The sequence below is a fragment of the Shewanella sp. KJ2020 genome (assembly GCF_024197625.1).
In the GTDB taxonomy this organism is placed as follows: Bacteria; Pseudomonadota; Gammaproteobacteria; order Enterobacterales; family Shewanellaceae; genus Shewanella.
This window is the reverse complement of sequence record NZ_JAKUKD010000006.1, coordinates 1-100,656: the sequence shown is the minus strand read 5'-3', so window position 1 is coordinate 100,656 and position 100,656 is coordinate 1. Positions and strand designations below refer to the sequence as shown.

At 46.5% G+C, this 100,656-nt stretch carries 90 protein-coding genes, 2 tRNA genes, 2 rRNA genes and 3 pseudogenes; 55 read left to right on the top strand and 42 right to left on the bottom strand.

Annotated features, from left to right (window positions below):
• Positions 1–109: ribosomal RNA gene (locus tag MJO46_RS03895) — 23S ribosomal RNA — on the top strand; the annotation flags it as partial.
• Between the two features lie 231 nt (positions 110–340).
• Positions 341–456, top strand: a 5S ribosomal RNA gene (rrf, locus tag MJO46_RS03890).
• Between the two features lie 239 nt (positions 457–695).
• On the opposite strand, the gene MJO46_RS03885 is transcribed toward rrf, so the two are convergent.
• Together MJO46_RS03885 and MJO46_RS03880 are read right to left on the bottom strand one after the other, a co-directional pair.
• On the bottom strand, positions 696–1,478 hold the full coding sequence (locus tag MJO46_RS03885; protein WP_253988198.1) for a DUF2057 domain-containing protein: 783 nt from the start codon (positions 1,476–1,478) through the stop codon (positions 696–698).
• Between the two features lie 194 nt (positions 1,479–1,672).
• A complete protein-coding gene (locus MJO46_RS03880; RefSeq protein WP_253988197.1) occupies positions 1,673–3,730 on the bottom strand; it encodes a bifunctional 2',3'-cyclic-nucleotide 2'-phosphodiesterase/3'-nucleotidase in 2,058 nt (685 codons plus the stop codon).
• Between the two features lie 702 nt (positions 3,731–4,432).
• Between MJO46_RS03880 and MJO46_RS03875 the strand changes: the two genes are divergently transcribed.
• The 6 genes from MJO46_RS03875 (at position 4,433) to MJO46_RS03850 (ending at position 9,873) form a co-directional block, all read left to right on the top strand.
• Positions 4,433–6,577, top strand: coding sequence for a M3 family metallopeptidase (locus tag MJO46_RS03875; RefSeq protein ID WP_253988196.1), 2,145 nt, complete (start codon positions 4,433–4,435; stop codon positions 6,575–6,577).
• A 223-nt stretch (positions 6,578–6,800) separates the two neighbouring features.
• Positions 6,801–7,424 carry a 2OG-Fe(II) oxygenase gene (locus MJO46_RS03870; protein WP_253988195.1) on the top strand — a complete coding sequence of 208 codons (624 nt, stop codon included), beginning with the start codon at positions 6,801–6,803 and terminating at the stop codon, positions 7,422–7,424.
• Between the two features lie 377 nt (positions 7,425–7,801).
• Positions 7,802–8,407, top strand: coding sequence for a GNAT family N-acetyltransferase (locus MJO46_RS03865; RefSeq protein ID WP_253988194.1), 606 nt, complete (start codon positions 7,802–7,804; stop codon positions 8,405–8,407).
• Between the two features lie 19 nt (positions 8,408–8,426).
• Complete coding sequence (locus tag MJO46_RS03860) at positions 8,427–8,891, top strand: N-acetyltransferase (RefSeq protein WP_253988193.1); 465 nt, start codon at positions 8,427–8,429, stop codon at positions 8,889–8,891.
• 36 nt (positions 8,892–8,927) lie between these two features.
• Positions 8,928–9,323 carry a hypothetical protein gene (locus MJO46_RS03855; protein ID WP_253988192.1) on the top strand — a complete coding sequence of 132 codons (396 nt, stop codon included), beginning with the start codon at positions 8,928–8,930 and terminating at the stop codon, positions 9,321–9,323.
• Between the two features lie 154 nt (positions 9,324–9,477).
• On the top strand, positions 9,478–9,873 hold the full coding sequence (locus MJO46_RS03850) for a hypothetical protein (RefSeq protein ID WP_253988191.1): 396 nt from the start codon (positions 9,478–9,480) through the stop codon (positions 9,871–9,873).
• A 43-nt stretch (positions 9,874–9,916) separates the two neighbouring features.
• Here MJO46_RS03850 and MJO46_RS03845 read toward each other — a convergent pair whose 3' ends face one another.
• Entirely contained in the window at positions 9,917–10,732 is an 816-nt protein-coding gene (locus MJO46_RS03845) for an ABC transporter substrate-binding protein (protein WP_253988190.1), read from the bottom strand.
• A gap of 135 nt (positions 10,733–10,867) precedes the next feature.
• Between MJO46_RS03845 and MJO46_RS03840 the strand changes: the two are divergent.
• From MJO46_RS03840 to MJO46_RS03830, 3 genes and pseudogenes are all read left to right on the top strand, one after another.
• Positions 10,868–11,935: pseudogene (locus MJO46_RS03840) on the top strand (DUF2157 domain-containing protein); the annotation flags it as partial.
• Between the two features lie 225 nt (positions 11,936–12,160).
• Positions 12,161–13,177, top strand: coding sequence for a DUF4401 domain-containing protein (locus MJO46_RS03835; RefSeq protein ID WP_367880908.1), 1,017 nt, complete (start codon positions 12,161–12,163; stop codon positions 13,175–13,177).
• Positions 13,177–13,692 carry a GDYXXLXY domain-containing protein gene (locus MJO46_RS03830; RefSeq protein ID WP_253988189.1) on the top strand — a complete coding sequence of 172 codons (516 nt, stop codon included), beginning with the start codon at positions 13,177–13,179 and terminating at the stop codon, positions 13,690–13,692. The genes MJO46_RS03835 and MJO46_RS03830 overlap by 1 nt, the downstream gene beginning before the upstream one ends.
• Positions 13,693–13,713: 21 nt before the next feature.
• Here the strand turns inward: MJO46_RS03830 and MJO46_RS03825 are convergent, their stop codons facing one another.
• On the bottom strand, positions 13,714–13,929 hold the full coding sequence (locus MJO46_RS03825) for a hypothetical protein (RefSeq protein WP_253988188.1): 216 nt from the start codon (positions 13,927–13,929) through the stop codon (positions 13,714–13,716).
• A gap of 64 nt (positions 13,930–13,993) precedes the next feature.
• On the opposite strand from MJO46_RS03825, the gene MJO46_RS03820 reads away from it, so the two are divergent.
• On the top strand, positions 13,994–16,828 hold the full coding sequence (locus tag MJO46_RS03820; RefSeq protein WP_253988187.1) for an ExeM/NucH family extracellular endonuclease: 2,835 nt from the start codon (positions 13,994–13,996) through the stop codon (positions 16,826–16,828).
• A 56-nt stretch (positions 16,829–16,884) separates the two neighbouring features.
• Here the strand turns inward: MJO46_RS03820 and MJO46_RS03815 are convergent, their stop codons facing one another.
• From MJO46_RS03815 to MJO46_RS03805, 3 genes are all read right to left on the bottom strand, one after another.
• Positions 16,885–17,856, bottom strand: a complete 972-nt coding sequence (locus MJO46_RS03815) for a GGDEF domain-containing protein (protein ID WP_253988186.1) — start codon at positions 17,854–17,856, stop codon at positions 16,885–16,887.
• Positions 17,857–18,049: 193 nt separating this feature from the next.
• A complete protein-coding gene (locus MJO46_RS03810) occupies positions 18,050–19,831 on the bottom strand; it encodes a DUF3413 domain-containing protein (protein WP_253988185.1) in 1,782 nt (593 codons plus the stop codon).
• A gap of 65 nt (positions 19,832–19,896) precedes the next feature.
• Positions 19,897–20,115, bottom strand: coding sequence for a YejL family protein (locus tag MJO46_RS03805; protein WP_253988184.1), 219 nt, complete (start codon positions 20,113–20,115; stop codon positions 19,897–19,899).
• Between the two features lie 77 nt (positions 20,116–20,192).
• On the opposite strand from MJO46_RS03805, the gene yejK reads away from it, so the two are divergent.
• Entirely contained in the window at positions 20,193–21,221 is a 1,029-nt protein-coding gene (gene yejK / locus MJO46_RS03800; RefSeq protein WP_253988183.1) for a nucleoid-associated protein YejK, read from the top strand.
• Between the two features lie 111 nt (positions 21,222–21,332).
• Here the strand turns inward: yejK and MJO46_RS03795 are convergent, their stop codons facing one another.
• On the bottom strand, positions 21,333–22,334 hold the full coding sequence (locus MJO46_RS03795; RefSeq protein WP_253988182.1) for a cytochrome-c peroxidase: 1,002 nt from the start codon (positions 22,332–22,334) through the stop codon (positions 21,333–21,335).
• A 511-nt stretch (positions 22,335–22,845) separates the two neighbouring features.
• On the opposite strand from MJO46_RS03795, the gene MJO46_RS03790 reads away from it, so the two are divergent.
• Positions 22,846–23,727, top strand: a complete 882-nt coding sequence (locus MJO46_RS03790; RefSeq protein ID WP_253988181.1) for a 6-carboxytetrahydropterin synthase — start codon at positions 22,846–22,848, stop codon at positions 23,725–23,727.
• Positions 23,728–23,910: 183 nt separating this feature from the next.
• Positions 23,911–24,729: a M23 family metallopeptidase gene (locus MJO46_RS03785; protein ID WP_253988204.1), complete on the top strand. Its 819-nt coding sequence runs from the start codon at positions 23,911–23,913 to the stop codon at positions 24,727–24,729.
• Between the two features lie 91 nt (positions 24,730–24,820).
• Here MJO46_RS03785 and MJO46_RS03780 read toward each other — a convergent pair whose 3' ends face one another.
• From MJO46_RS03780 to MJO46_RS03770, 3 genes are all read right to left on the bottom strand, one after another.
• Positions 24,821–25,081, bottom strand: a complete 261-nt coding sequence (locus tag MJO46_RS03780; protein WP_007648517.1) for a DUF5062 family protein — start codon at positions 25,079–25,081, stop codon at positions 24,821–24,823.
• 62 nt (positions 25,082–25,143) lie between these two features.
• Positions 25,144–25,776, bottom strand: a complete 633-nt coding sequence (locus MJO46_RS03775; protein ID WP_253988180.1) for a VOC family protein — start codon at positions 25,774–25,776, stop codon at positions 25,144–25,146.
• Positions 25,777–25,860: 84 nt separating this feature from the next.
• Positions 25,861–26,376, bottom strand: coding sequence for a murein L,D-transpeptidase family protein (locus MJO46_RS03770; RefSeq protein WP_253988179.1), 516 nt, complete (start codon positions 26,374–26,376; stop codon positions 25,861–25,863).
• A 165-nt stretch (positions 26,377–26,541) separates the two neighbouring features.
• Here MJO46_RS03770 and MJO46_RS03765 point away from each other — a divergent pair, with 165 nt between their 5' ends.
• Complete coding sequence (locus MJO46_RS03765) at positions 26,542–27,405, top strand: ion transporter (protein WP_253988178.1); 864 nt, start codon at positions 26,542–26,544, stop codon at positions 27,403–27,405.
• 18 nt (positions 27,406–27,423) lie between these two features.
• Here MJO46_RS03765 and ppx read toward each other — a convergent pair whose 3' ends face one another.
• Complete coding sequence (gene ppx, locus MJO46_RS03760) at positions 27,424–28,989, bottom strand: exopolyphosphatase (RefSeq protein ID WP_253988177.1); 1,566 nt, start codon at positions 28,987–28,989, stop codon at positions 27,424–27,426.
• 45 nt (positions 28,990–29,034) lie between these two features.
• Positions 29,035–31,206, bottom strand: a complete 2,172-nt coding sequence (gene ppk1 / locus MJO46_RS03755; RefSeq protein ID WP_253988176.1) for a polyphosphate kinase 1 — start codon at positions 31,204–31,206, stop codon at positions 29,035–29,037.
• A 361-nt stretch (positions 31,207–31,567) separates the two neighbouring features.
• On the opposite strand from ppk1, the gene yegD reads away from it, so the two are divergent.
• Positions 31,568–33,025 (top strand): molecular chaperone, encoded by a 1,458-nt coding sequence (yegD, locus tag MJO46_RS03750; RefSeq protein ID WP_253988175.1) that lies wholly within the window; start codon positions 31,568–31,570, stop codon positions 33,023–33,025.
• A 17-nt stretch (positions 33,026–33,042) separates the two neighbouring features.
• Positions 33,043–33,531, top strand: a complete 489-nt coding sequence (locus MJO46_RS03745; protein ID WP_253988174.1) for a CreA family protein — start codon at positions 33,043–33,045, stop codon at positions 33,529–33,531.
• Between the two features lie 220 nt (positions 33,532–33,751).
• Here the strand turns inward: MJO46_RS03745 and MJO46_RS03740 are convergent, their stop codons facing one another.
• The 3 genes from MJO46_RS03740 to pdsR form a co-directional block, all read right to left on the bottom strand.
• Positions 33,752–34,951 carry a cystathionine beta-lyase gene (locus MJO46_RS03740; RefSeq protein ID WP_253988173.1) on the bottom strand — a complete coding sequence of 400 codons (1,200 nt, stop codon included), beginning with the start codon at positions 34,949–34,951 and terminating at the stop codon, positions 33,752–33,754.
• A gap of 234 nt (positions 34,952–35,185) precedes the next feature.
• Positions 35,186–37,345, bottom strand: coding sequence for a proteobacterial dedicated sortase system histidine kinase (gene pdsS, locus MJO46_RS03735; protein WP_253988172.1), 2,160 nt, complete (start codon positions 37,343–37,345; stop codon positions 35,186–35,188).
• Between the two features lie 48 nt (positions 37,346–37,393).
• The gene (gene pdsR / locus MJO46_RS03730; RefSeq protein ID WP_007648493.1) at positions 37,394–38,086 is read right to left on the bottom strand and encodes a proteobacterial dedicated sortase system response regulator; all 693 of its coding nucleotides are present in this window, start codon (positions 38,084–38,086) and stop codon (positions 37,394–37,396) included.
• Between the two features lie 277 nt (positions 38,087–38,363).
• Here pdsR and MJO46_RS03725 point away from each other — a divergent pair, with 277 nt between their 5' ends.
• Together MJO46_RS03725 and MJO46_RS03720 are read left to right on the top strand one after the other, a co-directional pair.
• Positions 38,364–40,616 (top strand): marine proteobacterial sortase target protein, encoded by a 2,253-nt coding sequence (locus tag MJO46_RS03725; RefSeq protein WP_253988171.1) that lies wholly within the window; start codon positions 38,364–38,366, stop codon positions 40,614–40,616.
• A gap of 11 nt (positions 40,617–40,627) precedes the next feature.
• Positions 40,628–41,269: a class GN sortase gene (locus MJO46_RS03720; RefSeq protein ID WP_253988203.1), complete on the top strand. Its 642-nt coding sequence runs from the start codon at positions 40,628–40,630 to the stop codon at positions 41,267–41,269.
• A gap of 105 nt (positions 41,270–41,374) precedes the next feature.
• On the opposite strand, the gene MJO46_RS03715 is transcribed toward MJO46_RS03720, so the two are convergent.
• Complete coding sequence (locus MJO46_RS03715; protein WP_253988170.1) at positions 41,375–42,400, bottom strand: GGDEF domain-containing protein; 1,026 nt, start codon at positions 42,398–42,400, stop codon at positions 41,375–41,377.
• 167 nt (positions 42,401–42,567) lie between these two features.
• On the opposite strand from MJO46_RS03715, the gene MJO46_RS03710 reads away from it, so the two are divergent.
• Complete coding sequence (locus MJO46_RS03710; protein ID WP_253988169.1) at positions 42,568–44,190, top strand: M28 family metallopeptidase; 1,623 nt, start codon at positions 42,568–42,570, stop codon at positions 44,188–44,190.
• Positions 44,191–44,260: 70 nt separating this feature from the next.
• On the opposite strand, the gene MJO46_RS03705 is transcribed toward MJO46_RS03710, so the two are convergent.
• The 3 genes from MJO46_RS03705 to MJO46_RS03695 all read right to left on the bottom strand — a co-directional run bounded on the left by MJO46_RS03705 (position 44,261) and on the right by MJO46_RS03695 (position 46,894).
• Positions 44,261–45,142 (bottom strand): DUF481 domain-containing protein, encoded by an 882-nt coding sequence (locus MJO46_RS03705; protein ID WP_253988168.1) that lies wholly within the window; start codon positions 45,140–45,142, stop codon positions 44,261–44,263.
• 274 nt (positions 45,143–45,416) lie between these two features.
• Complete coding sequence (locus tag MJO46_RS03700; protein WP_253988167.1) at positions 45,417–46,427, bottom strand: RimK family alpha-L-glutamate ligase; 1,011 nt, start codon at positions 46,425–46,427, stop codon at positions 45,417–45,419.
• Between the two features lie 20 nt (positions 46,428–46,447).
• Positions 46,448–46,894 carry a DUF413 domain-containing protein gene (locus tag MJO46_RS03695; protein WP_253988166.1) on the bottom strand — a complete coding sequence of 149 codons (447 nt, stop codon included), beginning with the start codon at positions 46,892–46,894 and terminating at the stop codon, positions 46,448–46,450.
• Positions 46,895–47,002: 108 nt separating this feature from the next.
• On the opposite strand from MJO46_RS03695, the gene hdfR reads away from it, so the two are divergent.
• Complete coding sequence (hdfR, locus tag MJO46_RS03690) at positions 47,003–47,851, top strand: HTH-type transcriptional regulator HdfR (RefSeq protein WP_198783193.1); 849 nt, start codon at positions 47,003–47,005, stop codon at positions 47,849–47,851.
• 76 nt (positions 47,852–47,927) lie between these two features.
• Here hdfR and MJO46_RS03685 read toward each other — a convergent pair whose 3' ends face one another.
• A complete protein-coding gene (locus MJO46_RS03685) occupies positions 47,928–48,299 on the bottom strand; it encodes a diacylglycerol kinase (protein ID WP_253988165.1) in 372 nt (123 codons plus the stop codon).
• A gap of 251 nt (positions 48,300–48,550) precedes the next feature.
• Between MJO46_RS03685 and MJO46_RS03680 the strand changes: the two genes are divergently transcribed.
• A complete protein-coding gene (locus tag MJO46_RS03680) occupies positions 48,551–49,480 on the top strand; it encodes a DNA ligase (RefSeq protein WP_253988164.1) in 930 nt (309 codons plus the stop codon).
• Between the two features lie 60 nt (positions 49,481–49,540).
• Complete coding sequence (locus MJO46_RS03675; RefSeq protein ID WP_253988202.1) at positions 49,541–49,867, top strand: hypothetical protein; 327 nt, start codon at positions 49,541–49,543, stop codon at positions 49,865–49,867.
• Between the two features lie 330 nt (positions 49,868–50,197).
• Here the strand turns inward: MJO46_RS03675 and MJO46_RS03670 are convergent.
• From MJO46_RS03670 to MJO46_RS03645, 6 genes and pseudogenes are all read right to left on the bottom strand, one after another.
• Positions 50,198–51,097, bottom strand: a pseudogene (locus MJO46_RS03670) (aldo/keto reductase); the annotation flags it as partial.
• Positions 51,098–51,257: 160 nt separating this feature from the next.
• Positions 51,258–52,265, bottom strand: coding sequence for an NADP-dependent oxidoreductase (locus MJO46_RS03665; protein ID WP_253988163.1), 1,008 nt, complete (start codon positions 52,263–52,265; stop codon positions 51,258–51,260).
• Entirely contained in the window at positions 52,262–52,672 is a 411-nt protein-coding gene (locus tag MJO46_RS03660; protein WP_253988162.1) for a hypothetical protein, read from the bottom strand. Before MJO46_RS03660 ends, MJO46_RS03665 begins: the two co-directional genes overlap by 4 nt.
• Before the next feature lie 5 nt (positions 52,673–52,677).
• Complete coding sequence (locus MJO46_RS03655) at positions 52,678–53,496, bottom strand: oxidoreductase (RefSeq protein WP_253988161.1); 819 nt, start codon at positions 53,494–53,496, stop codon at positions 52,678–52,680.
• 72 nt (positions 53,497–53,568) lie between these two features.
• Positions 53,569–54,351 (bottom strand): SDR family oxidoreductase, encoded by a 783-nt coding sequence (locus MJO46_RS03650; protein ID WP_253988160.1) that lies wholly within the window; start codon positions 54,349–54,351, stop codon positions 53,569–53,571.
• 69 nt (positions 54,352–54,420) lie between these two features.
• The gene (locus tag MJO46_RS03645) at positions 54,421–55,512 is read right to left on the bottom strand and encodes an alkene reductase (protein ID WP_253988159.1); all 1,092 of its coding nucleotides are present in this window, start codon (positions 55,510–55,512) and stop codon (positions 54,421–54,423) included.
• Between the two features lie 132 nt (positions 55,513–55,644).
• On the opposite strand from MJO46_RS03645, the gene MJO46_RS03640 reads away from it, so the two are divergent.
• Positions 55,645–56,214, top strand: coding sequence for a TetR/AcrR family transcriptional regulator (locus MJO46_RS03640; RefSeq protein WP_253988158.1), 570 nt, complete (start codon positions 55,645–55,647; stop codon positions 56,212–56,214).
• A gap of 479 nt (positions 56,215–56,693) precedes the next feature.
• On the opposite strand, the gene ylqF is transcribed toward MJO46_RS03640, so the two are convergent.
• Positions 56,694–57,635 carry a ribosome biogenesis GTPase YlqF gene (ylqF, locus tag MJO46_RS03635; protein WP_253988157.1) on the bottom strand — a complete coding sequence of 314 codons (942 nt, stop codon included), beginning with the start codon at positions 57,633–57,635 and terminating at the stop codon, positions 56,694–56,696.
• Positions 57,636–57,770: 135 nt separating this feature from the next.
• Entirely contained in the window at positions 57,771–58,610 is an 840-nt protein-coding gene (locus MJO46_RS03630; protein ID WP_253988156.1) for an isopenicillin N synthase family oxygenase, read from the bottom strand.
• Positions 58,611–58,841: 231 nt separating this feature from the next.
• On the opposite strand from MJO46_RS03630, the gene MJO46_RS03625 reads away from it, so the two are divergent.
• Complete coding sequence (locus MJO46_RS03625; RefSeq protein WP_253988155.1) at positions 58,842–59,747, top strand: bifunctional methionine sulfoxide reductase B/A protein; 906 nt, start codon at positions 58,842–58,844, stop codon at positions 59,745–59,747.
• A gap of 94 nt (positions 59,748–59,841) precedes the next feature.
• Here MJO46_RS03625 and hemB read toward each other — a convergent pair whose 3' ends face one another.
• Entirely contained in the window at positions 59,842–60,825 is a 984-nt protein-coding gene (gene hemB, locus MJO46_RS03620) for a porphobilinogen synthase (RefSeq protein WP_253988154.1), read from the bottom strand.
• 351 nt (positions 60,826–61,176) lie between these two features.
• Between hemB and tsaB the strand changes: the two genes are divergently transcribed.
• From tsaB to rnd, 7 genes and pseudogenes are all read left to right on the top strand, one after another.
• The gene (gene tsaB, locus MJO46_RS03615; RefSeq protein WP_253988153.1) at positions 61,177–61,890 is read left to right on the top strand and encodes a tRNA (adenosine(37)-N6)-threonylcarbamoyltransferase complex dimerization subunit type 1 TsaB; all 714 of its coding nucleotides are present in this window, start codon (positions 61,177–61,179) and stop codon (positions 61,888–61,890) included.
• Between the two features lie 159 nt (positions 61,891–62,049).
• Positions 62,050–62,358 carry a hypothetical protein gene (locus MJO46_RS03610; RefSeq protein WP_198783203.1) on the top strand — a complete coding sequence of 103 codons (309 nt, stop codon included), beginning with the start codon at positions 62,050–62,052 and terminating at the stop codon, positions 62,356–62,358.
• A complete protein-coding gene (locus MJO46_RS03605) occupies positions 62,351–63,073 on the top strand; it encodes a M50 family metallopeptidase (RefSeq protein WP_253988152.1) in 723 nt (240 codons plus the stop codon). The genes MJO46_RS03610 and MJO46_RS03605 overlap by 8 nt, the downstream gene beginning before the upstream one ends.
• A gap of 139 nt (positions 63,074–63,212) precedes the next feature.
• The gene (locus tag MJO46_RS03600) at positions 63,213–64,025 is read left to right on the top strand and encodes a class I SAM-dependent methyltransferase (protein WP_253988151.1); all 813 of its coding nucleotides are present in this window, start codon (positions 63,213–63,215) and stop codon (positions 64,023–64,025) included.
• A gap of 21 nt (positions 64,026–64,046) precedes the next feature.
• On the top strand, positions 64,047–64,913 hold the full coding sequence (locus MJO46_RS03595; protein WP_253988150.1) for an alpha/beta fold hydrolase: 867 nt from the start codon (positions 64,047–64,049) through the stop codon (positions 64,911–64,913).
• Positions 64,914–65,111: 198 nt separating this feature from the next.
• Positions 65,112–66,785 (top strand): annotated as a pseudogene (gene fadD / locus MJO46_RS03590) (long-chain-fatty-acid--CoA ligase FadD).
• Between the two features lie 72 nt (positions 66,786–66,857).
• Positions 66,858–67,967: a ribonuclease D gene (gene rnd, locus MJO46_RS03585; RefSeq protein WP_253988149.1), complete on the top strand. Its 1,110-nt coding sequence runs from the start codon at positions 66,858–66,860 to the stop codon at positions 67,965–67,967.
• Between the two features lie 126 nt (positions 67,968–68,093).
• Here rnd and minE read toward each other — a convergent pair whose 3' ends face one another.
• Genes minE through minC form a run of 3 tightly spaced genes read right to left on the bottom strand, consistent with a single transcriptional unit; the run spans position 68,094 to position 69,856 of the window.
• Positions 68,094–68,351 carry a cell division topological specificity factor MinE gene (gene minE / locus MJO46_RS03580; protein WP_198783209.1) on the bottom strand — a complete coding sequence of 86 codons (258 nt, stop codon included), beginning with the start codon at positions 68,349–68,351 and terminating at the stop codon, positions 68,094–68,096.
• 2 nt (positions 68,352–68,353) lie between these two features.
• Positions 68,354–69,163 carry a septum site-determining protein MinD gene (gene minD, locus MJO46_RS03575; RefSeq protein WP_253988148.1) on the bottom strand — a complete coding sequence of 270 codons (810 nt, stop codon included), beginning with the start codon at positions 69,161–69,163 and terminating at the stop codon, positions 68,354–68,356.
• A 27-nt stretch (positions 69,164–69,190) separates the two neighbouring features.
• Complete coding sequence (gene minC, locus MJO46_RS03570; RefSeq protein ID WP_253988147.1) at positions 69,191–69,856, bottom strand: septum site-determining protein MinC; 666 nt, start codon at positions 69,854–69,856, stop codon at positions 69,191–69,193.
• A gap of 123 nt (positions 69,857–69,979) precedes the next feature.
• Here minC and MJO46_RS03565 point away from each other — a divergent pair, with 123 nt between their 5' ends.
• From MJO46_RS03565 to MJO46_RS03555, 3 genes are read left to right on the top strand one after another with little or no spacing between them, the layout of a single operon-like run.
• Positions 69,980–70,258, top strand: coding sequence for a YcgL domain-containing protein (locus tag MJO46_RS03565; RefSeq protein WP_253988200.1), 279 nt, complete (start codon positions 69,980–69,982; stop codon positions 70,256–70,258).
• 19 nt (positions 70,259–70,277) lie between these two features.
• Positions 70,278–71,354, top strand: a complete 1,077-nt coding sequence (locus MJO46_RS03560; protein WP_253988146.1) for a lytic transglycosylase domain-containing protein — start codon at positions 70,278–70,280, stop codon at positions 71,352–71,354.
• Positions 71,355–71,395: 41 nt separating this feature from the next.
• Positions 71,396–71,836, top strand: a complete 441-nt coding sequence (locus MJO46_RS03555) for a YcgN family cysteine cluster protein (protein WP_253988145.1) — start codon at positions 71,396–71,398, stop codon at positions 71,834–71,836.
• A 105-nt stretch (positions 71,837–71,941) separates the two neighbouring features.
• Here MJO46_RS03555 and MJO46_RS03550 read toward each other — a convergent pair whose 3' ends face one another.
• Positions 71,942–72,436 carry a peptidylprolyl isomerase gene (locus tag MJO46_RS03550; protein ID WP_253988144.1) on the bottom strand — a complete coding sequence of 165 codons (495 nt, stop codon included), beginning with the start codon at positions 72,434–72,436 and terminating at the stop codon, positions 71,942–71,944.
• A 24-nt stretch (positions 72,437–72,460) separates the two neighbouring features.
• Positions 72,461–73,864 (bottom strand): DEAD/DEAH box helicase, encoded by a 1,404-nt coding sequence (locus MJO46_RS03545; protein ID WP_253988143.1) that lies wholly within the window; start codon positions 73,862–73,864, stop codon positions 72,461–72,463.
• A 406-nt stretch (positions 73,865–74,270) separates the two neighbouring features.
• Between MJO46_RS03545 and MJO46_RS03540 the strand changes: the two genes are divergently transcribed.
• On the top strand, positions 74,271–76,043 hold the full coding sequence (locus MJO46_RS03540; RefSeq protein WP_253988142.1) for a DUF885 domain-containing protein: 1,773 nt from the start codon (positions 74,271–74,273) through the stop codon (positions 76,041–76,043).
• Positions 76,044–76,191: 148 nt separating this feature from the next.
• Here the strand turns inward: MJO46_RS03540 and MJO46_RS03535 are convergent, their stop codons facing one another.
• Positions 76,192–76,512: a hypothetical protein gene (locus tag MJO46_RS03535; protein WP_007648425.1), complete on the bottom strand. Its 321-nt coding sequence runs from the start codon at positions 76,510–76,512 to the stop codon at positions 76,192–76,194.
• A 234-nt stretch (positions 76,513–76,746) separates the two neighbouring features.
• Here MJO46_RS03535 and MJO46_RS03530 point away from each other — a divergent pair, with 234 nt between their 5' ends.
• Together MJO46_RS03530 and MJO46_RS03525 are read left to right on the top strand one after the other, a co-directional pair.
• Positions 76,747–77,241, top strand: coding sequence for a putative 4-hydroxy-4-methyl-2-oxoglutarate aldolase (locus MJO46_RS03530; protein WP_253988141.1), 495 nt, complete (start codon positions 76,747–76,749; stop codon positions 77,239–77,241).
• A 45-nt stretch (positions 77,242–77,286) separates the two neighbouring features.
• On the top strand, positions 77,287–79,113 hold the full coding sequence (locus tag MJO46_RS03525) for an AsmA family protein (protein ID WP_253988140.1): 1,827 nt from the start codon (positions 77,287–77,289) through the stop codon (positions 79,111–79,113).
• 140 nt (positions 79,114–79,253) lie between these two features.
• On the opposite strand, the gene MJO46_RS03520 is transcribed toward MJO46_RS03525, so the two are convergent.
• On the bottom strand, positions 79,254–80,801 hold the full coding sequence (locus MJO46_RS03520; protein ID WP_253988139.1) for a LysM peptidoglycan-binding domain-containing protein: 1,548 nt from the start codon (positions 80,799–80,801) through the stop codon (positions 79,254–79,256).
• 250 nt (positions 80,802–81,051) lie between these two features.
• Positions 81,052–81,855, bottom strand: coding sequence for a hydroxyacylglutathione hydrolase (gene gloB / locus MJO46_RS03515; protein ID WP_253988138.1), 804 nt, complete (start codon positions 81,853–81,855; stop codon positions 81,052–81,054).
• Positions 81,856–82,019: 164 nt separating this feature from the next.
• On the opposite strand from gloB, the gene MJO46_RS03510 reads away from it, so the two are divergent.
• Together MJO46_RS03510 and MJO46_RS03505 are read left to right on the top strand one after the other, a co-directional pair.
• Positions 82,020–82,754 carry a class I SAM-dependent methyltransferase gene (locus tag MJO46_RS03510; RefSeq protein ID WP_253988137.1) on the top strand — a complete coding sequence of 245 codons (735 nt, stop codon included), beginning with the start codon at positions 82,020–82,022 and terminating at the stop codon, positions 82,752–82,754.
• Between the two features lie 23 nt (positions 82,755–82,777).
• Entirely contained in the window at positions 82,778–83,671 is an 894-nt protein-coding gene (locus MJO46_RS03505; RefSeq protein ID WP_253988136.1) for a LysR substrate-binding domain-containing protein, read from the top strand.
• A gap of 44 nt (positions 83,672–83,715) precedes the next feature.
• On the opposite strand, the gene rnhA is transcribed toward MJO46_RS03505, so the two are convergent.
• The gene (gene rnhA, locus MJO46_RS03500) at positions 83,716–84,186 is read right to left on the bottom strand and encodes a ribonuclease HI (protein ID WP_198783222.1); all 471 of its coding nucleotides are present in this window, start codon (positions 84,184–84,186) and stop codon (positions 83,716–83,718) included.
• A gap of 70 nt (positions 84,187–84,256) precedes the next feature.
• Between rnhA and dnaQ the strand changes: the two genes are divergently transcribed.
• The 7 genes from dnaQ to MJO46_RS03465 all read left to right on the top strand — a co-directional run bounded on the left by dnaQ (position 84,257) and on the right by MJO46_RS03465 (position 90,792).
• Entirely contained in the window at positions 84,257–84,985 is a 729-nt protein-coding gene (dnaQ, locus tag MJO46_RS03495; protein WP_253988135.1) for a DNA polymerase III subunit epsilon, read from the top strand.
• Between the two features lie 10 nt (positions 84,986–84,995).
• Positions 84,996–86,426 carry a TIGR03503 family protein gene (locus tag MJO46_RS03490; protein ID WP_253988134.1) on the top strand — a complete coding sequence of 477 codons (1,431 nt, stop codon included), beginning with the start codon at positions 84,996–84,998 and terminating at the stop codon, positions 86,424–86,426.
• Between the two features lie 189 nt (positions 86,427–86,615).
• Positions 86,616–86,692: transfer RNA gene (locus tag MJO46_RS03485), tRNA-Asp, on the top strand.
• Positions 86,693–86,853: 161 nt separating this feature from the next.
• A tRNA-Asp gene (locus MJO46_RS03480) sits at positions 86,854–86,930 on the top strand.
• 489 nt (positions 86,931–87,419) lie between these two features.
• The gene (locus tag MJO46_RS03475; RefSeq protein WP_253988133.1) at positions 87,420–89,318 is read left to right on the top strand and encodes a sodium:proton antiporter; all 1,899 of its coding nucleotides are present in this window, start codon (positions 87,420–87,422) and stop codon (positions 89,316–89,318) included.
• A 175-nt stretch (positions 89,319–89,493) separates the two neighbouring features.
• Positions 89,494–90,159 (top strand): hypothetical protein, encoded by a 666-nt coding sequence (locus MJO46_RS03470; RefSeq protein ID WP_253988132.1) that lies wholly within the window; start codon positions 89,494–89,496, stop codon positions 90,157–90,159.
• Between the two features lie 21 nt (positions 90,160–90,180).
• Complete coding sequence (locus tag MJO46_RS03465; RefSeq protein WP_253988131.1) at positions 90,181–90,792, top strand: acetamidase/formamidase family protein; 612 nt, start codon at positions 90,181–90,183, stop codon at positions 90,790–90,792.
• A gap of 154 nt (positions 90,793–90,946) precedes the next feature.
• On the opposite strand, the gene fadE is transcribed toward MJO46_RS03465, so the two are convergent.
• Positions 90,947–93,394 (bottom strand): acyl-CoA dehydrogenase FadE, encoded by a 2,448-nt coding sequence (fadE, locus tag MJO46_RS03460; RefSeq protein WP_253988130.1) that lies wholly within the window; start codon positions 93,392–93,394, stop codon positions 90,947–90,949.
• Between the two features lie 243 nt (positions 93,395–93,637).
• On the opposite strand from fadE, the gene MJO46_RS03455 reads away from it, so the two are divergent.
• A complete protein-coding gene (locus MJO46_RS03455) occupies positions 93,638–94,417 on the top strand; it encodes a class II glutamine amidotransferase (RefSeq protein ID WP_253988129.1) in 780 nt (259 codons plus the stop codon).
• Positions 94,418–94,574: 157 nt separating this feature from the next.
• Here the strand turns inward: MJO46_RS03455 and MJO46_RS03450 are convergent, their stop codons facing one another.
• Together MJO46_RS03450 and MJO46_RS03445 are read right to left on the bottom strand one after the other, a co-directional pair.
• A complete protein-coding gene (locus MJO46_RS03450; protein ID WP_253988199.1) occupies positions 94,575–95,366 on the bottom strand; it encodes a DUF3108 domain-containing protein in 792 nt (263 codons plus the stop codon).
• A gap of 183 nt (positions 95,367–95,549) precedes the next feature.
• Positions 95,550–95,978 (bottom strand): MGMT family protein, encoded by a 429-nt coding sequence (locus tag MJO46_RS03445; protein ID WP_253988128.1) that lies wholly within the window; start codon positions 95,976–95,978, stop codon positions 95,550–95,552.
• Positions 95,979–96,203: 225 nt separating this feature from the next.
• Between MJO46_RS03445 and def the strand changes: the two genes are divergently transcribed.
• From def to MJO46_RS03415, 6 genes are all read left to right on the top strand, one after another.
• On the top strand, positions 96,204–96,695 hold the full coding sequence (gene def / locus MJO46_RS03440; RefSeq protein ID WP_198783239.1) for a peptide deformylase: 492 nt from the start codon (positions 96,204–96,206) through the stop codon (positions 96,693–96,695).
• A 206-nt stretch (positions 96,696–96,901) separates the two neighbouring features.
• A complete protein-coding gene (rhlP, locus tag MJO46_RS03435; protein ID WP_253988127.1) occupies positions 96,902–97,735 on the top strand; it encodes a rhombotarget lipoprotein in 834 nt (277 codons plus the stop codon).
• A 682-nt stretch (positions 97,736–98,417) separates the two neighbouring features.
• Entirely contained in the window at positions 98,418–98,690 is a 273-nt protein-coding gene (locus MJO46_RS03430; protein ID WP_253988126.1) for a hypothetical protein, read from the top strand.
• A 75-nt stretch (positions 98,691–98,765) separates the two neighbouring features.
• The gene (locus MJO46_RS03425) at positions 98,766–99,167 is read left to right on the top strand and encodes a hypothetical protein (RefSeq protein WP_253988125.1); all 402 of its coding nucleotides are present in this window, start codon (positions 98,766–98,768) and stop codon (positions 99,165–99,167) included.
• Between the two features lie 94 nt (positions 99,168–99,261).
• Complete coding sequence (locus MJO46_RS03420) at positions 99,262–99,552, top strand: hypothetical protein (RefSeq protein ID WP_253988124.1); 291 nt, start codon at positions 99,262–99,264, stop codon at positions 99,550–99,552.
• 154 nt (positions 99,553–99,706) lie between these two features.
• Positions 99,707–100,480, top strand: a complete 774-nt coding sequence (locus MJO46_RS03415) for a hypothetical protein (protein WP_253988123.1) — start codon at positions 99,707–99,709, stop codon at positions 100,478–100,480.
• Positions 100,481–100,656 lie beyond the last annotated feature (176 nt).

The window sequence follows — 100,656 nt, the reverse complement described above, 5'->3', positions numbered from 1 at the left end:
TATAAGACCTCTAAAGAGCCGTTCGAGACTAGGACGTTGATAGGCATGGTGTGTAAGCGTTGTGAGGCGTTGAGCTAACATGTACTAATGACTCGAGAGGCTTAACCATACAACCCAGATGGGTTTTACTGAAAATGTTCCAGACATTTTCTAGCACTTCCTCCGTCCATGGAGGTCGTACTAAGCGAACTTAGATAGAATATAAGCACTTAATGAAGTGTGAACTCAAACAAACAGCTTTCCGAATTAACTGGAATAAGAATTTATCAACTACATCCATATAGTTGACCCTAGCGGGCCGCGCTAAAGCGCGTTAAAAATTGTTCCGGACAATTTTTTGCTTGGTGACAATAGCATTGTGGTCCCACCTGATCCCATCCCGAACTCAGAAGTGAAACGCAATCGCGCCGATGGTAGTGTGGGGTCTCCCCATGTGAGAGTAGGTCATCGCCAAGCGCCTAATTATCTCATTGAGATGTAATGAAGCCAGCTGAATAAGCTGGCTTTTTTGCGTCTGTGATTTTTATGTTTGAACTGCAATTTCCTGATATCCATTATTGTTCTACCTACCCTTATCTACATAAAGGTTAAGTCAGTTTTATCTATCTTTTGAGTCGAGGGTTTTTTAGCCCTCGAGGGATTGAGATAAACTCGTTCCAAGCCTTTGAAAAAATGCAATTATCCAGTTATCATTTTTACTCTTTATTGATTTTAGCTTTGAAGTTGGCTTTGGTCTTGTCGTTGGCGAGTTTGTACCAATAATCAAGCATTTGGCTAATTTCAGCTTGGCTAGGTGTAGAGGCTGGCGTCGTTTGTTGAGTCTTGTCATTGACCGCAGTTATAGTGGGTACAATCACGGTTGGAGCGGCCAGATTAGTGGATACGCTAGCGGGTGTTTGGTGCATTTGTGGCTGGCTTGCCGTTATTGCTGTTGTTGACGATCGCACGGGTGTTAACGATGACGCCGTGGCATCGTTTGATTGTGCCGTTGCAGTATGTAAAGTGATATTTAATGACGCAGGGTGATTGCTAAGGTTGTACTGCAGTATCTCGTTCTCAAAATCCCGCCCCAGTTGAATACCATGCTTAATCAATTTATCACTAACAAAACTCACGGCTTCACCTTGAGTATTTGATAGTGTCAGTTTTGGTGATTCATCAAATTTCTTTGCATCACTGGCGGAGTTGATGACGGGAAGAGTCAGGGCGAGTGTTTGTGCTGACGCATCAAAACGCACTATGAGTACGTCGGATAGATAGCGCACAGAGTCTGTTTGTTGCCGATATTGCGCGCTATAGCGAAAGGCAATTTGATTAATACCATCGGCTAAAATGTGAGAGTTACTCTTTACTGCTGGTTTGCCATTGACCGTTAATACTTCAGCGTTTTTAGGCAGTTTGAGATGGACATCGGCCGCTACTGGCTGCACAGTACCCAGCATTAATGCTGTGGCACATAAAATTGATTGATATTTCATAAGCTTTCTCTGTTGTTACGATCACATCGCTAAGTTAAATAATAAGACAGATATTGGGTGGCACAAAGCCAGCAGGATGGATAAATGGCGAAAAGTCATTTATAGGAAACGCAGATTAGCGTTAATCTTAGCTGCAGGAAATAAAAAAGGCTCACGGGGAGCCTTTTTGAGTGTGATATCTCTGGATTGAACGTTTATTTGGTCAGGTTGATGCTATAAACGGCGAAACCCAGTTCATCCTTACTGAGCTTCTTCATTTCACGTTGTTTATTGGCTTCAATAAAGGCAGCGGCTTTATCACTGTCTTGGGTTTCGAAACGAACGTCTAGTGCAACATTGGTGGTGATGGTTTTGAAATCCCAGTTGTAATCGGCACTTGGATTGACCATAGCTTCGTACTTGCCTGTGGTTTCGTTGTACTGTGATTGCGCCGTGATATAGGCCGCTAATGCTTCACGGTTAGTATCTGGCAGTTCGAGCACCACATGGTCGCTACCCGTACCGGCAAACTTACCTCCAAAGGCACGGTAGTTATTTGAGGCGACGATAAACTCTTTCGCGGCAAATTCTTCACCAGTGATGACTTTACCGTTTTCGTCTTTATAGCTTAAATCAACGATACGGTTCGCATTGGCATTAACGACGGCGCAATCGCGGTCAAACTTACTCGGTTGAGTGACATCAATCTTGTAGGTTAAGCCATCGAGTACGTCGAAGTTATAGGTTGGATGACCATCCCAGTTGATTAACCCTTGTGGGGTGGTTTTTGTTGGGTCGATTTGATTGAACTGGTTCGCTGAACACTCGAGCCAATCTTTCAATTCGGCGCCCGTTGCTTTGACTGCCACCATAGTATTGGGATACAGGTACAGATCGGCGGCGTTTTTAAAGGTCAGTGGACCTTTATCGACTTGCACAAATTGATCGGCATCGCTGGTTGTACCGTGGCGTCCGCCCGCTTTAAAAGGCGCAGAGGCTGACAGCACTGGCAGCCCTTGTAATGCAGCTGGTAATTTCGCTTTCACGTTGGCGATTTGTGCATCGGAAACGATTTGTACCGTAGGATCGTCCTGCACTAAGGTCAGGAAGCTATACATATCCGCTGCGGCAACGCCGATAGGCTCATCCACAAAGGCGAGGGTGCCTTGGTGCTCGGCTGCGACAGCATCGTGAATGGCGGCATCGGCTTCAACCAATGGGGTTTTATTCGCGCCGTCATAGATAGGGCGCGCCTTAGTGCTTGCACTGAGTACCGACCATTTGCCGTCTTTACGCTCCAGTTTAAAATCAACTACCCCTAAGTTATCGCCCCAACGACCTGGCATCACGGCTGGCACACCATTTAACAGGCCCTTAGTCACGTCTGTGTTAGGTAAATCTGCATATTTTGCATCTGGGAAGATAGAGTGGCTGTGACCGAATAGAATCGCATCGATACCGTCAACATAGGTCAGAGCATAAGTGGCGTTTTCAGCCATAGGATCGCCAGGATTTTCAGTGGAACCAATGCCTGAGTGAGGAATGGCGATAATGATATCGGCCCCTTTGGCTTTCATTTCTGGGACATATTTTTTCGCGGTGGTAACGATATCTTCGACAGTCACTTTACCGGTGAGATTTTGTTTATCCCACAATAGAATTTGTGGGGGCACAAAACCAATATAACCAATGTTAATGGTTTGATTATTGCCTTCGCTGTCGATAATGGTTTTTTGCTTGATGATATATGGGGTGAACAAATGCGCACCTTTTTTAACCCCATTCCAGCAACCATTATCGTCGGCACAATAAACGTTTGAGTTGATATAAGGGAATTCTGCACCACTAATGGATTTATTTAAGAAATCTAAGCCATAGTTAAATTCATGATTACCTATATTACCGACTTCATAATCTAATAGGTTCATGGCTTTATAAGCGGGGTGAACATCGCCCATTTGTAGGCCAACTTTGGCCATATAGTCGCCCATTGGACTGCCTTGCAGCAGATCGCCGTTATCGACGAGGACACTGTTTTTGGCTTCGCTGCGTGCCGCGTGGATCAAGCTTGCAGTGCGGGCAAGACCGATAGTGGGATCATCTTTACCACTGTAGTAGTTGAAATCCATGATATTTGTGTGCAGATCTGTGGTTTCTAGAACCCGTAAATCGGCTTGAACATTAGGTTGACTATGAGTATCGTCATCTGAGCCACAGGCACTCACACCAAGGGCTGCAGTGATCATCACTGCGAGTATTTTCTTATTTAACATAGTTATCTCTATTTATATTTATTTGACCCCAACGCATGCTCCGGAAGAGCATGCCCATCATCCTGTTAATTCAGCGTCATTGAGCGGTTAAGTTAATTTGTCGCTAAGTTAACGAGGGGGGATTATAAAGACATTTGATGATCTGAATGTGACATTAATCCGAGAATAGTGGTTTAAAATTGTGACCTAAGGTGCGTCTGCTTAAATAATAAACCATTCAACCTGTTTATTTGTTACATTGATGTTTAAATAATCACAGTAAAAAGTTCATTAAGAAGAATTAATATTTGTTATTGGAATGGCGTTTTATTTGCGCAGTTTCTTGTCTCTGTCGGGGGTATTTGACTTAAAGCTTCAGTAAGAATGTTTTAAATAATTCTTTTACATCAAATTTTAGCCAATGTTGAGCACTTATGCTCGCATGTGTTTTGGCTTGATTAAGGCGAGTTAGGTTTAATGTAGCCTTGGCATAGGACTTTTTAGACTCGAAATTCACATAAAGTGATACAAATTCGCGGCGCTGTGGGCGGCTAAACCTTGGCTGACATGCGCGTAACTTGTTAAGGTAGCTCCTCTAAATTGACGTACACAGCAATAAGCGTGCGTTAAGAGTGACAGTATCAATAGAAAACCAAAATCCGTTAGCGCACCTTTCACCTTAAAAATACAATCGAAAGGGCAGCAACATCCAAGGGAGTTAATATGCGTAAGTCCGTTATTACCACCGCCGTGGCTGCGGCCTTGTTACTGGGCGCTTGTTCAGACAAGCCAGCCACAAGTACCAACGAAGCTAAAAATACCGTAGCGACTCAACCCGCTGCTAAAGCAGAGGCAACCAATGTGTTGCTGAGCAAGAGTCCACTGCAGGATCAAGCGCCACAATTTAATCTTATTCAGTCCGCCGATTATGCACCCGCTTTTGAGCAAGGCATTAAAGCCCACGATACTGAAATCGCGGCCATTGTGAATAACAAACAAGCGGCCAGTTTTGACAATACCATTCTTGCGATGGAAACCTCGGGTGAATTATTAACGCGCGTATCGCGTACTTTCTTTAATCTCGCGGGCCTGATTTCTGATGCTGATTTTCAGAAAACTGAAGCGGATATGGCGCCTAAATTAGCGGCTCACCGAGATAATATTTATCTTGAACCGACATTATTTGCCCGTGTTGAAGCCGTTTATCAGCAAAAAAGCAGCTTAAATGCAGAAGATCAGCGCTTAGTTGAATATTACTATGAGCAGTTTGTCCGCGCGGGCGCGAAATTGTCCGCCGAAGATAAGGCTAAGATGCGTGGCTTTAATGCCGAGCTTGCCACCTTAGCGACTGAGTTTTCACAAAACAGCTTAAAATCATATAAAGATGATGTGATTATCGTGACCGATAAAACGCAGTTAGATGGTTTATCTGACAGCGAAATCGCCACCTTAGCTGCAGCCGCTAAAGCCGCCGGGAAAGAAGGCTATTTGATTATCCTAGTGAATACGACGCGCCAGCCTGTGCTTTCGAGTCTGAACAACCGTGAACTTCGCCAAAAAGTGTGGGAAACCTCTGCCCACAGAGCCGTGGCAAGCAATGGGCCATTGATTGTTAAAATGGCGCAAATTCGCGCTAAAAAAGCCAATTTACTGGGCTTTGATACCTGGGCATCCTATGCGGTTGCCGATCAAATGGCGAAAACTCCCTCCGCTGTGTATGAAATCCTCGATGATTTAGCGCCAAAAGCCCTAGCACGTGCCAAAGTGGAAGCGGCTGATATTCAAGCTGAAATCAAAAAGGCGGGCGGTGATTTTGAATTGCAACCTTGGGATTGGGCTTATTACGCCGATAAAGTGCGTAAAGAGAAATACTCCCTAGATGAAAGCAGTATTAAGCCTTATTTTGAGTTTAATACTGTGCTGAAGGATGGGCTGTTTTTCGCCATGCATAAACTGTATGGCATCAACTTTAAAGCGCGGACAGACTTACCCGTGTGGCATCCCGACGTATTAGCCTTTGAAGTTTTCGATAAAGACAACAGTTCTATTGGCTTATTCTACCTTGACCCCTATGCCCGTGAAGGCAAGGGCGGCGGTGCTTGGATGGATGAGTTTGTCACCCAAAGCGATCTGCTCGGCACTAAGCCTGTGGTCTATAACGCGCTGAATATCCCTAAGCCTGCCGATGGCCCAACCTTAATGACTTTCGATGAAGTGACGACTCTGTTCCATGAGATGGGACACGGGATCCACGGTTTATTTTCTAAGGTGAAATATCCGAGTGTGGCGGGTACATCGACTGCACGTGACTTTGTTGAGTTCCCATCACAGGTTAACGAAGATTGGAATATTGATCCCGCTGTGATTGCGAACTATGCCAAACACTATCAGACGGGTGAGCCTATTCCTAAGGCGCTGCTCGATAAAATCTTAGCGGCAAATAAGTTTGGCCAAGGTTTTGATACCGTTGAGTATCTGTCAGCTGCTTTGTTAGATATGGAATGGCACTCTATCAGCGCCGACACGCAAATTAATGATGTTGAGCAGTTTGAGCATCAAGTGTTAGCTAAACATGGTCTTGATTTTGCGCCTATTCCACCGCGTTATAAGTCGAGCTACTTTAGCCATGCGTTCGCTGGTGGTTACTCTGCAGGTTATTACGCCTATTTGTGGACCGAAGTGTTTGCCGCCGATGCTTTTGCCTATATGGGCGAGCAGGGAGGTTTAAATGCCGATAATGGTGATAAATTCCGTAAGGAAGTCTTATCGAAAGGAAATAGTGAAGATCTTATGCAGGATTACATTCATTTTACCGGTAAGAAACCAACGACAGATGCACTGTTAAAACGCCGTGGTTTAGTCGATTAATTGACTGTATGTGACTGGCGAAAAGGCTTGATAGGGCAACCTAGCAAGCCTTTTTTATCATCTTGTTTTTCCGCTCTCTTTACTCTAAAATTCCGCCCAATTTGACTGTGGGATATATTCTAGATCCCGTATCGACGCCCCTCGAAAATCAGGCTCAGTTTCCCCCCTCCTTTGAGCCCTTGAGTACAGCAAAAGCGTAGCCTCTTTTTTGGATGTAGCATAAATGGTTTCGCAATTAAGTGAAGCAATGCTGGATGTGATCGCTGACGCCTTGGTAGACAAAGGCTATGTTTTTTTAACTGACTTAGTTCCTGCCCACATTAGCCAAGTGCTATTGGAAAAAATTCAATCAACACAAGCCCATGAACTTAAAGCCGCATCAATTGGTCGCGGCGTCGAGCAGCAGCTTAATCCCGACATTCGCCGAGACAGAATACAGTGGCTAGAAGAGCACAATGAGCCCGACAGCCAATATCTGGAGTTGATGACGCAGCTCAAAAATGGCTTAAACCGTCGTTTGTTTATGGGATTATTCGACTATGAAAGCCACTATGCTGTTTATCAGCCAGGGGCCTTTTATAAGAAGCATGTTGATGCGTTAAAGGGCAGCCAAAATCGCATCTTAACTACAGTCTTTTTCTTAAATCCCCATTGGAAAGATGCCGATTGTGGCGAGCTCATCATTTATGATGAACAAGATAATGAACTAGAGCGTATCGCCCCTAAAATGGGTCATTTCGTGATTTTTCTCAGTGAGCGTTTTCCCCATGAAGTTCGCCAGACCTTGGCCCAACGCAATAGCATTGCGGGTTGGTTTAGGGTGAGTAATAGTGTGCATGGTTTTTAACAGCCACTCTACACTCTAATAATAAGCAATAAGCAATAAGCAATAAGCAATAAGCAATAAGCAATAAGCAATAAGCAATAAGCAATAAGCAATAAGCAGTAAGCAGTAAGCAGCTAAATGCGAAATATCGTTTAACTGCTTTTTAGTCGCCCATATTGTGCTTTATTCTTTCGCCGCAGTATTTATATCACCCCGATCCCACCGGCCTTTTACTTATATATTTCATCCTAAGCTCTAGGTGATATAAAGCGCCGATAATAGGATTAATTTATCCAATCACGCAGAAAATAAGGTGTTTTTTTCTTATCGATTAATGTTAGGCTAGATAAAAATGTGCGCAAGAACACACTTTTAACTTATCTAATGGAGACGATACTGTGGGCAGTGGAGATAACTTAGGTTGTTTAAGTGGTGAACATGTAGTGCTAGAACCTTTGTCATTATCCCATGTGGCGGCATTGAGTTTAGCGGTGGCTGATGGCGAGCTTTGGCGTTTGTGGTTTACCAGCGTTCCAGAGCCTTGCGAGATGAAAACCTATGTGGCTAAAGCCTTAGAAGAACAAGCGCGGGGTGAGAGTTTTCCCTTTGCCGTGCGCGATAGGGTATCCGGGGAAATTGTCGGTTGTACACGGATCTGCCACTGGGAGAGCGAGCACCGTCACCTCGAGATTGGTTACACTTGGTATGCCAAGCGAGCCCAGCGCACGGGAATTAATACCGAAGCTAAATTACTGTTGTTAACTTTTGCCTTTGAAACCTTAGATGCGATAGCCGTTGAATTCCGTACCCATTGGCATAATCAGGCTTCGCGCCAAGCTATAGCTCGGCTCGGCGCTAAGCAGGATGGGGTATTACGCAATAATCGGATCCTAAAGGATGGGACTATTCGCGATACCGTTGTCTATTCCATTATCGATACTGAGTGGCCGACGGTGAAAAGTAGTCTGCAATTTCGTTTACGCCAGAGACCATTAGTCCAGTAATTTACGATAGGAAATGCCCATGGCAAGCATTATTACTCAAGCAGATATTTCCCACAGCCATGGGGTTGCGGTGTTATTTAATGAATACCGGCAGTTTTATGGTGCCACTGACAATTTAGCTGCAGCAGAGCAGTTTATTCGAGCTCGTTTGCAAGAGAACTCGTCTGTGGTGTTTATTGCCCAGGATCCTCAAGGGATTGACCTTGGGTTTGTACAGTTGTATCCCAGTTTTTCATCCCTGCGTTTGGCGCCTATATTGATCCTCAACGATGTGTTTGTCACTCAGCATGCCCGTTGTGTCGGCATTGGGCGGGCATTAGTGCAGCGAGCGGCGGATTACGCTAGGGCCCATAATGTGGGTTATTTGATCCTCGAAACACAAAGGGATAACTTACGCGCACAGGGCTTATACGAAGGCTTAGGTTTTGTGCGTAATCAAGATTTTTTTACCTATGAGCTTGAGATATCTTCCGCACTTAAGTAGGTTTATTCATTATTGCTAATAAAAAGGAAAGATAACATGTTAAAAGCGTTAGTCATCGCCAGCTTAGCGCTAAGTGCGAGTACCGCAGTTTGGGCCGATGAAGCGGAAAAAGCATTTAGTCAAGAAGTGATCGAGTGTGCGGCCTATTATCAGGTAAGTTCTGAAGCCATTAGTGCGATGAATGCGCCACAAATGCAGGCCGTAGGTGAGCGCTTAAAAAGCTCGAAAATTGAAGCCGAAAACCTCGCTAAAAAATACCGAACAGAAACCGAGGTAATACAGGCGGTTGCCGATGCTAAGGCGCGTCAAATTGCGAGCTTAGGCGGCTCAAGCAATTTAGGGGCTTTGATGGGCAAGTATAAAGAGGAATGTAAAAATCTGTTGGCCGATCCACAAAAGCGTCTGGACTATTGGACCATGGCGACAATGTAAGTAGGGTGTGTATTGTCTGTGATCACTAAGGAGCTTTGCGGCTCCTTTGTTGTTTTTATCACCGAGAGCGACAGTCTATTTCATGTCACGGTGAAACTGGAGTGCTCCTTTACAGGTCCTAATTCCTGTCTGTATGAATAGAGCGAGAATAGTCATGGAAATAAGTTTGATGGCCGCTGCGGCTTTGAGTGCGGTAGTGTGCGGCTACCACTTGGTACAAGGTCAAAGAATGTTGCTAGCGCCACTGCTTAAGGCCAATGTGAGCGAGCAGAGTAAGCAAATATTGCGTTGTATGTTCCATTGTCAGTCAGTGTTTTTTCTGACCTCAACGGTAATTTTTTTGGTCAGCAGCCTTAATGTTATCCCTGAGATGTATGCCTACAGCTTAATCTTATTTTTAGGGCTTAATTACGGCATTTTTTCAATATGGCAGTTTTATGTTGCCAGCTTAAGCCCGCCTAATAGTAGCCCAATGCTGAATATTCAGGCCTTGGTATTCTTGTTAATCAGTCTATTAGCTCTGTTTGAGCCTTTACTGTCGTTATCCTAACTGAGCGGCAACTTAGCCAAGGGCTCCACTTTCTTTTAAGGCTTTAAGGCTTTAAGGGTTTGGGAGCCGGGAGGGTAAATCCGTAATCTTGGGCTAATGCCGCCAGCTTTCCGCTTCCTTCGAGTAATTCAAGCCAATGGCTAAGCTGGTCAACCTTTAGTTGTGAATGCGGGGCTAACAATACTCCAAGGTGATAATGTTGTGCCCATTGCTCTGAAATAAAGAGTTTGTCTTTTTCTTCAGGATTAAGGGTGAAGTAATAATTGAGATAAGAGAAGGTCACGGGAGCAATATCGGCACGCTGGCGTAAAATCGTCTCAATTGAGGCTTTATTGCTGGTGACAAACACCAGTTTGAAGCGTTTATTCAATTGCTCCGGATCGGTTTCAGAACCGACAAAGGTATAGTGGTAACCCTTTACTAATGCCATGGATTTATTAGTTAAATCTGCAAAGTAACGCTGATCTTTCGTGCGGTTTTTTAGGGTGAGAAAGACCTCGCCATCCTTTATATTCAAGGGAATAAACTGCATCTTAGTGTGCTCCCAGCCCCAACTAGGATCTTCAAAGAGCATCATATCGAAGCGTTCGGCGGCATGAGCTTTATGTCTGTGTTCTATGCTGGTGGGGACAAATTCGAATGTCACTTGTTGTTGGACCTGATTAAGGGCATTAATGAGATCTAGGGTTAAACCCGTATAGCGGCCATCCATTTGAAGATTTACGTAGGGGGCAAATTGGTATCCGCCAACTCGGATCAGTGGCTTTTGGGTGATCTGAGTCTGAGCAAATGCCGTGATACTCAAACAACTATTGAGTATTAAGCAAAATAGCAGCTTGTAGAAAGTACATAACCGCATAAGTTCTCCTGTTCGCTATTGTTATCTAAGCTTACCTGTGTGCGATACAAGTTAATACAATTAATTATTGCACTTAAGTGAGGTTAATGCGTATTTTGTGCAGGCGAGTTCTATTATCTGAAGGGAGATCTCATATTGGGCTCTTTAACATCTCAAGTGTGTGAATGGCTTGAACAAGGACATATAAACCCAGCACAGGCGGACCAACTTTATCATCGGCTTTCTGTTCGCCCCGACGCGAGTCGCTGGCGAGCATTGATTGCAGGGTTATTACTGTGGTTTGGAGCATTAGGTTTTGTTTGCGGAGTGGTATTTTTCTTCGCCTATAATTGGCAATCCTTGGGTCGATTTGCCAAATTTGCGCTGCTAGAAGCGGCGATACTGCTCGCTATTGCAGCATTTATGTGGCTCTATTACCGAGCCGCATGTCAGCCATCGATCGCATCAAACACCCCATCCGTTACAGTATCAAGATCCCAGAGCACGCCTTTTGGGACAACGGTTGCTAATGCCGTATTACTCGCGGCCTGTGTGTTAGTCGGTGGTTTGTTGGCCCTGGTTGGACAAACCTATCAAACTGGGGCAGATCCTTGGCAGCTATTCGCCCTGTGGGCCCTAATGATTTTGCCTTTTGCTTGGGTGGCGGGATTCGATGGTTTGTGGTTGTTGTTGGTGGGACTACTAAACCTCAGCATAGGGATATTTCTGGATACCTTTTCCCATTTATGGGGAACCTTCTTGGATGAGCAAGGCCAACTGCTGATCTTTGTTTGTTTGAACTTAGCTATCTATTACGCTTTTATCTTTTTAGACCGCAAAGTCGCGGGGCGCTGGCATGCGCCAATCCTTGAGTATGTGTGTTCACTGTTTGCGATGGGCTGTTTTACTTGGTTAATCACTTGGTTGATTTTCGACGATCTTTTTAAGCCTGATGGCGCGAGTACTTGGATTATTTGTGGCTATCTTGCCCATCTGGTGTTGGGATTCGTTATTTTTCGCTATCGCTTACCGCGCATTTATCCCTTGGCCTTGGGCGGTTTTAGCTTGATTGCCGTGGGCGCTGCGCTACTGATCCGGCTGATGTTTGAGGACCATGATCCCATAGGCGGATTTCTGTTTATTGGGCTTTACATCATTTTGGCGAGCACTGGCTTAAGTCTTTGGTTAAAGGAACTCAGTCGCAAGCTTAAACCACAGTCAGAACTCCAATCTGAAACTATCTCTGAACCCATCTCTAAACATGAGCCTATATCTGAGCTGGCGCCTGAGCCCGTCCTTGAGCCTGATTCTGAGCTTGATCCTGAGTCTCTAGCGATAGTGGCCCAAGGGAAAGAGAGCGATGTCGCTTCAACCGCGACTTTGGCTGATTTAAGTCTGATAAAACAGTGGCAAACCTGGTATGCCGAGGGGAAAGTTAGCACGGCTCAAATGCCAGAACAGCATGATATGCCTTGGTATATTGCCACTATGCAGGCTTTTGCTGCTTGGATAGCGGCCTTGTTTCTGTTGGGCTTTATGATGGCGGTATTGGGTGCCATTTTTGAGCGAGTTGAAGAAGATGTGATTTTATTTATCGGCTTAACCTATCTAGCCGTGGGCATTGGGCTGTACTTGTTGCCGCGGCAACAGATTTTTATTGAGCAATTGGCGTTTGCCGCCTGTTTGAGTGGGGTCATCAGTGTCGCATGGGGATTATATGATTTAATCGACAATGATTTTAGCCTCAACTGGTATCTGTGTATGGCGGGCATGCTCTTGCTGCTGTGGGGCTTAATTGCCCATGGGTTAGCTCAGTTTGTATTCGCTTTTTGCTTAAGTTGGTGCGTGATTGGCCTGATGGCAAAATTCGAATGGCTTCATTTCAGCCCCAGCTTTTTTGCCTTAACCATTAGCCTAGTGCTGTTTAATATCAATCGATTCGGACGTCATTACCGCCGCGCGCGCATGCTGATCTATGGCTTTGCACTGGGATTACTTTCGCTGCAACTGATGCATGCCTTTAGCATGGACAGTATTTTTGAAGCCTTATTTAGCCCTTGGCAACAAAGTCTGGGATTTACGCTGCTCCATCTGTCGATTATTTTAGGTATTTGCGGATTTCTATTAGTCACTATTTTCCGCGAACGCCAACAATCCTTAAGCTCATTGACGGCGCTGGGGTGTGTTATCGGTTTAATCATTATTAGCGGTTTATCCTTACCTATGCAGGGATTATCAACGGCTATCCTATTGATCTTACTTGGCCATTATTGCAACGAACCTTGGCTTAAGGGGATGGGAATTGTGTCGGCGCTGTTATTTGTCAGCGGGTACTATTATTCCCTCGAAACGACTTTGTTGCTGAAATCTGCTTATTTGATGGGTCTAGGGGCGCTGTTGCTGGTGGCAAGAATACTGATGTGGCGGTTATTTCCGGCAAATGAAAATGCCAAGGAGACTATTTGATGGGAAATGTGATGGGAAAACTGTCGGCTTCACATAAATGGGCGCTGGGCATAGTACTGTTCACAACAGTGGCGATTCTGACTGGCGTGAATTGGCGCATTTTCAAATTTGAACAGCTGCTTAATCACGGCCAAGTGGTGCGCTTTGCCCTAGCACCAGTCGATCCGCGCTCGTTAATGCAGGGGGATTATATGGCGCTTGAATATGCCATTGCCCGGGATGTACGTAGCGCCTTAGCGCCGCAGCAACTGCAGGGCCAGTTATTGTTGGCTGTAGATGAGCAAAAAGTGGCGCGTTTTGTGGATTTTTATACTGACCAAGCGCTGGGTAAAGATCAGCTGCGGGTGCAATTTCGTGTTCGTGGTAATCAAATTAAGCTCGCATCGAACAGCTTTTTCTTTGAAGAAGGCCAAGCCGATCATTTTAGTGCGGCTAAGTTCGGTGAGTTTAGGGTGAATGCCCAAGGTGAGTTACTGCTGGTCAGTTTGCTCGATGAGAAGCTTCAGCCCTTATAGCCCTGCGTCAGGGCTTTCATCTTATTCTGTTAAGAACGATTTATCCCTATCACATTGATGATTGCTGGCCGCATGGTTAATGGGCGGCCAGCATCCTCCGTACTGCTTTCTTCCTAGTCCTGCTTGCCAAATACCACGAATAATATCCATCTTAAGTTGCAACTTAGCCGCAACCAATTTGTAACTTTGGTCGCCTATAGTATCGTCAGTGTTCGAGGTGATATCACCTTGAAGCATCTAAGCGCATCAATTAAATCGCAATTCAATACAAAATATTAAAACAATACATTTAGGGGTCTCAATGTTTAACACTAAAACTGTGCTGGCGTTAGCCATCAGCAGCGTTTGTGGGCTTGCCCATGGCGCGGATAATGTGATCATTTCAGAATACGTCGAAGGCAGCAGCAACAATAAAGCCATCGAACTGTATAACCCAACCGCAGGCGTGATTGATTTAAGCCAATACCAATTGCGCTTCTATTTTAATGGCAGCACCAATGTCGGCACGACCATAGCGCTCACTGGATCATTAGCGGCGGGGGCGACTTATGTGGTTGCCGATAACGATGCGTCGGCCGATATTCTTGCGGTTACAAATCAACAGAGTAGCGCCAGCTTCTTTAACGGCGACGATGCGATTGAACTGACTTATCAAAATCAAGTGATTGATAGTTTAGGTCAAGTTGGTGTCGATCCCGGTGCCGAGTGGGGTAGTGGTGACTTATCCACTCAAGACAATACCCTGCGCCGTAATCCTGATCAGCTAATTGCCGATCCCATCAGTGGCGATGCGGTCAGCTTTAGCACTTGGTTAGGTTTTGCGAAGGATAATATTTCTGATCTCGGTAAATTCAGCGCTGGTACGCCAACCGATCCCGTCGACCCTCCACCGAGTGCTTTAGTGTGCGGCGAAGAAGCCACAGCAATTCATGCGCTGCAAGGCGCGGGCGCGATAAGCCCTCTTAATGGTCAAACCTTAGTGGTTGAAGCGGTTGTCGTCAGTAATCAAGAAGCCGGTCTTAAGGGCATTTTCGTGCAAATGGCCGATAACGAAGCCGATAGCGATCCCCAAACCTCGGAAGGTGTGTTTGTGTATACCGGCACTGCGCCTACCGCGTATGTGGCGGGCGATCGTATTCGTTTAAAAGCCAAAGTCACTGAATACCAAGGCTTAACTGAACTCACGACTGTATCAGATCACAAGTTGTGTGCCACAGGTCAAGCATTGCCAACTGCAGCGGTGGTGACCTTACCGGTAAACAGCAGTGATGATTTTGAGCCCTTTGAGGGCATGCGTGTTCGTTTTAGCCAAGATTTAGTGGTGAACGAAGTCTACAACCTCGGGCGTTATGGCGAGATTTCATTAGGCAGTCAGCGCCACTTTATTGGTACGCAGGTGGCAGCACCGGGCGCGGATGCGCTGGCAGTGAGCGCAGCCAACCAACGTGACAGTATTTTATTGGATGACGGCTTAACGGCGCAGAATCCTGATCCTGTGCAATTCCCCGCTCCTGGTCTGAGCGCATCAAACACTGTGCGTGTAGGCGATAAAGCCACATCGCTTACGGGTGTAATGCACTATGGCTTTAATCTGTATCGCATTATGCCAATTGAGACAGTGAACTTTATAGCGGAAAATCCACGCCCAATCGCACCTACATTGGTTGAGGGCGGTAATCTAAAAGTCGCTAGCTTTAACGTACTTAACTACTTTAACGGTGATGGTCAAGGTGCAGGTTTCCCAACTGCCCGAGGTGCCAATACCTTAAGCGAATTTGAGCGTCAAAAGGCGAAGATTGTCAGCGCCATGGTGGGCATTAGTGCCGATGTATTTGGTTTGATGGAAATTGAAAACGATGGCTTTGGCGCCAATTCAGCCATTGCCGATTTAGTCGCAGGTTTGAATGCCGCTGTGGGTGAAGCGCGTTACGCTTATATCGCGCCAACAGGTATGAATGCGATTGGCACCGATGCCATCACAGTCGGCTTGATTTATCGTAGCGATAAAGTCACGCCGCAGGGCGCTGCACGTATACTATCCAGTGCCAATTCGCCATTGGATGATGACCAACAGCCTTTGTTTGATGATAGCAAAAACCGTCCAATGCTGACCCAAGCCTTTAGTGTGAACGGCAGTGAAGAAGGCGTGGTGGTTGCGGTTAATCACCTTAAATCTAAGGGCAGTGAATGTGCGGGCGATCCTGATCTGAATGACGGCCAAGGCAACTGTAATATCACTCGTACCCGTGCGGCGACGGCTGCAGGTCAATGGTTAGGCGAGCAATATCCAGATCAAGGCGTACTGCTGATTGGTGATTTGAACGCCTATGCGAAGGAAGATCCATTAACGGCGTTAGCTAATGCGGGCTTTAGTGAGCTGTTTGCCAAACTTGAAAAACCGAACCCTTATTCCTATGTGTTCTCGGCTGAATCGGGTCAGTTGGATCATGCTTTAGCAAACGCAGCCCTGCTGGATAAAGTGGTGGATGTGACCGAGTGGCATATCAATACCGACGAGCCGCGTGTATTGGATTACAACGAAGAGTTTAAGACACCCGCTCAAATCCAAGACTTATTCGCCACGGATGCGTATCGCTCATCGGATCACGATCCTGTGGTGATTTCACTCTTGCTCGAAGCGGAAAAAGTCGCGCCAGTAGCCAGTTTCACTCAAGTGGTGAATGGCGCTGCGGTGCAACTGACATCCACTTCAAGTGACAGTGATGGACAAATCGTGTCAGCCGAGTGGAACTTTGGTGATAACACAGTGGCTGTGGGTGAGGTAGTGACTCACAGTTATAGTCAAAGTGGTGAGTATCTGGTCACGTTAACTGTGACGGATAACGATGGCTTAACCCATAGCACGTCGCAAACTGTGACTGTGGTTGCTGAGGATGTGAAACAACCGCCTGTGGCGCAAATTCAGCATATCAATTTATGGCTGGTCGATATGTTTATCTCGACTAGCTATGATACCGATGGCGTGATCAAGCAACATAAGTGGACGTTCGACAACGGCACCCGCGCTAACGGTCAAGTGGTATTACGCCTTGCCCGCCGTGGTCAACACACAGTCGAGCTGACCGTTAAAGATAATGACAAGTTAACCGATACTGCGACACTGACGTATCGTTAAGTTTGTTGCAGGGTTTTACCTTGGGTGAAACTCAGTGACTGCGCAGCCCCCTTCAGTTAAGCCAAGTTTGATTGAAGGGGGCTGCTTAATTCACATACTCTATTACGTCCCGCTTGTTTTGCTCGCATCATGGCCTGATCTGCACTGTTGAGTAAGGTTTCGAGCAGATCTTGGGGTTCAAGTTCATGGCGAGCCGTGGCTAAGTTGATGGATGAAATCCCAAAGCTGGCGGTACAGTGGATCATTCGCCCATTAAATTGAAAAGCTTGTTGTTCAAATTCGCTACGCATGCGTTCTGCCAGTAGTTTGGCTTGTTCCGGTATGGCATTAGGGAGCAATACCCCAAATTCTTCCCCCCCTAATCTTGCGAGGATATCCGAGGCCCGTACGGATTTTTGGGCGAGTTGGGAGACATGAATGAGTGCGGCATCCCCCGTTGCATGCCCCCATTGATCGTTTATCCGTTTGAAATGATCTAAATCGAACATGATGATTGAGAGTGTTTGCTGGGTTCGATACAGCTGATGGACGACCTGTCGGCCGAGGTTGAAAAATGCGCGGCGATTATTCAGTTGCGTCAGCTCATCCGTATCGGCTTGTTTTTCAGCCTGTGCTTTTGCGAGCATCAACTCATGCTCAATCTGTTTTCGGTCGGTGATGTCGGTCGCGATTTCGATGCGAACTAAGCGGCCATCGGTCCAGTGTATCGCTTGATCTCGGCATTGGTACCAACGGCCATTTTGGGTATTTTGGAATTCCCATACATAAACGCCCGATGGATTACCATCTGCATCGAGTAATTTGTGATTTGTGCAGAACTGGCACGGGGCGTGTTGTCCGGACTGCAAAATTTGATAGCATTTTTTATCCTTGGCTGAGCCCCAAACAGAGAGCCCATAGTCATTTAAATACAATAACTCATAGGTATGTATATCAGAGACATAGACGAGGGCATCAAGACTATTAAGAATGATATTGATGGCTTGGACATTAGCCGCTGCGTTATTCTGCTTGGCTTTATTCATCATAAAGTTGTCACCGATAGACTTGCTAACAATATGCGGTGTTGTTTATTGATATAACTATAACGTATCGATTACACTTTTTCTGAGATTCAGAGCAGGGATAAATCGAATGTTAGTTAAATGAGTTACTTGGGGAGCTATGGTTAACAGTTTTTTCAATAAAAAAAGCCCCAAGATGGGGCTTTTTTATCTTTATTTAATGGTTATACAAGCGCCGACCTTCACGCATCACTTGGATAAGCTCTGGTGCACTCATTTTTTTGCGCAGTCGATGCTCATAGTTTTCATCGTAGATCCGGTATTTACCGTGGCGGTCGATGACGGTGACTTCTGACTGTTGGTAAATCGCAAAAATCCGGCTATCGCCAATATAAATCCAGGTCTCTTTGCTCGGTTGCAGTAAGCTTCTACCAGCACTGTAATCTGTGGTGTTATTAGTGCAACCTAATACATGGGTCATTAGGGTGGGCACTATGCCGTAATGACTGGTGCGATACTTAACTTTAGCGGGGATGGCATTGGGCCAATGGATAACCAGCGGCACTTTCACACTTTCTGGCGACAGGTTGCGCAGCGCTTCATCGCTATTACTGGTGAAAATCTTGCCATTTACCCCGGTTATCACCACTAAGGTATCCTGAGGGATGTTGGCAAGAATCGCCTCTAATTGGTTATCGATAAAATATAATGACTGGCGGTATTGATTGAACAATACCTTTTGCGCAGGCGGTAAATTTGCTTTAACCGTTTCGATACCGAGGAAGCCCACTGGCGTATCGAAATTTTCCGGTGCCTTTAGGTTAAGCAGGGCAAACCAGGGCTTATTTTGGACACTGTGCCATTGTTTAAAGTGCGCGACTGTCTGCAAATCTGCATCGGCACTGCCATTGGTTTCTTTGGCAACGATAGAAGTAAAGTCATTAAACATGGCCTGGGCTGAACTCAGTTTCCGATTCGTTTCGGGGATAAAGAGTCCCAGCTGGTAGCCAGCCTGTTGGAAACTCTTGGTTAGCACTGGGCTGGTGCTATTGAATATCCTCGCATCGCCATAGCTGCCTTGCAGGCCGTATAGTAGAGAGAACATCCCCGTTTTAAATTGGTTGCCGCCGCTATAATGCTCAGTAAATGATTGGTTATTTTCCATATAGCGATGAAGAAACGGCATGGTTTTAGGATCGACCATATCGGCACGCAAACTGTCGATGGTGATCATCAATACATTGGTTTGGGTTTCCGCTTGGCAGAGTAATGGCTGCAATGGGTAGCTGAGTACGCTAGTAGTGTTATTGTCATTATTCTCCAAAGGCGAGCCATCAATACCGTGGCTTTCCATAAAGGAGCGGGCGGTCGCAGGGTAAGCGAGCGGATAGGCCTCATCGAATCGCGTTATTTCGGTAATATCGCTGGCATCGGCCCATATATGGATCAAATGGCTGCTGATAAAGCACACACCCACTAAGGTGATGACCTTATTGCCTAAATTCAGCTTTTGGATCTTCTCTATACGCTTCCACAAAAAATTTGCCAAGGTCAGTTCAAGCGTGATGATCGCCAGTGGCGTGACTATATAGGATGTGCCATGGAGCAGGGCATTGAGATCTGCCCAGGCCAAATCGAAGGCGAAGGGACTTAAATGCATGCCGTAATCGGCATAAACAATCGTATCGTACAATAAGATACACAGGCTTAAGGTCGCAATAACCGCCGCTATTCCCCTCAATATCTTCGAATAGGGCAAGATTAAGGTTAACGGGAATAGGCAGATCAAATAGGCGATAAAAGCGAGAAAGCTAAATTGGCCAATGGTGCTTACCGTAAGATAAATCCAACCGTACCAAGTTTCTGGATAACCTACACTACTTAGATATCGGCTACCCACTATCATGGCCAATAGGCCATTAAAGAAGGCGAACCAATGTCCCCAGTTGATGAGCCGAGAAACCCTATCGCGGCTCATTTGCTTTTTTCGCTCGACCATAGTGATCCGCTTATTCCTAAAAGACGTTGTATCTTATGTTTTTTTAACGTTTGTACCCAACTAACTTAATTGGATTTAACCGATTGTGCGAGTGCTTTCGCAAATTGTTCTGCCACGGCTTGGCGCGATTCGTTAGGGACTTTACGCTCTAACAAATAGGTGACGCAATTGCCGAGCGCCATCAGGCTTAAATCCGTCGGGGCTTTATGCTTTTCTAACACGGCCAGTACTTCGGCGATTAATGATTCAACTTGTGCGTTTGAGTATTTCGATTGGATTGCCATAATCAAAAAATGTTTCACTTTGGAATGGATTAGCGGCATATAATAGCGGATTTATTCCAGCATCACTATCAGGGCTTATGAGTATTAACATCGAACAAGCAATTATTCACGAGATTTCCCAGGACAGTCAGGGGCAATTGCGTTGCCGTTTACGTCCTCAACCTCTGCTGAACGGTCAGGCTGTCGAGATGATGCTGGACGAATTGCATCAGACTTATACCAGTAAAGCGGGTAAGGGATTCGGCTATTTCGGCATTCACGGTGACGACGGTGAGGCCAATCCTGCCTTTGCCAATGCACTCACTCAATACCGTGGCGGCGAGCTAGGTTTTGTGGAGTTTTCGGGCCAAGCCAGTAAATTGCTACAGGAAGAATTGGCAAAATATGATTTTAGCCAAGGCGGTTTTTTGCTGATGTCTTGCTACACCAGCATCACTAGCGATTATCTGTTTGTTGCCCTATTAAGTGCTAAGTCGTCGATGACAGTGTTAGACGATATGGAACTGTCACAAAATAACCACTTGGATTTAAACAATATTCAATTGGCGGCACGTATCGATTTAACCGAGTGGCAGGCCGATAAGGATTCTCGCAAGTACATTTCCTTTATCCGTGGCCGTGCGGGGCGCAAAGTTGCCGACTTTTTCCTCGACTTTATGGGCTGCGTAGAAGGCGTCAACACTAAAGCGCAAAACAAGACTCTGATGAATGCGGTTGAGGATTTTGTTGCTAGCAGTGAACTGACTAAAGAAGAACGTCAGCAATGTCGCAATAAAGTGTTTGAATATTGCAGTGAGCGCTTCGATGAAGGCGCTGACATTGAGATCAAAGATTTGGCCGATGAGTTAGCCGATCAAGGCATGGATTCCTTCTACGATTTTGCCCGTGGTGGCAGTTATGAACTCGATGAAGAATTTCCGGCGGATAAATCGACCCTGCGTCAGCTAAAGAAGTTTTCGGGTACGGGGGGCGGTGTCACCTTAAGTTTCGATGGCGGTCACCTAGGCCAACGGGTGATTTACGATCCCATCTCGGACACCATTTTGATTAAAGGCGTACCGGCAAACTTAAAAGATCAGCTCGATCGTCGTCTTAAGGGCGAATAATCCCATTGGGATAATATCGCTTAAGCATCAAGCATTAAACAAAATACAAAGGCCGAGGATCATTCCTCGGCCTTTGTATTTCTGACGCTTACTACGACGTTAAGCGCAGTTCTATTTAGTGCCTGTCGCAAAAGGCACTGGCCGTGGCGTCTCTTTATTCGATGGCGGTAGAATTGGCAGCGTGATTTGTGGCTGTTCACCCGTGAGCGAATTAAGGAAGGCGACCATCTCTTTGACTTCTTTATCAGAGAGTTTTTGCCCTAGTTGAATGTCTGCCATGGTATTCACCGCTTCTTCCAAGGTCCAGACACTGCCGTCGTGGAAGTAGGGATAGGTGAGTTCAATATTGCGCAGCGTGGGCACTTTAAACACAAATTTATCCCCTTCTTTACCCGTGACCCCCTTACGGCCTTCAGCGGGATTATTGGTATGGAACGGCTTGATTAAACCCATCTTCATAAACATAGTGCCACCGACCGCAGGGCCATTGTGGCAGCTCACGCAACCTTTATCCTTAAAGAGTTGATAACCCGCTTTGGCATCGGCGTTGATGGCATCTTGCTTACCCAGAAGATATTGGTCGAAGGGGCTATTAGGGGTAACTAAGGTTTTCTCGAAGGTGGCAATTGCATCGGTTAAACGGTCAATGGTGACGTTTTCATCGCCATAAACCTTAGCGAAGCGAGCACGGTAAGCGGGCATAGAGGCGATAGTTTCGGTGGCAAGTTCATGGGTAAAGCCCATTTCTTTTGGGTTGGCGATAGGGCCGGCGGCTTGTTCTTTCAAATCACTGGCACGGCCGTCCCAAAATTGCGCCAGCATAAAGTCGGCATTAAGCACTGTGGGCGAGTTAATTGGGCCTTCCTGCCAATGGTGACCAATGGATGTGGGCAGGGCATCGACGCCACCGGTTGATAAGTTGTGGCAAGAGTTACAGGAAATAAAGCCAGATTTAGACAGTCTGGGTTCGAAGAATAGCATTTTACCTAATTCAACTTTTTCAGGTTCAGTGATCTTGGCGGCGGTAATAACTTCAATGGGTTCGGCTGCGATGGCATGGGTACTGGTTAATATGCCCGCGATGAAAAACGCGATAGATGTCAGTTTGGTCATTTTGTTCTCCCTCTATAACCTTGGTTTTTGTATGGTTTAAGGGGATGCTAACGGTTAATGCTACGGAGCGATAATGCTTTGTTTCGATTGGGTCTATCGCTGTTGTGGATTAGGTTTTTGCGATCTAATTCACTGTTTTTGAAGTGTTATTTTGTTAGATCTAATGCTATTTAGGTTAAGTGTTTGCTGGCTAATCGACTAGGGCGATGCATCGTAATTTTTTGTCTATCTGCCATTAGGCGAGGCAGTGTTTCTCTCGATTAAAACCCCACTGGATGAATGGCATAGGATTGTCTGATTATCGAGAGCCTGATACTCAAGCGCTTGATAAAAACCAGAGACAAAATATTCGGCTGAATGGATTCATTTGTCGCAGCCAGCCACGGAATTGATTAGAATCCCTATTCACTATTTGGGTAAGACTTTCATTGCTCAAGTTAGCACGCTCGGCCATCGCTAAGTGGTGCTTTTAAATTACATAGGTGGACTGTTTTTCTGCCGAGGAGCGTTAATGCAATTGTTTGTTAAAGATTTAACCGTGATCGATTTTTCCTATTTGTGCCCCAAGCGTGGCATGGTGGGGGAAAGTTGGATTGTCGATGTGCTGCTAGAGGGCGGATTAGATGAGCAAAATATGGTGCTCGATTTCGCTAAAGTAAAACGTACCATCAAGCAGACTATAGATGCGGTGGCCGATCACCGTTTATTAGTGCCTACGGCCTGCAGCGGCGTGCGCTGGCAGCAGCAGGGCGATAGAGTGTGGATGGATTTTGATAGTTTGCTCGGTGAAATCCATCTTGCCTGTCCTTCCCAAGCCTTTGCCTTAGTACCGACCGAAGAAATTGATATTCCCAGCGTGAATGCCTTTTTGCAAAAAGCACTGCGTGAAACCCTACCGGCAAATGTCGAGGGGATCACGCTCACCTTAAGGCATGAAATCCTTGATACCCCTTATTACCATTACAGCCATGGTCTGCGAAAACATGATGGCAATTGCCAGCGTATTGCCCATGGTCATCGGAGTCCGGTAAATGTGTTTGAAAATGGTAACCCAGCACCTAAGTGGGATGAGTATTGGGCCAAGCGTTGGCACGATATTTATTTAGGCAGTGAAGAGGACTTGGTTTCAGTTAAGACCCTCAATCTTTCGCCGCAAACGCGGATAACCGATGACAGCCACTATGGGTTTCACTACCAAGCGCCCCAAGGGGATTTCCAATTGGCTATGCCTAAGGTGTGTTGTGACCTTATTCCCCATGACACTACGGTGGAATTGTTAGCCGATTATATGGCAACCACATTGGCGGCTAAGGTGCCCACTAGCCATTTTACTGTGGTGGCCTATGAGGGTGTAGGTAAGGGGGCCATAGTGACTAAGGGTGTATCGGCCTAGCTTCAACGTTAGGGTTTGCTGCCGTATTTAATCAGCCTAATAAGGATTGTTGTGAAGATGTTTGATGACCAAAAACCGTTCCGCCTCGGCCAGTCTTGTGCTGTTTTTCTGCGATTGATTCGCCCGCACAGTATGCCTAAGGTAATGAATGGCATTATTTTTTCAGCATTAAGCTTGTTGATTATGATGACAAGTGCCTATGCTCAGGTGAGTTTTGAGGGCAAATTCGAACAGGGCGCACTTATTCGAGGGCAAGCCCCCGCAGGCACGCAAGTCAGTTTAAATGGTGAGGCGTTAAGAGTGACTCCAGACGGGCACTTTGCCTTTGGTTTTGACCGTGATGGCGAGCTGAACCAGCAATTGACTTTAGTTTATTCTGACGGACTGACTGAGGTTAAGCCTTTGACTGTGGCTCAGCGGCAGTACGATATTCAAAACGTAAAAGGCATTAGCAACAAGATCATGAAGCCAGATCCTATCGCCCAGGAAAGAGCGGCAAAGGATACGGCACAGGTCAAAGCGGCGAGGGCCACGTTTAGTGAACAAACCGCCTTTTTACAGGACTTTATTTGGCCGCTCACCGGGCGTATTTCGGGGGTATACGGTAGTCAGCGTATTTATAATGATGTTCCCGGCAACCCGCATTTTGGTGTCGATGTCGCGGCAAAAACCGGCACTGTGGTTGTCGCGCCCGCAGATGGGGTGATAAGTTTATCTGTACCAGACATGTTTTATTCGGGTGGTACTATGATTATCGACCATGGCTATGGCGTGAGCTCGAGTTTTCTGCATTTGAGTAAGCTCTATGTCCAAGCGGGGGAAACAGTAAAACAAGGACAAGCCCTTGCGGAAGTGGGGGCGACTGGGCGCGCCAATGGGCCACATTTAGACTGGCGGGTAAATTGGTATCAAATGCGCCTCGACCCTACGACCCTAGTGTCGCCTATGGCGACTGTACTCGCGAAGGAAAAGGCCGCTAAAACGGCTGTAAGCCCAAAGTAACAGGATACCTATCTCGTTACTTATGCTGATTGATAATAATGGCACCCCAGGTGCCATTATTATTGATGAGGTTAAATAGCTTGACCTATGGCTATTTGAGTAAGGGGTGATCGGCGGGTAACTGACGGCTGATCCACAGGATTAACTTGTGTTTCATATTGGGGCCATCTTCTTTGTCCTTGGCCAAGGGTTGAATAAGGTTATCCGTCACCAGAAGACGATAAATACATTCCACTTTATCTTTGGGTGAGACGCCGCGGTCAAACTCATCAAATCCGCGTTTTTTGGCATAACCTACACCGATTTCGAGGGCAAATTTTAACAATTGCGCTTCGTTTTTATGTGGCTTCATATTCAGCTTCCTTTTTTGCGTGGGCATCTTTGATGCTGTGCTGTGCAATAAAACCTAACTCGTTATATGGTAGCAACTTGTTCACTGGCAATCACCGCCTTTATGCCATGGGGATGAACCTTGACGCAGACCTCTTGGTACTTAAAGGCTATGGTGGGATTGGCTAAGCGCTCTTTTTCTCCCTTTGGGGAACTCATCTTGATATGAATCGGCTCGCTTGACTCTGGTAATGCCTCACCAGCTAACAGTGGCGCGAGTTTGGGACACAACAACTTAAGATCTTCGCTTAGGGTTTGGCAGTCCTCTGCTTGCGATGGGATCACCAGCTCAATGTGCTCCCAACCTTCTTGGGGATAACGTTTGTCGCTTGGATAGGGTAACTCAACACAGGGAATGGAAAATTCACCTAAGGTCAAAGGAGTGTGCAATTCGATAATAAGGATACAGCGGCCATTGATTTGATTATCGGAGATGATGTGGCCGAGCTGACAAAATGCTTGGCGCAGAGCATCGGCGCTGGCAACGGAATTAACCCTTAGGGCAACATGGTCACACTCAAGTTTTTTGTCAGCGAGATCTAATTTTGCAAGTAAGTTTAAGATCTTGGCTTCAAATTGGGGCCAAGAGTGGAGTAAATCTGTATAGCTTAGGCTGGGTTGAGTTGGGTTTGTGCCTAGCATCTCTGATGATGACATAGGGACTCCTTTGGAATAGCAAACGTAGGAGGAGAAATAAAAACGCCCATTTAACTGGGCGTGAGAGCGTAAGTGCTATAAAACCTAGGGCCAGATTTCAATCGGTGTGCCTTCGTCAACGGCTTTCCACACTTCGTCCATTTCAGCATTGGTAATGGCAATGCAGCCATCGGTCCAATTGTACTGCTGAGCCTGCTCGGGCGGCAGGGAGGATCTTGGATTTTGGCCATGGATCATGATCATCCCGCCTGGTTTAATGCCAAGGGCCTTCGCTCTTAGCTTATCTTCTTCATTTGGATAGGAAATATGAATGGATTTGTAATAGGCGCTATCGGACTTTTTATAATCGAGAATATAACGGCCCTGGGGCGTACGCTGATCACCTTCTTTGAGTTTATGTCCTGCGGGTAAGTCGCCCATGGCAATCCGGTATTGTTTGAGGATTTTACCATCGCGCAGCAGCGCCATATTGGATTCTGATTTAGTAATCACCACTAGGTCGACTTTGCCCATACTCGATGACGCAAGCACTTGGGGTGAAACGAATGCCGCTAGGGTCATAGCGAGTGATGTCAGTGTGGAGAGTAAGGTAACGCGCATGTCGTCCTCTAAAAAATTAACCGATGATTATCTTTTTCGCGCATCATACCGCAAATTTCATTCTCTGTGACTAGATAATTTTGAGCTAGTTGCAATTGCGTGGCAGACTTGTGAAATTCGCTGATTGTGAATATTAACCCATTTAGTGAGGATGTTTTAAGCCCTATGTCTGAAAAAATCCCCGAGAACGTTGACTTCGAGAGCCCATTTAAGCGTCAGCTACGTATCATCATTTTTGGAACAGATACTCCGGCTGGGCGTTACTTCGATATCGGCTTGATGATTTGTATTGTCCTCAGTGTGACCTTAGTGTTTCTCGATACTGTGGAGTCATTTCACCGCGACTATGGTGCAGTGATCCGCGTGCTGGAATGGGTTTTTACCCTAATATTTACCCTCGAATATGGTTTGCGACTCTATTGCGCCACCCAGCCTGTGCGCTATGCCCGTAGCTTTTATGGTCTGGTGGATCTCCTCTCTGTACTACCTACTTATTTAGCCTTATTTATTCCTGGGGCGAATTTTACGTTAGTTATTAGGGTGCTGCGACTCTTTAGAATTTTTCGGGTGCTGAAATTATTGCGCTATTTAAGTGAAGGCAATTTGCTGCTCAGGGCCATGATGCAGTCGAGTCGCAAGGTCTTTTTGTTCTTTTTCTCGGTCAGTCTGATCATTATGGTGCTCAGTGCTGTGATGTATGTTGTCGAGGGCCCCGAAAACGGTTTTAGCTCAATTCCTAAATCTGTCTATTGGACAATCGTCACCATTACCACTGTGGGATATGGCGATATCACGCCCAAAACGGAATTAGGCCAAGCCATTGCAGCCTTTACCATGTTGTTGGGTTACTCCATTATTGCGATACCAACGGGGATCTTAACGGCGGAAATATCCCAAGAGGTGGGGCGTCACCGGGATTTACGCTCATGTAATCAATGCCATAAATTAGGTCATGATCTCTATGCCATGTACTGTAGTGGCTGTGGTTGTGAACTCGACAGGCTTGAGCTACCCAAATCAAAGGGATAATTCATTCAACACAGAGAGTTAACTCGCAACCGCTTGAACGGCCTCTGGGGTGTCTTGCTTGATATCCACGCCCTTGTCGGCGTGTGTCCCTAGGTTAGACACCAGTTGTAGCGTCATGCCTAAGCTAGACATGTGTTTTTGTTCCCGCTGTAAATCCTTCATAAACAGGCTGATTTTTCGTTTATGGCTGGGAATAAATAATATCAGCCCGTCTTGGGTGACTTGGATCTTATCCAAGGTCAGTGCCTTGGCAATGCGGCCAAGGTTAAGCAGTACCGCCAGACGCAATAGGCAAACTAAGCGGATCAGCGTCAGTTTATGGTTCGGTTCTATTTCGGCTTGCAGCAACTCGGTGGGCTTCTTTCTATGGTTGGCGATAAGCCGAGCTAGATCCTGTTGCAGCGCCTCACTAAATCCAGGCAAGTCGCTGTTGCTGATGATATAGGCGCCGTGTTTATGCAATGCCTTTGAATTAATGTGTAGCCCTATTTCGTGCAGGGTGGCGGCGTAGGCAAGCAGGCGGGCATGGGGCCTTAATGCCCACTCATCGGCGACCTGTTCAAACAATGCCATGGCGGTATCACGGACTTTTGTGGCATGGGGCATATCGACGTGGTAAAGCTGGGCAATACTGTTGACGGTGCGATGGCGGATATCTTGATATTGTCCGATTTTTGCCAGCTCATAGAGCACGCCTTCACGCAGGGCGCCGGGGCTAAACTCCAGCTGCTGAATAGGTAAACGTCTAAAAAAACTGATTAAAATCGCAAGCCCAGCGGGGACGAGCGGGATGCGTTTATCATCCACATTCGCAAACTGGATCTGGTTGATATGGCCGTATCTGATCAGCGTGAGTTTGAGCTGCTTTAGCCGTGGTAAGGTGATAGTTTCATCGCCGTGTTGTTCTTGAATCGCCTCGCAGATGGCTTTGACTGTGCCAGAGCTACCTAGGACTAAATCCCAATCCCCACTAAAGTATTCCTTTGATAATGAGGCAAATTGTTTATCGGCGGCGCTCTGTGCGGCGCGAAAGGAGGCGGGGGTGATTTGCCCATCGATAAAGAAACGCTCGTTAAAACTGACGCAACCACAACGTAGGCTAGATAAATGGGTTGGGGTATTTTTTTGCCCGAGAACGACCTCGGTTGAACCGCCACCAATATCGATAACGATATTCCGTTTACCTAGCACTTGGCTCTGGGCGATACCATTGTAGATAAGGCGAGCCTCTTCGTGGCCAGAGATGACCTCGACCGGGTAGGGCATAATACTTAAGGCGGCCTCGATAAACTGCTCACGATTCTTAGCCACTCTGAGGGTATGGGTGGCAACTAACCGGACTTGGGCTTGATCTAGATTTGAGAAGCGCTGGTTAAAATCCCGCAGACAGTTGAGGCCACGATCCATCGCTTCTTGGCTTAAGATATTCTGGGCATTTAGCCCTACAGCCAGTTGAACCTGTTGTTTTTCTTTGTGTAATATCTGCAAACTGCCATCTTGTTCTCGGGCAATAACGAGGTGAAAACTGTTCGAGCCCATGTCGATGGCGACAAAGTGTCGCGGCTGTGAATGTGTGGCAACCAATCGGATTATCCTTAGGCAATCAAGACGATAATAAAGCCAGTACTGTCAACTGGCTTTGGCCTGTAACTCGGGCGTAAACCTTGCGGTCAGTGTGCCTGAGGTTTGCTCTGCCTCAATTTTTGCTGCTTCAAGTAAGGCATTAAATTCTTGCTGTTGGCGCTTCTCATAATTAATCAGATATTGATAAATGGCAATTTGAGAACGCACTTTACGCTTGTTACCCCGGTTTCTATAGGGGTTACTCTGCTCCTTATTGATGATACGAGCCTTAGTATTGTCATTGAATTGTAAAGATAAAATATCCATGACCATCTGTTTTAGATTGAGATCATAGATAGGCGTACTGACTTCAACACGATTATCAATATTGCGGCTCATCCAATCGGCTGAGCAGATAAAGAGCTTATTTTCACCGCCAGCATGGAATAACATGACGCGGGAATGTTCAAGAAATCTATCGACAATACTGTAGACTTCAATATTGTCACTGATCCCTGGGATTTCTGGGATCAGTGAGCACATTCCACGGATAAGCAGCTTGATTTTGACCCCAGCGGCCGAGGCTTCGTAGAGCTTTTGAACCAAGGAATCATCGAGTAAGTTATTGAGCTTTAGGGTAATAGCCGCTTTGATATGGCTCTTGGCATTTACAATTTCTTGATCGATCAAATGGGTTAGCTTTTGTCTGGCATCGTAGGGCGACACTATTAAATGTTGGAAATTATCTCGGCGGTAGGGATGTTCAATTAAGTCAAATACTTGCTCAACTTCGCGCGCAATTTCTTGATTGGCGGTGAACAGCGACAAATCGGTATAGACCCGCGCAGTACCTTCGTTAAAGTTGCCCGAACCCACATGGCAGTAAAGTTTCATTTCGCCCTGTTCTTCACGGCCAATTAGGCATAGCTTAGAGTGCACTTTAAGGCTAGTGATCCCATGGTGAACCTTAACACCTGCCTCGGCTAAGATACGCGTCCACTCGATATTGGATTGCTCATCGAATCTGGCCCGCAGTTCAATGACGGCGGTCACTTGCTTGCCGTTCTTCACCGCATCGATAAGCGATTGCATCACATGGGATTTTTTAGCCACGCGGTATAAATTAATTCGAATAAAACGCACCGCAGGATCATAGGCCGCTTGGCGTACCATTTCGGTGAAATGGGAGAACTTATGGTACGGATAATTGAGCATAATATCGCCCATCTTTATCGCATCAAAACTATTGGCGCAGCGACCAAAACCTGCACTATTCAGTGCGGGGAGTTTCTCATTTTCGAGGTAATCGCGGCTCGGATTAGGAAAGTCGATAAAGTCTTTAAAGCTATGGTAGCGACCCCCTGGGATTAAACATTCGGTGGAGCTGATATTCAAATTTTCTTTCAGCATCACTAGCATGTGTTCGGGCATTTCTTTGTCATAGACTAAACGCACGGGTTCGGCGGTGAGGCGTTTTTTTAAGCCCTTGGTCATTTTTTCGAGCTGGGTTTGTTCTAACTCGTCGGTGATGTCGAAGTCGGCATCACGGGTGAGTTTCATCGAATAAACTTCAATGGCGTCGTATTCGAAGAAGGGACCAAAGAGCTCATTAACACAATGACGAATGATATTATCCAATAGGATCAGATGTTTTTTAGCTTTACTTTTTTCAGCGGGCAACTCGATAAAGCGCGGTACATTTTTCGTAGGGACTTCGACTAGGGCATATTGGCGGCGCGCTTTAGTGTATAGGCAAACACATAAATAGGTGGCATCGTCGTTAATATGCTTAACCAGATCGCGGTTGTTATTGACGATAAGTGGAGCAATATGGCGCTTAAAATGATCCCTAAAATGCTTTTTAAGCCAATCGCTATGGAAATCGCTTAATTGTTTCTCATTGATTAACAAAATATTACGGCGAACTAATTCACGCATCAGATCCGTATAAATGTTATCGAAACGCTCTTGCAGGGCCATCACTTTAGATTGGATTTTAGCCATAAGATGACGGCTATTGCTCCGTCCTTCCTGCAGTGAGGACAGCAACATCGAACGTCTGACGGCCGCCACCCGTACGCGGAAAAACTCATCCATGTTGTTGGAGAAAATGCCAAGGAAACGTACCCGCTCGACTAAGGGGACATTGGGATCGCAGGCTTCTTGCAACACCCGCTCATTAAATGACAACCAAGAAAGTTCTTTATCGATCGAAAGTTTATCGGTATTCGGGGACACTGCACAGCTCCTTTAAGCAAGCGTCATGGCGCAATATACAATAGCATTCATCCGCCGTTGTGCAATCAGATTTACAGCCAACAAGTGAAGGAATTTAAATGATAAATATTGCATGTACGCGAAAATCTGCCACAGATTTATCGATTTATGTGGGCCTAAAGATACGAGGGAAATATGTCAGATTGATGACGAGTGTGACAGAAATATGACCCTAAGATGAAAGTCCTTAGGTCCGGCTCACTTTCCTCTCTGGCGAGCCGCACAGCCCAAATATGCTCGCATCGAAACGACCGACAAAACGCCTTGGGCATTATGGCAAACTATGTTACCTTGCTCGGCTTTTTATCGCGGGAGTGAAGGTATGTTCGTCGGATTTGATTATGGTAGTGCCAACTGTGCCGTTGGAATTATGCAGGGGGAGAGTGTGCAACTATTACCCTTATCAGAGGATTCCACTTATTTACCTTCGACACTCTATGCGATGGACAGGGAGCTTATCGCCGAGGCCGTGTATCAAGCACTTCCTATTGAATTTAAAGCCGATTATGCCAAAAAACGTGCCGCACAATTGAGCCGTGCCCGCATGGTACGCCATGAACTGGATCTTGACCCCGACACTCAAGCAGTATTTGTGGGCGAGCAAGCGGTAAAAGCTTATCTAGAAACGCCCGAAGAAGGTTTTTATGTCCGTTCGCCAAAATCCTTTTTGGGCGCAACGGGACTCAGGCCCGAACAAATTGCCCTGTTTGAAGATATTGTCACCCTGATGATGCAGCACATTAAAGTGCGGGCCGAATCGATCTTAACCCAAAGGGGCATGTTTGATTCAGGCGCTAAGGCCATCACCCATGCGGTGATTGGCCGCCCAGTGAACTTCCAAGGCATAGGTGGCGAGGAGAGTAATCGTCAGGCCGAAGCCATTCTTTCCCTCGCGGCAACACGGGCCGGCTTTTCAGAGGTCGCATTCTTGTTTGAGCCCCTTGCCGCGGGAATGGATTATGAGGCAAGCCTTAAGGAAGATAAAACCGTGCTGGTGGTCGATGTGGGCGGTGGTACGACGGATTGCTCTGTGGTTAAGATGGGCCCCTCCCATATCATGGCGCAGGATCGCACCGCCGATTGCCTAGGCCACAGTGGCCAGCGGATCGGCGGTAATGATCTGGATATCGCCCTAGCGATGAATGCTTTTATGCCGCATTTTGGCTTAGGCTCCTTGATGATCAATGGTAAGCCTATGCCGAGTAACCCTTTTTGGAATGCGGTGGCCGTCAATGATATCAGTGCCCAACGTGAGTTTGCGACCCTAAGCACGCGTAAATTGATTGATGAGTTGATCAAAGAAGCCGAGCAGCCACAATTACTGCTGCGGCTATTAAAAGTGCAGCGCCAGCAATTAAGCTATCAGCTAGTACGTTTGGCGGAACGCGCCAAAATTGTCCTATCGGATCAGGATAAGACTGAAATTGAACTCGATTTTATCGAGGCGGCCCTGCGAGCGGCGGTAAGCCGTCAGTTGTTTGAAAGTGCCATCGAGCCTTCGCTAATGAAAGTCGAAGCCCTGATGCACCAAGCACTCAGTCAAGCGGCTAACACTTTAGCTGAGCGAGGCTTATCCCCAGACGCCTTGTCTAGTGATGCTGCTCAGGTAGAATGTCTACCCGATGTTATTTATGTCACCGGCGGCACGGCGCGAAGCCCTGCAATATACGGTAAAATTGCCGGGAGCTACCCCAACATTCCGGTCGTGGTTGGCGACCATTTTGGTTCAGTCACCGCTGGTCTTACTCGCTGGGCCCAAAAGCTATTTGTTAAACAATGATTTATAGGGATATTAAGATGATAACTCGATTAAAAACAGCAATGGCCGCCACTCTGGTGCTATTTGTGACTGGCTGTGGTGATGATGTGGGTAAGGTCAGTTTAGGGCTGTTCACGACTAAGGATGTGATTATCGATGCTAAGCAGGATCCTAAAATCCCCGGGGTGACTTGCCATATTAGCCGTATTGAAGCGAATTTAGATTTTGCCGATCCCTCCGATATGGGGATCAGCTGCCGCCAAACTGGGCCGATTACACCAGCAGATATGGCTAAGATTGATATGGGAAAACACGGGGAAGTGGTATTCACTGAGTCCTTGAGTATTCTCTTTAAGTCATTAAAAGTGCGCCGGATTTATGATGCGCAAAATCAGACTCTGCTGTATTTGTCCTACTCGACTAAAGAGACCAACGGCAGCCATAAACATGCGCTCTCTACTGTGCCGCTCTATGGCTCGCAGGCTTGGGTCGATCCCGCGCTAACCGTGGGAACTAAAAGCAATTAATCTTTGCCGCCTAAGGTGTGGGCGCTTTTGCCATCTTTAGGAAAATAGGTTGTTTTTAGAAGAGTTTTTAGAAAAATGTTTAGATAAATAATAGAAGGGGCGGAATACACATTCCGCCCCTTTTGGTTTTGATATTCTGCTAGCACCTAGCACCTAGCACCTAGCACCTAGCACCTAGCACCTAGCACCTAGCACCTAGCACCTAGCACCTAGCTGCATCTTAATTAGCTTTAGCCGCCAGCACCGCATTAAAGCGTTCAAACCCTGCCGTGAGATCCGCGATTAAATCCGCGGGATCTTCTAACCCAATATGCAAGCGAATTAACGGCTTACTCGCATCCCACTGTGTTGCAGAGCGGATTTTTTCAATACCGAAAATCCCTAAAATCAAGCTCTCGTAGCCGCCCCAGGAGAAGCCCATCTTAAAGTGACTCATATTTTCAACCAGTGCGGTGACCGCATCGACATCGCCTTGTTTCAACACAAAGGAGAACAAACCGTTGGAGGCGCTAAAGTCGCGTTTAAAGAACGCGTGGCCGGGGCAAGTCTCAAAGGCGGGGTGGCGTAGATGATCCACTTCTGGCCGGGTCTTTAACCAGTTGGCGACCTCGAGGGCATTTTTTTCATGCTGCGCCATACGCACGCCTAAGGTGCGCAGGCCGCGGGCGGCAAGGTAAACATCATCGGGGGAGGTGGTTTGCCCCATTAAATAGCTGCGTTCACGCAATTGTGGCCAGTATTTTTCATTGGCTGTGGCAGTGCCTATCATCACATCCGAGTGGCCGACGATATATTTGGTCGCCGCCTGAATAGAAATATCCACGCCCATCTCGAAGGGTTTGCTATTGATGGGCGAAGCCCAAGTGTTGTCGAGCATAGTTATCAGCCCATATTCGTGGGCGATACGGCATAAGGTTGGCACATCCTGTACTTCCATGGTGATGGAGCCGGGAGACTCTAAAAACAACACCTTAGTAGTGGGGCGAATCAGGTCGCGGATCCCTGCGCCAATCAGCGGATCGTAGTAAGTGGTTTCGATACCAAAACCGCCGAGAATATGGGTACAGAGATCCCGCGTTGGCTCATACACGCTATCGACCATTAACAGGTGATCGCCCGCCTTTAAAAATGACAGCAGTGCTGCGCTGATCGCCGCTGCGCCTGAAGGGAACAGTGCGGTGCCTACACCGCCTTCAAGCTCGGCAATGGCGGCTTGAAAGGCAAAATGGGTTGGGGTGCCGCGGCGGCCATAAAACATCTCGCCATTGGTCTTGTTTTTGGCGGCGTGGCGCATGTCTTCCATAGTGTCAAATACTATGGTCGATGCGCGAAATACCGGTGGATTGATCACGCCTTTAGTCCATTTTTTGTCTCGACCTAAGCTGACAATTTGGGTGGCGAGCTGGTGTTTATCTGTCATTGGATCATTACCTTGGCATATAGGTTGAACGAATAGGTTGAACAATGTTGGAGAAGAACCATTGGAGATATCTAATCTATTGTTATGACGGTCATCTTAGCATCTGCGCGCAGAAATGACAGGCGGCGCGATGATGAGTTTGACTCATGTTATTGGCTGTAGTCCGTTCGGTCTTTAGGTTATGACGCTGGGCTTAAAGGCAAAGTGACTCTTAATTTAAAGGCAGTGTGACTCTTAATTTAAGGGCAGCGTGACTAGGATATCTACCCCTTTATGATCGCTGCGGTTTCGGGCAAGGATTTGTCCTTGGTGGAACTCGGCGACCAATCGCGCGATATATAAGCCTAGTCCTAGATGGGGTTTATCTTGGGCTTGGTTTATCCGCACCGACACCATAGAGTCAAAAATCTGCTCCGACATATCACTTGGGAGTTCTGGTCCTAAGTTACTGATAAGTAAGGTTGCTTGCTTGCCCACTTGAGTAAGCGTGACTTCGATGGCGCTGCCCGTATCACAGAACTCAAGCGCATTGGCGATAAGTTTGTCCATCAACTGGGCAATGTATTCGGGCACGCCTTGCATCATCAGTGGTTGCTCGGGCACTTTGACATTAAAGTGTTGTTCTGGATAGGTCATTTGATAGCCTTGCATACAACCGCTGACTACTTGGGAGAGTGGAAACTTAGTGATATCGGCCTGGGTTAAACTCTGTTCTAGGCGAGTCGCTTCGCTCATATTATTTAAGATCATGCTTAGGCGACTGACACCTTCCTGGGCGCGATCGACATATTTCTGGGTATCTTTATCTAAGGTTTGCAGATTTAAATGCTCAAGGGATGAACGTACAACCGCAACGGGCGTGCGTAGCTCATGGGACAGGCGTGACGACATGTTCTCAAGGTAATGGGTGTACTGACCTAGGCGCCCCACAATACTGGAGAAACTGCGGGAGAGATCGCCAATTTCATCCCGTGCCTTAGAGGGCTTAAGGTGATTACGGACTCGACCTTGGCTGTCGATGGCATTTTCTGCCTCATCCCGCAGTTTGCGGATGCGGTTAGAGATACTCGAGGCGAAGAAAAACAGCGCCAGCGTGCCCATGCTCATAATGGTCAAAATCACGTTAAACAACTTTTCCAGGGCTCGGTTGCGTAGGGTGCGAATGCCGTGGGTGGTTTCTTCGGCAACGACGGCACCCAATACATTGTTATCAATCCAAATAGGGCTGGCGGCTGCAAGCACCACAGCCTTGTTATCTGGGGTCAAGCGCCACGTCGAACTTTGCTGCCCCGCGAGAGCCTTGCGAATATGGCTGCCGTCCAGTTCGGTGGAATCCTGCAGTGAGTCGATAAAATCCTGCGGTGGCTTAGTAAGAATTTTATAGTAAAGCGGATGCAGGTAGTTGCGCTTGAAACTCTCCCACAGGGAGTTTGATGCCTCATCTTCTAAGGTACGGGTCCAGACGCTGCTATTGGCACGAATATCGCCGGATTTTGCCAGTACGCGGCCGTGCTTATCTACCACCCAAACCCGCGAGCTGTAATGGCTCATCCCTTTGATAATACTTTCAATTTCAGGTGAGGGCACTAGGACAGTCCCCAGTTTATCGACCGTGTCTAGGGCGGAGGTGCCCACAATGGCGCTGACATCGCGGTATTTACTGTCATTCACATCATTGATGGCAAAGCCGAGTTTGCTCCCCACCATATCGAGGGGGATCCGCAGTTCAATGTTATAGCCCACATCCGTCGCCGCCCATTGCCCTTGAATGCGCACCTCTGGAGTGACGGGCACTGTCTGCTTAGGATTGGCGGGCAGTTCGAAGGCGCTGATCCAGCCGGGTTGAGTTGTAGCGACAATATAACGCTTGAATTGATTGTCGGGGGCGAGGGTGGCGATGGAAAGATGATCGTTTCTATCGACGCTCAGGGCATTCTTGCCGCGATAAACTAAAGTGGGATCAACCACTTGAAAGAAGGCATACAGATAACCTTCATACTGGCCAACCATATGGGTGAAACTTAAGGTTAGCGGTATGTTGGGATCGGCACGCATAATTTGGTGCGCCTCACCGTATTGGATAAACCTATGTTGGTATTCCTGCCATTCATTGAGTTTTCCATCGAGTAAAATCGCCCCCGCCAGCGGATAGGCATAGAGATCGCGGCTTTTTTCCACCTGTTTTAAGAAGCTCGCTTGGCCATCGAACAGTTTTGGGCGTTCGTGCAGGGCGGTGGCCAATGCCTGGGTAGTGCCTTCTAGGGTGCGCTCCTGACCGTGGCGTAGGTATTTTTCCATCTCCCACACATATTGATATCCCAGCCAAGGTAGGCAGAGTAAAAACAGGCTGAGGCCAATGACTTTGGTACGAAGACCGAAGGGAAAACGTGTCATAAATTAGAGGTTAACATCCCATAGCGGCTTGATTTAGCAAGGCTCATGTTAAGCAAGGCTATCCCAGCGATAACCCATGCCGTAGACGGTATCGATACAGTCAAACTCTGGTGCAGCTGCCATAAATTTTTTACGAATGCGTTTTACATGGGAGGTTATGGTGCTGTCATCGACGAAAATTTTTGCCTCCTGCATCAGTTCGTGGCGACTGCGCACATGGCCAGGGTGTTTGGCGAGGGCATGCACCATCCAAAATTCGGTGACAGTCAGTTCGATGGGATGTTGATCCCAATATACCTGCATCCGGTTAGCATCGATGGTCAGTGGGCCGCGTTCGAGCAGGTTTTCCTTTGGTGTTTGGCTGGCAGCCAATTCCGAGCGGCGAAACAGCGCGGCTAAGCGGGCGGTCAAATGGGGAAAGCTGACTTCTTTGCTTAAGTAATCATCGGCGCCTAAGCGCAGGCCACACACAGTATCAAAATCACTGTCGCGGGCGGTCAAAAAGATGATGGGCAAGGTATTGGACATGGCCCGCAGGGATTGGCACAGCATAAAACCCCCGTCGATCTCGTTGCCTAAGCCTATGTCGATAATCGCCAAATCCGGTAAACGCGTGTTAAACGCCAGCATGGCCGAGGGTCTGTCGGCATAGGTTTGTACGCTGTAGCCGTGCTGTTGCAGCACATCCTTATAGTTTTCGCGAATGGCGGCCTCATCTTCCACTATGGCGATACGTTTCATAGAACCCGATTCCTATTGACTGCTGGGATTAAGTTTTCGTGACTATACAGGATTTTATCCGAGAAAAAAGGCCTCGAATGCCATTGCCATTTTGTTGCCACAATTGATATTCGCATTGCCATTTTCCATCCCCTGCTATGCCATTTCACTTGTGTTTAATAGCCTCATTCAATGTTTTCCTAATGAAATCATGCCGCCAAATAGCCGTTAGCGCCTTTTTCATTGGGGGAAAAACTGTATTCAATATCAGCATATTTAAGATCAGGGAGTCTTTGTGATGACCACAGGGAAAAGAGTTAAAGAAGTCAGTGAAGCCGTTGCAACACTCATGATAGCCGTCGCGATTTGTTGGTGTTTACCCTTTGTAGTGCTGGCTTCACCCAATAGCCCCGGGACGCGACTTGAGTCCGGTAATGTGCCGTCAATGCAGAATGGAGGGGCACTGCAGCAGCCATCGCTATTCGATTATCAAGATGTGACTCAAGGCACCTTGGTATACCAAAATCCCAATGGTGCCTTAGTGCCTTCCTTACCTTTAGACACACAGGTGTCGATGCGTGTATCAGGACTCAGTAATAGGGTGAGCGTTAAGCAAATTTTTCACAACAACAGCGAATTTGTGCTCAATGGCCAATATCTGTTCCCTTTACCGAATGAGGCTGCGGTGGATTCACTCCGGTTGCATATAGGTCAGCGCATTATCGAAGGCCAAATTCATCCAAGGGCCGAGGCAAAACAACGCTTTGAGCAAGCCAAAGCCGAGGGGAAGCGAGCGAGCTTAGTGAGTCAGGAGCGGCCCAATATGTTCACGACCGAAGTGGCTAATCTGGCGCCTGACGAGCAATTAGTGGTCGAAATTAGCTATCAAGAAGCCATTAAATATGAAGATGGTTTGTTTAGTCTACGGTTTCCCTTGGTCGTGGCGCCGCGTTATATCCCTGGAAATACAGCCGATAATGGCGGTGATAATGACCGAGTGACCAGTGTGCAAGTGTTTGATGCCGAGAGAATTATTGCCCCTATTCGCGGGGCTGATGGGGATAATTCCCCTGAGCTTAAGGCCGATATTTGGGTGGATCTGGGGGAGGGCGTCGAGACCCGTGCGGTTGAAAGTCCATATTATCAAATCAAACTCAATGAAGAGCATGGTTCAACCACTGTGTCGCTCGTTAATTCTGTGCCTGCAAACCGTGATTTTGTGCTGCAGTGGCGCCTAAAACAGGGCAATAGTCCCCTCGCTTGGGTGTTTAACCAAAGGGGGAAAACCCACCAGAATGAAAGTGATGTTTTGTCCCAAGGGGCTGGGAATGCTATCGAAGACAGTTACAGCTTAGTCATGGTATTACCGCCTAAGGCGGATAATCATTCCCAGATGCGTCTGCCCCGTGAATTAATTTTAGTGATAGATACCTCTGGCTCTATGGCGGGGGATCCCATAGTACAGGCGAAAAATGCACTCTTGTATGCCCTAAATGGGTTAACAGTCCAGGACAGTTTTAACATCATCGAATTTAACTCCCAGATGTCACAGTTATCACCGGCATCACTTCCGGCTACATCGTCGAACTTAGCCCGTGCCCGTCAATTTGTTAATCGCCTACAGGCCGATGGTGGCACCGAAATGGCATTGGCGCTCAATGCGGCATTGGCGACAAATCATCAAGATGTTACTCAAGAAACGCAGTCCCTACGGCAAGTGATCTTTATGACAGATGGCTCTGTGGGCAATGAACAAGCCCTATTTGATTTAATCCGTTATCAAATCGGCGATAGCCGCTTGTTTACTGTGGGCATTGGCTCTGCGCCTAATTCACATTTTATGCAAAGGGCGGCGGAACTGGGTCGCGGTACTTTTACCTATATTGGCAAGGTAGAGGAGGTAGACCAAAAGATCAGTGCACTACTGAATAAAATCCAGTACCCAGTATTAACCGATATTCAAGTGCATTTTGACGATGGCAATATCCCCGATTACTGGCCATCGCCGATTCCCGATCTTTACCAAGGTGAGCCTGTGCTCGTCAGCCTTAAGCGTGGTCAACGTGAACCCAAGGCGTTAGTGATCACGGGCCGTCAGGGGCATAAAAACTGGCAACAATCCCTGTCATTAATGGATAACTTGGCGGCAATCCCCAATCAAAATGCCGGCTTAGATTTACTCTGGGCCAGAAAGCAGATCGCGGCGTTGGAGCTAAGTAAGAACGGTGCCAATGATGATAGGGTCAAGCAGCAGATCACCGCCTTATCCCTCAATTATCATTTAGTCAGTGCCTATACCAGTTTAGTGGCCGTGGATTTGACGCCAATTGAGTCCAACGCCATGGGCCGTGATGCGGTTGTACGCCAGCATTTGCCCTTAGGTTGGCAGCCATTAGGCATACTGCCACAGACGGCGACGGCAAGCCGTCTCGATATATTACTCGGTGCGATAAGCTTATTTATCGCCCTGTTGCTCGCTGCATCCATGTTGAAGCAACGTCGGGTAGAGAGGGCAAGCATGCTCGCGCTCAAGACTAAGCCACAGGTGTGAGTATTCAAACTATGCGTTGGCAGCGAGCACAGTTGTGGTGGTTAGTCGGATGGTTATTACTCGGTGGCACTTTGTTAGGAAAAGGATTCTATATGCAAGCTAAAGCACACTTTGCCCAGTATTTGATTGAACAGGCCTGGACTAAGACCTTAGCGGATGGTCAATCCCATAAGCCTTGGTCATGGGCAGATACGTATCCGGTGGCGAAATTATCGTTCCAGCAAAATAGCCAAGTGAGCCATTTTGATCGAATGGCCTCAAACGATAGCCTCTATGTACTTGCTGGCGCATCGGGGCGAAACTTAGCCTTTGGCCCGGGCTTAGTGTTATCGAGCGCGAGGGCGGGGGACTCGGGTAATACTGTGATTGCCGGACACAGGGACACACATTTCTCTATTTTAAAGGGGATGACAGTCGGTAGGCGATTATCGCTGCAGACCGCATCGGGGAAGGACATTCTTTATCAAGTGGTGGCAACGGAGGTGGTACACGAATCCCAGACCGAATTTATGGCCCCCAGTCACGACGACCGATTAACCCTCATTACGTGTTATCCCTTCGATGCCCTTCAAGGCGGGGCTGAACTGAGATTTGTGGTGCAGGCTGTCCCTGTAACGCAGGCACGATACGCTGAATTAACTTCAATAATTTAAATGGTTCCAATATTGATAATGCCGCCCTTAAGGTCCGATGGGCGGCATTATCTATTGCACTATTCTACTACACTATGCTACTGCACTATGGGAGTGGAGACGATATCAGTTACTGATCGGCATAACACGATTACGGCCGAGACGTTTGGCTTCGTAAAGTAACTTGTCAGCTTTTTCAATGAGTTGAATACCAGTTTGCTTATCTTGCCACTGGGCAACACCAAAGGATGCGGTGATATTATCGATACGCTCGTCTTTTCTTCTATCCTTAAGGCTGAGTTTTTCGAGCCCACGGCGCATGGCCTCGGCGAGTTGTCTGGCGATCCGTAATTGGCTCTTCGGTACTAAAATCGCAAACTCTTCTCCGCCAAATCGGTATAACTTAATCCCATCTCGACAGGACTCCTGCAGTCGTTTAGCAACGGCCCGTAGGACTTGATCCCCCAGCTGGTGGCCATAGTTATCATTGAAGGTCTTAAAGTGGTCAATATCGGCCAAAATAACACAAGTGCCTTCGGGCGCTTGGGCTAGCATACCGCTAAAATCGGTATCGAAGGCGCGCCGATTCAAACAGCCAGTTAAGGCATCATAAAGCACATCTTTCTCGGTTTGTTCGAGTTTCAGCTTTAGTGCATCGATTTCGGTTTGCGCCTTTTGCAGTTGCCCGGTAAAAAATGCCGTACTTGAGCGGATATTGTCGGATTCTTTGACTAAATTGCGGACGAGTTCCAACACTTGCTCGACGCTGAAGGACTCTTCTTCGATACGATTGAGTTTGGCGAAGTTGCTGTCTATGCGGGATTGAAACTCGTTGGCATCCAGATTGGTGTCTTTGAGGGATTGGGAAAGCTCTGTCACCATGGCCTCTATGCTTTGACGCATTTCACGCACATCTAACTCAAGGGGATCGGCAACATATTGGCGATAGAGCAGTTCGCTGCTCACCGGTGGACAAGTGTTGTAATAGGCAATCACAGTATCTAATTGCTGATTCAATGCGGGATTTTGCTCGCCTACATAGGTATACCAGAGTGCATAATTGATAGGCGTGGTGGGGATTTTATGTTTGAGCATTAACGGAACCGCTTTTTTAAGATTCAGCGCCGCGGTTTGCAATAATTCTCGTGACATGTAGTGACCCTAATGAATAAAAATAAGACTAACAAAATGGATGAAATGCGACTTGCGCTCTGCTCGGGTGCTTTTGTGAGAAATGCTCCAAGCTTTGCCTAACATATCCCGATCATCCAGTCACAAGCTGTGAAGTATATGATAAAGTTTATCCTCAAAATCAAAGAATGATAATAACTTGGGAGAAAGTCGTGAAAAATTTCATCCTAGCAGGTGCCTTTGGTGCTTTGTTGTCCCTGCCTGCCATTGCTGCACAATCCTTTGTGGAGACTCTTGATCTGACGCAGTATCGCACCGATGTGAAAACCTTAGCCAGTGATGCCTATGGTGGTCGAGCGCCGCTTTCTGAAGGCGAGCAACTGACGATAGCCTACCTTGAAAAAGCCTTTAAAGAGATGGGGCTTAAGCCGGGTTTTGGCGACAGCTACTTACAGCCTGTGCCACTGGCCAAGATAAGTGCCGATCAACAAATGCAGCTCGATATCGGGGGGCTCAAGTTTGCTAACGGCAGTGAGTTTACCGCCAGAACCCAACGGGTTGTCGATAAGGTCTCCCTGAATAATAGTGAGGTCGTGTTTGTCGGATATGGTATTAATGCCCCCGAATACCATTGGAACGATTACCAAGGCATAGATGTAAAAGGTAAAACCGTCATAGTGTTAGTGAATGATCCTGGGTTTGCGACTCAAGATCCCCTGGTTTTCAAAGGCAATGCCATGACCTACTACGGCCGTTGGACCTACAAGTATGAAGAGGCGGCTCGTCAGGGAGCCGAAGCGGTATTTATCGTGCATGAAACGGCTCCAGCCGCCTATGGTTGGGGCGTGGTGCAAAATTCAAATACGGGCACTAAGTTCACGTTGGTCGATGGTAATAATAACCTAGGGCAAGTGGGAGTCATGGGCTGGGTGCAACATGATGTCGCGCAAAAGATCTTCGCCAAGGCGGGGATGGATTTCGACACGTTAAAGCAACAGGCCGCTAAACCAAACTTTAAAGCACAACCTTTAAAATTACAGGCACAGCTGACCTTAAAAAACAGTATTGAACGTGCAGAATCCCATAACGTTGCCGCTATTTTACCTGGTGAGACGCGCGCCGATGAAGTGGTTATGATGCATGCCCACTGGGATCATTTAGGTACAGTGATAGAAGATGGCAAACCGGAAATCATCAATGGTGCCGTGGATAACGCCAGTGGTGTGGCGGGAGTCTTAGCCTTGGCGCGCTATTTTAAGCAACAAGCACTGACAGCACCATTAGCGCGGTCGATACTGTTTAGTGCCTTTACCGCCGAAGAAACGGGCCTGATTGGTGCCCAGCATTTTGCACAACATCCCAGTGTGCCCAACAAAAATATAGTCGCCTTTTTAAATATTGATGGCATGAATATGAATCAAGGTGTTGATTATATTCTACGTTATGGTGAGGGGGTTTCTGAGTTAGAGCATTATTTAGACACTGCGGCGAAGGCGCAGGGACGAGTTGTCAAAGCGGATCCGCGGCCACAAAATGGTTTGATGTTTAGATCAGATCATTTTGCCTTGGCCCAGCAAGGCGTACCCGGCCTGTTGTTTATGAGTCTTGGGGATACCGATCCCGATTATATTGCCCATAAATATCACCAAGGTGCGGACGATTATGATCCCAATTGGTCATTGGCGGGAGTCAGTCAAGATCTTGATTTGATAGCCAGTATATTAACAGCACTCGCCAATAGTACAGATTGGCCTCGTTGGTTAGAGTCGTCTGATTTTAAGGCCAAACGTGAACAAGATGGTCGCAACTAGTTGTGAATGATACTCGTGGGAAATGTAGAAAGGGCGCCAAACGGCGCCCTTTTTATCAGTGAATTGAAGCTTAGAAGGTGTAACTTACAGAAAGCATAGGTCCAATAAAGCTGTAATAAATGTTGTAATTGGCGACCTGGGTTTGTTTCTCTGCGGATGTTTGGGCAATATCCACATCCACTTTGTAATAGTTATAGGCTACGCTCATACGCCAACTAGAGGTGATTTGCGCATCAATCCCTAACTTCACATCGACGAGTTCACCTTCAACATCATCGAGTTTGACAGAAAAATACTGGGCGTGAGTCACTAGCTCCCAACCGGGGGTAAACTCATAATCAGCATACAGACCAATATCAGGTAGTGGGGCGGTAACGTTTTCATCTACCATACGGGGGATCGGTTGGCTGCCACAGACATTATTTAACAATTCAGACGCCGCACAAGCGCCGATCACACCTTCGAATCCCATTTTGATTAACATGGTGTGCAAACCAATCGACACACCAACGTTGTAGTTACTGCCCTGAAATACGTCATAGCCATAGCCCAAACGCAGTATGTCGATATTCAGGGTAGAGTTAAGCTTACCACCCGCTTGGATATCGTAAATAGTGTCGTTGATTTCAATCTGAAAGGGCTTACTTAAGGCGAGTGTTTCGGCGCTACGGTGGAGTTGTTTCCAATCAAAATAGATGTTGTGACGTTCATTAAAGTGATAATTTAATTCAACAAATGGGAGAAATTCGTTCTCAGCTAATTGCAAATCAGATTCATAATCTAAGGTGAAGTTATTACCCGTAGAAGGGTTAGTCACTTGCATATTAGAGTCTGATTGTGAATAGAAACCACCTAGTTCGATAGTAAAATCGCCTGCTTGCACTTGAGTACTTGTCAATGCGGCTACCAGTAGTGGTAATAAGCGGTTCGGTTTCAAACGTGACTCCAGCATTCTTCTTATTATATTTAACGATACCATCAGACTTTAGTGGCATAAAAAGCACTTTTGGAGTGTAACAGCAAATTTCAAAATGTGAATAAAATGTTTTAAAAAAGTATGATTTTTTTGATGTAAAACAAAAGCAGCATGAATACACAAATACCATAGGAAAAGTGCGCATGAGTTCACAGTAATGTTTGCGCGAAATGGGGAGGAAAGAGAGGTCTAAATATTGCGATTGCGGCGATAACAGGCGTTAGCGCCGCAATGTGAGTCACATTAAGCCTTAGCTTTTAATGGAGGGGTTAACCTTATCACGGGTAGCTTGATCGCCGAGCTCCGAAGAGCTCAGCGTATCCGTCATCACTTTGGGACTGCTTGGCTCATCCTTATTGAACATCCCAAGGCGAATACGAATAAAGTGCAAAATTTGGGCGGCGATATCGACATTTAAACAGGACTCTAATCCTTCGAATCCAGGGGATGAGTTGGCCTCACAAATTTTATAGTGGCCGTTATCGAACAGAAGATCGATACCTGCAACGTCGAGATCGAGAATATTTGCCGTTTGTGTGGCGAGCCATTCAATTTCAGGGGTGATCTCAAAGGGATGCGCCGAACCACCTGCGCTCACATTGGCCTTAAAACTGTCTTCCTGGCCCCGTCTTTCATAACAACCGGCTACCCGACCACCAATGGTAAAGACCCGCAAATCGCGGCCATGGCTGTTGGCGATAAATTCCTGCAAGATTATATTGGCATTTTTATTGGTTGCTTCAATTAACTGCATTAAATCATCAAATTCACGGGCTTTATGGGATAAAAACACGCCGCTGCCCTGTGAGCCCGACAGGGTTTTGATCACCACGGGGAATCCCAAATGGCGTTCAACCAGTTCGATATCGACCGGGAATTTAACCAGCATAGTCTTAGGGGTTGGCAAATTTTTCTCGGCCAACAGTTGTTGGGAGAATAGTTTGTCTTTGACTATCTCAATGGCCTTAGACGGATTGAGGCAATACACCCCTAAACGTTCTAAATGACGAATGATCGCCAATGCAAAATAGGTGGTGCCAGAACCCATGCGTGGAATGATAAAGTCTGGTAATTCAACGGGTTGTCCGTTTAACAAAATACTCTTATTGTCTTCTCTCGTCACGGTGAGATCAAACTCATCCGGAGCATAAACTTCTAATTCAATATTGTCGGCTTTGGCGGCAGCCAATAGGCGTTCAATTTCATACCATTCAGGTTTTAGCTGAGTCGCGGTTTCTTTATATAAAATCCACCCACGCATTTAATCGCAAACCTTAATTTTCATTCTTTATCCTCGGGTTCAGGTTCATCCTGAACATCATCTTCAATATCGACATCAAATACTGCTTCGGGCTCGACCTCGGGTTTAGTCGCAGGCAAATGTACTGTGCCAACGACCGCATAAAAGGGTTTGCCTAGTGCGAGTTTGCGGTACTTTAACCAGATCTGCTCTAACAAGCTACTGGGAGCGATATTTCCTTTGATGACTTCGACAAATTGCGCTTCATCAGCGGTCACCGGAAGCGTCTTACCTTCGGCAAGATTTTTCATGGCATAGCCATGTAATTCAAGGAGTTCGGCTTCTTTACTGGTAAAGTCACCACTGCGTTTAAAGCCTTTAGGGAAGTTTGCATCATCATAAAAACGTTTGTGAGATACAAAGCTGGCAGCTGAGCCGTTAACCGTCTCAGAACCCTTGTTAGCGTTTGAAAAAGACTGTTCAGACATGGCAGTTACCTTCTAGTTTTTGATATACAAAGATTTGCAACTGGAGTATTGGCTAGTATTATTGATTTATAAATCAAAAAAATTTGCCAATGTTGGTCAAGAATTTTTATGGATACCGATTTACTTAAGACCTTTCTCGAAGTCTCCCGTACCCGCCATTTTGGTAAGGCGGCGGAAAATCTTTATCTCACCCGCAGTGCTGTGAGTTTTAGGGTTAAACAGCTTGAGAGCATTCTCGGCGTCGCGCTGTTTGAGCGGCAGCGCAATAATATTCAGCCCACTCCCGCAGGTGAGCGAATGCTTGGCCATGCCGAAGCGGTATTAACCGCCTGGGAGCGCGCTAAACAAGATGTCTCCCTAAGCCAGTTGCAGTCGACCCAATTGGCTATCGGTGCTGGCCCTAATATCTGGGATGCGTATCTCCAAGGGCACTTGCAGCATTTACATGTTGGTTTACCCGGGGTTGCATTGCGAACCGAAGTGTTACCCTCGACTGTGATGACACGCCAATTGATGGATAGAACGCTGGATATTGCGATTTCCTTCGACCCTCCTAAATTGGACCAATTTGAATTAGTGCAATTAGGCCAAATCAATTTACTGCTTGTGTCGAGTGTGGCAGATATTGTGGTTGATGGGGTGGCGCCGGGACAATATGTGAAGGTGGACTGGGGGACGGCGTTTAATATCATTCATGCACAGGAATATGCCACGCTTCCGGTGCCGACACTGCACACCAGCTCGGCTCGTATTGCCTTAGACTTTATTTTAAATAATGGCGGCTGTGCGTTTTTGCCTGAGCATTTAGTGCAGCCGTTGCTGCGTAAAGGCGAATTGCACCTTGTGCGCGGCGCAAATGCCATTTCTCGCAGTGTGTATGTGGCCTATTGGGCCGAAAATGATCGGTTGGAGCAGATTAAGCAGGCGATCGACTTTTTGATCGATGATGGTATTTAAGCGAGCAATATCCCTAAACCTTAATGTTTAAAATCGCCTTTAATACTCATATTAAAGGCGATTTTGCTGTTGCGGATTACATAAACTGCGGCACTAAAATGGCGAACCAAGTGATACCGCATAACGCCAGAGCTAAAAATACTGCCGCAGAGGCGATATCCTTTGCTTGGCCGCTAAGGGGGTGGATTTCACTGCCCACACGGTCAACTACGGCTTCAACTGCCGAGTTCAGTAACTCAACAATCAACACGATAAACAGGGTTAAGATCAGCAATAATCGTTCGACAGTGCTCACATCGACCCAGAGTGCGATAGGAAGCATCACAATTGCCAGCATTAATTCTTGTCTGAAGGCGGCTTCGTGAACCCAGGCGGCTTTTAAGCCTTTCATCGAAAATCCTGTGGCTCTAACGATGCGCTTAATACCGTGGTTGTTTGCTGGTTTCATAGTATTTCCATTGACTTGAGCGATAGACTGCTAAGGTTTATCCCGTTCAAATTCGGCTATAAACATGATTGTGTTATGTCAGATTTGCGCGGGCAGATAAAATTGGCCGCAGTATAGCCCGAGATCACCAGTGCATAAATAGTTAACGCGGTTAATTCACAGGGGATCTCGACCTATTAAGCGGTAATTCGCCATCCTTTAATCTTCAATCTAAGCTTGGTGCTTGGCAGGTTTGACTAAGAGGCAAGGGAATGGCTCATACAAACAAAGCGCTTTTTTTAACATTTAACCCCAATCTGTTATTGCAATGGTGCTGTGGCATCTTATTGCTGATCTCTTGCGTGCTGCACGCCAACCCCCTTGCACCCAATATTCAACTCGCCACTGAATTTACGGCGGATGAGCCCGCATTAGATATCAATGAGTTTTTGATCAGTGAGAAGCTCGATGGCGTTCGCGGTTATTGGGATGGTCGTCGTTTGATGACTCGCCAGGGGAATCCGATTGCAGCACCGACATGGTTTACGGCGGGTTTTCCTCCCATCCCTATTGATGGAGAATTATGGCTTGGGCGAGGGCAGTTTGAGGCGATATCGAGCTTAATCCGTCAATCGGCACCGAAGGAGGACGACTGGCGTTCGGTACGTTTTATGGTGTTTGATTTGCCGGAGGCGGCGGGCAACTTTGAACAGCGTTATCAACTCGCACTCAGTCTTCTCTCGGGGAAATCGCCCTATATACAGGTTATTGAGCAGGTTAGATTGGACAGTATTGAGGCGCTATACCAAAAACTCGATACCTTAGTGTCTCAAGGCGCAGAAGGCTTAATGTTGCATAGGCGCAGTGCCCAATATAGAGTAGGGCGCAATCCTAACTTAATGAAATTAAAACCGTATTTTGATGCTGAAGCAAAAGTCATTGGTCATATTGGTGGTAAAGGCCAATTTGCTGGTCAAATGGGAGCCCTAAGGGTGCAAACTGAAGATGGGCGTATTTTTAGCATAGGCACAGGGTTTACCTTGGCGGAGCGTCAGCATCCACCCGCTGTGGGCACGATTATTACCTATAAATACTTAGGCTTAACCGTTAATGGTTTACCTCGATTTGCTAGTTTTTTGCGGGTAAGAACCGATATTGTCGAGCCCCCATTAGACGGCAGTGTTGACCGTTCTGGGCAATAAGCCGATACCCTTGCCCATACGACCTCGGTTGCGAATCTTAAAGGAAAACGAGTGTTAACAATGCAACATAATCCCGAATGTGAGACGACTATGAAAGTAATGGATTCTGAAGACCGAGCATGTTTTTTTTTGGAGCATGGAAGTCATTTGTACTTGAATGCAAATTGCAACATGAGTGCATTTGGCTATAGCTATATGATCCAGCTAAATGATCAGGAGCTGCAAAACTATAAAAGTGGTGGCCGCGAGTATCTTAATCATCTGGCTCACGATATCCACTATTCTGTGCCAATCGCCAAAGATACATCGTCAATTTATAAAGGCCGTGAAGTCTCAAAACCGCTAGCGGGTTTAGCAACAGAGGCGATTAGAGCGTGGCGAGCTTAAAATCGGTTAACTTGAACATGTCAAAAAGCCTACTGGGTATCTCCTTCAAACCTACAGGTGACACTAATGCTAAAAAGGTGAGCCATGGGGATTTGCGAGACGACCCGTCCGCCCCATTGTCGCTTTTTGGCATCCATGCCATGGCTCACCAGTAGGAAGCCGGATTTAAGTTACCAAGCAATAAGTGACGCAATAAGTGACTTAGTTTCGATAACAGAATGATGTTAAATCATTTTTGTCTTTAACTATGCCCACGTTGAGTCACGTAGTCATTATCGGTGTAGTTTCAGGCGAATGTAGGAAGCTTAAGTTCGCTTTATCGCACTATCTTCAGGCAACCGTATGAGTTAAATCCTCTTCCCAAGGAGTTGGTGACCTAACCGATGGCAATGAAGCTATGTTGCTCACCTTATTGAGATGAGCGAGTTGTTCGCTCGATAAATTTACCGACAGAGCGCTTAAGTTATCATTCAGTTGGGCTAGCGAGCGAGGGCCGATAATCGGCGTTGTGCCATGCGAACCTGCCCAAGCTATTGCGACTTGGCTCGGGCTTATATTGAGTTCATCAGCAATCGCTATAACAGTGTCCAGGATGTCTGAGCGCTGCTGGGAATTCTCAGCTTGGAAAACTCGTCCTCCAAACCCTTCTGCACGACCTTTGGCTCCTTGTCGGTACTTACCAGTGAGCATGCCGCCGCCAAGAGGTGACCAGGTTGTTACCCCAAGGCCTAATGCCAATGAGGCCGGTAGTAGATCGGTTTCGGGTTCGCGTCTAACTAGGCTGTGTTCGAATTGGGCCGCCGCGATAGGGACTGTATGGAGCAGCTCGGCCATAGTCACGGCGCGAGACAAACGCCAAGCGGAAAAATTTGATAGACCAGCATAAAGAATTTTGCCTGCGCGTACTAAGTCTTCAAATCCACGGATAATCTCTTCAGTCGGAGTGATTTCATCGGGGTGATGTGCCCAGTAAATATCAATCCTGTCAGTTTTTAGGCGTTTAAGACTCGCTTCTACGGAGGCTATCATGGCTTTGCGGCTATTACCTGTGACCAGCCGATTAGCATTAGGGACTGAGCCGCTAGTGAACTTAGTTGCGAGTACGAAGTTTTCACGTCGTCCTTGCAGAAGTTTACCGAGTAACTCCTCGGATTGGCCAAATTGATACACATCTGCGGTATCAATGAAGTTTCCACCGGCTTCATCGTAGGCGTTAAAGATTGATTCTGCTGTATCTGGATCGGCCCCATAGCCTCAACCAGTGCCAAAATTTCCTGTGCCCAGCGCGACCTGAGAAACACGCAGGCCCGTTTTTCCAAAAGGGATATATTTCATATTGCTCTCCGTAAATGCAGCTTATGCGATGCTTATAAAAGAATACTGCTGTGTGTTAATCATGTATTTTGACAACGACTTTTCCTTTGGCATGTCCTTCGGCGAGGTAAGCCAGCGCTTGTTTTGCGTGTTCGAATGGAAAGACTTTGTCGATAACGGGTTTAATAGTTTCTGCTTCAAGGAGTTTGCTGATTTCGCTCAGTTGGCTGCCATCGGGGCGAACAAAGAGAAAAGAGTAGCCAACACCTTTCTTGTTCGAGAGGCGGTTGATTTTCAGGCTCATCAAACCAAATACAAAGGCTAATATCCCATTCAGTTTGCGTGCCCGCGCAAAAGCCGCGTCTAGAGGGCCAACAAGAGAGATGATCTTGCTTCCTGGTTTAAGGATGTTGATGGATTTCTCTATGGTATCGCCTCTTGTGGTGCCTAACACGACATCATAGTTGTGTAACACTGCTTCAAACGCTTGTTTTTTATAGTCCACTATCGTATCTGCGCCAAGACTTCGAACTAACTCAACATTATGGGTACTTGTGGTAGTTGCCACCGTTGCGCCAAGGTGTTTTGCTAGCTGAATCGCAAACGTCCCTATGCCACCTGAGCCCGCGGGGATAAATACTTTCTGACCCGCTTTGAGGTTGGCGCGTTCTTTTAGTGCTTGCCAAGCGGTTAGGCCGACCATTGGGATTGAGGCGGCTTGCACGAAATCAAGATTAGCGGGTTTCAGCGCAGCCGCACTTTCTGGCACCACAGCAAATTCAGCAAGCGAGCCAATGCCTAGATCAAAAATACTGGCAAAAATAGCATCGCCAGGCTTGAATCGGGTGACTTGGCTACCAACTTGAGTGACAACACCCGCTAAGTCGCTACCGAGCGTTGCTGGCAACTTAAAATGCAGAATAGGTTTAAAGGTCCCCGTTGGGATCATATTGTCGATAGGGTTTAAACCAACAGCATGGACCTTTACGAGCATCTCATTGGGTTTGATTGTCGGTTTAGGGACATCACTAAACTCAATAACGGGTGATGATTTATGGTATTTCTTGAGGGTAAGCGCTTTCATTGGTGTGTTCTCAACTTATTGCTAACGTGATGTTTTTTAATCGATGTTCGCCAAACATACAAAAAAGCCAATCCTAAAATCGCTTCTATCAACGCCGCTATCAGGATTTTGTTATTAGCATGACCGACGGAAAACTCATAAACACCGAGTAATATCAGTATGGTACAAGTTGTTATTATTCCTTTGATGAGTGCCATTCGCGTTGCTGAATGCTCAGCATTTCTAGCCACGAAAAACATGATGGCGAACCCTAGATAAAATGCCGCACCACGGCGACTAACAACGCCAGTGCTATCGTTATACTGCACTCCCCATTGCGTTAGCATTTGCTCAGGACATAACATCCAGCCTAGGGCTAAAACGAGAAACAACAAGGAAGTGAGTATTGCCACATGTCGAAAGCTCACAGGTGTTATCCTTTCTCATCAATCCGCAGGCTTTTACGTATGCCTTTATCCAATACTGAGGCTGGGGCAAATCTACGTAAAAATTTAAGCTGGCTGGCAGCCTTACCTGCGGTATAACGTAATTGAGGCTTAGTTGCCTGAGCCGCTTTTAGCACTACATCCGCGACGACTTCAGGTGTGTCGCCACCTTCCATCGCCTCTTCTACAACTTTAGTCAGCTTAGCGCGGATCTTGTCGTATTCTGGAAGCATAGAATCGGGTTGGACATTGTTTGCTTCGAATTTGGTTTTGGTAAACGCCGGTTCGATTAATGACACCCTAATGCCGCGCGTACGCAATTCATGATCTAAAGCTTCAGAGTAGCCCTCAACAGCATGCTTGCTGGCGGCATAAAGCGCCACATAGGGCATAGGCACAACACCTATAATTGAACTGATGTTAATGATACGGCCAGAACCTTGACGTCGCATATGGGGCACGACGGCACGCGTCATACGGACAATACCGAAGAAGTTTGTGTCAAGAATACTCTTTGCTTGTTCTATTGAGCTTTCTTCTGCGCCTGCGGGGGCAACGCCAAAACCCGCATTATTAACTAAAAGGTCAATGCGCCCCTCAAGTCGAATGAGTTCGGTAACGGCCGCTTCGACAGATTCATCATTTGTCACATCAAGCGCCAGCATTGGAAAGCGAGCGCCACTCGAGGTTGCCCCACGTCGGCTAGTGCCGTAAACGCGGTAGCCAGCTGCTGCAAGTTTGATGGCCGTGGCTTCGCCAATGCCGGATGAGGCGCCCGTCACCAGTGCCACAAGTTTATTAGTCATTTTTTAAATCCTTAAACAAGGTTTTGATTGTCAATGCCTTAGCAAGGCACTGAATTAAGGTTCGAACGTTATTTAGGCTGTCTTATAACGCGCAGCTGCATGCGACATCTCGATGTCGGAAAGCAATCCTTGTCGCGCCTTTTCTAAATCATCCCAACGTGTCTCTTTATGCAGTGGTGGAATGGTGACCAGTTCCTTGCGATCGAAACCAACCAGTGCCGCATCGACGAGTTCATTGACTTCCATCATAGGTGAGGAGTTGCTGATATCGATTCCCGCGCGTTCCCAGATTTCGGTATAAGTGCCTGCTGGCAGAAGCGCTTGAACGTAAATACCTTTAGGTGACAATTCTTGGTGCATGCCTTGCGATAAGAACAAGACGAACGCCTTGCTAGCACCGTAGACAGACATTTGGTATTCAGGCGCTAAGCCAACAACCGAAGACACATTGACGATAGCGCCTTTGCCTTGTTGGACTAAACGTGGCGTTACCGCATTGGCAAGTCTGGTGAGTGCTGTGATGTTAAGCGCGATCAGTTTTTCGATTGAATCTGATGTTTGTTCAACAAAGCTACCTGATTGCGCGATACCCGCGTTGTTAATCAAAGTGTCGATACGCGCATCGTCTTGCAGACGTTTTTCAACGATAGCAAGGTCGTTTGATTTGGTGAGATCCGCAGGCAGCACATCGATATTCACGCGATACTCTTGGCGCAAGCGAGCTGCCAGAGCCTCAAGTTTTGCGCCATCACGGGCAACGATGACGAGATCGTGACCACGACGCGCAAAGCGATCAGCATAGATAGCGCCAATACCGGTAGAAGCGCCTGTGATAAGGACTGTAGAAGTGGTCATTATGTTTTACTCTCTAAATAGTTCTTTAAAACGTCGCGAATTACCTTAGGTATTTCGCGAGTTAATGTTTTAGGCGTTAGCATCGGCCAGCGTTGGATAATCGGTATAGCCTTTAGCTCCGCCGCCATAGAGTGTTGTGCCATCAAGCGCGTTTAACGCGGCACCAGTTTTCAATCTTTCAACGAGATCAGGGTTTGAAATGAATGGACGGCCAAGGGCAAACAAATCTGCTTTGCCTTCTGTTAAGTGGGCTGAAGCCAGTTCAGTGTTGTAGCCATTGTTGGCCATATAGGTATTTTTGAAGCGTTGGCGCAGTGAGCCGTAATCAAAGGGTGCAATATCACGCGGACCGCCGGTTGCACCTTCGACAATATGTAGATACACAATGCCGAGCTTATTCAACTCATCCGATACGTAGTCGTATTGTTCCTGTGGATTACTGATGGAGATGGCATTAGCGGGTGAAACGGGAGAAATACGCACACCCGTGCGCTCTGCACCAATTTCTTTACTTACCGCCGCAGTGACTTCCAACAGCAGGCGAGCACGGTTTTCGACAGACCCACCATAGGCGTCGGTGCGCTGATTAGCCCCATCTTTTAGGAATTGCTCCAACAGATAGCCATTTGCGCCGTGAACTTCCACGCCATCAAAGCCCGCTTTTATTGCATTGGCAGCCGCTTGGCGGAAATCTTCGATAATCACAGGGATCTCATCGAGTGCTAATGCGCGAGGTTCAGAAGTATCTGCAAAGCCATTATTCACAAATACTTTGGTTTCAGCTCGGATCGCTGACGGCGCAACTGGCGTAGCACCATTGGGTTGCAAATCAACGTGGGAGATGCGTCCGACGTGCCAGAGTTGGGCAAAAATTTTCCCCCCCTTGGCATGTACTGCATCGGTGACTTTACGCCAGCCATTGATTTGCGCCTGAGTGTAGAGTCCAGGTGTGTCTTGATAGCCTTGCGCTTGAGGGGATATCTGAGTGGCTTCGGTAATGATCAGGCCCGCCGATGCGCGCTGTGCGTAGTAAGTGGCAGCAAATTCACTCGGCACTAAGCCTGCACCCGCACGGTTACGAGTTAGTGGTGCCATCACAAAACGATTAGCAAGGGTAAGCGAGCCAAGCTTGTAGGGTTGGAATAGAGCTTTATCTGTCATTTTTGCGTTTTCCGTTTTATCACTGGAGAATGAAGGTAATGATGACGATCATAATCTAAAATGTCAATACTTTGATTATGACCATAATCAAAGTATACTGAGCCATGATTTTTGCGAGGAGACCTAATCGAGATGAAAGTGACAAAAGCACAGGCTCAAGAAAACCGTGAGCACATAGTTAAAACCGCTTCTGTGTTGTTTCGTGAACGTGGTTACGACGGTGTGGGCATTGCTGAGTTAATGTCTACAGCGGGATTTACTCATGGAGGGTTTTATAAGCATTTTCAATCTAAAGCAGATTTAATGGCAGAGGCGGCTGCTTATAGTTTTGCGCAATCGGTAGATAAAACGTCTGATATTGATGTTGTCACATTCTTGAAGCAATACCTATCCCGAGAGCATCGTGATGCGCCTGGCAACGGCTGTACCATGGCCGCTCTTTGCGCAGACGCAGGGCGTCAATCGGAGCCACTAAAAGAAACATTTTTAAGTGGAATTGAAAATCAATTAGCCACATTGGCATTAAATGATATCAACTTGAGCGACAGTGAATACCGCCAATCCCGAGCCAGTATAATAGGAGCGATGGCGCAAGCCGTAGGGGCCTTAGTCTTGTCAAGAGCTTGCCCTGACGACTCTGCGCTAGCGGATGAAATTTTGCAGGTGTGTCGTGCACAGATATCAGAACAATTTGATGAATAAATTTGTGGTTGGATAGATTGTCCAGCAAACGATAGCAAACTTTATTAAGATGCTTTTCAACCTATTGCTAAGAACTTAACTCACTTTTATCCGTATGGCCTGAAATCGTATGCAGCGCCTTAGTGGAGGCTTGAGCCCTAGGCCGTGAAAGTTGCACGCCCAGTTCTTCGAAGGGCGGTATTTAGTAACAAGTACCGCCTATCCGACAAAAGTATGTTGCATATGTCTTTTAAATCTACAGGTTACGCTAATGCTAACAGGTGAGCTAGGGTGATTGGCAAGATAGCCGTTCTCCCCATGGTTGCTTTTTGGCATTCATATCATCGCGGCATTTGTGAATCCTTTCACATCAGACGGGGCGGGTGGTCCTGCATCCAACGAGGTTTCTATTCACAGTGTCGATGAGCGAATACCATAGCTCGCCTATCAGTCGCAGCCTGTATTAGCCATTTAGTAGCTTAAGATTGCTCACCGCAGCCTTAATCGTTATGACGTTTTCCAGAGCGTTTTAGCTTCTCGGCTGCCAGTTTAGTCGCTTTTTCAGCTTCTTTTTCGGCTAGAATTCGCGCCACTTCCACCTTTTCAATTTCGGCCATCGCGGGGGTTTCTAAGGATAAGAGCCCAATTTTACCTGAGCGATATTCGTGCAATAACAGCTCCGATGCCTTATGCAAATCGATTCGCCCGCCGGGACGAAGGGCACCACGTTTGCGGCCGATTTCTTCGAGCAGCGCCATATCATCACGCGGTAATTCGCTTAAGTTATAACGCTCGCAAATTTCTTTAGGGTAGGCGCTAAGGAAATATTTTGCCGCGAACAGTGCGACATCTTCATATTCCATTGCGGTGTCTTTGATGGCTCCCGTCACGGCAAGACGATAGCTACTGGCTTCGTTATCCACTTTAGGCCATAAGATGCCCGGGGTGTCAGAGAGTACGATACCGTTGCGTAGGTTGATGCGCTGTTGAGTCTTAGTGACTGCGGGTTCGTTACCGGTTTTGGCGATGACACGGCCAGCCAAGGTATTGATAATAGTGGATTTACCAACGTTTGGAATGCCCATGATCATAGTGCGAATATCTTTTTCGGTCTTATCGCGACTGGGCACGAGTTTACGGCAGATATCGGGGATCTTCTTAACCATAGCGGCTTGTAATGTCGTGATGGCCGTGGCTTTCACGCCTTGCTCGCGTTCTAGGTACTCAATCCACTGCGCGGTGACTTCAGGATCGGCTAAGTCGGATTTATTGAGCAGTTTGATACAAGGTTTGTCGCCACGAAGCTTAGCCACCATGGGGTTTTCGCTACTGTAGGGAATGCGCGCGTCCAGCACTTCGATAACAAGATCGACCTGAGGCATGGCCTCTTCAATCTCTTTGCGTGCCTTGTGCATATGCCCTGGATACCATTGAATTGCCATGATAACGCCTTGTCCTAAATAACTTAAAGAATGGCTATTCTACCTTGAAGGTGGCGAATGTCATAAAAAAAGCGCCCTAAGGCGCTTCAATCGCTTAATCCTTGATGCTTTCTTGGATTAAAGTGTCGCTGCGGATTAGATCACCCCGAGTTCGCGCAGTCTTTCCATCAGATAACTGTCGGCGGTATAACGCTCAGACAGTACGACCGAAGGATTTGGGTGCAGGAATAAGGGCAGAGAGATCCGTGATTTGGTTTTATCTGTGCCTTCAGGGTTGATCACTCTGTGGGAGGTCGATGGGAAATACCCGCCGGATGCTTCCTGCAACATATCGCCGATATTGATGATAATGTTGCCAAAATCGCTTGGCACATCTAACCAAGTACCGTCCTTGGCTTTCACTTGTAGCCCTGGCTCATTGGCTGCGGGCAGTACAGTGATAAGGTTGATATCTTCGTGGGCCGCGGCGCGAATGGCGCCCAGTTCCTCATCGCCTGTCATTGGCGGATAATGCAGAATGCGCAGCAAGGTTTTCTGGCTATCGGCGATCATCTCGGGTAAGGGCATCGAAAACTTGGCTTTAACTTCTTCAGGTGAGTAGGTTTCGATCCACTCTAATAGCTCAGCGGCCAGGGCGTTGGCTTTAGCATAATAGGCCAGAATATTGGCGCGCAGTGAGTCAGGGATACGTCCCCAAGGGTAGACATGGTAATACTCTTTGATGTCTTTGACTGTGTTGCCCTTAGCGGTTTCTGAAATCGAAGCGGGGAAGAAACCATCGTGGGTTTCTTTTTTGAACATATAGTCGTTTTTGGCTTCTGAATTAAAAAACGCTTGCCACTCAGTGTAAATATCCTCAACCAGGCGTTTATCAATCGGATGATTAGATAAAACGCCAAAACCGGTTTCCCGCAGCGATTCAACAAATTGTTTGGCGCTGCCTTCGCCGCGGTAATCAATTGTTTCTAGTTTCATTTTGATTTCTACTTATTATGTGTATTTATAATATGACCCGTGGCAAGTGTAACTGTGCGCTAGAGCGGGTGCAAACACACCGCGAGTGTGACCAAGATCAATAGCTGAATTTTTACTCGCTTAACAAATTTATGTGCATCTAGTCCGGTCCCATAACTGAACTAAATCAGCTTTTTAATCCTCAAAACTGCAATCCAATTGAGAATTGATGTAAACCGAAGGGGCAATAAAATGAACAAACTGACGGATTTTGAACGCTATGTCATTGAAGATAAAGGCACTGAGCGCCCCTTTAGCGGAGAGTATTATCAGCACGACGCGAAAGGGGTTTATTTATGCAAAAAATGCCATGCGCCCTTGTATCGCTCAGATGATAAGTTTAATGCCCACTGCGGCTGGCCAGCCTTCGATGATGAAATCCAAGGGGCGGTAACACGGCATGTCGATGCCGATGGCCACCGAACGGAGATTGTTTGTAGCCAGTGTGGTGGGCATTTAGGCCATGTATTTGAAGGGGAATATTTAACGCCAAAGAATATTCGCCACTGCGTTAACTCTGTCTCTATGGTGTTTCAAGCGGCTGACGAGGTGACTGAATCAACGCATAAAACGGCCTTTGCCACCTTTGGTGCGGGCTGTTTTTGGTGTGTTGAAGCGATCTTTAAGAGCCTTAAGGGCGTGCTGAACGTTAGTTCAGGTTACTCGGGCGGGGAGGCGAGTGATGCCGATTATAAGTCGGTATGTTCGGGATTAACTGGGCATGCCGAAGTGGTGCACATTGAGTTTGACCCTGCGCAAGTCACTTTTAGCACGCTGCTACAGGTGTTATTTGAGAGTCACGATCCGACCACCCTCAATCGCCAAGGCAATGATAAAGGGCCGCAGTATCGTTCAGTCGTCTTTGCCCACGATGCGGCGCAGATTGAAGAGACCAACGCCATGATTGCCAAATTAACCGAGGCAAGGGTATTTGATGCGCCGATCGTCACTCAAGTGGTGGCCTTTGAGTCTTTTTATCCCGCCGAGGATTACCATAATGATTACTTCGCCCTGCATGGCGAGCAGCCCTATTGCCAAATAGTGGTGCGGCCAAAGGTTGAAAAGATCAGAGCCCTTTTTGCCGAGCTACAAGCATAAGCTTAATGTGCGAGCAGATTGACCGATAAAAAACGCCACCGATAGGGTGGCGTTTTAGTTAACTGCTTGGTAAATAGGCTTAAGACTCAGCGCATTAGCGGGATTGCGCTAACCACTCGGCATATTGCTTCGCGTAATAACTGACAATTAAATCCGCGCCCGCACGTTTTAACCCGATAAAGGTTTCGGTGACGACGGCGCGCTCATCTAGCGCGCCTGCAAGGGCCGCAAATTTAATGCCCGCATATTCTCCACCAACCTGATAAGCCGCTAAGGGAAGGTGGGTTTCCTGTCTCAAACGGCTTAACACATCCAAGTAGGGCGTACCGGGTTTTACCATCAAAATATCCGCGCCTTCGGCTTCATCTAGCAGCGCTTCGAGCAAGGCTTGGCGCCCGTTGGCATAGTCAAGTTGATATCCCTTGCGATTACCGCTGAGTTCACAATCGACCGCCGCTCTAAAAGGCCCATAGAAGGAAGAGGCGAATTTTGCCGAGTGGGCCAGAATCGCCACGTGCTCAAAACCTGCGGCATCGAGCCCTTGGCGAATAGCTTTCACTTGACCGTCCATCATGGCCGATGGTGCTAACATATCTGCGCCCGCTTTAGCGGCAGTGACCGATTGCTTAACTAAGTTTTCGACGGTGAGATCGTTGCAGACTTCATTATTGTGCACCACGCCGCAATGGCCGTGATCTGTGTATTCACAAAAACAAATATCGGGGATCACCATCATCTCGGGCACGGCCGCTTTAATGGTGCGCACCATGCGGGCGAGCAAGCCATTGTCATCCCAGGTGTCGCTGCCTTTATCATCCTTAGTGTGGGAAATCCCAAAGGGCATTACATAGCGGATCCCGAGGGCATAAAGTTCGCGCACTTCATCCGCAAGTCTACTCTCAGGCAAGCGGCTGATGCCAGGTAGCGTGGAGATGGGTGCGGCATGGGTGATGTGCTCTTCAATGAACAGGGGATGGATAAGATCGCTGAGTGAAATATGGGTCTCACGCAGCAGATCGCGCATCGCTTCTGAGCTACGTAAGCGTCTTAGGCGACGCAATGGGGGCGTGTTTAACATGAAATGTCCTTATCGAAGGCGGATTAATGCAATCGTACAATAGTAAAGGAATGGCAAGGAATGAATTCAATCCAGACTCGTCTGCTCTGACAAGCAGAGTTGCAAAAGTTTCCCCAAGCGAGCGGTATTCATTAATGAGTTTATCGATCATTGACTTAGATCACATAAATCCATCTCGTCTTGATTTGCTGCTGGATATCATGCGGGCGCTATTTTAGCTGAGTTACTTGCTTAGCCCTTTGTTTTCGGGCATTTGATGTTATTATTTGTGCCAGTTTTCCCATGGCATATTCGCACAATACAGATTATGTAAGTTTGATGCGAAACCTTGCCCGCTAATCCGGTTTTTAAATGACAACAACACAATCATACTCAGCTTGTATTCTCGCGTTAGACACTTGCACCGAAGCCTGCTCTGCAGCGCTCTCCTATCAAGGGCAGATTTTTGCGGAAATAGCCGATGCGCCCCGTGAGCACAGTCAGCGCCTTTTGCCTATGGTTGATTCGGTTTTGAAGCAAGCGGGGATTGGCTTAGATAAACTCGATGCTATCGCCTATGGCCGCGGCCCAGGTAGTTTTACCGGCATTCGCATTTGCACCAGCATGACCCAAGGTCTGGCGCTGGGGTTAGATTTGCCAGTGATTGGTATTTCAACCCTAGCGGCAATGGCGCAAATGGCGATAACTGAACACCAAGCCGAGCAAGTGCTCTGTACTATCGACGCCCGTATGGGGGAAGTGTATTGGGGGCAATTTGTGGCGGTCGATGGGATTGCGACCCTCGTCGGTGAAGAAGCCGTGAGTGCACCTGCTGAGGTGCAGCTTGTGTTAAATCTTGAGCAACCTATCGTTGGATGTGGCACTGGATTTGATGCTTATCCTGATTTACTGGCACTTGGCGCGGGGATTTTAGCGCTGAATGCCGTGAAATATCCCGATGCGCGGGCTATGCTCAAACTTGCGGATGTGGCCATAAAAGCAGGGCTGACAACCTCGGTCGATGATCTTGAGCCTGTCTATTTACGTGATACAGTGACATGGAAAAAGTTACCGGGCCGTGAATAATCTGTTTATCATAGCGTCCTAATGCATTCGCGATGCGAATGCATTAGGACGCTAGGACGCTAGGACGTTATGATGTTAGAAACTGGGCCTCATTTCGCGCTTGTGTGCTAGCGAAAGCAATACACTGGAACTCACCTAGGTATTTATATAGGCATCTTGATGCAGATAAATGTGAATCAAATGAGTTTGACCAATGCCGTAGCGAGTAATAGACCCGCTATCGCTCAGGGGCTTACAGCACCTGAATCGTCGCGCCCAGTGATTGAGCAAGATGCCGTTGCCGCCCTAAATTTAGATGAATTTTCATCCCCTTCAGCGAAAAGTTTACAGTCAAGGCTCGGTGCTCAGCTCGAATATGAGCAAGATACCCGCGGCCATCAAGGGGCGATAGCCCAGTATCTACAGACCCAGCATGCTGCCAAGCGCGAAGAAATTCAGCAAATGGTGGGTGTGGACGTGTATGCCTGATAATCAAAAAATGCCATCACAACCAACATCTTATGCTAAAAAACCAACGGGATTGACCGTCTCAGGTATTCCAAGTCGTGGACTGTTTATCATAGAACTGGTGTTGGCTTTGCTATTAACTCGCATACCCTATCTCAGTGTGCCATTTAAATGGCTCGAGAGTTATTTCCATGAGTTATCCCATGGTATTGCAACCGTCCTAAGTGGTGGTCTTGTGAGCCATATTCAGCTGTTTCCCAATGGGGCAGGTTTTTGCTTTAGCCAAGGCGGTTCGCCGCTGTTTATTGGTTTTGCAGGGTATTTAGGTGCGGCCTGTTGGGGATATTTAATTTACTTATTAGCTACTTGGCCAAGGGGGATAAGAGTCAGTTTTGCCTTTCTTGGCGCATTAGTCGTGCTGAGTGGGTTGCTCTGGGGGCGAGATGTGCTCACGCTTGCCATACTCGCCGTGTTAGCAATTATCTTTTTATTGCCATTAAAGCTTAATAAAAACAAAATATTAACGCAGTTTCTACGGGTCGTAGGATTGATGATTATGCTCAATGCCCTAGCTAGCCCAACTGTGCTCCTTGGGCTCGATGGGCAAGGGGATGCGGTATTGCTAGCGGAGCACTCGTGGATCCCAGCATGGATTTGGGTCGGCCTATGGTTACTTTGTAGTGCCTGCGCCTTATTCTTCGCTTGGCGTAGAGTCGATTTAGCCACTCGCCATTAATTCTGCCTGATTGTCAAAACTGGCTGAGGCGTAAATTCCACAAATATTTACACCGCAACTCATTAACTTATTGTGCTATTCCTTGGATTTTTAAGCATTGACTGCTAGCTTAAGTGTTCGGTATCCAAGGAGAATTACGATGAAAAAAGTCACGTTAATCGCCAGCATGCTTATTACTGGTCTGTGTTCGGGCATAGTTCACGCCGATGATGGCTTGGACAAGGCTATCAAGAGTGAATTCCGCCAAGCTAAAAACGCCAGTCGAGATATCTATCGTCACCCCGCAGAAACCCTGACATTTTTTGGTATATCACCCAATCAAACTGTGGTCGAACTATGGCCCGGTAATGGTTGGTATAGTGAAATTTTAGGGCCCTATTTAGCTAAAGAAGGCCAATATATTGCGGCCAGTTTTGAGACTCAACCCGCGACCGATACCCCCGGAAATAAATATCGAGCCAATGCGGGTAGTAAGTTTGAAACTTGGATGACAGCAAATAAAGCCTTGTTTGGAAAAGCTAAAATCGTCACATTTGATCCGCCCCATAAGATGGAACTCGGTGCCGATGGCAGTGCCGATCTGGTACTAACATTCCGTAACCTGCATAACTGGGCCTCAGCGGATCAATTGGAAAATGTGTTTGCTGCTTCCTATAAAGTGCTCAAAGATGGCGGGGTATTTGGTGTCGTTGAACACAGAGCCAACAAAGGGATGAGTCTTAGCAGTGGTTATATGGATCAAACCGAGATGATTGCCTTAGCCGAGAAAGTCGGTTTTAGCTTAGATCAAAGTTCAGAGATCAACGCCAATCCTAAGGATACTAAGGATTACGCTAAAGGGGTTTGGACACTTCCCCCCTCATATGCCTTAGGCGATACCGATAAAGCAAAATACCAAGCAATCGGTGAAAGTGACCGCATGACGCTAAAATTTATCAAAAAAGCACGTTAATTACCTGACATCAGAGACAATATGTGGCAATCTTTCGCCCCCCAAAATCAAGTTGAGTTTGTATTACCCCATATCAAGCTGAGTGGCCGATTATGGGGGGCGAGGGATAAGCCGTTATTGCTTGCCTTACATGGCTGGTTAGATAACGCCAATAGTTTTGAACCGCTCGCTGAGTTTTTACCTCATTATCAGGTGCTTGCCATCGATTGGCCCGGACATGGATTTTCAGCCCACCGGCCGGGCCATTATCCGCTGCATTGGATTGATTACTTGTATGATCTGGACGCCTTGTTGACCGTCTTACCGCAGAAACCGCTCGCCATGGTTGGACATTCACTCGGGGGGATCATTGCGTCGGCCTACACGGCGGCCTTCCCTGAAAAGGTCAATAAACTGATTTTGATTGAAGCTTTAAGCCCATTGTTTGAATCACCGACGCAAGCGAAGGCGCGTTTACGTAAGAGTTTTTATCAACATGAAAAACACTTAAGCCAGCAGCATCGGCAGATAAAAATTTACGACAGTATCGATACCGCGGTACGAGCGAGGGCACATTTAACAGGCTTGGCTGAACCTTGGTGCCAATTATTACTTGAGCGCAATATGCGCCCCGAAGCGAACGGCATCGGCTGGCGAAGCGATCCAAGGTTGAAATTAGATTCACCCCAGAGATTAACTTTCGCTCAGGTTGATGCACTCATGCAGGATATCTCGGTGGCAACCCTATTGATTTGCGGTAAACAGGGATTTAGCCAATTGCAGAGCGCCTTGCCTAAGGCGCGAGTGTGGTTCAAACAGCTTTCTGAACACATTATCGAGGGGGATCACCATGTTCATATGGAGAATGCGCAGGGGGTAGCGCAGTTGATCCGAGACTTTGTTGAATAGTGGCTTTGGCTAACCAAAAAAGGCACTAGGTTTTTTGTTTTTTTTATGTGATGATGATCAAAATTAAAACGCTCGTATGATTTATGACGAGTTAATCAATAACAAGAAATGTAAGCCGGTATTTTAACTCGGTATTTATCGAGTGTTGACGGTTGTATGGATACCGTTTCCGCAGTTGTGGGGATTTAGGAGAGAGTTGTGGATCAGCCTTGGATTAATCATTTACCAAAAGATGTGCCTGCTGAGATAAATGTGGATCAGTATTCATCGCTCGTCGATATGTTTGAGACGGCGGTGGCTAAGTATGCGGATCAACCTGCATTTATCAACATGGGTGCCACGCTAACCTACCGTAAATTGGAAGAGCGCAGCCGTGCTTTTGCCGCCTATTTACAAAATGAATTAAAGCTCGAAAAGGGTGACCGTGTTGCCTTAATGATGCCAAACTTACTGCAATACCCCATTGCGCTGTTTGGTGTTTTGCGGGCCGGTATGGTGGTGGTTAACGTTAACCCACTTTATACACCGCGCGAACTTAAACATCAGTTGATTGACTCTGGCGCCAAAGCCATTGTGGTGGTGTCAAACTTTGCCCGCACTTTAGAAGAAGTGGTTGATCAAACTCCGGTTAAGAGCGTGATTATCACCAGTTTAGGTGATCAATTAAGCGCACCAAAACGCACCTTAGTGAACTTTGTGGTGAAGTACATTAAGAAGTTAGTGCCTAAATACGATTTACCCCACGCACTTTCAATGCGCGACACTCTTTCCCGTGGACGACGCATGCAGTATGTCAAACCCGTTATCACCAATGATGATCTTGCCTTTTTGCAATATACCGGTGGCACAACTGGGGTATCTAAAGGGGCGATGCTGACCCATAGGAACGTGGTTGCTAACGTGTTGCAGGCCGATGGTGCTTATTCGCCCGCCTTAAACGATGGCAGTGAATTTGTGGTCACGGCATTGCCTCTGTACCATATTTTTGCTTTAACAGTGAATTGCTTACTGTTTTTACACAAGGGTAGCCAGAATCTACTGATCACTAATCCCCGTGATATTCCTGCCTTTGTCGCTGAACTAAAAAAATATCCTTTTACCGCATTAACTGGGGTGAATACCTTATTTAATGCCTTAGTCAACAGTGAAGATTTTTCCCAACTGGATTTTTCCCGCCTAAAACTGTCGATTGGCGGCGGTATGGCGGTACAAAAAGCCGTGGCAGATAAATGGCAAAACATCACTAAAACCCGTTTGCTTGAAGGTTATGGCTTGACCGAAGCTTCGCCGCTATTAACTTGTTGTCCATATAATTTAGATGGTTATAACGGTTCTATCGGTTTCCCAGCACCATCGACACTTATTCAGATCCGCGATGACGACGGTAACATCTTAGCCCAAGGCGAAACCGGAGAGTTGTTTGGTAAAGGCCCTCAGGTGATGAAAGGCTACTGGCAACGCCCAGAAGAAACGGCCAAAGTGATCGATAAAGATGGCTGGTTAGCCACGGGCGACATAGGCTATATGGATGAACAAGGCTTTTTCTATATCGTCGATCGTAAAAAAGACATGATCTTGGTTTCTGGGTTTAACGTCTTCCCCAATGAGGTGGAAGAGGTGGTCGCACTGCATCCTAAGGTTATCGAAGTCGCCGCCGTGGGGGTCCCCAATGACGCCAGTGGTGAATTAGTGAAGGTTTTTGTGGTGGCATAAGATAAATCCTTAACCGCTGATGACATCATTAAGCATTGTCGTATTCATTTAACGGGATATAAAGTACCGAAGCTGGTAGAATTTAGGAACGAGTTACCTAAAACCAACGTGGGTAAGATCTTGCGACGAGAGCTTAGAGACGAAGTTAAGCGCGCGTAGGATTGAAGCCGGCAATGAGCCGGCTTTTGTTTTTATGGACTGTGATTGACCCCACAGGAACTGGAGAAGAATTTGTCAGCGTTTCAGTATGTGAGCGATGCAGCGGGCCTTAATGCCCTCGTCGCCCAATATCAACAGAGTAAAATACTCGTCTTAGATACCGAGTTTGTTCGTACTCGGACTTATTATGCAAAATTAGGCCTCATTCAGGCCTATGATGGCCACACCTTAGCCTTGATCGATCCAGTGGCACTACCCGATCTATCGCAATTTTGGGCCTTGCTCGATAATCCCAATATTATCAAGTTAGTACATTCTTGCAGTGAAGACTTAGAAGTATTTGCGCACTATGGTCAGTGTCAACCAGCACCTTTATTCGATAGCCAAATTGCGGCATCTTTATGTGGTATGGGCCATGGCGTGGGTTACGCTAAGCTGGTGGAAACTTGCCTTGGTGAAGTGATTGATAAGGGCGAATCCCGTACTGATTGGATACGACGTCCCTTAAGTGAAGCGCAGCTGACCTATGCGGCGAACGATGTCCTCTTCTTATATCAACTCTATCCACAACTTGAAGCCAAACTCAGCGCCCAGGGGCGATTAACTTGGTTATACGAGGAAGGCCAGCGGATGACAGAGGGGCGCTTAGCGGCCCCGGATCTAGATACCGCCTATTTAAAGGTTAAAAATGCCTTTCAATTGAATGAGATCCAATTAGCCTATCTTAAGGTATTAGCTAAATGGCGCCTTGAAAAAGCCTTAGCCCGGGATCTTGCCTTAGGGTTTGTGATTAAGGACCATGGGCTGATAGCTCTTGCTAAAAAACAGCCTAAAAGCATCGCCGAGTTAATGAAACTCAACGACTTAACCGAGCAGGAAAAGCGTATTCACGGTAAAGAGATACTGCGGATCATGCAAACGGCGGATCTGGTCAATCTACCCGAGTTAGTCGATGTATTAGCCTTAAAATCCGGCTACAAATCGGCTTTTAAGAGCATTAAAACCTGTTTGGCAGAATTGTGTGAACACCATGAAGTTCCACAGGAAATGTTAGCGTCTAAACGGCATATCCATGAATATCTGCAGTGGCGTTGGGATAATCAGCAGGGCGATTTACCCGCAGTGTTATGTGGCTGGCGTGGTGAATTAGCCGCGCAGTCATTAGCCAAACTTGAGCTTTAGTCTTAGCGTAAACCCTAGGCGGCAAAAAACGTCATCCCCCATTTGGGGATGACGTATATATCCAAACCAGTCCAAGATGGCGAAACTCATACCTGAACACCTTGAACCAGCTTGGGAAAGCTCGACTTATCTGTCTGGCAGAGTGATGTTAAGCTCGAGTACCGACAGATTATCGTCGTTTTGATCTAACTGCACTGACACTTGATCATCAGAAATCTGCACATATTTGCGAATAACCGCAATAATTTCTTGTTTCATTTGTGGAAAATAATCGGGGGTGTCCCGTTGACCACGTTGATGAGCCACAATAATTTGTAGTCGCTCTTTTGCCATTACCGCAGTGCTAGGCTTTTTCTTGCTTTTGAAATAGTCGAGTAAAGACATAATTAGCTACCAAATATCCGTTGTAAGAAACCTTTCTTTTCTTCCGTAATAAAGCGTACTGGAACATCTTCACCCAATAGGCGCGCGACCGTGTCACTGTAGGCGAGGCCAGCATCGCTTTCTTGATCGATAATCACAGGCACGCCTGAGTTTGAGGCTTTGAGTACTGATTGTGACTCAGGGATCACGCCTAACAATTCAATTGCGAGGATTTCTTTAACATCGTCAACACTTAACATCTCACCGGATTTCACGCGGCTCGGTGAATAGCGAGTCAGCAGTAAAAACTCTTTTATCGGCTCTAAATTCAGTTCTGCACGGCGAGATTTGCTCTGTAGCATACCTAAAATACGATCTGAGTCGCGCACCGAACTCACTTCTGGATTGGTGGTGACAATGGCGATATCGGCAAAATACAGTGCCATCATAGCGCCTTGCTCAATCCCTGCTGGGGAATCGCAGATAATAAATTCAAAGTCTTGCGCTAAATCATCGAGCACACGGCCCACGCCTTCTTTGGTCAGCGCATCTTTATCGCGGGTTTGCGATGCGGGCAGCACAAACAGTTTTTCGCAGCGTTTGTCTTTGATGAGTGCCTGATTAAGATTGGCTTCACCGTTGATCACATTGACGAAGTCATAAACGACACGACGCTCGCAGCCCATGATCAAATCGAGATTTCGTAAGCCGATATCAAAATCGATAACGACAGTCTTGTGTCCTTGCATTGCGAGTCCGGTGGCGATCGCCGCACTCGATGTGGTTTTACCGACACCGCCTTTACCTGAAGTGACAACAATAATTTGTGCCATGTTTCTCTCTATCCTTTGTTCTGCCATTTAGAGGGGCAATGATTCAACCATAAGCGACTCGCCGTTTAAGCGAATGCAGCCGCTTTTATCTGTGCTATGTTGTTGTAGATTTTCAGCGAGCCAATATTGCCCAGCTATCGAAACGAGTTCGGCTTCAAGGGAGTGGGCTATGATGACGGCAGTCGGATCTCCCGCCGCGCCAGCCATGGCTTTTCCCCGTAATGCGCCATAGATATGAATGCTACCATCGGCAATGACTTCAGCGCCATTGCCAACGGCACCAAATATGATTAAATCACCATTTTTTGCGTAGACCTGCTGACCTGAGCGGATATTCTGCTTAACGATCTTGGTTTGGCGCGGCGCAGGGGGGGGGGTAGTGCTCTGCTTACCGGCTTTTACAATGGCTAATCCAAGCGTTTTAGCCTGATTGCTGAGAACGGTTGTGGCCCCCGTGATCCCGACAATCACTAACTGGCGTGAAAGCAATAACTCTTTTAAGCCATGCAAATCGAAATCGTTATCCTGTATGGCGCTCAAATTAACGACTAAAGGAGCACCCAGAAAAAACTGAGGGGCTTGTGCCAATTTGCTATCTAATTCAGCCATGACAGCATGTAAGTCGCTGCTATTAATATGAAGTACTGAAAGAGTAAAAGAAGCACCTTTTAACTCTAAGCTAGGTTTTGGCATCCCGGCACTCTTCTTAAGAAATCATCAGTCGGTTCGCTGATTTTACAATTAAATTACTAGGCGACCATGTTATAGTGTGCCCCATTGACTGGCAAGTTTGAACTATTGGATATTGATACACTTATGCTATGTGCCGTTTATAAAAGTAGTCGAAAGGTTGACACTTACTTATTCGTGAAGAAACGAGATTGTTTTGAAGATGTCCCCGTTGCCTTGATGGACATGTTTGGTGTGCCACAATTAGTGATGGTATTTCCTATCGCTAAACGTGACTCATTAGGGATGGCTGATATACAAAAGGTCAGAGCTGCGCTGGAAGAGAATGGCTACTATTTACAAATTCCGCCGCCACAGGTTAATTTATTGGCCGAGCATAAACACAGTCTTGGGATCAAAGATTGATAATTCAGCGGAATGGGATATGCCAAGAACCATCATTTACCCTGTTGTCGCATGTACATTCGCTATCTTGCCCCTGATAAGTCCGCCTGCACTGGGGCAAGAAAACCGCACAAATCTTAGTTTTAGCGATTATCTTATACAGTTAAAACAAGAGGCGAGTGCAAAGGGCATTAGCCAAGCCACCTTAGATAGCGCTTTCCCCCAGATAAAACGCTTTAAAAAAGCCGGTGCCACCGACAATACCAAGTCAGAAGACGCTAAAAATCTCGATACCTTTTTACCCCAAGTGGTGCCCGAATGGAAAGTCAACACGGCGCGGGTGCTGTTTAAAGAACATGAGCAAGTGCTTAATCATATTGCTGATAAATATCAAGTTCAGCCAAGATTTTTGGTCGCGTTGTGGGGACTCGTCGCCGATTTTGGTGAAAATGCAGGGAATTATCCCGTATTATCTGTGACGGCATCACAGGCCTTTAATAGTGAGCGACAAGACTTTTACCAAAAGGAGTTTATGGCGGCATTGTCGATCATGGATAAAGACCATTTGGGGTTTGACGATCTTAAAAGCAATTGGCACGGTGCGATGGGACAAACCCAGATAATGCCGACAGACTACCTTGCCTATGCCCAAGATGGGGACGGCGATGGTAAGAAAGATATTTGGGGCAACCTCAGTGATGCTTTTGCCACGGCTGCAAATCTGCTAAACCACCAAGGTTGGCAGGGCGATGATACCTGGGGCAGGCAAGTGCAAGCACCTGCCACTATAGATTTAGCGCTAGTGGGTTTGGATAAACGCCAATCCTTAGCTAAGTGGCAAGGTCTGGGTATTCGCAAATTTGATAATACCGATCTCCCCAATCGTGAAGATATTAACGCCTCACTGATTATGCCCGATGGGATAAAAGGGCGAAAATACCTGGTTTATGGTAATTACCGTGCCCTATTGCATTGGGATAACGCTGACAGTGATGGCTCTGACAGTGATAGCTCTGACAGTGATAGCCCTGGCAGGAATAGCGCTGACTATTTTGGCATTTCTGTTGTGTATCTATCGGAGAGAATTAAGCATCCCCAACAAATTAGTGTAAAATAGCCCGCATTGAGCGGGTTTTTTATTGGAAGACAGTTTCGAACATGGCATTTTGGCAGAGTAAAACATTAGCGCAAATGACAGCAACAGAGTGGGAATCCCTCTGCGATGGCTGTGGTAAATGTTGTTTAAATAAATTGATCGACGATGAAACCGAAGACTTGTATTACACCAATGCGGCCTGTTTATTGCTCGATCATAATAGCGCTAGTTGTCAGCATTACAGTGACCGATTTAGCTATGTTCCCCAATGCACAGTGATCACCTTAGATAATATCAATCAACTGACATGGCTGCCCGATAGCTGTGCCTATCGCCGGCTTGCCGCTGGACGTGGCTTGCCGAGTTGGCACCCGTTAATCACAGGATCGAAAGAGGCGATGCACCTTGCGGGCATGTCAATTCAAGGCAAAGTGATTGATGAGCGCAGGGTAAAAGATATCGAAGATCATATCGTATTATGGCCACTCAAGGATATTGATTGACCGCAATGAAAAATAAAGGGAGCGATAAGCTCCCTTTTTATACCCAAGCTAGCTGAAGATACGAAGCCTGCATCTTCAGGTTGTTTGGGTGTATATGTGCGCAAATTACTCTGTAATGGTCACTTTCTCGATAATAATAGGTTCGCGTGGCACATCTTCATGGCCTGCGACCTTAGTGGTTTTGACCTTTTCAATTTGCTGCACCACCTCGAGCCCAGCGACCACTTTACCAAAGACAGCATAACCCCAACCGTTATTGGTGGTTGCGGTATGGTCGAGAAAATCATTATTCGCGGTATTGATAAAAAACTGCGCCGTGGCCGAGTGCGGTGCATCGGTGCGGGCCATCGCAATAGTACCAAGGACGTTTGAAAGCCCTTTATTGGCTTCGTTGACTATGGGATCGTGGGTCGGTTTTTCTTTCATCTTGGCGGTAAAACCACCGCCTTGGATCATAAAGCCTTTGATAACCCGGTGGAAAATGGTGTGTTCATAAAAGCCTTCTTCGCAGTAACGGAGAAAGTTTTTGGAAGTAACGGGCGCATGTTCAAGATCCAGCTCGATGCCGATTTCGCCGATATTTGTTGTGAAAATAATCATAGTATTAGCTTCTATTTGATTGAATTACTTAGTTTTAGGTCCGCTGGTCCATGGATTAAAAGGGGCGCAACTGTCCTGTTGCTTTGGACTTTGGGCCGCAGTTCTTGTTGGACGCAAAGTCGCGTTCGGCGTTGACTTGGGTTGCGGTTTTGCACTGCGATGCTTTTTCGCCTTAGCCGTCTCGAAAGTGCCTTCCTTTGCACTGCGGTAAGTTCCCGAAGCCGAGTCTGTTGGGCGAAACACTTTCTCCGGCTTATGTTTAGGCACAAAATCGAGAATGGAGATTGGCACTTCTTTTTTAGGGGCAAATCCGTCGATTTCTTTACGCACGATAAGGTGGCCTAAGCGGCGCTCAATCGCACACAGATTTTTAAAGTCGTCCTTTGATACAAAGGATAGGGCTTCACCTTGCTCGCCGGCGCGGCCTGTACGCCCAATACGATGAATATAATCATCGGCTTCATCGGGCAGATCATAGTTAACAACCCGGGTGAGGGCATCGATATCGATACCGCGGGATGCGACGCCCGTCGCCACTAAAAATGCCAGTTTACCGGACTTAAAATCGGCTAAAAGCTGCTCACGCACCGCTTGGCTGCGGCCACTGTGGAAGGCTTCGGCGCTAATATCGCGCTTTTCAAGCTGACTGACTAATTTGGCGGCACCTTGCTTGGTCTGGATAAAAATTAACGCTTGATCCCACGCTTGTTCTTTAATCAGATGGCTGAGTAACGCAGATTTTTTATCTTTATCGACCGTGGTGAGCCACTGATCTATTTGTGGCGCCGTGGCAGCATTTCGTGCAATTTCAATCTCGATAGGATTTTCAACGGCGGTCTTAGCTAATACGCGCACTTGCTTTGACAGGGTGGCCGAGAAGAGCAAGTTTTGCCTTTGTGGCGGCAATTTTTCGATGATTTTATTGATATCTTCAATAAATCCCATATCGAGCATTCGGTCGGCTTCATCTAATACCAGTACAGATAATTCATCGAAATGAATGGCTCTTTGGGTGTACATATCGAGTAATCGACCAGGGGTCGCCACTAGGATATCGACGCCTTCAATTAAGCGCTTTTTTTGTGGCGTAGCATCGACGCCGCCGTACATGGCCATGGAGGTCAGCGGCAGATATTTTGCGTATTGGCTGATATTGTCCTCAACCTGTACCGCAAGTTCACGGGTAGGCGTAAGGATAATAGCGCGTACTCGCTTAGGGCGGATTTTGGGGCTATCGGCAAACATTTGCAGCAGCGGTAACACAAAACTGGCGGTTTTACCTGTGCCCGTTTGTGCGGCGCCGAGCACATTTCTGCCGCTGAGGATAACGGGGATCGCCTTAGCTTGAATGGGGGTCGGAGTTGAATAACCGAGTTCTGTAATGGCTTTTACAATCGGTTCGCTTAATCCAAGTTTGGAAAATGGCATTGGGTGTCTCAAATAAATAATTCATAGGCAAACTGTTAAGTGTGACTCAACAGCGAAGCAGCTCGGTATTATAGCAGGCGGTAGTAAATAAAAGGCGAATATTGCAGGATTTACCAGAAATGATCTTTGCTCATCCCCCCTTGATTATGTTTGATTGTCTTAGATACGCGCTTGCTATTTATCCTTCGTTGCGCGTTATGCCTGAACTACAAATTTGTAACTGAGCATGTATTCTGTGGCAACATAGCTGCAATTACTGAAGCAATATGATTAACTTAGTGCATTTTTAATTGCCACACTTGTGTGTCATTGCCCTTGGCATACTGCTAAGTGAGTTGATTTAAAGCGTTAAGTGAGCTGATTTAAAACTTGGGCTCGAACATCATAGTATAAAGGACGAAATATAATGAAAAAAACTACGCTCTCCCTTGCGATACTGTTATCGCTCGCCGGTATTGTTGGCTGCCAATCTCAGACCAATACCAGCGCAGCTGCGGTTACCGCAGAAGCTCAAGCCACAAGCTTTGCACAATTTAGTAATGCTTTTATCGATTCCCTGTGGGAATTATCACCCACTTGGGCACTATACAGTGGTAAGCATGTCAATGATGGCTACCTTGATATACCTAATGAAGCTAGCCGTGCTAAAACCTTAGCTTTTGTTAGCGCCCAGCAGGCAGCCCTCGCCAAGTTTGATCAACAATCCTTAAGCGCCAATGAATTGATTGATTACCACTTAATCAATAATTTATTGGGCAGTATGGCGTGGGATATCACTACGTTTAAATCCTGGCAGTGGGATCCCTCAAACTATAATGTCGCGGGTGGTTTTGCCCAAATTATCAACGAGAACTTCGCCCCGCTAGATGATAGATTGCGTTCGGTGCTTGCGCGTATGGAAAATATTCCAGCTTATTACGCCGCGGCGCAGGCTAATATCAATCATCCCACCCTAGAGCATACTGAACTTGCCATCATGCAGAACCAAGGGGCATTTTCTGTTTTCTCCGATGATTTATTAAAGCAAGTTGCCGATTCTGGTTTGAGCGATAGTGAAAAAGCCTTATTTAAGACGCGTTTCGATGCGGCAACGGTGGCAATCAACGGGCATATTACGTGGCTTAATAACCTAGTATCGCAACTCAAAAAAGACGGCGCCCGCAGCTTTAGGATTGGAGAGGCATTATACGAACAGAAGTTTGCCTTCGATATTCAAGCGGGCATGACGGCAAAGCAACTCTACGAAAAGGCCATGGCCGATAAAGAAAGAGTTCAAGGTGAAATGACCAAGTTAACCGATAAACTTTGGTCTAAATATTTCACCACGCCAAAACCTGCGGATAATAAAATCGCCATTCGTCAGTTAATCGATAAATTATCGACCCAACATGTTAAACGTGACGACTTTGTGAATGAGGTGCGTAAACAGATTCCACAGTTAATCGACTTTGTTAATCAGAAAAACTTAGTGACCCTCGACCCTAAAAAACCGTTAGTCGTACGTGAAACCCCAGAATATATGCGTGGGTTCGCAGGAGCTTCTATCAGTGCCCCTGGTCCGTATGAGAAATTAGGTAATACCTATTACAATGTGACGCCACTCGATGATATGAGCGATGAGTCCGCTGAAAGTTATCTACGTGAGTATAACCACTGGATTTTGCAGATCCTTAATATCCATGAAGCGATTCCAGGGCATTATACTCAATTGGTTTATTCTAATGAGTCGCCAAGCCTTGTGAAGAGTTTATTTGGTAATGGGGCTATGGTTGAAGGCTGGGCAGTATATACCGAACGCATGATGCTCGAGGAAGGCTACGGTGATTTTGAACCTGAAATGTGGCTCATGTATTACAAGTGGAACTTGAGAGTTATCTGTAACACAATTTTAGACTACAGCATCCATGTAAAAGGTATGACTGAAAAAGAGGCGATAGCCTTGATGATGGATGAAGCATTTCAACAGCAAGCAGAAGCTGAAGGTAAGTGGCGCCGTGCAACGCTAAGTCAAGTTCAGCTCACCAGTTATTATTCAGGCTATCGTGAGATCTATGATTTCCGTGAAGAATACAAAAAGGCCAAGGATAAGGATTTTGATCTTAAGACCTTCCATGAGAAATTCTTAAGTTATGGCAGTGCGCCAGTGAAATATATCCGTCAGCTGATGCAAGATAAATAACAGGTTATACCTAGGAGGCTGGATATTTTATCTAGCCTCTTTTCTTTTACAGTACCAAGATCTCATTTACTCAATAATGCTCAACGGCTCTAGATTACAGGGCTAATTTTTGAGTATATGAACAGTATAAAAAGGCTTAAAGATGAGATTATTTTTTATTAGCTAACTCTGCCATGATAGCTAAGACATCCTCATAGGAAATGTTAAATTCCCGAGATAAATTGATAATCTTTGTTTTGTAGGTTTGAACATGCTCTTGCAATGCAAGTTGATGTTTCTTTTCTTCGACTAATTCGTTAACTGTTTCTTGCAATATCAATAGTCGACGTAAACTATAGTCGAGGGACTTGATATATTTTCCCATCTGTTGTTTGTTACGGGCTTGCTCAAGATCCGCTGAGACTTTTTTATCATATCCATATTCATCAAGAGCCGCGATTGCGCTCTGTAAATCAAGATCAGTAGTCATTTGGTTTTCGCTTTATAACAAAGAAAATAGAGGAACTAAATAATGATATCACTTAGGTAAAAACCCTAAGAGGTTGTCACAGGATGTTAACTGTCACAGATTATAATGTGAATGCCAATTTTCACCAAGCAATTAGAAGTCAAAATTAAATAAAAACTGTGCCGTTTTTGTTTTGGCCTTGTCGAGGTCTACAATAATGGGTAGTCTAAATTTTTAACGAGTGCGGAGATTCAAATGCTTGATCTATTACCTGATTTGTTCGACCACTATCCTTCGAAGCTCACCCTATTACCGCTCACCTTTACTGCATTTGGTGGAAAACGTCTTTTTTGGGGCGAGATTGTGACTGTGAAGTGCTTTGAAGACAACTCTAAAGTGAAGGAGGTGCTGGCACAGGATGGTCATGGCAAAGTGTTGGTCGTCGATGGCGGCGGTTCGGCCCGTAGGGCGCTACTAGGTGATCTTATTGCCCAAAGTGCGTTAGATCATGGTTGGCAGGGCGTGGTGATCAATGGCTATATCCGCGATGCGGCGAGATTGGTAACCTTTAACCTTGGGGTCTATGCACTCGGTGCTATGCCGATAAAGACAGATAAATTGAACCAAGGACAAGTGAATGTGCCTATAGAAATAGGGAGCGTACTCGTTAAACCCGGGATGATGATTTATGCGGATCAAAATGGGATCGCCATCAGCGAGGAGTCGTTGAACTTTGCCTTTTTAAACTAAGGCTCGATACTTGAATGTAAGATTGTTATCGATAAGGATGTTTATATGAAATTGATTAAGTGGTTTTTAGCTATTTTGGTGACCTTAGTATTGGTCGTTACCTTATATCTCACGGTATTTTTTGATCCGAATGACTTTAAACCTGAAATAGTCAGCGCCGTGAAAAAACAAACGGGTCGCGAGTTAGTGATTAGTGATGATCTTTCATGGACATTTTTCCCCACTATTGGCATTAATTTAGGGGGAATTTCTCTCTCAAATCCTGAGGGTTTTACACCTAAGTCTATGCTTGACGTGAATAAAGCCATAGCGGAAGTTGCCTTGATGCCACTCCTGAGTAAAGAGATTGAAATTGCCCAATTGAGTTTGGACGGCGCGACAATCAATTTAGTTACCCGCAAGAATGGCAGCTCAAGTTTAGATGGATTAACGGGCGATTCTGCGGCTAAAGCTAGCCCAGCCAATGAACCTGCCACTAAAACTCAGCTTGCCAGTATCGAAGTGGGCGGTGTTGCTATCACCAACACACAAATCAATTTGATCGATGAGGCTAAGGGGCAGACGCAAACATTTACCCTAGAGAGCTTAACCTTAGGCGCATTTTCCCTCGATAAGTTTGCCCCCATAGCCTACGAATTTACGGCATCCTTAGCCGAGATGAAAGTGAGCAGTAAAGGGGAAGGGGAAATTAAACTGAGTGCAGATTTCAATCAATTAGTTATTGATAAATTTAATATTGACACTGTGATTGAAGGTGACAGCATCCCTAATCAAAAAGTGAGCACCGCAATTAGTCTAAACACTCAAATAGCCTTAGATAAAAAGCAATTGTCTGCGGATATTGTGAAGCTGAGCGCCGCGGATATGAGTGCTTCGGGTCAATTAACGCTGAATTACGGCGGGAAAGTACCGCAAATTAATGCCGATTTCCAAGTGGGTGATATCGATCTTGATGCCCTATTGCCAAAATCCGCAACAACAGAAGGAACAGAAAAAACCGCTCAGGCAACCACTGCCGCCAAAGCCTCTGAACCTGATTTGAGTGCGCTTAAGTCCCTCGATATGAAGCTTAAGTTGGCGGTAAAATCCATTAAGGTCGCCAATCTTGCTACTCAAAATTGGCTGCTAGACTTAGGCGTCAAAGGCGGGGTCGTTGATCTAAAACAGCTAACCGCCGATTTATACCAAGGTAAGTTGATGGTAAATGCGCAAGTGGATGCACGCCAGAGTGTGGCGAGTTATCAATTTGATAAGCAAGTGACGGGTGTACAAGTTAGAGCATTACTTAAAGATTTAGCCGAAGTGGATTTATTAGCAGGAACCGCCAATATCAATATTAAGGGAAAGGGTAAGAGCTTGATCCCTGAACAGTTAAAGAAAAATCTGCTCGCAAATGGTCGCTTTGATGTGACCGATGGCGCCCTCTACGGCGTTAATATTCCACAGATGATCCGCAGTGCTCAGGCTAAGTTAAAGGGGGATTTATCGGCAGATACGAAAGAAGAGCGTAAAACCGACTTCTCGAGTCTGACGGGGAATTTTTCCCTTGAAAACGGTATCGCAACCAATCCCGACCTTGCTATGTCCTCACCCTTACTACGATTAGCGGGCAAGGGCAGTGCAAATTTATTGACCGAATCATTGGACTATAAATTAACGACCAGTTTGGTTAATTCACTTAAAGGTCAGGGCGGAAGTGAGAAAGATGCTCTGGTAGGAGTTGATATCCCATTGGCCATTACAGGGACTTTCCAAAAGCCAGAATATGCCTTAGATACTCAGGCATTACTCAACAATCAGTTGAAGGAAGAAACAGATAAGGCCAAGGATAAATTGAAGGATTCTCTACTGAAAAAGTTAGGTGGCTTTTAAAGGAACGCCCTTGAAGCTGTTTTTTGCAGTTACCGAATAGTCATTTTAGATAGTTGAGCACTTTTGTGCCTAGCACTAAAAACAAAGGCAGCGTCCAGAGGTCGCTGCCTTTATTTATCTGTCGAGCTTAAGCCAAGCAATTAAGCGCTTAACTTGCTCTCATCAACCACCAGTTTTAACACTTGACCGGGTTGGATATATTGCGATGACGTTAAGCTATTCCACTCTAATAACTCGGCTATAGTGACATTAAATTTGCTGGCGATCCGCGCTAATGAATCGCCGGATTTCACCTTATAACTCACAGTCCGAATTTGTTCCGCCGCCACTGGAGCCTGTGGCGCTATGATGGTGAGTTGCTGCCCAGCATGCAATTTGCTGTCTTTACTCAAATGATTCCATGCTGTTAGCTGCTTTACACTTACCTTATGCTGGTGGGCAATTTCCCATAGGGTATCGCCTGATTGCACCTTGTAGGTCAACTGGGGCCCCGTTGCTAGAGCCCGAGTTTTCTTCGGTAATTTTTGGCTCGTTGATATGGCGTATAGCTGTTTATCATCCGCAGATACCGGAATGATCAAATGTCTACCTGCCACAATAGTATTGTTTTTCATCCCATTAGCCGCACGGATGGCGGCAATGGTCGTATGGTGATTTTTTGCGATCACCCCAATGCTATCGCCGGGTTTTATGGTGTATCTCAACCAACTGACCCGTGCTTCGCTTTCTGTTTCTGCGAGGGCTTTTTTGAATTCTTCAGATTTATCAATTGGTAGCACTAAAGTGTGCGGACCCAATGGTGAGGTTGCCCAACGGTTATAACCTGGATTGAGTTTTTGCAGCTCAAGGGGGGTCATATTGGCGAGCCCTGCGGCCATCGCAAGATCAATCTGGCTATCGATATCCACAACCTCAATGGTAGGGCTGTTCTCAATTGGGGCTAAGCTGATGCCATACTCATCCGCATGTTTGATGACTTCGGCGAGTGCGAGTAATTGAGGCACATAGCGTTCGGTTTCTTTGGGTAGATTAAGAGACCAAAAATCGGTTTCAAGCCCTTTTTCCTCATTGCGTTTAATGGCATTGAGTACTCGAGATTCGCCGGAATTATAGGCGGCGAAAGCATAGAGCCAATTATTATTGGTTTTCTCGTAGAGATATTCCAGCATATCCAACGCCGCCACTGTGGATGCCGGGACATCGCGGCGCCCGTCGTACCACCAGTTCATTTCTAGGCCAAAATGGTTGGCCATAGGTGTGGTAAATTGCCATAAACCCGAAGCGGCACTGGCAGATGAGGCCGAAGGATCGAAGGCACTTTCGATAATGGGTAGTAGTGCAATCTCAATAGGAAGATGACGCTTTTCAAGCTCTTCCACAATCATGTACATGTAGGGCGCCGCGCGCTCTGAAATGATTTCTAGATGCTTTGGGTTCTTAATGTACCAATCACGGTATTGATTAACCAATTTCTGATCCGGGATCGGTAATTGCATTCCCTGACGAATTCGTTCCCACACATCGGTAATTTGAGCCGACTCGGCTGGGGATGCGAGGTAATACTGTGGGACTGTATTTTCGGTTGCGACGGTTTCAGCTTCTGGCTTAGTAACCTCGTGGTTGTCTAATGTCTGACAACCAGTGAGCAGGGCAAATCCCCCTACTACAACATAAAGTGATACTCTCATGGAAAACGGTAGTCCTCTGTTAGTGCATTGTCAGGGCTTCATTTATATTAGCGCTATTGCTAACTCAATAATTTTAATGAAGATAACGACAACACAGAGCGCAAAGTATTCACGCAAAAACGAGTCATTCTATGGGATCTTTTCTATCTTGTCCCTTAATTATCTCACATAGTGTAAGGCTATTCTTGACTTACCTTATCAAAGGTGGGAAAAACTGTATAAATTTCAAGCGGAAATGAAACTGTTTCTGCTAAAAAATATCTTTCCACTGCCTAAGTAGGGTAAAGCAGGTGAGTTTATCTAATTTACTGGGATCTTGAATGTTGAAATGCTGTTTTATGCTACTCAGTATATTTAGCTCATCTGTGCGTAAAAACGGATTGATGGCTTGTTCTAATGCGATGTTAGAGGGGATGGTTGCCTTGCCTTGTGCACGCAGTTCGGCAGCTTGTCGAGCGTATGCCTGTAAGACGGTGTTGTTTGGATCGACCGTTAGGGCAAACTTAAGATTTGCGAGGGTATATTCATGGGCGCAGTAAACTTGAGTATTGGCGGGGAGGTTTGCCAGTTGGTTGAGGGAGTGAAACATTTGCTGGGGCGTTCCTTCAAACAAACGGCCGCAGCCAGCACTGAATAACGTGTCACCGCAAAAAAGAGCATCTTCGATAACATAGGCTATATGGCCTGCGGTATGGCCAGTAACACTAAGTAGTTGTACTTTTTGTTTGAGGAACGGAAGTGAGAGCGCTGCGGTAACACTGGGATCGAGCGGTATATTGATCCCGTTAATGGCTTCATTGTGTGGTCCATACACATTGAGGACGTCTTGGGTTGTTTGCTTTACATATGCCACTAACTCCGCGACACCGTCCGTATGATCCCTATGGTGATGGGTGAGTAAAATACCCGCAAGTGTTAGCTCATGAGCCTCTATATAGGCAATGACCACGCTTGCATCGCCAGGGTCTACCACATAAACCTGCGGTAGATCTCCCTGCTGTAACACCCAGATATAATTGTCATTAAAGGCATTAATCGCTGTTATAGTGAGCATAGAACTACCTATAGCTGTATTTCGATTTAAAGATAAGGTTATTATCCACAAGTGGAAGGTGCTTGGCGACTGTTGCCGTTTTATTGGAAGCGATTGAATGGGTGGTGTTTATACCCCGTATCGATTCATCTATGGCAGTGTTTTATGGTGGAAGGAGGAACTTTGTGTCGTATTTCAGTACTGAACGCAAACCAGAGCAATGGGAAGACTTGCCGAATGGTTCCGCCTTACAGCAAGCGGTTGCTGAGAAATTAACCCATTGGTGGCCTAGGGTTTTTGGATATCATTTGTTGAAGCTCGGCCCTTTAAGTGCAGATCTGTCGAGTATGGAATCACCCGTTGCCCACCACTTTTCCCTCACGGCCAGCGACAATGCCTCCATCGTTGGGGATTTTTGTCATCTGCCACTGCAAAATGGCGTTATAGATGCGGTGGTAATGAGTCTACTGTTAGAGTTTGAGCCCGATCCCTACCGCATTTTACGTGAAACCGACAGAGTGCTGATCGCGGGGGGGTATCTGTTTATTGTGGGGTTTAATCCATTAAGCCCGGTTTTTTTAGGTAAATTGTGGCCTAAATATCAAGATTGTCTCCCTTGGAGTGGGCGTTTTTTTATGCCATCACGGGTACGAGATTGGCTTGGCCTGTTGGGGTATCAAGTGGTGAGTGACGAGCGTCTAGTGTATCACCCCTTAATTGGCGAGTTTAATGAAGGGCGTTTTATGCAGCAAACCTTGGCCTCTTGGTTACCGAGTACGGGCAGTTTATATCTGATTGTGGCGCGTAAATTAGAATCGCCATTAACGCCAATCCGCGATAAACGCAAAGTGTTGCAACCTAACTGGGCCGCCGCCCCCACGGCGGGACGTTCAGGGCATTTATCCGAACATATAAAATAACGCAGTGTAGAAACGAGTCTGATATGCGAATTACCTTAAGGCAACTTGCCGTATTTGAAGCCGTAGCACGTAATGGCCAGGTTGCTAAAGCGGCGGAGCAAGTCAATTTATCGCCTCCGGCCACGTCGATGGCATTGGCTGAATTAGAAAAACAACTCAATGCGCGCCTATTCGAACGGATTGGCAATCGGCTGCAGCTCAATTCACAGGGGAATTTATTATTGCCACTGGCAACTGAGTTGCTTCACCGGGTCGAACAAATTGAGCAGGCTTTTACCACTCAAGGTGGGGACTTGGTGGGACACCTAAGTGTCAGTGCCAGTTCCACTATCGGTAATTATCTCCTTGCAAAGGCCGCAGTGGCTTTTTGCCAGCAGCATACTCAAACCCATGTTGATGTGGCGATCACTAACACCCAGGATGTGATCCAATCCGTGGCGCAGTTCCGCTCGGAAATGGGATTTATCGAAGGACATTGCACCGATAACCGTCTTAATGTTGAGGCATGGCATAAGGACAGGTTATTGGTATTTTGCCATCCGGCGCACCCCTTAGCCGGGCAAACCGTTACACCTTCTATGGTGAGAGGTCAATCTTGGGTTCTTAGGGAGGAGGGATCGGGTACGAGGGAGTATTTTGTGAATGCGGCCAATGAACTGGATATGCAGCCAGAAGCCAAATTCTGTTTTACCACGCCCGATGCAATAAAACTGGCCGTTAAACAAGGTGCGGGCTTAGGGGTATTATCTGAACTCACACTGGATAAAGACATCAGTCGCAAAGAATTAGCCCTAGTGACGATTGAAGGCTTAGTCTTGGAGCGGCAATTTTATCGCATTACCCATAAGAGTCGCCAAGCGACGTCTTTAGGGCAGGCATTTGTGCAGTTTTGTGGGAATTTCTTTAATATTTCCTAGGTAAAAGGGCGGGGAGGCATAAATACCCTTGGCAGTATAGTAAGTTAAGGTTGGTAACCTTCGTCAACTTGGGTCGGGTTTGCTTCTGCTGCAGTGCGGGCGAGGATATCGCAGCGTTCATTTTCTGCATGCCCCGCATGACCTTTTACCCACTGCCAGTCAATCTGATGTATTTGTGAGGCCTTATCGAGGCGTTTCCACAAATCTACGTTTTTGACAGGCGTACGGTTGGAGGTTATCCAGCCTTTTTTCTTCCAGTTGTGGATCCACGTCATGATCCCTTGACGCATATATTGGCTATCGCTCGTGAGCACCACGCGGCAGGGCTCTTTTAAACTTTCCAGGGCGATGATTGGCGCCAGTAATTCCATGCGATTATTGGTTGTGAGGGCAAAACCGTCGGACATCTCCTTTGTATGGCCTTTATAATTCATTACAATGCCATAGCCACCGGGGCCGGGGTTGCCTAAGCAAGAGCCGTCGGTGAAGATGTGGATCAGTTTTAGTTCAGTCATCGAATTGTTACCATTGCCGTGAATTTCGGCCGAGTATAACTAAAAATTGTCATAAGAAGCGCATAAAAGTATGAATATTATCTCAAACGCCAGTCGTCAGATTATTCTGGATACTGAAACTACGGGTATGAACCAGGGCAGTGGTGCTGTCTATTTGGGACACAGAATTATTGAAATCGGCTGCGTTGAAGTCATCAACCGTCGCCTGACTGGCCGCTATTTTCACCAGTATATTAATCCTGGACAGGCTATCGATCCCGAAGCCATTGCGGTGCACGGTATTACCGATGAGCGCGTGGCGCATGAGCCGCGGTTCCACCAAATCGCCCAGCAATTTATTGAGTTTATTGACGGTGCTGAAATTGTCGCCCATAACGCCAACTTCGACGTGAGCTTTATGGACCATGAGTTTTCACTGCTGCAGCCACAAGGTCCGAAAACGGCCAGTATTTGTGACATTCTCGATACGTTAGAAATTGCCAAGTTTTTGCATCCAGGGCAAAAGAATAACCTTGATGCCCTGTGTAAACGTTATGGTATCGATAACTCCCGTCGCCAGTACCATGGCGCATTATTGGATGCCGAGATCCTCGCCGACGTCTATTTAATCATGACGGGCGGTCAAACCAAATTCAATTTATCCAACGAAGAAGCCGGGCAAGAGGCGGGCGGGATCCAAAGGTTTGATCCTAATTCACTTAATCTTAAAGTGATCAGCGCATCGGCCGATGAACTAGTCACGCATGAACAACGTCTTGATTTAGTCGCAAAATCAGGAAAATGCCTCTGGAGAGGATAGATAATCGGTTATGACCAAGTCGCGCCATACAACCCTGTTCAAGATTGGTTTAGTGCTAAGTACGCTATTTGCCAGTGCCGCCATATGGGCGGCGGATAAGCCTGAGCCTGTTGCTAACCCGAAGACAGCCACTCCTACTAACGTCACTTCCACGATCACCACTCCCACGATCGCCACGAATGCGCAGACACCCAAGGTAAAAGTGGTGTCATTAGACACAGCCTCGGAGCTTAAAAACCGCTTTAGAATAGATCATATGGTGAGTAGCATGACCCTATTGGTGGAGCGTGAATACGGCTCTGCCCCCGTGGTGATAGTGCTTCCCGATGGCAGTAAGTGGTACGCCAGTCGTCACCCCGAAACCGTTAAATGGGTTGACGGTATTACCGGTGATATGATTTACATCGAATCGCCACAGCCAGGGCCTTGGCAGTTGGTCGGCAAGGTCGTCCCTGGCTCCAAGATCAAGAAAGTCTCTAAGCTTGAAATCGAAGTTCAGCCGTTGCCTCAACCGCTTTTTCAAGGGGAACAGGTCAAAATTGTTGCCCAGCTTATGGGGGATGCTGAGCGCGTCCGTATGCCAGGTCTAGATTATCTGGTTGAATGGACCGCACATTTTGTGAGTAAACATAGGGCAGGGGATGAAAACTTTGCCGCCGGCGATATCATTGCCGGTTCCTACAAGGACAGTGGTGAAAAGCTCGATGAAAAGCCCGACGATGGCATATTTACCAGTGAAATAAACCTTAAACAGCCCTGGGGGGAATATGATTTTGTGGTTCAAGCGCGTAATAATGTGTTTGAGCGGCAAGTTTCTTTTCCTTTTACCTTATCCGCGCGGCCGATAAATGCTGAGGTGATTACCCCTGAAGATCCTTTAACGGGTCAATGGAAAATTATGCTGCACGCCGATAGTACAGTGTTGCAGCTAGCAGATACCCATTTTTCTTTTGAATTGGTGGGTCCCGCTGGGCTGCAGCTGCCCGTGGTACTTAATGGGCTAACAGAACCCGACACTGAGTTGATATTACCGCCCGTTTCTGAGTTTGGCAGTTATCGCATCAAAGGTTTTGTTGCGACAACAACGCACACGGGGCGTGAAATAGTGCTCGATTTACCCGAACTCTTTTTCAACCTAGTGCAACCGCCTGAGCCTCCACCCAGTCCAGAGGTGTTAGCCGCCATTGCCGCCCAAAAAGCCGCCGAAGAAGAGGCGCTGGCGAAGCAAGATGCCATGTTCTGGATCATTAGCATCAATGCGGTGCTGTTGATTTTAGGCGTGTTAGGTTTAATTGTGTGGCGTAAGCGTCAGAGTCTTGCGCAGGCATTAGCCGCGGCTGAGCAGCGCCTGTTGGATGAAGCGGCGGAAAATAAACCCGCGGCACTTTCCCAGGATGAAATAGACCTGACTATGCCCGATGAATTCGATAATCATCGATAAAACAGAGCATACTCTTTGGGATATTTAACGGTTTTATGGGAAAGTTAGTTTGATGAATATGAAGATATTTTATTCATTAGTCAGGATTTTTAGATTAGGTTGGCGAAATTTTAACTAAACGATATAGGGGAGTGAAAAAAACGGTTGACGCTAGCAAGGCTCGACCGTATTATTCTCCGCAACTTGAGTGGAGCGGTAGTTCAGTTGGTTAGAATACCGGCCTGTCACGCCGGGGGTCGCGGGTTCGAGTCCCGTCCGCTCCGCCAGTCAAGTTATTGAAAGTTAAAATTATAGTGCTCTAGTAGCGGTGTAATAAAAAGTTTGGAACGGTAGTTCAGTTGGTTAGACTATCGTTTTAACATCGGCGGCCTGTCACGCCGGGGTTAGCGGGTTAGAGTCCCGTCGAAAATTGGTTCAGGAAGAATTTGGAGCGGTAGTTCAGTTGGTTAGAATACCGGCCTGTCACGCCGGGGGTCGCGGGTTCGAGTCCCGTCCGCTCCGCCAAATAAAGATGAAAGCCTCTGCAGCAATGCAGAGGCTTTTTTCGTTGTGCGGGTTAAATTTAAAAGCGCGGTAGTTCAGTTGGACTCACATTGTTCCTGACAATGTTGAGCATACACTCCTTCCATGGAGATATTAGACTCTTTATAAACAGAAGTTGGCCTGTCACGCTGGGGGGCCGAGTCCCGTCCAGCATTCTTGCTTTAGCCCTGTTCGGCATCCATACCTCTCGTTCATAGGCTTATCGCTGCGCGATATTCACCCGCGAAATAAAGATAAAAGCCTCATTAGCTAGCTGTTATCTCCCATAAGCAGGCCCTATTCTCTGGTCATAACGCCATAAGCCTATGGTTTATTGTCATGCTATTACCCTATATTGACTTATCCACGATGGAACTTGTTTTACAGCGCATCGACTTTTGCTGCTATTGTTATCGGCAGTTAACATGTTGAGTTAATGGGTATCTGAGCTTTTCACCTAAAGGATGTTATATGGTTGAACAAATTACTGGGATGTTAGCACTGATTGGCGTGCTATCACTTTTCTGTCAATGGATTGGTTGGAAGTTAAGGTTACCTGCCATTTTACCTCTGCTGCTCTGTGGACTGACTCTCGGACCCGGGCTTGGGGTACTTAATCCCGATGCGATATTTGGCGATTTGCTGTTTCCCATTATTTCCCTTGGGGTTGCGGTGATTCTGTTTGAGGGTGCATTAACCCTCAATTTTAAAGAAATCAAAGATCATGGCCGCATGGTGACTCATCTTGTGACCATTGGTACCTTCATCACTTGGGCCTGTATCAGCGGCGCCACTTTTTATCTACTCGATTTTAGTTTGGATATCGCCCTATTGTTTGGTGCATTGGTGGTTGTAACTGGCCCAACTGTGATTGTTCCTATGCTGCGAAGTGTGCGACCTAAGTCGCAGCTTGCCAGTATTCTGCGCTGGGAGGGGATAGTGATTGATCCCATAGGTGCATTGTTAGCTGTATTAGTGTTTGAATATATTACGGTATCTGGCGACCCCACCACCCATGTGCTTTTTGCTTTAGGTTCTATGCTGTCACTTGGCCTAGGGCTGGGGGCGGTATCTGGTTATCTCGTCGGCCAAGTATTACGCCATAACCTTTTACCCCATTATCTGCGTAACACAGCGGTGTTAACTCTGATGTTAGGGATTTTCGTTGGCTCAAATCTACTGCAGGAAGAATCGGGATTACTGACGGTAACTGTGATGGGCATTTGGCTTGCCAATATGCGAGGGGTGGATATTGCAGAAATTCTTGAATTTAAAGAGACCTTAACTGTACTGCTGATTTCTGCCTTGTTTATTTTATTGGCGGCGCGCTTAGATTCCAACGCTATGATGGATTTAGGTTGGGGCGGTGTTGGGGTTCTCGCTGTAACTATGCTAATCGCAAGGCCATTGAGTATTTGGGTGTCAGGTATTGGGACCTCGTTATCCAAGGCTGATAAGTGGTTTCTATGTTGGATTGCGCCGCGGGGGATTGTTGCGGCGGCGGTGTCGTCATTGTTTGCGATTAAATTAGAAGCTAATAATGTACAGGGCGCCGATGCCATTGTGCCTTTAGTATTTTTAATCATTATCGGCACTGTGGTGATTCAAAGTTTAACCGCGGGTCGCTGGGCGAAATACCTTGGGGTAACATCGGGTTCGGCTCAAGGCTTATTAATTTTCGGCGCCTCTAAGTTTTCCCGCGAGTTGGCTAAAATCCTAAAGGCGAAGGATGTGAAAGTGCTGCTAGCGGACAGCAACTGGGATAACATTCGCCTCGCGCGGATGGATAATATTCCAGTGTATTTTGGTAATCCTGCCTCGGAACATGCTGAAACCTATATGGATTTAACTGGGATTGGCCGAGTGCTGATCATGTCGCCCTACAAACAGTTAAACCCCCTAGTGACCTTTTATTTTCAAGACCTATTAGGCTTGAAGAAGGTTTTTGGTCTTAACAATGCTGAGCAGGGCAGTGCGCGGCATCAGTTATCTGAGTCCTATAAACAGCGGTTATGCCTCTTTGGTGATGCGGTTTCCTACGCCAAAATCGCCAGCCAAATGGCGAAAGGGGCCCAGCTTAAAGTCACAAACTTAACCGAAAACTTTACCTTTGAGCATTTCCGTAAGCGTTATGGTGAAACCGCTTTGCCCTTAGTGTATTTAACCAAAGAAGGCAAAGTGACCATCGTTTCTGGCAATGATACCCAATTCCCCAATGGGATAGAGTTGATCAGCCTATTGCCAGTTGAAGCCCTTGAAGAAGCCAAAACCCAACAGGCGATTACGGAGCAAGAAGCGATTGTGGCACAGGCCAAAGCGGCGGAAGAAGTGGCACTTGCTAAAGCCAAAACGGAGGAGGTTACTGAGTAATTAAGACTTAAAAAACAGATGCTAACACTATAATTAGTGACGAAGCAGACAAGGGTGTGGCAGATAACGTGATAAAGAGTTAGCTTGAGCATGTAATAGGGTATTACTGCCATGTTTTATCTTGTTAATACGACAAGCTCACTCTCATATTCGCAAGTTAAACTGGAGAATACCAATGTTGAAATATTCCACACTCATGTACTTGAGTCTTGTGTTTGGGCAGGTGCAAGCTGCTGACCAATGGCTACTAACAACGGATCTCTGGGGTAATCCGGTATATGGCACACTGACTTTAGAACATAATGGTGACAATCTCAGTGGTGATATAGATGGTGACAAGCTGAGCGGACACAGCCAAGGTACAAGTTTCACCTTTGAAAGCAGAGATGTGGATGGCACTGTCTACCACTATGAAGGTAAGCTGCAGGACAATACCATCAAGGGTGTTGCCGATTTTCCTGATACCAATAATCCGAGTGTTCGGGTGAAACATGCCTTCTCGGCACGGAAAATAGCCACCCGTCCAGAAGGCCTACCGCGGCGTTATGAATTCATGCCAACGAACTATTCCAATCTATTTGATCCTCATCGCCTCCCCGTTCTTACAATTTGGCCCGGTGATACAGTACAAACAAAAACGATTGACTCCGGTGGGGTCGATGAGCACGGTGAGACTAAGGCCCTGTTTGGAAATCCACAAACTGGCCCTTTCTTTATTGCCACCGCAGCACCAGGGGATACGCTGGTCATACGGATAAATCGCCTTAGATTGAATCGAGATTATGCTGATAGTTTGGATGCGATAGTAGGGAGAGCATTGGGGGCACGTTTTGCGACTTAAGCGGATGAACTTGGAAAGCCTGTGCGCTGGAAATTGGACAGAGAGCGCGGAATTGCGAGCTTGGAAACGCCAACTGAACATTTAAAAGACTACACAGTTAAAGTGCGGCCTATGCTAGGCGGGCTTGCGGTTGCACCCGGTTTTGGCTCTGCGCCGATATCTACGGGTGATACCGGACGTTTTGGCGGTAACATGGACTTTAACGAAATTATTGAAGGCAATATTGTTTATTTACCCGTGCAACAACCTGGTGCTTTACTCTATCTTGGCGATGCTCATGCGTTGCAGGGGGATGGTGAAACCTCGCAGTATGCTTTAGAAACCTCTATGGATGTAGAATTCACGGTTGATCTGATCAAAGCTAAATCGATAGCGATGCCGCGTGTTGAATCACCGGATCAGCTCATGGTCTTAGGTCAGGCGGGATCATTAGATGAGGCATTACGCTCGGCGACGACAGGGCTTATTCAATGGTTACAACAAGATTATGGCTTGACGCTGCCAGAATGTGCGATTCTCCTCGGCAGTGCTGCTCATTATTCTGTTCCCAATCTCGCAGGGCGCAGTGTTGGTGTTGCCTTGAAGCTTGATAAGACACTGCTGACTATGCCTCGTTTGCAGGGTAAAGGGTAAGCTATGTTAACGCAGCATAGCTTTAGTCATGTAGCTGTGAAGCTTTCTCTGATTGAGTTCGTATCATCTTGAGCGGTTCCGGAACGGGACAACTTACTATAAAAAAGGAGGCTAATTAGCCTCCTTTTTATAGTTTTGGATCTTACTGAGTGGATTACGCAGCGCGTTCCTGTGAAACGGTGGCAACCACTTCAGGGCGCAGTTCGGCTGGGTCAAAGTCATCCACATTGATAGACTTCATCCGGCCAATTTCTGCTCTTTCAAGTAATTGAACTTCGGCATCGCTCAATACCCCTAGGGCTTTACCTTCTGCGGCAACTTTATCTAACCACATAAATGGCAGACGTTTACCGCTGGCCTTGCATACCTTATCGAATAAAGGCTCTGAGGCGAGGATATCTTTGAGCGTTTGTTCTTGAATACCCACAGCATTGTGCTCAGAGTTAGTCCAGAATTGGCCCTTACCTAAACGGTCACGGCTTTCACAGGGCGTTTGCATGATCTTAGCCACTTTATGATCTAACACATCGCTTGGGCGTTTCAGTGGACGGCCGAATGGGAACATCACTGCGCGTAATACACCGCCAAGGCCCATAGGGAAGTTATCCAATAAGTCGTCTAATGAAGCCTGTAACTTGTACTGTGCATCTTCAACCGCCCATTGTACTAATGGCAAGTCGTCGGTTTGACGGCCTTCATCTTGGTAACGCTTGAGCGTCGCCGATGCAAGATATAGCTGGCTTAACAGATCACCTAAACGGGCTGAGATACGTTCTTTACGTTTTAAGTTACCGCCCAAAGTTGCCATAGCTAAGTCAGAAAGCAGGGCAAGGTTAGCACTGAAACGGTTCATATGTTGATAATAACGCTTGGTTTTATCAGAGTAAGGCGCATTAGAGAAGCGGCTTGATGTCAGACCTAACCAGAAGCTACGGACAAAGTTACTGGTCGCAAAACCAATATGACCGAAAATTGCCGCATCGAAGTTAGCTAAACCTTGGCCAGACTCAGTATCAAACGCTGACTCCATTTCTGCCAGCACATACGGATGGCAACGGATAGCGCCTTGGCCGTAGATGATCATTGAGCGAGTCAGGATATTTGCGCCTTCAACGGTAATCGCAATCGGGGCCGCTTGATAGCCACGGCCTAAATAGTTGTTAGGGCCTAAGCACACACCTTTACCGCCGTGGATATCCATGGCATCGATTACGCATTTCTGCATACGATCTGTCAGGTGATATTTAACGATAGCGGAGATAACCGAGGGTTTTTCACCTAAGTCGATACCCGTGGTGGTTAATGAGGTCACTGCATCCATCAGGTAGGCGTTACCACCGATGCGTGCCATTGGCTCTTCAATTCCTTCTAACTTACCGATAGGTAGTTTGAATTGGCGACGAATACGCGCATAGGCACCGGTTGCTAAAGCCGCGGTTTTCACTCCACCGGCAGAGTTTGATGGCAGTGTGATACCACGACCCACAGATAAACATTCCACCAGCATGCGCCAGCCTTGACCAGCCATTTTCGGGCCGCCAATGATAAAGCTTAATGGGACAAACACTTCGTTGCCACGGGTCGGACCGTTTTGGAACATACAGTTCAGCGGGAAGTGGCGACGACCTGTTTCAACGCCTTCAACGTCTGTTGGAATAAGCGCGCAGGTAATACCGAGTTCTTCTTTATCACCGAGTAGATGATCAGGATCGCGCAGTTTAAACGCCAGACCTAATACAGTCGCAACCGGGGCGAGGGTGATATAACGCTTATTCCACGTTAGTTTCATACCCAATACTTCTTCGCCTTCCCATTGGCCTTTACACACGATACCAAAGTCAGGGATAGAACCCGCGTCGCTACCAGCTTCTGGGCTAGTTAATGCGAAACAAGGGACTTCTAAACCTTTGGCCAAACGTGGCAAGTAATAGTTTTGCTGCTCAGGCGTACCATAGTGTTGCAGCAGTTCGCCAGGGCCTAAGGAGTTAGGTACGCCAACTGTCGAGGCTAATTCGCTGCTTAAACCTGCAAGCTTTTGCAGCACGCGGGATTGGGCGTAGGCTGAATACTCTAAACCGCCGTACTTTTTCTTAATGATCATGGCGAAGAAACCGTGATCTTTCAGATATTGCCATACTTCAGCAGGCAAATCGGCGAGTTGATGTGATACTTGGTGTTGGTTCACCATGCGGCACACTTCTTCAACTGGGCCATCGAGGAAGGCTTGCTCGTCTGCACTTAAACGCGCAACTGGGTAGTTATGGAGTTTTTTCCAGTTAGGGTTACCCGCAAACAGATCGGCTTCCCACCAAGTGGTGCCGGCTTCAATCGCTTCTTTCTCTGTCGAAGACATTTCCGGCATGATGCCACGGTATACCTTCATCAATGGGCGACTGATTACATTTTGTCTAAATGCACTGATGTTAAGTGGCAAGGCAATCACAAGGAAAACGATCCAAGAGATAGGGCCGACAACATCGAGTGTCCATCCTGCTGTCATCACAACAGCGGCTGCAATAGTGGCAGTGAGCAAAGATACCCGAAGGTAAGCTAGGGCTCCTAGCACTAAGATCATGGCGATGATCCAAAGTAGGGTAGTCACTGTAATTCTCCTTAAGTATGACCGAGTGCCAACCACAGGTCATAGCGAGTTTTGTTGATTGCGATCACAATTATAGTTTGTGGTCAGACCTGTGTCGCATAAAAGTTAAACCTAAGGCAATTTTAATACAAGCATTTTTCAAACAATTGTTTAAATTTTTTGTCGATTTTGATCATTCCACAAATGTCATCAACTAGTTACAATGCAAAACCGTAGAGAGTTGAGAGAAAATAGGCGAGAGATATGTGTGAATTACTGGCGATGAGTGCCAATGTGCCGACCGATATTGTGTTTAGTTTTACGGGATTAGCGCAACGTGGTGGGGTCACAGGGCCCCATGTTGACGGTTGGGGGATCACATTTTACGAGGGTAAAGGCAGCCGCACCTTTAAGGATGCTTGCCCGAGCAGTGAATCCCATATCGCCAAATTGATCCAATCCTACCCCATTAAGAGTGAGGTCGTGATAAGCCATATTCGCCAAGCCAATCGCGGCTGTGTGTCTTTGGAAAACACCCATCCTTTTACTCGCGAGTTATGGGGACGTTATTGGACCTATGCCCATAATGGTCAGTTAAGCGACTATCAGTCTAAGTTTCAGGTCTCGCGCTATCAGAGCATAGGCGATACCGACAGCGAACTCGCTTTCTGTTGGATTTTGGAACAAGTTGCCCTGAAGTTTGGCGACCGCCGACCCGACGATATGCTGGCGGTATTTCGGTTTGTGGCCACATTGGCCGATGAGATCCGTGCCTTAGGTGTGTTTAATATGATCTTAAGCGATGGCGAGCATTTGATGAGTTATTGCAGTAACAACCTCTGCTATATCACTCGCCGCGCGCCGTTTGGTAAGGCGAAATTAATTGATACTGATGTAGTGATTGATTTTGATAAAGAAACCTCGCCCCACGATGTAGTGACAGTGATCGCCACTCGGCCATTAACCGAGAATGAAAACTGGCATGTCATGCAGCCGGGTAATTGGAAATTATTCCGCTTGGGTGAGCCGCTAATCGATTGCTGAGTCTAACCTTGACTATCCCGGCTTTGATCGTACTTTTGCCTTTGTGCTCCATGTGCCAAGCAACCCGGTGATGGCAGAGCCGCGTATTAAAATACAGTCTCTGCCATACAGGTTTATTAGCCAGCCTAGGATAATTGCTTATTGGTTGCTGCTTGGGTTAATTCTCATCCGTGCCGAGCAGTTTTGGCGCCTTGTGCGATTCGTGCGTGGCCGTCGAGGCGGGTTCGGCAGATACTTTCTCATCGAAATGATATTTAAGCAGTTTAATATCGAGCTGCTTACTGCCTTTTTCGAAGTGCGTGAGGCGCACGGGCAGGTAGGCTAAATCTGGCGCCATCCAAAAGAAGGTTTGGCGTTTCTTATTATCCCTAACTACTTCAATTTTGACCGTGTCGTAACTGCCGCTTTCTATGGTCATACGTTCCTTGCCGATAACATGAAACTTATATTCATCGACTTCATTGTCTTTCACCATTTTGTAATCCAGCACATCCTTACCCGCGCTAATATCGAGCCTAAATTGTAGCTGTACCATCAGAGGATCAAATATATCCCCTTCGAATGGGAACTTGCCTTTCTCGTCCTTATAGCGGGTATGGATAAAACCCTGAGCCTTGGCAAAAGCCGTTTGCTCGGTGAAATTAGGACCAACCCCCTTACGCTGATGCAGATAGCGCAGTGGTAGCAGTTGCCCGCCATCTTGGCTGAATTCACTCAATATATGGCGAACGTCGGTGAGCAGTAACAGGCTTAGATCGCTATCGAAACGATATTTGAATACACCATCTTCCATCTGCGGCAGATTATATTTGGCCTTACCTAATTCAATATCACCGTAATTTACTTGGTATTCAGCCGTTTGTGGTGTTAATGGTGTGGGGGCTGCCATGGCAAAAAGGCTGTGGCTGAGCGCGGATAAACTCAATAATAACGTGGAAATAGTGCGCAAATAATGCTCCTTGTATCGCAGGTTTTCACCTTGTTTCGCGGCGCGACAGGGCGCCGAACGGAATAAAAATGGGTTGAATTGCATATTACTTACACCGCTTTCATTCGCTAACGATTATGCCCATCGCTAGGTTATAGCTGAGGCTGCCTAACGTGTAAATAGTTTGTAGATCAGTAAATTAATCTAAAATGGCATGGCCATGACTAAGGTTGCCATATCGGGCCGCCACTCAAATTCAGACAATTTTACTTTGCCGCGGTTCACTATTACACCTTCAATTCGCAATAATTCCATCTGTTCCTGAAACGAGCTTGAATTTTTTTCAAAGGAAATTTGGCCCTGACTGTTAAGCACTCTATGCCATGGAAGTGACAAATGTTCGGGGGCCGATTTGAGTGCCTTAGAGACATATCTGGCTCTGCCTGGCAGCCCGGCTAAATCGGCAACTTTACCGTAACTGCTAACATGCCCCTGCGGGATCATGGCAACAATATGCCAAATTTTGGCCATAGGCGATAAGGGGACGGCCTTCGCAGTTTGAGCTTCTAAGGCGGCTTCGTCTTGTGTTAAATAGGCATAGAGTGGCGATTTATCTTTTGGAAACGATGGCATAAATAAGGGCTCTTGTGCGTATGTCTATTCGCTCGTCTTTGGGTTTGCCAGTTTAACGTTAAACGAAAAAAATGCGAAAGCCCGTGTATGGATGGTGATATTGTTATCTATATACTCGATTGTGATCGTAATTATTAAACTATTTATGGCGAAAATATTGTGTAAAAACTGAAATAGTCCATAATAGCGCCAATTTTTTTGACTCGATGAGAGAAGATAATCAGCATGGCCGTACTCAATATTTTGACAATCCCCGATGAGCGCCTTAAACGTAAAGCGCAACCAGTAAAAGATATTGATGCCGTTCAGGGATTTATTGATGACTTAATCGAAACCATGTACCACACGGACGATGGTATCGGTTTAGCGGCAACGCAAGTCGGCAGTACGGATGCGATTATTGTGATCGATTTATCTGACGATCGTGACCAACCTTTAGTACTGATTAATCCAGAAATCGTCGAAAAGTCAGGCGAATTTATCGGTGAAGAAGGTTGTCTGTCGATCCCTGGTTATCGCGCTAAAGTGACCCGTTTCGAAAAGGTCAAAGTCACCGCTTTAGACAGAACAGGCAAAGCGATTGAAATCGAAACCGATGAGTTTTTAGCCATAGTATTGCAGCATGAAATCGATCATTTACATGGCAAAGTGTTTATCGAACATTTATCCATGTTAAAACAACAAATTGCCCTTAAAAAAGTGCGTAAATACGCTTAACTTTTTAGCAGAAGTCAATTTTGTTCGCAAAAGCCGCACCTTGATGCGGCTTTTGTGTATTTGTGCTTTTGAGTCTGTGAACTATCCCTTTGATATGTGAGAACAACGGCTTGTTTTTACACCTATGAGTGGATAAGGTAGCGACATTGTGCCAGCTTCTAGTGGCTAAAAATCAGAGTCAGTGTATGGATACGGTAGGGAAACAGATGAAATTTAAGCTAATGATGTTAGTCAGTTTGATGTTGGCGTTTAGCGGCTGTAGCGCATTTTTTAACGGCAATACCACAGAGAAAAATGCGGTATCAAGTAGCTTAGTTGAATATCTCTACCCCGATGAGAAGAGTCGCCAAGCTCAGCAGCCATCCCTACCTGTGTTACGTTTGCCAATTACTGTTGGGCTCGCTTTTTTACCTTCATCCCATTGGCAAGCCGATGCTATCGATAGTCGCGCGCAAATCGCCTTGCTCGACAAGGTCAAACAATCCTTTATCAAATACGACTACATAGATCGCATCGAAATCATCCCTAGCACCTATCTTAAAAATGGCAAAGGTTTTGACACCCTGCAGCAAGTCGCCCGCTTACACGATGTCGATGTAATGGCGCTGGTCTCTTACGATCAGTTGATGCAGAGCCACGAAAATAAATCCGCCATCCTTTATTGGACTATTGTGGGTATGTATGTGATCCCAGGTAATGAAAATGCCATTCAAACCTTTGTCGATACGGCGGTGTTTGATATGCGTAGCCAAAAGATGCTCTTTAGGGCCCCGGGTATTAATCAGTTAACTGAACGCTCAACCGCTGTTGGCGTGACAACAACCCTAAGGGAGAAATCCTATGAGGGCTTTGATCTTGCGGTGAACGATATGATAGTCAATTTAGATGATGAGCTCGCCCGCTTTAAAACCCGGGTTAAAGAAGAGCAGGTGGCCACCATAGAACATAAACAAGGTTATAGCGGTGGCAGTTTATCCCTATTAATCCTTTCGCTACTGGGCATATTTGCATTTCGCCGTGTCACTATCTGCCGAGAATAGTTGAGTTGATTGGGTTTGGGATAATTTGGTGAGATAGAGAAGGTTAGTTAGGACGATATTTATGCCGTTAAGAGCACTGTTGTAATGATGGCAATCTTAACTAATCATTACACGGTTAATCCCGCTAAATGCTTTTTGCCCCAAAGTGTGTTTCGTATTTTGAATGCTTTAATCAAAATCAAAGTCGTGGGGCTTCACCCCACTCCCGACCAAGGAGGACTACTCGTCCTACCCTCCTTGGATGCTCCAAGACGCCCCCAACGGAGTTGAGAGCCCCTTGTGCTCATTGACAAATTTGCTATCGCTTCCGAAGGATGCGTCCCTGCACCTGCGAAAGCTAGTCGGTCATCCATGACCGAACTCACGCAATTTGTCTATTCGCCCTGCGGCAACTCCGAGGGGAGGTGTATTCCTTAGAGTTTTGAGTCGTTAGATAGCGATTCATCAGCAAAAAATAAGCGCGAAAAATGAGAAAGATAAAATGATATCAAGTGATTACCCATCAAACTGTATAAAAAACCGCTACCGCAAAAAAGCAAATTCCTATAGCATCATTTGTACCAATTGACATGGATGTGGCAGCGGCCATATTTGAGATTTAGTAAACAAGCGATTTATGCTCCGCAAACAGCGCAGCGCATAAATACTAAGACGTTAACTGTATGAAAGCACCGAGTACGTAATGTCGAATAAAACCGTTTTGGAAAGGCTTTTAGTCGAAATTGACGAATACGACAAAAGCCGAAGCAATCGTGATGCTTTTGCGCAGAGAGTTTATGAATCAATCGAAGCACTAGAGGGAATACCCTACTCAGTGCATCAGCAGGTTAGGGATTGGCAACATAAAATTGAAACCGAGGGTTACTTCGAGGAAGAGGGCTTTGAGTCAAAGCTCGAAGAAGTAATACCTAAACTAAAAGCATGGGTTAATGAGCTCATTCAGACCCACAGTTAATAAGGCCAGGCACGGCGACGGCTCTTGCGTTGCGGCTTTAGCTTCAAACCTTGGCCCGTTCTCCGAGTAGAGTCAATGAAAAATATACCTATCATAATCATTATCGCCTTACTTACATCATGTTCATCTACGCAAAAAAATGAGCAACCAAAGAGCACCGTTGCCACAAGCAACATCGGCTACATGCTGCTTGTATTTGCGTCAATGCCATTTACTCCAGAGCAGCTCATGAAAAAGTGTGGCTGGGAGTCTGACGAGTATCCCGAACAGTACGAGCTTTCTATGTTGGTGAAAAAAGACGGAAGAGTCACAAGGAAGTTAGTGTTTCCGCCTACTGAATTCGCACAGTGTCATCTCGATAACTTTCCCAAGCATCTGCCTAGCCCACCAACTGATAACTTCAATTTAAAATTCCCTATGTTCAATGCCCCAAAGGAAACCGTCCAATTACCAGCAAGCACAAGTGAAGCTAACTAATAGTTCGAGGTTGTTCCGGCCTGTTGGCCTCCACGGGACTTTGCTACGCTTCGCAAAGCCCTCAACAAATTGTTATACGCAATAAGGGAACTCGATGCTTGATGGAATAGTAAGCCTTGTATCCGCTGTCGTAGAATTTATTGTATCTCTGGTTGTTGGTCTAATTGATTTTGTTGCAGGTTTCTTTGTTGCTGCTGGAGAGACTCTTACGGCACTTGACTTGTTTTTGGTACTGTTTGTTGTCTTAGCTGAACTAATGATTTGGAGTTTGCTTTGGATTAAGGAGCTTTCGCTTTCATTATTCGGTTGGCGTAAGCCAAGGCATATATCCAAACCAACTTTTTGGCGACCTACGCCTAAAATAAAAAAGTTAAAAAGCCAATGAACATGGAGATTTTATCAAAAATTGCGTATAACAAGGCAACACAAATCGGATCAAAACTCGTTGTCACATTTATTGCAAACGGCGCAACAAATGCGCCTTCAACTTTTGGCCGTTGGTTGCGGCGTTTATGCCGCACACCCGAGAGGAGAACGTCTTGAATATCCGTGAGATTGCAAAAAATAATTCAAATTATTACGAAATAAATCGAGAAGAGAGGAACTATGCTGCAATTTTATATGCCGCGCTATGTAAGGAACAGAATATATTGCAATTTTTAGCGTTACTCGGCTTTGATTACGAGAAGACCGATGATTTCGGGATATATTTCGAATACTCATACCTAAGAGATTTATGGTGGTGTATAAGTGACGAAAACGTAAAGAAAATCATCATATCCAGCAATCTAGAATTAGCTGGGATCAATGATATTCTGTCTTTATCCAACATCGAGATAAATAAAAAATTTGGCGTTGCTGGGCAGCCATCTACTGAGTATGTTCAATTTCCAGGTAGATGGTCAATTTCTAAATACAATAGCAACTTTAGTGATAATGAGGCGTTTCTAAAAGTTTGTAAATTCAAATGGTCCTTCAACATTAAACCCGATATCGTCATTCATTTGAATAAAAATAGAGCTATTTGTATTGAAGCCAAGTATCAATCCGGAGAAGGTTTTTATCCAAACTCCGAAAAAGACAAGTCCATATTTACATCGAGAGGCTTAAAGTATGTCGGTCAAATGGAATTGCAAAAATACATGATGGAAGAACTTTTAGGAATTGACACTGACTTTGTTTTTCTGGTCGCAAAAAAGAGCTCAAGCAATTCTCACAAAGTCGTTACTTGGTCCCAAGCTTTTGAAGCTTTGGATTTATCGGCAATGCCACTATTTGCACAAGCAATGGCAAAAAACATATCAGCGGCATAACAAATAAGGATAGGCCGCGCATAGCCGCGACCTTATCCCAAGTGTTGAACAGGGCGGGATTAAGCTTTGTTAAATCTCTTAACCAAAGAAAATCTCGCTCCTAAAATCGCCATTCCATGCAGCCTTTCTCATCTTGGTTGGTTTGCTGGCTTTTAGCGGATGTTGCTCTAAAAGGT

Excerpts from the sequence above, each read along its gene's own strand:
- MJO46_RS03625 (WP_253988155.1), top strand. The coding sequence starts at position 58,842 with ATGAACAAACTGACGGATTTTGAACGCTATGTCATTGAAGATAAAGGC.
- MJO46_RS03705 (WP_253988168.1), bottom strand. The coding sequence starts at position 45,142 with ATGCTGGAGTCACGTTTGAAACCGAACCGCTTATTACCACTACTGGTA.
- MJO46_RS03780 (WP_007648517.1), bottom strand. The coding sequence starts at position 25,081 with ATGAAGCCACATAAAAACGAAGCGCAATTGTTAAAATTTGCCCTCGAA.
- MJO46_RS03880 (WP_253988197.1), bottom strand. The coding sequence starts at position 3,730 with ATGTTAAATAAGAAAATACTCGCAGTGATGATCACTGCAGCCCTTGGT.
- rhlP (WP_253988127.1), top strand. The coding sequence starts at position 96,902 with ATGAAATTTAAGCTAATGATGTTAGTCAGTTTGATGTTGGCGTTTAGC.
- minC (WP_253988147.1), bottom strand. The coding sequence starts at position 69,856 with ATGCCAAAACCTAGCTTAGAGTTAAAAGGTGCTTCTTTTACTCTTTCA.
- MJO46_RS03785 (WP_253988204.1), top strand. The coding sequence starts at position 23,911 with ATGATGACAAGTGCCTATGCTCAGGTGAGTTTTGAGGGCAAATTCGAA.
- MJO46_RS03540 (WP_253988142.1), top strand. The coding sequence starts at position 74,271 with ATGAAAAAAACTACGCTCTCCCTTGCGATACTGTTATCGCTCGCCGGT.
- MJO46_RS03855 (WP_253988192.1), top strand. The coding sequence starts at position 8,928 with ATGTTAAAAGCGTTAGTCATCGCCAGCTTAGCGCTAAGTGCGAGTACC.
- ylqF (WP_253988157.1), bottom strand. The coding sequence starts at position 57,635 with ATGGCAATTCAATGGTATCCAGGGCATATGCACAAGGCACGCAAAGAG.
- MJO46_RS03715 (WP_253988170.1), bottom strand. The coding sequence starts at position 42,400 with ATGTCACGAGAATTATTGCAAACCGCGGCGCTGAATCTTAAAAAAGCG.
- MJO46_RS03725 (WP_253988171.1), top strand. The coding sequence starts at position 38,364 with ATGACCACAGGGAAAAGAGTTAAAGAAGTCAGTGAAGCCGTTGCAACA.
- pdsS (WP_253988172.1), bottom strand. The coding sequence starts at position 37,345 with ATGACACGTTTTCCCTTCGGTCTTCGTACCAAAGTCATTGGCCTCAGC.
- MJO46_RS03475 (WP_253988133.1), top strand. The coding sequence starts at position 87,420 with ATGGTTGAACAAATTACTGGGATGTTAGCACTGATTGGCGTGCTATCA.
- MJO46_RS03425 (WP_253988125.1), top strand. The coding sequence starts at position 98,766 with ATGAAAAATATACCTATCATAATCATTATCGCCTTACTTACATCATGT.
- MJO46_RS03430 (WP_253988126.1), top strand. The coding sequence starts at position 98,418 with ATGTCGAATAAAACCGTTTTGGAAAGGCTTTTAGTCGAAATTGACGAA.
- MJO46_RS03610 (WP_198783203.1), top strand. The coding sequence starts at position 62,050 with ATGCAGATAAATGTGAATCAAATGAGTTTGACCAATGCCGTAGCGAGT.
- MJO46_RS03525 (WP_253988140.1), top strand. The coding sequence starts at position 77,287 with ATGAAATTGATTAAGTGGTTTTTAGCTATTTTGGTGACCTTAGTATTG.
- MJO46_RS03650 (WP_253988160.1), bottom strand. The coding sequence starts at position 54,351 with ATGACCACTTCTACAGTCCTTATCACAGGCGCTTCTACCGGTATTGGC.
- def (WP_198783239.1), top strand. The coding sequence starts at position 96,204 with ATGGCCGTACTCAATATTTTGACAATCCCCGATGAGCGCCTTAAACGT.
- MJO46_RS03870 (WP_253988195.1), top strand. The coding sequence starts at position 6,801 with ATGGTTTCGCAATTAAGTGAAGCAATGCTGGATGTGATCGCTGACGCC.
- MJO46_RS03455 (WP_253988129.1), top strand. The coding sequence starts at position 93,638 with ATGTGTGAATTACTGGCGATGAGTGCCAATGTGCCGACCGATATTGTG.
- MJO46_RS03600 (WP_253988151.1), top strand. The coding sequence starts at position 63,213 with ATGAAAAAAGTCACGTTAATCGCCAGCATGCTTATTACTGGTCTGTGT.
- yejK (WP_253988183.1), top strand. The coding sequence starts at position 20,193 with ATGAGTATTAACATCGAACAAGCAATTATTCACGAGATTTCCCAGGAC.
- MJO46_RS03655 (WP_253988161.1), bottom strand. The coding sequence starts at position 53,496 with ATGACTAATAAACTTGTGGCACTGGTGACGGGCGCCTCATCCGGCATT.
- MJO46_RS03565 (WP_253988200.1), top strand. The coding sequence starts at position 69,980 with ATGCTATGTGCCGTTTATAAAAGTAGTCGAAAGGTTGACACTTACTTA.
- minD (WP_253988148.1), bottom strand. The coding sequence starts at position 69,163 with ATGGCACAAATTATTGTTGTCACTTCAGGTAAAGGCGGTGTCGGTAAA.
- MJO46_RS03860 (WP_253988193.1), top strand. The coding sequence starts at position 8,427 with ATGGCAAGCATTATTACTCAAGCAGATATTTCCCACAGCCATGGGGTT.
- gloB (WP_253988138.1), bottom strand. The coding sequence starts at position 81,855 with ATGCTCACTATAACAGCGATTAATGCCTTTAATGACAATTATATCTGG.
- rnhA (WP_198783222.1), bottom strand. The coding sequence starts at position 84,186 with ATGACTGAACTAAAACTGATCCACATCTTCACCGACGGCTCTTGCTTA.
- MJO46_RS03535 (WP_007648425.1), bottom strand. The coding sequence starts at position 76,512 with ATGACTACTGATCTTGATTTACAGAGCGCAATCGCGGCTCTTGATGAA.
- MJO46_RS03790 (WP_253988181.1), top strand. The coding sequence starts at position 22,846 with ATGCAATTGTTTGTTAAAGATTTAACCGTGATCGATTTTTCCTATTTG.
- MJO46_RS03885 (WP_253988198.1), bottom strand. The coding sequence starts at position 1,478 with ATGAAATATCAATCAATTTTATGTGCCACAGCATTAATGCTGGGTACT.
- MJO46_RS03805 (WP_253988184.1), bottom strand. The coding sequence starts at position 20,115 with ATGGCAATCCAATCGAAATACTCAAACGCACAAGTTGAATCATTAATC.
- MJO46_RS03845 (WP_253988190.1), bottom strand. The coding sequence starts at position 10,732 with ATGCGGTTATGTACTTTCTACAAGCTGCTATTTTGCTTAATACTCAAT.
- MJO46_RS03875 (WP_253988196.1), top strand. The coding sequence starts at position 4,433 with ATGCGTAAGTCCGTTATTACCACCGCCGTGGCTGCGGCCTTGTTACTG.
- MJO46_RS03530 (WP_253988141.1), top strand. The coding sequence starts at position 76,747 with ATGCTTGATCTATTACCTGATTTGTTCGACCACTATCCTTCGAAGCTC.
- MJO46_RS03835 (WP_367880908.1), top strand. The coding sequence starts at position 12,161 with ATGCCAGAACAGCATGATATGCCTTGGTATATTGCCACTATGCAGGCT.
- minE (WP_198783209.1), bottom strand. The coding sequence starts at position 68,351 with ATGTCTTTACTCGACTATTTCAAAAGCAAGAAAAAGCCTAGCACTGCG.
- tsaB (WP_253988153.1), top strand. The coding sequence starts at position 61,177 with ATGACAACAACACAATCATACTCAGCTTGTATTCTCGCGTTAGACACT.
- MJO46_RS03720 (WP_253988203.1), top strand. The coding sequence starts at position 40,628 with ATGCGTTGGCAGCGAGCACAGTTGTGGTGGTTAGTCGGATGGTTATTA.
- MJO46_RS03810 (WP_253988185.1), bottom strand. The coding sequence starts at position 19,831 with ATGGTCGAGCGAAAAAAGCAAATGAGCCGCGATAGGGTTTCTCGGCTC.
- MJO46_RS03420 (WP_253988124.1), top strand. The coding sequence starts at position 99,262 with ATGCTTGATGGAATAGTAAGCCTTGTATCCGCTGTCGTAGAATTTATT.
- MJO46_RS03820 (WP_253988187.1), top strand. The coding sequence starts at position 13,994 with ATGTTTAACACTAAAACTGTGCTGGCGTTAGCCATCAGCAGCGTTTGT.
- MJO46_RS03695 (WP_253988166.1), bottom strand. The coding sequence starts at position 46,894 with ATGTCTGAACAGTCTTTTTCAAACGCTAACAAGGGTTCTGAGACGGTT.
- hdfR (WP_198783193.1), top strand. The coding sequence starts at position 47,003 with ATGGATACCGATTTACTTAAGACCTTTCTCGAAGTCTCCCGTACCCGC.
- MJO46_RS03815 (WP_253988186.1), bottom strand. The coding sequence starts at position 17,856 with ATGATGAATAAAGCCAAGCAGAATAACGCAGCGGCTAATGTCCAAGCC.
- MJO46_RS03765 (WP_253988178.1), top strand. The coding sequence starts at position 26,542 with ATGTCTGAAAAAATCCCCGAGAACGTTGACTTCGAGAGCCCATTTAAG.
- MJO46_RS03560 (WP_253988146.1), top strand. The coding sequence starts at position 70,278 with ATGCCAAGAACCATCATTTACCCTGTTGTCGCATGTACATTCGCTATC.
- MJO46_RS03545 (WP_253988143.1), bottom strand. The coding sequence starts at position 73,864 with ATGCCATTTTCCAAACTTGGATTAAGCGAACCGATTGTAAAAGCCATT.
- MJO46_RS03850 (WP_253988191.1), top strand. The coding sequence starts at position 9,478 with ATGGAAATAAGTTTGATGGCCGCTGCGGCTTTGAGTGCGGTAGTGTGC.
- MJO46_RS03795 (WP_253988182.1), bottom strand. The coding sequence starts at position 22,334 with ATGACCAAACTGACATCTATCGCGTTTTTCATCGCGGGCATATTAACC.
- MJO46_RS03680 (WP_253988164.1), top strand. The coding sequence starts at position 48,551 with ATGGCTCATACAAACAAAGCGCTTTTTTTAACATTTAACCCCAATCTG.
- MJO46_RS03520 (WP_253988139.1), bottom strand. The coding sequence starts at position 80,801 with ATGAGAGTATCACTTTATGTTGTAGTAGGGGGATTTGCCCTGCTCACT.
- MJO46_RS03830 (WP_253988189.1), top strand. The coding sequence starts at position 13,177 with ATGGGAAATGTGATGGGAAAACTGTCGGCTTCACATAAATGGGCGCTG.
- MJO46_RS03770 (WP_253988179.1), bottom strand. The coding sequence starts at position 26,376 with ATGCGCGTTACCTTACTCTCCACACTGACATCACTCGCTATGACCCTA.
- MJO46_RS03825 (WP_253988188.1), bottom strand. The coding sequence starts at position 13,929 with ATGCTTCAAGGTGATATCACCTCGAACACTGACGATACTATAGGCGAC.
- hemB (WP_253988154.1), bottom strand. The coding sequence starts at position 60,825 with ATGTTAAACACGCCCCCATTGCGTCGCCTAAGACGCTTACGTAGCTCA.
- MJO46_RS03630 (WP_253988156.1), bottom strand. The coding sequence starts at position 58,610 with ATGAAACTAGAAACAATTGATTACCGCGGCGAAGGCAGCGCCAAACAA.
- MJO46_RS03505 (WP_253988136.1), top strand. The coding sequence starts at position 82,778 with ATGCGAATTACCTTAAGGCAACTTGCCGTATTTGAAGCCGTAGCACGT.
- MJO46_RS03665 (WP_253988163.1), bottom strand. The coding sequence starts at position 52,265 with ATGAAAGCGCTTACCCTCAAGAAATACCATAAATCATCACCCGTTATT.
- MJO46_RS03700 (WP_253988167.1), bottom strand. The coding sequence starts at position 46,427 with ATGCGTGGGTGGATTTTATATAAAGAAACCGCGACTCAGCTAAAACCT.
- MJO46_RS03605 (WP_253988152.1), top strand. The coding sequence starts at position 62,351 with ATGCCTGATAATCAAAAAATGCCATCACAACCAACATCTTATGCTAAA.
- MJO46_RS03490 (WP_253988134.1), top strand. The coding sequence starts at position 84,996 with ATGACCAAGTCGCGCCATACAACCCTGTTCAAGATTGGTTTAGTGCTA.
- dnaQ (WP_253988135.1), top strand. The coding sequence starts at position 84,257 with ATGAATATTATCTCAAACGCCAGTCGTCAGATTATTCTGGATACTGAA.
- MJO46_RS03595 (WP_253988150.1), top strand. The coding sequence starts at position 64,047 with ATGTGGCAATCTTTCGCCCCCCAAAATCAAGTTGAGTTTGTATTACCC.
- MJO46_RS03555 (WP_253988145.1), top strand. The coding sequence starts at position 71,396 with ATGGCATTTTGGCAGAGTAAAACATTAGCGCAAATGACAGCAACAGAG.
- MJO46_RS03710 (WP_253988169.1), top strand. The coding sequence starts at position 42,568 with ATGATAATAACTTGGGAGAAAGTCGTGAAAAATTTCATCCTAGCAGGT.
- MJO46_RS03550 (WP_253988144.1), bottom strand. The coding sequence starts at position 72,436 with ATGATTATTTTCACAACAAATATCGGCGAAATCGGCATCGAGCTGGAT.
- pdsR (WP_007648493.1), bottom strand. The coding sequence starts at position 38,086 with ATGAAACGTATCGCCATAGTGGAAGATGAGGCCGCCATTCGCGAAAAC.
- MJO46_RS03685 (WP_253988165.1), bottom strand. The coding sequence starts at position 48,299 with ATGAAACCAGCAAACAACCACGGTATTAAGCGCATCGTTAGAGCCACA.
- MJO46_RS03645 (WP_253988159.1), bottom strand. The coding sequence starts at position 55,512 with ATGACAGATAAAGCTCTATTCCAACCCTACAAGCTTGGCTCGCTTACC.
- MJO46_RS03675 (WP_253988202.1), top strand. The coding sequence starts at position 49,541 with ATGCAACATAATCCCGAATGTGAGACGACTATGAAAGTAATGGATTCT.
- MJO46_RS03445 (WP_253988128.1), bottom strand. The coding sequence starts at position 95,978 with ATGCCATCGTTTCCAAAAGATAAATCGCCACTCTATGCCTATTTAACA.
- MJO46_RS03640 (WP_253988158.1), top strand. The coding sequence starts at position 55,645 with ATGAAAGTGACAAAAGCACAGGCTCAAGAAAACCGTGAGCACATAGTT.
- MJO46_RS03470 (WP_253988132.1), top strand. The coding sequence starts at position 89,494 with ATGTTGAAATATTCCACACTCATGTACTTGAGTCTTGTGTTTGGGCAG.
- MJO46_RS03775 (WP_253988180.1), bottom strand. The coding sequence starts at position 25,776 with ATGTCATCATCAGAGATGCTAGGCACAAACCCAACTCAACCCAGCCTA.
- MJO46_RS03740 (WP_253988173.1), bottom strand. The coding sequence starts at position 34,951 with ATGACAGATAAACACCAGCTCGCCACCCAAATTGTCAGCTTAGGTCGA.
- MJO46_RS03745 (WP_253988174.1), top strand. The coding sequence starts at position 33,043 with ATGATAACTCGATTAAAAACAGCAATGGCCGCCACTCTGGTGCTATTT.
- yegD (WP_253988175.1), top strand. The coding sequence starts at position 31,568 with ATGTTCGTCGGATTTGATTATGGTAGTGCCAACTGTGCCGTTGGAATT.